Raw genomic sequence first — 115,343 nt, 5'->3', positions numbered from 1 at the left:
GCTAGTAGCTACAGCTCAAATTCAAGATGGTTGGCATTTGTATTCGCAATCAGTTCCTGAAAACGGACCTATTCCAACGAGTTTTACTTTTGAAGGTAATGGGAACTATTTAAAAAAAGGTAACACCAAAGAAGAAGAGGGTCATACCGTAAATGATCCTGTATTTGAAATGACCATTAAATACTTTGATACTAAAACTCAATTTAAACAACGTGTAAAGTTAAAAAACAAAGGCAGTTTTGAAATTAAAGGCGTTGTAGAGTTTATGGTGTGTAATGATACGCAATGTCTTCCACCTACCGAAGTAGATTTGGTATTTAAAGTAAAGTAGAAATAGCCAAAATGTGACTTAGTTTAATTCGTGTACACGGATTATAAAGTCTTAAAGTTTGTAAATCTCAGATTAAATTTTTTAATCTGAGATTTTTTTATGTCTAATTTTGAATGACTAAGTATTGTATTTAGTTTTTTTTAATGCTGATTTTTCTTATTTTTTTAGAATTTTAAATATTAATTCATTTTTTAGACTCATAAAGCCCATTATGAAAAATTTTAATATTCATAAACTTGCCCTAGGAATCTCAGTTATACTTTTACTAATCTTCTTCGGATTTATTTTATCGGGTAATATTCAGCAATCAGGTATCTTTTTAGTAGCTTTCTTTAGTTTTTTAGCTATCGGATTTAAGGGGTACGATTTGTTAAACGGATTTGTGTTTACAGCAGTAATTTTTGCTGGGGTAACTTTAGCTTTATTTTATCCGGAATACTTTTTAAGCATAGGAGATGTAGAATTAACGATACTTATTATCCCACTCATTCAACTTATTATGTTTGGCATGGGAACTTCTATGAGTATCCGCGATTTTGGAGCGGTTATTAAATCACCCAAAGGCGTTTTTGTTGGTGTATCAGCTCAGCTGGGTATCATGCCTATAATGGGGTTTCTGTTGGCTAAGTTTAGTGGTTTTCCTCCCGAAATTGCAGCAGGAATTGTATTAATTGGGTCTTCGCCAAGTGGAGTCGCTTCCAATGTCATGGCTTATTTAGCGAAAGCAAATTTAGCACTATCCATCACGATTACCTCCATTGCGACTTTAATCGCACCTTTTGTTACCCCACTTTTAATGAAAGTTTTTGCTGGTGAGTTTGTTGAAATTGATGTGTACGCCATGATGTGGAGTATTGTTAAAATGATTATTCTACCCATCGGTGCTGGTTTGCTAGTCAATCAACTTCTTAAAGAGAAAATGGATGGCTTTAGACGTATTTTACCCCTAATTTCTATGTTTGGTATTGGAGCTATCATTGTGATTATCACTGCAGCTGGCCGTGAAAATTTATTGGAAATGGGTGTTCTTTTAATGGTGTTAGTACTCATTCACAATTTATTTGGCTACTTTTTGGGGTATTGGTATGCGAGATTGTTACGACTTAGTATTCAGGATTGTAGAACCATTGCCTTGGAAGTCGGTATGCAAAACGGAGGTTTAGCTTCTGGTATTGCCAATTCATTAGGGAAGATAGCCACCATGGGGCTTGCACCCGCTGTTTTTGGTCCGCTTATGAATATTACAGGATCAATATTGGCCTCGTATTGGCACAAAAAACCAGTCGATTCTCAAGAGGAATAAATACCTTAGTTAAAGCACCATCTTTCCATAGGGTATAATAGTGTGATATCCTTTGGCTTTAAAATATGAAGTCGGATTTTCATCTGAAGCCACCATAATAAAATCACCGCCCCAGGCTCCTAAACTTTTTATGGCGCCATCAAAATCTTCAAAATATAAATCTTTTACAGGCGTTTGTTTTGTGATTTTCGATATGTAGTTTTCATGAAGTATAATCAATGCTTTAAAATCTTCTAACGAATCGCATGAAATCATTTCAGAAGTGATAGCGTTCATCTCTTCAACCGAAAAATTCGACTGAACTTTAGTCTCATTGTATTGTTTAATACCCTCGCGACTGTTTTGTTTTTTATTCAGATGAACAAAATAGAGGTTGTTTTTAAACGACGGATTAAATTCAACAGGAAGAACAAGCGGCACGTTGTTTTCTAATTGATAGGTTATAGCGCTATTATTTTGAGCGCAGCCAATATCGTAACCGCTGCCACCAAAAGTTTTTTCTAGAAGCTGAAAAGCATTTACGTCTGCCCAATTTGCAATATTATTTATTAAGGTTGACGATGTGCCTAGTCCCCAATTTCTTGGAAAATCTAACCTGGTAGTCACATGAAACCCTTCATTTGAATCTAAAAAAAGCGGATTTAATTGTTTCGCAGCCTTCAAAATTTGAGTTATACGCTGTGAGATGTCACAGACTTCTTCCGAAGAAAATAGATTTAAGTCAAAGGCACCTTCAAACCAAGTGTCGCCTTTTTCATCTAAACTGGTCCAAATAATCTTTTTTTCATCTGTTGGTATAATGTCTAAAGATTGTCCGTACTTGGTAGGTACTGCCAATGAAACGGCGCCATCTAGAACGACATATTCACCAGATAACAATAATTTACCGTTACTATAAAAGGTTTTATTAGTCACCATTTAGTTTCTTAAGGACTTTAAAGCTTCAATAACGGCATTATGCGTTACGGTTTTGGTTTTAAAATAGTCTGTGAGTTTTAGCTTTTCTTCGTCGTTAGCTTCAAACTGATTGAGAATGTTCATTAAATGCATTTTCATATGACCTTGCTGAATACCTGTTGTGGTTAAAGAACGTAAGGCAGCAAAATTTTGTGCAAGCCCAGCAACGGCAACAATTTGCATCAATTCTGGAGCTGATGGTTTATGAAGCATTTCTAAGGCTAACTTCACTAAAGGATGTAAACCTGTAAGTCCGCCAACAGTACCTAGAGCCAATGGAATTTCCATCCAAAATTTAAAAATACCATCTTCAATTTTAGCGTGTGATAAACTGCTATAGCGTCCGTTTCTTGCAGCATAAGCGTGTACGCCAGCTTCAACCGCTCTAAAATCGTTACCCGTAGCAAGTACTACAGCATCAATACCGTTCATTACGCCTTTGTTATGGGTTACGGCGCGGTATGGTTCTATTTCAGCAATATTTACGGCTTGAATGAATTTGCGAGCAAAAGCTTCACCAGAAATCGCAGGATTATCGCTTAGTTTTTCAACAGGACAGCTCACTTCGGCACGTACTAAGCAATCGGGAACATAATTGGAAAGAATACTCATGACTATTTCAATTTGTTGCTCGGTTTCCGAAAACAAATCAAAATTTAAAGCTTCATTTTTAAAAGTTTTAGCAAATTGTTCTAAACAGGAATTGATAAAATTAGCACCCATGGCATTTAAGGTCTCAAACGACACATGCAACTGAAAGTAATTATCAATTTCAGATGTTTTATCTCTTAACTCAATATCTAAAATACCTCCACCACGCTTAGTCATGTTCTTGGTTATCTCCTCTGAGTCTTTAAATAGCTTAGGCTTTACATCTTGAAAAAAGCGTTTCAGTTTTTCGGTATCCCCGCTGTACATAAAATGTACCTGACCAATTTTTGTAGTAGAAATAACTGTAGTTTTAAATCCGCCACGATCCAACCAAAATTTAGCCGCTTTACTAGCTGCGGCAACAACAGAGCTTTCTTCAATGGCCATGGGAATGGTATAAAGCTTGTTGTTTATTAAAAAATTAGGCGCAACACCAAGAGGCAAGTAGTAATTGGTTATGGTGTTTTCTATAAATTCATCATGAAGCTGTTGCAGCTTATCATTCGTGTTCCAATATTGTTTTAATATGGTTTTGGCGTCTTCAGCATTTGAAAAATAGGTGTCAACTATCCAATCTATTTTTTTTGATTTGGAGAGTTTTGAAAAGCCAGAAATTGTTTTACTCATAACCTGTAATTTGCCTGGCAAAGATAGTGTTCTTGCTAGAAATTTCGGCATCTCACTTTTGAATATAAGACCTTATTCGTATTTCATAGGATTTTTTACTTATAGAAATATTTGTTGAATGATATGATTATTGGTTTACAAACAGGTGTTTAAATCAATTTTATATCAAGAAGTCTAGTAACATATTATAACTAAAATACAGGAAACTTGTTTCAATCATGTTATTTAACTGTTAATAATGCTTGTTTTTTGCATAATTTTTAGTAACCTTGACATCATTTTTGAAGAAAAAATATTTTTTATAGAAACACCTACAACCGACAAAATGTTATGCTATTAATGATGGTTTTGTTCGTTTTATGAGTTTCTTAATCAACCAAAATAATACATGAATCATCTTAAATTATCTTTTTGTGTTTGCTTATTTGTCACTTCATTAATATCTGCGCAAACCAAAAACATTACCCTCGAAGACATTTGGAAACACGGCAGTTTTAGAACAGAATATATGGATGCTTTACATTCCATGGCTAATGGTAAACAGTATTCTGTGCTAAATTTCGATCGCGCTTCACGAAGTACTTCAGTAGATATTTACGATTATGAAACACTTGAAAAAGTAAAAACTTTAGTGACTTCAACCGATTTAAAGGATTTGGCATATTTTACTAATTATACCTTTAGTGCCGATGAACAAAAAGTCATTTTGGCTACTAATGAACAGGCTATTTATCGTCGTTCTTCCATTGGTCACTACTATGTTTACGATGTTAATTCCCAAGATTTAACCCTCATTTCTGAAGAAGGTATTCAAGAACCTACTTTTTCTCCCGATGGTACAAAAGTGGCATTTGCCAAAGGAAACAACCTGTTTGTAAAGGATTTAACATCAAATACCGTTAAGCAAATCACTTTTGATGGCGAAAAGAATAAAATCATTAACGGTATTACCGACTGGGTTTACGAAGAAGAATTTGCCTTTGTTAGGGCTTTCGATTGGAATGCCGATAGTAATAAGATAGCCTTTATTAAATTCGATGAAACTGAAGTTCCAGAATTTTCAATGGATGTTTATGGAAAACAGCTTTACCCAACGCAACAAGTTTTTAAATATCCTAAGGCCGGAGAAGCCAACTCTAAAGTGTCTCTTCATTTATATGATTTGAAATCGGAAGCTCTTACCGATATTGCTGTGAATAAAAAGTATGAAGATTTTTATATCGCCAGATTAGCCTGGACCAAGGATGCCGATGTGTTAAGTGCACAGTTTTTAAACAGACATCAAAATGCCTTGGATTTATGGATGGTTGATACCAAGAAAATGACATCCCATTTGGTTTTAGCTGAAACAGATGAAGCCTATGTTGATGTTACCGATAATTTAACTTTTTTAGAAGATAATAGTTTTATTTGGACCAGCGAGCAAGATGGATTTAATCATATTTACCACTACGATAAAAAAGGAAAACTGATAAATCAAGTTACCAAGGGCAACTGGGAAGTGACCGATTACTACGGATATAATGAAGATAAAGATGTGATTTACTATCAATCTGTTGAAAATGGGTCGATTAATAGAGATGTATATGCTATTAAATTAAATGGCCGCAATAAAAAACGATTGTCTGAAAAAGAAGGAACGAATGAAGCCGCGTTTAGTGCCGATTTTTCATTCTTTATTAATACGTTTTCTAATGTATCTATAGCACCAGAATACACTTTGAACAATTCTAAAACAGGTGCCGTTATTAAAGACATTAAAAATAATAAGGCTTTAACTGATAAATTAAAGGATTATCAAACCTCAGTAAAAGAATTCAGTACCATTTCAATAAATGGAAACGATTTAAATATGTGGATGATAAAACCTGCTAATTTTGATAAAAGCAGGCAGTATCCCTTATTCATGACGCAGTATTCTGGACCAGGATCTCAAGAGGTTGCAAACCATTGGAATTCTTCAAACGATTACTGGTATCAGTATTTAGCACAAAAGGGAATCATTGTGGTTTGCATTGATGGCCGAGGAACAGGGTTTAAAGGCGCCAAGTTTAAAAAGGTAACCCAGAAAGAATTAGGAAAATACGAAGTAGAAGATCAAATAGCTGCAGCCAAGGAGTTAGGTAATCTCCCATATATAAATAAAGATAAAATTGGTATTTGGGGCTGGAGTTTTGGTGGTTTTATGAGTAGTAACTGTTTGTTTAAAGGTAATGATGTGTTTTCAATGGCTGTTGCTGTGGCACCTGTTACCAGCTGGCGATTTTACGACTCTATTTATACCGAACGCTACATGACAACCCCTCAAGAAAACCCGAGTGGTTATGACGATAATTCTCCAATAAATCATGTCAACAAGTTAAAGGGCGATTTTCTTTTAATTCATGGTTCTGCTGATGATAATGTGCATGTACAAAATACCATGCGTTTAGCAGAGGCTTTAATTCAAGCCGATAAACAATTTGATTGGGCGATCTATCCAGATAAAAATCACGGGATTTACGGCGGCAATACCAGACTGCACTTGTTTAAAAAAATGTCTACATTTATAGAAGATACATTGCTGACAAACAACGAATAACAAATAACTATTAATCAGAAACCACAACCAATAAAGAAACCTATGTCTAATACGGTAATAAAACCACATCAAAAGGAACTATTCGGACAACCAATAGGGTTGTATATTTTATTTTTAACTGAAATGTGGGAGCGTTTCTCCTATTATGGGATGCGTGCCATTTTAGTATTATATATGGTAGCCTCATCAGAACTAGGAGCCGACGCTAGGGGAGTTGGTCTAGGTTGGACCAGCAAAGAAGCGCTAGCTTTATATGGTTGGTACACCATGTTGGTTTACATAATAGCCATTCCTGGAGGTATGATTGCCGATAAACTCATCGGACAGAAAAAGGCCGTTTTATATGGCGCTATAATTCTATGTTTAGGGCATGGCGTTTTAGTTCTTACCGATATTTGGGCCTTTTATACAGGGCTAGGATTAGTTATTTTAGGTGTTGGGTTATTAAAACCGAATATTTCGACCATGGTTGGTGGCTTATACCAACAGGGCGATATTCGTCGCGATAAAGGTTTTAGTATTTTTTATATAGGTATCAACTTAGGGTCACTTTTAGCAACCTTAATTGTTGGTGTTGTTGTGGCCAATTATGGATGGCATGCTGGTTTTGGATTAGCTGGAGTCGTGATGGTTCTGGGTTTAATTAACTATATAGCAGGACAGAAATACTTAGTACAAGTTGGTAATCATACCGAAGTTGAAAACCCTGAAGATGAAGTGTCTTACGGGAAGTTATATGGCCAGTTATTCAATTCTCCAAAACATCTTATAATTACAGCCATCTTAGTAGTAGCATCTTTTATAGGCTGGTATTTCATGGATTGGGGCTATGGTTTGTTGTTCTTGTTTTTAACAGCTATTGCGGCACTTTTAATGATGATCTATAGGGAGCTAGAATCACAGGTTTTTAAAGACCGATTTATTGTGTTATTACTCTCCTTTATTATGGTAATTATATTCTGGGGTGCTTTCGAGCAAGCCGGAGGATTAATGAATATTTATACCGATACAAAAACCAATAGAATGATTGGGGGTTGGCAAGTGCCTACGATTATGTTTCAAAGCTTAAATGCAGGATTCATTATTTTATTTGCAACGGCTGTTGCTGGTTTTTGGGCTAAGCGAAAACTTAAGGGTAAAGAAGCTTCCTCTTTGTTTAAAATGGCTATGGGAATCATCATTATGGGCTTTGGTTTTTTGTTTATGGTATTTGCCGTAATGGAATTCGAAAAATCTGGTGCTTCTAGTATGATCTGGTTAGTTTTAGCATATTTATTCCATACGCTTGGTGAATTATGTTTATCGCCAGTAGCACTTTCGTTTATCACAAAATTAGCTCCAGCAAAATACGCATCCTTGATGATGGGAGTCTATTTTGCGTCTTCTGGTTTAGGAAATAAAGTAGCGGGAATTCTAGGAGAGTCGGCATCAGATTTTGGTGAATACGCGATATTCGCAGGCATCTTTGTATTTACAGTGGTTATTGGTGGTTTATTCATCTTAATATTAAAACCTTTAAAACGTTTAACACACGGGGCAGAAGATAACGAGCACGTTATTGAAGCTGAGGAAATAGAAATTGCAGAAAACTAACAGATACATAATTAATGGAAATGACTAAAGTGAGATTCGAAGGTTCCGATATGAACCGTAAACTTTTAATGGGCCACCCATCTGGTTTATTTGTTTTATTCTTTACTGAAATGTGGGAGCGTTTTTCGTACTACGGGATGCGTGCTATTTTAGTGTTATTTTTAACATCATCTTTAATTGATGGCGGTTGGGCATGGTCTAGGGAAGAAGCTCTAGGACTTTACGGAACTTATACCATGTTAGTATATTTCTCACCAATCTTGGGAGGTTTAATAGCTGATAAATTTCTAGGGTATAGAAAAGCCGTTGCTATAGGTGCTTTTGTGATGACTTCAGGCCATGCAGCCATGGCTTTAGATACACCATGGAGTTTATATTTAGGTATTGGTTTACTGGTAGCAGGTAACGGATTATTTAAACCAAATATTACTTCTATTATTAACGGCGTTTATAAAAATGCACAAGACAAAAAGGATGGCGCTTTTACCATTTTTTATATGGGTGTGAATGCAGGTGCCTTTTTAGGTATTTTACTTTGTGGTTATATCGGTGAAATGGTAGGTTGGCATTATGGATTTGGACTAGCAGGAATTTTTATGTTTTTCGGAATGCTACAATTTTGGTTTTCTCAAAAGATTTTTGGGCGTATCGGATTGTCACCTTCAGATTCCATAGAATATGATGATGCTATAGAAACTCAGAGTGAAGATCCTGTTGTTGAAGAAGCAGTTGTACCTGCCAACGTACAACGTGATCGTTACATTGTGGTTGGAATTTTAGCCTTCTTTACTATTTTCTTTTGGGCAGCCTTTGAACAAGCTGGTGGTTCTATGACTATTTTCGCGGCAGATTATACAGACCGTGTTTTAGAGGGGAATGCAGCCAATATTTTTAGAGTAGCCAATACACTGCTTACCGTCGTGCCTCTTTTAATTATTACTTATGTTTTGTGGCAGTTATTTAGAATTACATTCAGTAAATATGCCTTATCCAATATTTTCTTAGGAACTAGTTTTGTGATTATTTGGGGTATTGTAATTTGGATGCTTAAGAATCAATTTTCAGAAGTTGAAACTGAAGTTCCTGCTTCTTGGTTCTCCATTTTGAATTCCTTCTATATTATCGCCTTTGCACCGCTGATTTCGAAAATTTGGGAAAGTAAATACAATCCACCAGCTACCGTTAAATTTGGTATAGGTCTAGTATTACTAGGTCTCGGATTTGGCGTATTAGCTTATGGGTCTTCGGGAATACCTCAAGGGGCTCAAACGGCTTCAGTGAGTATTGTGTGGTTAATTTTAGCGTATTTATTACATACACTAGGAGAACTTTCTTTATCTCCTGTTGGGCTATCTTATGTGAGTAAATTAGTTCCGGCAGCTAAAATTGGTATGATGTTCGGACTTTGGTACATTGCCGTGGGACTAGGAAATAAAGCAGCAGGTACTATGGGAGGTATGATTGATAAGATTACAGCTCAATATGACTTAGCTACCTTTTTCTTAATCTTTACTATAGTGCCTATTGTAGCCGGGTTAATTGTAATGGGATTAACTCCAGTTATGAAAAAACTTATGCACGGTGTGAAATAAGTACTTAAACATATAAATTTATTTAAAATGCTCCTTTTTAGGAGCATTTTTTGTAAGTTCGAAACTCGTTTTACAACAAACATCATATGAAAAATACGATATTATTTATTCTGTTTTTAGGTTTTATAAGCTTTAAAAGTACAGGACAAGAGATTAATTGGATATCGCTTAATGAAGCTTTAGAACTACAGAAAAAAACACCTAAAAAAATCATGATGGACGTTTACACCAATTGGTGTGGTCCTTGTAAAATGTTGGATAAGAATACCTTTCAGAATGCTGATGTGGCTAATTATATCAATAAAAACTATTACGCCGTAAAATTTAATGCAGAAGGTGACTCACAAGTATCATACAAAGGGAAGGTTTTTGAAAACCCTAAATATGACCCTAAGTTGGCGAATAGGAGAAATGCTGTTCATGATTTAACACGCTACTTACAAGTAAGTGCTTACCCAACCGTTGTGTTTTTTGATGAAAACTCCGAAGTTATAGCCCCAATTCGTGGTTATCAACAACCTAATCAATTGGAGTTGTATCTAAAAATGTTTTACAAAGACGAACATAAAAACATCACAACTCAAGAACAATTTAATGAATATTACGAAGCCTTTAAACCAGAGTTTAAAGGATAGTTATGTGTTTTGGAGCAGTGTTTTTTTGTTCTTTAAAAAAATCAATACTCTAAAATAAAAGCGCCCTTTTTACCGGTGTCATGAAAGGGAAGTTTGTGCTTTTTACATATCATTTCCCATTGATTAACATAGCTCTTATAATTACTGCCATCGGCTATAATGTATTTGGGCGATAAGGTTTCTATAAGTCTATTTAAATTAATTTTCGGCGACTGGCGGAGCAAAATGTATTCTGGATGACTCTGTTTTATATCGTAAACTCCTAAGCTATCTATAACGAATAGTAGTTTGTCATTGAATTGATAAACGGGTTTCAACGGCTCGTTGCGGACCTTGTTAGTGTGATTGCCTAATACATAGTTTGTAATGGTTTGGTCTTTTTTAGCTGCTAAGCTGTCAAGATCATGAGCTATAAAAATGTGGCGCTTTTGGGTATGACTTATCAGACTATGTCTGTTTTTGTGGAAAATGACAAACTCATTTGAAACGGCATCTAATTTCGTATAAATCCATGTGATTTGAATTAATATGATGGCGACTAGTAGAGCCAAAACCGATTTGTAATGTTTCTTCAGTAAAAATATAAAACCAGTACAAATGATGAGATAGGATGCTATTACATGTGACCATCCGAAAGGGATATCATGAAAAACAAAAACATCTTGATGCGATATCCAAGCAATGAAGGCATTCATTAAACTTATCGTTTTTCCAAATAGAACCGCGATAAAATGGGGCAGTATTTTAAAGGAAGCTAAAAGAATAACAACAACGCCAAGGCCGAGAATACCTCCCAAAATCGGAATAATCACTAAGTTAGTTATAAAAAATAAACCAGGAAACTGATGAAAATAATACAAACTCAGGGGAAGAATACCTATTTGTGCGGCCACTGTAACAGTTAATGTATGCCAGTAGATAGCAATGAGTTTGTTTTTAGGTTGCCATAATTTGTACAAATATGGATCGATGCTTACAATGGCTAATACAGTTATATAACTTAGCTGAAAGCCAACATCGAAGAGATATAGCGGCTTAAAAAGTAACAAAACAAACATGCTAATCGCCAGTGTGTTGTAAATATTGGTTAGACGTTTTAAATTCATAGCAATGCTAATAATACTAAACATGGTTACCGCCCGAGTCACAGATGCGGATAGTCCTGCTATAACTGCAAAACACCATAGTAAGCTTACTAGTAAAAAGGTTTTAATGAGTTTGCCATTTCTAAAACGTTCTATGGGGCTTAATATGAAGTTAAATAGCATTAAAATAATGCCCACATGCAAACCTGAAACGGCTAAAATATGTACGGCTCCGGCATTAGTGTATTGATTGTAAACTTCCTTGCTTATGCTTTGCCGTTGCCCCAAAAATAAGGCGTTAATGATGCCAAGTTCTTCATGTTTGAAATTATAACACTTTAAACTAGTGTTGATGTGTTTTCTAATATTTTCAGAAATACCATATATCGTAGGTTTAGATGGTATTCCTTTTAATAATTCAGATGGGTTTAATGTGATTTGATGATAAATATATTGTCTTGATAAATATCTGCTATAATTAAATTGATGGGGATTTAAAGGCTTAGGAATGGTTTCAAATGAAGTGCGACCAACTAAAATGTCGTCGATATTAACCTCCGAAGCGATACTGTCTTTTTTAATGTTTAATAACGTTTTGCCTACGACTTTCTTTTGGTCAAGTTTTAAAATATCTACGATAAACTTGTCATAATAAACCGAGGGTTTCAGTATTTCCTTAACTCTAAAGGTTATGGTAGGTATGGAATCGCTATTAGAAGTAATATTATGCGAATAATGGTTCGAGAAGTTTTTTTCTTCATGAAAGTGGGTAGTTAGAATCCCAATGTTAATCATGGATAGAAATGAAAAAACACCAAACCAAATGGTTTTTATAAACTGTCGCTTCGCTCTGTAATAAGTTGTGAAAGTACCAATGAAAACAACTGTACTGATGATTATCAAGTATAAGAACTTGATGTCGAAATAATAACCGATAAGTATGCCTGTTACAAGGCAAATTAATAATTTTATTATAGTGAAATTAAGCAGCTTCATGGCTGCGAAATATACAAATATTCTTACAAAATACGTCTAGCTTCTTCGAAGGCATTTTGCCAGTAGGATTCGTTTAAGTGTGAAATGATAACACCTTTACTACTTGTGGCGTGAATAAATTCAATATCGTTATTACGAATGGCTACAATCAAACCAACATGGTTGATGGAATTTCTTCTCCCACCTGTTTTAAAAAATAATAAATCACCTTGAGTGACTTTTTTTAAAGGGATTTTGGTACCTTTTTTTGCCATATCTCTTGATATTCTAGGCAACAAAATATCGTGAGTTCTAAAAGATTCAAAAACTAAACCCGAGCAGTCCATTCCAGATTTTGTAGTACCTCCCCATTTGTATCGCGTGCCTTCAAATTCTAAAGCATAGTCAATAATTTGTTCGGCTTTAGATTCTGTAGGAGGCGTTTTTTTCGATCGTTTTTCAACAGTCTCTTTGGGTTCGATATAGTAGTCTGTAGCGACTTCAGTATCTGTTTTTATTTCAACACGATCTGGGGTGCTTTTTTTGCGTTTAGCAGATTTAGATGATTTGCAGCTGCTAAAACTGATAACTATAAGTAAGATAAGAAGGCTTTTTTTCATAAATATTTAGGCTTTAATACCGTCGTATATTAATTGAGCTGTTTTTAAACTAGCACCTTTTCCGCCTAAAGCACGCTCTAATTCATAGTAATCTAAAAAGAGTTTTTCTCGAACGTTGTGGTCTAAGATTTTGTCGAGCTCTACGCGGAGCTTTTCTTTATTAAAATCATTTTGAATCAGTTCAGTAACAACTTCACGATCCATGATTAAATTCACAAGTGAAATAAATTTTAAGGTGATAATGCGTTTAGCAATATGGTATGAGATAGCGCTACCTTTATAGCAAACCACTTGAGGTACTTTAAATAGTGCGGTTTCTAAAGTTGCTGTTCCAGAAGTAACTAGAGCTGCATAGGAAATACTTAGCAAGTCGTAGGTTTTATTAGCTATGAATTTAACATTGTCAGATTTGATAAAGCCTTTGTAAAACTCGTACTCCTGACTAGGAGCTCCTGCGATCACAAATTGATAGTCGGGATAGTTTTCTACTAAGCTCAACATTACAGAAAGCATTTTGGTAATTTCTTGTTTGCGGCTTCCTGGAAGAAGTGCAATAATGGGTTTGTCGCTCAGGTTATTAGCTATTCTAAAATCGAATTCATTAACAGGGTTTCTGTTAGCAATCGCGTCAATTAAAGGATGTCCAACAAAGTTGACTTTGTAATCATATTTTTTGTAAAAATCTTTCACAAAAGGAAGAATGACAAACATGTCGTCAATATCACGTTTTATAGTTTGAACTCTACTGGCTCTAGATGCCCAAACTTGAGGAGAAATGTAGTAATTGGTTCTAAACCCCTTTTCTTTAGCCCATTTGGCAATTCGTAAATTAAACCCCGAATTATCAATAAAAACAACCACATCTGGATTAAAATTTTCAATATCGGTTTTACAAAAAGATATCAACTTGAAAATTTTATTGAGGTTCAAAATGACTTCAGAAAACCCCATAAAAGCACGTTCCTTATAGTGTTTTACTAAGTTGCCACCAGCTTCTTGCATTAAATCGCCGCCCCAACATCTAATATCGGCTTGCTTGTCAATGCTAAGCAAAGCTTTAATTAAATTGGACCCATGTAAGTCGCCCGATGCTTCTCCAGCTATAATGTAATATTTCATAAGGTCATAGTATTGAATGAGTCGTTATTATAAGGAACGCTTACCAATTAAAACAACTTAAAAACAAAGGTGAACACAGCAATAAAAACTGTGATTAATAAAACGCCTCTGGCTCTATAATCTTGTTTTTTTCTTATAAAAATAAAAAATGCAATGAGGTTCAAAATAGCGCCTAAACTGATTAGTTTCCCAAGAAACCCTTCATTTGCTGCTGCTTTAATTACGGTTAAAAAATCGTCTCCCTGTCCAAGCAAAGTCGCTGTAAAGTAGAGCCCGATAGCATTGGCAATTAAACCAACAAGCATTCCTATAAAAACATCTTTTTTAATCATTTAAATTCCAAGTGTTTAAGTCTTTTATAAAATGATGGGCGGTAAGGTCAAATTGCGTTGGTACTACCGACACATATCCGTTTTCTAAAGCCCATTCATCAGTATCTTCTCCGCCATCTAAATTAACAAATTTACCAGTTAACCAGTAATAGTCTTTTCCTTGAGGCGTTTTTCGTTTGTCAAATTCTTCCACCCAGTTAGCCTTGGCTTGTCGGCACACTTTTATGCCTTTAATCTCTTCTCTGGGTAAATTAGGTAAGTTAACGTTAAGGACGACACCTTCGGGGATGCCGTTTTCTAAAACGTTTTCCGTTATGGTTTTTACGAAATTATCACAACCCTCGAAATTCGCATTCCAACTATAATCTAAAAGCGAAAAACCTATGGCAGGAATGCCTTCTATGCCTGCTTCAATAGCCGCACTCATCGTTCCAGAATAAATGACGTTTATTGAAGCGTTAGATCCATGATTTATACCAGAAACGCAAAGATCTGGTTTACGATCTAAAATTTCCCTATGGGCAATTTTCACGCAATCGGCAGGTGTTCCAGAACAACTAAATTCCTTTTGTGGGCCATCGTCTATGAAAACTTCTTCGGCGTAAAGTGTTGAGTTAAGGGTGATAGCATGTCCCATACCACTCTGAGCACTGTCTGGAGCTACCACAACAACATCTCCAATCTTATTCATGATGGCGATTAACTGCCTTATACCGGGTGCGCTAATGCCATCATCGTTGGTCACTAAAATAAGCGGTCTTTTTGTCATTTTTATCTTTTAAATAGCTGGGCTAAAATACGTAATTTCGTCTGTTTAGCCTTAATTTCTTTGGTTTAACAAAAAATTAGTTACAAATGTAAAGGACGGCATAGTTTTTTCTTTATTTTAGTGACAAAATAAGCTTTGCCTGAAAATGGCAACCAAATATTTTAATGATGAAGAAAATTATGAAAAGGAATTATAAAGTGTTTTCGCTATTGCTTTTATTGGCATTTGCGTCCTGTAGTTTTACCACTAAAAAATTTAGCAATCCTGATAAAGATAAATTACTTATTCAAATAATAACCTTTGTTTTAGAACAAGGACATGTTGACCCGATTGCATTAGACGATACTTTTTCTGAAAAGTTATTCAATCATTATATTCAAGCTGTAGACCCGGTTAAGCGTTATTTTTATGCTTCCGATATTGAGTATTTCGAGAAATATAAGTTCTTATTAGATGAACAAATTAAAAATAAAGAAATCACTTTTTTTGATGTTGTTCACGAGCGATTATTAGAACGTATTGCTGAAGGAGAAGCGATGTATAAGGATGTTCTTTCTAAGCCTTTTGATTATTCAATCGATGAATCTTATGAAACTGATTATGAGAAAACATCATTTGTAAGATACAAGCAACAAATGCGTGAACGTTGGAGACAATTGTTAAAGTTTTCTACCATTTCTAATTATGATGATCTTTTAAAACAAGAAAAATTGGCTAAGGAAAAAGATCCTAATTATGTCATGAAAACCAATGAAGAAATTGAAAAGGAAGCCAGAGAATCAACTTTAAGGTCTATTGATATTCATTATCACGATAATATCGATGATTTAAACCGCGAAGATTATTTTGCAGTTTACGTAAATTCTATTGTTGAAGAGTATGATCCACATACCTATTATCTTGCCCCAAAAAGCAAGGAAGATTTTGATCAGCGCATGTCTGGGAAATTAGAAGGTATAGGTGCTAGACTGCAAAAGCGTATGGATTACATTAAAATTGTTGAACTTATTTCAGGTGGACCTGCTTGGCGTAGTAAAAAGCTAGATGTTGAAGATGTGATTTTAAAAGTGCGTCAAGAATATGAAGAGCACCCTGTAAGTATTGTAGGCATGCGTATTGGCGATGCTATCAAATATATAAAAGGACCTAAGGGAACTAAAGTGATTTTGACAATTAAAAAAGTTGACGGTACGATTAAAGATGTGGAAATTGTTAGGGATGTTGTCGAATTGGTTGAAACTTATGCAAAATCTTCTTTGGTAGAAAAAGATGGTAAGAAGTTTGGAATTATAAATTTACCAGCATTTTATGTTGATTTTAAAGACTACAAAAATGTAAACGCCGCTAAAGATGTTAAGGAAGAAATAGAACACCTGAAAGCAGATGGTATGGAAGGGCTGGTTTTAGATCTTCGTAATAATGGAGGCGGATCTTTGCCAACTGTTGTTGAGATGGCAGGTTTGTTTATAAAAGATGGGCCCGTTGTGCAAGTGCGTTCTTCTGGAGAATCTAAAGAAATATTAAAAGATAAAGATAAGTCTATCTCATGGGAGGGACCTTTAGTTATTTTAGTAAATGAAATCTCTGCCTCTGCATCAGAAATTATGTCGGCTGCCATGCAAGATTATAAACGTGCTATTATTATAGGAGGAAAACAAACCTACGGAAAAGGAACCGTTCAAAATGTTATTAATTTGAATAACATGCTTAGAAATAATACCAGTGGTGACTTAGGTGCTTTAGCAGTAACCACACAAAAATATTATAGAATTACTGGAGGCTCTGTTCAGTTAGAAGGGGTTAAAAGTGATGTGGAAGTACCTGGACGATTTAGTTATATAGATGTGGGTGAAAAGGATAAAGAAAATCCTTTGCCATGGGATGAAATTGACGCAGCTCCTTTTACTCCATGGAAAAGTTATTATGATTATGATGAAACTATAAAAAGAAGTAAAAAGCGTATGAGTCATAATCAGCAACTAAAACTTATCGCTGAGAACGCTAAATGGGTAAAAACAAAAATAGATGAAAGTGTTTATTCATTAAATTACGATACGTACAATGCCGATAATGAGCGTAATGAGGCCGAAGCTGCTAGGTTTGACGCGATATCAGATTATCAAACTAACTTAACATTTAATTCGACTTCATATGAGAAATCGTTGTTTACTCAAGATACAACCGATTTAAAGGAGAAAAGAGAACGTTGGCATGAGAATTTAAGTCAGGATGTTTATGTTGAAGAAGCACTTCATGTCTTAGAGGATTTACAATTAACCTATCCAACAAAAAAAGTAGCAGCTACTAATAGAGCATCAGAAAAAAAGTAGTTTTGCTAAATGAATCATAAATCAAAATCACTTAAACAATTAGCGCTCCAAAAGTTCAAAAAGGATTTTTGGGGCGTCTTTAGTTTATGTTTTATTGGTCTGGTGGGGTTAATTTCTGTTTTTGCATATGTTATAGCACCTGATAATACACAGCATGCTAATCAAATGCACCTGGCCATTCACTCCAAAAAACCAGGTTTTAAAGTCACGATGCTTACCATACCTTCTCAATTACATGTGGAGCAAAGTGGTCTTGATAAGATTTTCTTTGGAAGAAAAAATACAGATACCGAAATACCAATTTCTAAATATAGAGTCGAAGACGATCGTTTGGTGTATGCCGAATATGCTCCCGACGGACTTGAAGGTGCAGAAAAATCAATAGAGCTCAGTCATTTTACAGATAAGTCTATAGGAGCATTTATTAATGAGAAAACTTTCTTTTTTGGTACCGATAAATATGGACGCGACTTATTAAGTAGGATTTTAGTTGGTGCGCGCATATCTTTTTTTATTGGTTTTGTAGCTGTTTTTATTGCTTTGGTGATTGGACTTTTTATGGGGAGTCTGGCAGGATATTTTGGAGGTAAAGTAGATGCTATTATTATGTGGGTGATTAATGTAACTTGGTCTATTCCTACATTATTATTAGTGATAGCTATTACCCTAGCGTTAGGAAAAGGTTTTTGGCAAGTTTTTATTGCTGTCGGACTAACTATGTGGGTTGAGGTGGCAAGAGTGGTTAGGGGGCAAATTATTAGTGTGAAAGAAATGCAATACGTTACGGCTGCTAGGGCGTTAGGTTACAACGATTTTAGAATTATCACTAAACACATATTGCCAAATATTATGGCTCCAGTTATTGTGATATCAGCAGCTAATTTCGCATCAGCAATTTTAATTGAAAGTGGTTTAAGCTTTTTAGGTATTGGTGCGCAATCACCTATGGCGAGTTGGGGTGCTATGATCAAGGATCATTATAATTATATTATTTTAGGAAAACCTTATTTGGCGATAATTCCTGGTCTTTGCATTATGAGTTTGGTGATGGCTTTTATGCTAATTGGTAACGCTTTGCGCGATGCCTTAGATGTAAAGGGGTAGAAGGTAAGTTAGAAAGGAACTTTAAAAAACGCGTGTTTTTAATTGTCAAGCTCCATATTGTTGTTAAGATCATCTATATAATCTAGTACATCATCTTTACCTGTTTCGTTGCTCGATGAGGTAATAAAATAGTTAGGCATATCTTCCCAGTGCTGCAGTAAGATGTTTTTATAGTCTTCAACATGATTTTCAATGGCTTTGGGTTTTAATTTGTCGGCCTTAGTGAAAATGATGGAAAAAGGGATGCCGTTTTCTCCCATCCATTGCATGAATTCTAAATCGATAGGTTGCGGGTTGTGACGGATGTCAACTAGAATAAACGCAGTAACGAGTTGTTCGCGTAATCCGAAATATTGAGTGATAAATTTTTGAAATACTTTTTTAGAACTTTTAGAAACTCGAGCATAACCATAGCCCGGTAAGTCAACCAGATGCCAATTCTTATTAATTAAAAAATGATTAATAAGTTGTGTTTTTCCTGGTCGCCCCGAAGTTTTTGCGAGACTTTTTCGACTCGTCAACATATTGATGAGTGATGATTTACCAACATTACTTCGACCTATAAAAGCATATTCTGGAAGTCTACTTTTTGGACATTTTGCAACATCAGAATTACTCATTACAAATTCGGCAGACTTAATTTTCAAAACGGAATATTAATTTTAGTTAACTAATTAGAAAGTAGGTTGTTTTAAAACCCTCTTTTTTCTAACCAAGCACTCATTATTTGGTTAAATTCTTCTGGATGCTCCATCATAGCAGCATGTCCGCATTTATCAATCCAAAATAAATCAGAGTCTGGCAATAGGTCGTTAAATTCTTCTCCTACTTCTGGCGGAGTTACCTGATCATTTTTTCCCCAGATAATACAAGTAGGGGTTTTCATGTTGGGTAAATCTTTAGACATATTGTGTCTAATAGCGCTTTTAGCGATGGCGAGTGTTTTTACTAGCTTGTTACGGTCATTAACTGTTTCGTATACTTCATCAACAATTTCTTTAGTTGCTACCGCGGGATCATAAAACACATCTTGGGCTTTCTTTTTAATGACTTCGTAATCACTTCTTTTTGTATAGCCACTACCCATAGCACTTTCGTATAGTCCAGAACTACCTGTTATAATAAGGGCTTTAACGCTTTCGGGATACATTTTTGTATGGTATAAACCAATGTGACCACCTAGCGAGTTTCCTAAAAGAATGGCGCTATCATATCCTTTAAATAGGATAAACTCATGCAAATAATTTGCAAAGGTTTTAACGTTTGTTTTTAGTAAGGATAATGAATATAGCGGAAGTTCTGGTATAAGAACTTTGTAGCCTTTATTGCTGAAAAATTCAATCACTGCTTCAAAGTTACTTAGCCCACCCATAAGTCCATGTAATAGGATTATAGGAGTGCCTTCTCCGGCTTCGATATAACTGAATTTGCCTTCTTTTTTTAAATGATTCGTCATTAATCTAGTAGTGTATCATTAAAAACAAATATAGGTATTTCATTCATATTTCCACCAAAATAATTGGTGTCAAGAAAATCTAATGCCTAAGAAATTGAATTAAAATGGGTTAAGGCGGTATTGAGATGTTAACAATCTGTAAAAATGAGCATTTCAGGTAAGGTTGCAACAGAATAATAGTGCTGGTGGGGTGTTGGTTTCGTTTTTCGTGGGTTTTAATGCTTAGTTAGTCGAGAATTTATTAACAATGTGGTATAATGTGGTAAATTGTGGTATATTTTTCAATATATTTGACACTTAAACGTTTAGATTTTTATTGAACTGCTTTGGACTTAATAACAGGTACATACGATTGTAAGGTTGATGCAAAAGGGCGATTAATGATGCCTGCTTCCATCAAAAAACAGCTGTCTGGTGTTTTGGAAGAAGGATTTGTATTACGCCGATCTGTGTTTCAGCAGTGTTTAGAGCTTTATCCAATGGCTGAATGGCAGGCGCTTATGCGAAAAATGAATAAGCTAAATAAGTTCAAGAAAAAGAACAACGATTTTATTAGAAGGTTTACCGCAGGAGCGAAAATGGTGGAGGTTGATGTGAATGGTCGTTTGTTGGTGCCTAAAGATTTAATTGTGTTTGCGAATATTTCAAAAAATATTGTAGTAGCATCTGCGATCAATATCATTGAAATTTGGGATAAGGATTTATATGAAAAGGCTATTGATGATGCAGCGATTGATTTTGCAGATTTAGCTGAAGAAGTAATGGGACAAGACGAAGAAGACTATGGAATATCATAATCCAGTACTATTAAAAGAATCGGTTGATGGTTTAAATATTAAGCCTGATGGAGTGTATGTTGATGTGACTTTTGGTGGTGGTGGTCACAGTAAAGAGATTTTGTCAAGGTTAAATGACCAGGGAAAACTTTTTGCTTTCGATCAGGATGCTGACGCGCTTGAAAATGCGCTTGATGATTCGCGATTTACTTTGATTCATGAAAACTTCAGGTATATAAAACGCTTTTTAAGATTTCATGGCGTGAAAAAAGTAGATGGTATTCTTGCTGATTTTGGAGTGTCTTCGCATCAGTTTGATGTCGCTGAACGCGGATTTTCAACACGATTTGAAGCTGATTTGGATATGCGAATGAATCAAAGTAGTGTGCTGTCGGCGTTTAATGTGGTTAATGAATATGATGAAGAGCGGCTCAAAAATGTGTTTTATCAATATGGAGAGTTGCGTGCTGCGCCGGCAATGGCTCGGTTAATTGTAGAGTATCGAGAAACTGTTGAGTCGATTGTAACCAGTGAGCAATTAAAAACGGTGCTTAAAAAGTTTTTACCGCCACGTCATGCTAATAAAGTGTTGGCTCAAATATATCAGGCCATACGTATAGAGGTGAATCAAGAAATTGAGGTGTTAAAGGAGTTTTTAATGCAAACACCAGAATTGTTGAATGAACAAGGTAGGTTGAGTTTTATCTCTTATCACTCACTTGAGGATCGTCTCGTGAAAAGGTTTATTAGAAACGGGATGTTTGAAGGGGAGCCTGAGCGCGACATTTTTGGAAATTTTGAGGTGCCTCTAAAAAAAGTGAATGGATTGATAGTGCCGTCAAAAGCAGAGATTAAAGAAAATAATAGAGCAAGAAGTGCCAAGTTAAGGCTGGCAGAGAAAAGATAATGAAGCAAAGCATTTATCACATATTGCGAGGTACTTTTTTAGTTAGCGATGATTCGTTTAAGAATTGGCGTGTCATTCTTTTTATCTCGGGCTTGGCAATAGTTATGATTGCGAGTTCTCATAATGCTGATAAAAAAGTATATGAGATTGCGAACTTAAAAAATGAAGTGAAAGAAATAAGATCACAATTTGTGGATGGCCGATCAAGATTGATGAGGCTTAAAATGGAGTCGCATGTTGTAGGTGTCATGAATAAAAAGGGCTTATCGAGTTCTGAGACGCCTCCTAAAAAAATAAAGGTAACAGGAAGACAAAACGATTGATTTAAACAAATGGCAGCTAACGATAAAAACATATTAAACCGTTTGTATTTTATAGCAGGATGTATGTTCATCTTTGCTGTTGCTGTCGTGTTTAAATTATTGACGATTCAGTTTGTTCAAGGTGAAAAATATAAGGCCCTTGCGACAAAACGTGTTGTTAAAAATGTTGTAATTCCTGCCAATCGAGGCAATGTGTATTCTGTAAACGGGAATTTGTTGGCAACCTCAATCCCAAAGTATGATATACGCTTTGACGCCATAACACCTTCGGCTCGAGTTTTTGAGAGAGATATTAAAGCACTATCTGATTCGCTTGCTAAATACAAAGGAAATCGTTCTTCTGCTCAGATAGAAGCACGCTTGAGACGAGCAAGAGCTAATAAAAACAGATATTATCTGTTGGCTAGAAATATTGGTTACTCCGATTATATACGTTTAAGAAAATTTCCACTTTTAGAGCTTGGTGCTTTTAAAGGAGGGTTGATTGTAGAGCAAACTACCAAGCGCGAACATCCAATGGGAGGGATTGCCGAGCGTACTATAGGGTATGAGCGTATCGATGAAAAAGGTAATGTGACGCGACCAGGGATTGATGGAGCTTTTGGTATTCGTTATTTGAGAGGTGTCGATGGTCAACGTAAAAAACAACGCATTGGTAAAGGGCAATGGAAGCCTTTAACAGATGCCAATGAAATTGAGCCAAAAGATGGTTATGATGTGTATACTACCATCGATGTGAATATTCAAGATATAGCGCACCATGCTTTGTTGGAGCAATTAGAAAAGTATAAAGCCGATCACGGTTGTGTGGTGGTTATGGAGACCAAAACAGGTGAGATTCGTGCTATTTCTAACTTAGGTAGAAATAAAAATGGTAAGTATTACGAACGTTTAAATTATGCGGTGGGTGAGAGTCATGAGTCGGGATCGACCTTTAAATTAATGGCTTTAGCAGCGGCGTTTGAAGATAAAGTTGCCGATACGAGTGATGTGGTAGATACCGAAAATGGTATTCTTACTTTTTACGGAAAGAAGGTGCGTGATTCTAAGCACGGTGGTTACGGAAAAATAACGGTGTCAAAAGCATTCGAAGTATCTTCTAATACAGGTATTGTAAAAGTTGTAGATAAAGGGTATAGTAAAAATCCAGAGAAATTTGTGGATAGACTTTATGAAATGAGTCTGAATAAAAACTTGGATTTACCAATTATAGGGGAGCCAGAACCTGTTATCCCAGATCCACGCGTGAAAAATAACAGATGGAGTGGTATCGCATTGCAATGGATGGCTTATGGCTACGGTGTGTCTTTTACGCCTTTGCAAACGCTTACCTTCTATAATGCTGTGGCGAATAATGGTGTTATGGTTAAGCCTCGATTTTTAAAAGAAGTTAAATCTTTTGATAAGGTTATTGAAACTTTTGATAGTGAGGTGATAAACGAAAAAATCTGTTCGGATGAAACTATTGGAAAGTTGCAAGCATTGTTGAAACATGTTGTTGAAAAAGATCATGGGACTGGACATCGATTGTATTCTGAAAACTTTTCTATGGCGGGGAAAACGGGGACTTGTCAGAAAAATTATTCCGATAAATCCAAGCTTGCTTATATCTCATCTTTTGCTGGTTATTTCCCAGCTGAAAACCCGAAGTACTCTTGTATTGTAGTGGTTCATGAGCCTGATAAGAGTGTGGGTTATTATGGTGCCGATGTTTCTGGACCGGTCTTTAAAAAAGTAGCACAAAAAATCTTTACGGCGACTCCAATTACAGACGAAGTAGAGTCTTTGGGTGTAGAGTCTGTAGCTGTAGAAAAAGACTATGAGCATTTTTATGAAACGGCTCAAACCTATAAAACCATTATGCCAAATGTAGTAGGTATGCCTGCTATGGATGCTGTTGCATTGCTTGAAAATATGCAGGTTGATGTTCGCGTAGAACTGGATGGTGATGGTGTGATTGACGGACAGTCTATTTCAAAAGATACCAAACTGAAAAATAACCAAACCATTGTTTTAAAAGCATCATGATCGCATTAAAAGACATATTATATAAGGTTGCAATAAATTCTGTTACAGGTGGAACCAACACAGAAGTTAATGCTGTAGCGTTTGATTCACGTAACATTGGGGCTAACGATTTATTTGTAGCTATAAATGGTGTTGTAGTAGATGGACATAAGTTTATTGATGTAGCTATTAAAAATGGCGCTAAAAGCATCGTTTGCGAAGTGCTTCCAGAACATTTAGAGGAAGGGGTTGCCTATGTTGAAGTTGATAATTCACATAAGGCATTAGCTGTTATAGCAGCAAATTATTACGGTAATCCATCAGAGAATTTAAGACTGGTTGGAGTAACGGGAACTAATGGTAAAACGACCATCGCGAGTTTGTTGTATCAGTTGTTTAAAAAGGCTGGCTATAAAGTAGGGTTGTTGTCTACGGTAAAAATTATGGTAGACGCTAAAGAGTATAAAGCGACGCACACAACGCCCGATTCATTAACAATCAATGCTTATTTGAAAGAAATGAATGAAACTGGTGTTGAATTTTGCTTTATGGAAGTGAGTTCTCATGGTATTCACCAGTGTCGTACAGAAGGGTTGAATTTTGAAGGCGGAATTTTTACAAACATCACCCACGATCATTTAGACTACCATAAAACGTTTGCTGAATATAGAGATGTGAAAAAACGTTTTTTTGACGGACTATCAAAAGACGCTTTTGCTGTTGTTAATGTGGATGATAAAAATGGTTTGTTCATGCTGCAAAATACTAAAGCAAGAAAATTTACTTACGCTTTAAAACAGTATGCAGATTATAAATGTCAGATTCTAGAAAATCAATTTAGCGGATTGCTTTTAAAGGTGAATGATAGTGAGCTGTGGACTCGCCTAATTGGTAAGTTTAATGCCTACAATGTGTTAGCTATTTATGCTACAGCAGAATTATTAGGTCTTGAAAAAGTCGAGATACTGCGTTTGATAAGCGATTTAGAGAGTGTAAGTGGGCGTTTTCAATATATAGTGTCTGATCAAAAAATAACGGCTATTGTTGATTATGCACATACGCCCGATGCCTTGAAAAATGTGTTAGAAACCATAAACGGCATTCGTACAAAAAATGAAGAGCTTTTTACTGTAGTGGGTTGTGGAGGTGATAGAGATCGGACAAAACGCCCTGAAATGGGAAACATCGCTTCGGTTTTAAGTGATAAAGTCATTTTTACAAGTGATAACCCTAGAACTGAAAACCCAGAAGATATTTTAAGAGAAATAGAAAATGGCGTTGAACCACAAAATTTTAAAAAAACATTAACCATTCAGGATAGAAGGCAGGCTATAAAAACCGCTTGTCAAATGGCGAACCCTAATGATATCATTTTAATAGCGGGTAAAGGTCATGAGACTTATCAAGAAATAAATGGAGTGCGTTCTCATTTTGACGATTTGGAAACCGTTCGGGAATTATTAAATCAGTTGGAAAAGTAAAAGAGGTAAGTAAACTAAAGTAACCAAAAAATAGAAAAAAGATGTTGTACTACTTGTTTGAGTATCTAGAAAAGCAGTTTCAGTTACCTGGGGCTTCGCTTTTTGGTTTTATAACTTTTAGAGCTGCCTTGGCTGTGATTTTGTCTCTTTTAATTTCAACGATTTATGGTAAGCGTATCATTAATATGTTAATGAGGCAACAAGTAGGTGAGACAATTCGTGATTTAGGTTTAGAAGGGCAGCAGGAAAAGGCAGGAACGCCAACCATGGGTGGAATTATTATCATTCTGGCTACGCTAATTCCGGTGCTTTTACTTTGTAAACTAAGTAATATTTACATCATTCTTTTAATTGTTACAACCGTTTGGATGGGGGTTATTGGGTTTCTAGATGATTATATTAAGAAGTTTAAAAATGATAAAGAAGGTCTTAAAGGAAAGTTTAAGGTATTAGGGCAAGTTGGTTTAGGACTTATTGTAGGGGCAACCTTGTATTTTCATAAAGATGTAACCATGAAGGAGCAAGTTCCACCAGAGGTGCGTCAGGAGCTATTAATTCAAAATCCAAATATTGCAGCTTCAAAATTATTTAAACCAGAAACGAAATCGGCGTATACCACCATCCCATTTATAAAAAATAATGAATTTGACTATGCTAAAGTCATCACCTGGATCGATCCTTCTTTAGAAAAATATGCATGGATCGTTTTTGTGTTGGTAACAATTTTCATCATCACAGCCGTTTCTAATGGAGCAAATTTAACCGATGGGATTGATGGTTTAGCAGCAGGAACGTCGTCAATTATTGTATTGACGCTGGGGATTTTTGCCTGGGTCTCGGGTAATATTGTTTTTGCCGATTACTTAAACATCATGTACATCCCTCGTGTTGAAGAAATAACGATTTACATCGCGGCCTTTGTGGGAGCGTTAATCGGATTCTTATGGTACAACACCTATCCGGCTCAAGTTTTTATGGGGGATACAGGGAGTTTAACTATTGGAGGTATTATAGCAGTTATAGCTATTGCGGTAAGAAAAGAGTGGTTGATTCCTGTGCTTTGTGGTGTGTTTTTAGCAGAAAATTTATCGGTTGTTATGCAGGTGGGGTGGTTTAAATACACTAAGAAAAAGTATGGAGAAGGCAGGCGATTGTTGAAAATGTCACCTTTGCATCATCATTATCAGAAGGAAGGTTATCACGAAAGTAAAATTGTAACACGATTTTGGATTGTAGGAATCATATTAGCTATTCTTTCAATAGTAACATTAAAAATTAGATAACCAATTTACCATTTCCACGAAAGTGTAAGCTTTATAAAATGAAAAAGGATCAAATAAAACAAGATAGTGAGCAGAGTTCCTTAACAGGAGGAGTTGGAAAAGGCTTTTTAGTCGTTTTAGGAGGTGGCGAGAGTGGTGTAGGTACGGCGCTTTTGGGAAAGGCAAAGGGTTATGATGTTTTTGTTTCCGATAAGGGGAAAATAAAAGACAAGTATAAAGAAGTTCTTATACAAAATGAGATTGATTGGGAGGATGAGAATCATACCGAATCTAAAATATTGAAGGCCGATGTGGTTATGAAAAGCCCTGGCATTCCTGATAAGGTGGCGTTGATTAAGCAGATTAGAAAGGCTGGAATTAAAGTAGTTTCAGAAATTGAATTTGCTTCAAATTTCACTGAGGCAACCCTTGTAGGTATCACAGGTAGTAACGGAAAAACGACTACTGCTACTTTAACGCATCACTTGTTAAAGCAAGAGCTAAATGTGGGGCTGGCAGGTAATATTGGCGATAGTTTTGCTAAGCAAATTCTGGAAGATGATTATCCGAATTACGTGTTAGAGATCAGTAGTTTTCAGTTGGATGATATCATCGATTTCAGGCCGTATATCGCCGTGATTACAAACATAACACCAGATCATTTAGATCGCTATGATTACAAGTTTGAAAATTATATCGAATCAAAATTTAGAATTACAGAGAATCAAACAGAAGAAGATTATTTGATTTATGATGCCGATGATGAAGTCATTGTAAATCATCTTAAAAAGTACCCGGTTAAAGCCATTTTATTGCCGTTTTCATTAGAAAAAAATATAGAAAATGGTGCATGTTTAGAAAAAGAGAATATTAAAATAACAATAAATAATAATCAGATCATTATGCCAACATCAAATCTTACATTAGAAGGAAAGCACAACGTTAAAAATGCTATGGCAGCTTCTACTGTGGCGCACCTATTAAAGATCAGAAAACAAACCATTCGTGAGAGTTTAGAGAACTTTCAAGGTGTAGAACACCGTTTGGAACAAGTTCTTAAAATAAATAAAGTACAATATATTAACGATTCTAAAGCAACTAATGTTAATGCAACATACTATGCTTTAGAGAGCATGGGAGCTCCTACCGTTTGGATAGTGGGAGGTGTTGATAAAGGAAATAATTATCAAGAGTTGTTTTCTTTCGTCAATGAAAAAGTCAAAGCTATCATTTGCTTAGGTGTTGATAATGAGAAATTATTAAACACTTTTGGTAATATGGTCGATGTTATTGTTGAAACTCAGTATATGAGTGAAGCAGTAAAAATAGCTTACAAATTAGCTGAAACAGGGGATAATGTACTATTGTCACCTGCTTGTGCAAGCTTCGATTTATTTGAAAATTATGAAGATCGAGGACGTCAATTTAAAGAAGCGGTAAGAAATCTGTAAAAAATAAAAATTTGCAATCCATATTTAAAAACATAAAAGGTGATCGGTTAATTTGGGCTATTGTGGCGCTTTTGGCAATAGTGTCATTTTTGCCTGTGTATAGTGCGGCCAGTAATTTGGCTTATAAAGGAGTGGGTACAAATACCTTCTCATTTTTTATAAAGCACTTTTTTCACTTGGCTTTGGGTTTTGCCATCATTTATGGGGTGCATAAAATTCCTTATAACTATTTTAAGGGGTTGTCGCTTGTTATGGTGCCAATTGTTTTGCTTTTGTTGGTGTTAACCATGTTACAAGGAACTACGATTGGAGGTGCTAATGCTAGCCGATGGATTCAAATACCTTTTGTGGGGATGTCGTTTCAGACTTCCACTCTTGCAGGAGTGGTATTAATGGTTTATATCGCACGTTATTTATCTAAAGTTTACGATAAAAAAATAAGTTTTAAAGAGACTATTTTGCCTTTGTGGATGCCTGTGTTTTTAGTGTTGATTCTCATCTTACCAGCAAATTTTTCTACCACAGCCATCATGTTTACCATGGTTGTTGTGTTGGTTTTTTTAGGCGGATATCCATTGCGGTATTTGGCGGTTATTATTGGTACTGGGGTATTGGTTTTGTCGTTGTTTATTTTAATAGCGAAAGCATTTCCGGAAGCTATGCCTAATAGAATTGATACTTGGATGGGACGTATTGAAAGTTTTTCTAATCCGGAAGATACCGAAGCCGATTATCAAATAGAAAAAGCTAAAATAGCCATAGCATCTGGTGAAATTTGGGGTGTTGGTCCTGGTAAAAGTTCACAGAAGAACTTCTTGCCACAATCGTCATCAGATTTTATTTTTGCAATCATTATTGAGGAATATGGTTTGCTGGGCGGGTTTTTTGTTATGTTTTTGTATTTGTGGTTCTTATTTAGAATTGTCATAGTAGCTCAAAAATCAGAATCTGTTTTCGGAAAATTAGTAGTGCTCGGTGTTGGGTTGCCAATCGTTTTTCAGGCAATAATAAACATGGCTGTCGCTGTTGAATTATTTCCCGTAACTGGGCAAACATTGCCGTTGTTGAGTAGCGGGGGAACTTCAATTTGGATGACCTGCTTGGCTGTTGGCATTATTCTAAGTGTAAGTGCCAAAAGAGAAGAAATAAAAGAAAAAGAATTAGGAGAAGAAAATCCTTTAGATGTTTTATCAGAAGCAATTTAAAAGCGTATGTATAGAGTTATAATGTCAGGCGGAGGTACAGGGGGGCATATTTATCCTGCCATTGCGATTGCCAATGAGATCAAGTCGCGATATCCTGATTCCGAAATTTTGTTCGTTGGAGCCAAGGATAGAATGGAAATGGAAAAAGTGCCTCAAGCGGGGTATCCTATAAAAGGACTTTGGATAACGGGGGTTCAACGTAGTTTTACCTTAAAGAATTTGAGTTTTCCTTTTAAAGTGATTAGTAGTTTATGGGGAGCTAGAAAAATCATCAAATCATTTAAACCGGATGTGGTGATTGGTACAGGAGGTTTTGCTAGTGGACCTTTATTGAAGATGGCCGAATTAGCCAACATTCCTGTTCTTATTCAGGAGCAGAATTCCTACCCTGGTATTACTAATAAGTTGTTAGCAAAAAAGGCTAACAAAATTTGTGTGGCTTACGATGGTTTGGATCGTTTTTTTCCAAAAGAAAAAATTGTAAAAACCGGAAACCCTGTTCGTAAAGGTTTATTGCATATTGATAATAAAGTAGAGGAGGCTAAAAAGTTTTTCGACCTTAAAGAAGGCAAATGCACGCTTTTAGTTATTGGTGGTAGTTTGGGAGCAAGACGTATCAATGAATTGATTGAAAAGGAACTTGATTTTTTTGATACTCAGAATGTGCAAATCATATGGCAGTGCGGGAAATTGTACTACGATAAATATAAATTGTATGACAATACCAAAAACGTGCAAGTTCATGAGTTTTTAAACAATATGGATTTTGCTTATGCTGCTGCAGATGTGGTCATATCTAGAGCAGGGGCAGGTTCGGTTTCAGAGCTTTGTATTGTTGGTAAACCTGTAGTTTTTATCCCTTCGCCTAATGTGGCTGAAGATCATCAAACGAAAAATGCTATGGCTGTTGTTAATCAGGATGCCGCCTTGATAATTAAGGAAGAAGATTTAAAAGCTGATTTTGAAAATAAGTTTTCGCAACTTATCGCTCAGCCTGAAAGAAAGAAAGAATTAGGTCAAAATATAAGAAAATTAGCATTGGTTGATGCGACAAAAGATATTGTTAATGAAGTTGAAAAACTACTCAAGAAATAAATGAATTTAAACACCATACATAGGGTCTATTTTATTGGTATTGGCGGTATCGGCATGAGCGCTATTGCACGTTATTTTCTTGCTAATAAGAAACAAGTAGCGGGTTACGATAAAACGCAAACCGACATCACAAACACCCTGGTAGATTTGGGTATGGACGTGCATTTTGAAGACAATATCGAACTTGTTGATAAGGCGTTTCTAAGCCCAGAACATACACTTGTAGTCTATACACCAGCAGTGCCTAAAGACCATAAAGAATTAAATTTCTTTAAAGACAGTGGATTTGATGTAGTGAAGCGTTCTCAGATTTTGGGGTTAATTACCGAGCATACGTTCTGTTTGGCTGTTGCAGGGACGCACGGAAAAACGACAACAACGAGTATTTTAGGGCATTTGCTCAATACTTGTGAGGTACCTTTAACCGCATTTTTAGGGGGAATAAGTGAAAATTACAATTCAAACCTCATATTAAACGGTACGGAAGTATCGGTGGTTGAGGCCGATGAATTTGATCGTTCGTTTTTAACCTTGTCACCAGATTTTGCCTGTATCACTTCTATGGATGCCGATCATTTAGATATTTATGGCGATGCAGCAGAATTAAAAAAATCGTTTGTAGCTTTTTCAGAAAGATTGAAACCAAACGGTAAACTATTTATAAAAAATGGACTGCCTTTGGATGGGATAACCTATGGTATTGAAGATGATTCAGATTATACAGTTCAAAATATTAGAATACAAAACGGTGCTTACATTTTTGATGTAAAAACACCAAAGGACACGATTAAGGATTTAGAATTTAACCTACCAGGTCGACATAATTTGTCGAACGCCTTAATAGCCTTGGCGATGGCTGTAGAATATGGTTGCTCCTACCAACAGCTCGCCAAGGGATTGGCAACTTACAAAGGGGTGAAGCGTAGGTTTTCTTATCAGATAAAAACCGAAGATTTTGTTTTTATTGATGATTATGCCCATCATCCGCAGGAAATAAGTGCAGTGCATCAGGCGGTTAGAGAAATGTATCCAAATAAAAAAGTGTTAGCCATTTTTCAACCTCATTTATTTAGCAGAACACGCGATTTTATTGATGATTTTGCCGAAAGTTTGTCGAAATTTGACGAGTTATTATTACTCGATATTTACCCGGCAAGAGAGTTGCCTATCGAAGGTGTAAACTCAAACTGGTTGTTAGGAAAAATTAATAATGATAAAAAACAACTTGTATCAAAAGCGCAGTTGTTAAACGCGATTCATGAGAGTGACGCTCAGGTGGTTTTAACCATTGGAGCAGGAGATATTGGCGCCGAAGTAAAACGTATTAAAAACGAGTTTAGCCTTGAAAATTAATTGGAATTACATAAAAATGATTGGCATTTTTGGCTTAGTGATTTTTCTTTTCGCTTTTGCGTCAGGAAGAAATGCAGTGCGGCCTGTATCCGAACCACAGGTGAAGTTCGTGGGCGAAAACAATCTTTTTATAACCAGTAAGGCTGTTAGTAAATTGTTAATACAAAATTATGGTAACGCTTCAAACGTGGCGAAAGAAACTTTAGCTTTGAATGAATTAGAGAAAGCGCTCAAATCTAATCCCATGATTAAGACTGCAGAAGTGTATGTTGCTATAAACGGGACACTTAATGCCGAAATAGAACAAAAAACACCTATTGCAAGAGTTAACACGAATGCGTCTTATTATGTTGATGCCGACGGACAATACATGCCGTTGTCCAACAATTATTCTGCAAGAGTACCTTTGGTTACGGGTTATGTTGAAAAAAATAGTTTGAAAAGTGTCTATCAAATTGCCTTAAAAATAAACAATGACGACTTTTTAAAAAAGCATGTTTATGAGATTCGACAAGACGAAAGTAAACAACTTTTTCTAAAACTTAGAAAGTGTGATTTTACCGTACAGATAGGCTCGGTAAACGCTTTAGATAAAAAAATTAATAACCTAAAAGCTTTTTACAAAAAAGCGCTTAAGGATAATATATTGAAAGACTATAGTAAAGTTAATTTACAGTTTGATAACCAAGTAATATGTACCAAAATTTAGACTATGGAGCATAATTTAGCAGTAGGATTAGACATAGGAACCACAAAAATTGTGGCCATGATTGGCCGTAAAAATGACTACGGAAAATTAGAGATTTTAGGTATAGGAAAGTCTAAAAGCTTAGGGGTACATCGTGGTGTTGTAAATAATATTACACAAACCATTCAGTCCATTCAACAGGCTGTTCAGGAAGCTGAAGCTTCTTCAGATATAAAAATCGAAGATGTAACTGTGGGTATTGCAGGTCAGCATATCAGAAGTTTGCAGCATAGCGATTATATCACGAGATCAAATTCCGAAACGGTTATTGATGATAACGATATAGAAATGCTTATCAATCAGGTGCATAAATTGGTGATGCTTCCAGGGGAAGAAATTATTCATGTTTTGCCTCAAGAATATAAAGTTGATGGTCAAGCTGAAATAAAAGAGCCCATAGGAATGTATGGCGGACGCTTAGAAGCTAATTTTCATGTGGTTGTAGGTCAAGTGTCATCAATTAGAAATGTGGGGCGCTGTATTAAAAGTGCCGGTCTTAATTTAGAAGGCATCACTTTAGAGCCATTAGCATCTTCTAATGCTGTGTTAACTCAGGAAGAAAAAGAAGCCGGTGTGGCTTTAATTGATATAGGTGGCGGAACCACAGATTTAGCCATTTTTAGAGATGGTATTATTCGTCACACTGCAGTAATTCCTTTTGGAGGAAACGTAATTACTGAAGATATTAAAGAAGGTTGCTCGATTATTGAAAAGCAAGCTGAACTATTAAAAATAAAATTCGGGTCAGCCTGGCCAGGTGAAAATAAAGATAACGAAATCGTTTCCATTCCTGGTTTAAGAGGTCGTGAACCGAAGGAGATTACTCTTAAAAACTTGTCTAAAATCATCCATGCTCGTGTTGTGGAAATTATAGAGCAAGTATATGCCGAAATTAAAAACTACGGTCATGAGGAACAAAAGAAAAAACTCATAGGCGGTATTGTTTTAACAGGTGGTGGAAGTCAATTGAAACACCTAAAACAATTGGTGGAATACATTACTGGTATGGATACGCGTATAGGGTATCCTAACGAACATCTAGCTGGCGATAGTGATGATGATATTACAAGTCCCTTGTATGCCACAGCAGTTGGTTTAGTTTTAGACGGACTAAAACGCCAAGAAAGAAAAAAAGTAGAACAACAAGAAGAAGAGATTATTGAGGAAGTAGAGGTTGTTAATGAGCAACCAGAAATAGAGGAGGAGCCTGTGGTAAAAGCTCCAAAAGAGCGCCGTTCGTTTCTCGATAAATTAACCGATCGTCTTAAAGATTTTTTAGACGACGCCGAATAAGAAAGTAAAAATTGTCTAGTTAACAATTTTAAGATTTTGCCGTGAGGCATTTATATTGATCCATAGAATAAAATATTAAGTACAAACCCTAGTAAAACAGAATTTATGAGCAGCAATGAAAAATTCGAAACAAACATCGCATTTGATCTCCCTAAAAACAGGTCGAATGTTATTAAAGTAATAGGCGTTGGTGGCGGCGGAAGCAATGCTATCAATCACATGTTCCAGCAAGGTATTAAAGGCGTAGATTTTTATATCTGTAATACTGATGCTCAAGCTCTTGAAAATAGTGGTGTTCCAAACAAAATTCAATTAGGATTACATCTCACCGAAGGTTTGGGAGCCGGGGCTAATCCTGAAATTGGAGAGAAATCAGCTGAAGAGAGTGTAGAAGAAATTGCTGAAATGTTAGACTCTAATACCAAAATGGTGTTCATCACAGCAGGAATGGGTGGTGGAACAGGTACTGGAGCGGCTCCAATTATCGCTAAAATGGCTAAGGATAGAAACATTTTAACGGTAGGTATTGTGACGATGCCATTTCAGTTTGAGGGTAAAATGCGTCTTGAACAATCTCAAAAAGGTATCGAAAACCTTAGAGCTGTTGTCGATTCGTTAATTGTAATTAACAACAATAAACTACGTGAAGTTTATGGTAATTTAGGTTTTAAAGCTGGATTCTCGAAAGCAGATGAAGTTTTAGCTACAGCTGCTCGTGGTATAGCCGAAGTTATTACACACCACTACACGCAAAATATTGATTTACGTGATGCTAAAACAGTGTTAAGTAATAGCGGAACGGCTATTATGGGATCTTCATTAGCTTCAGGGCAAAATCGTGCGCAAGAAGCTATTAGAAAAGCGCTTGATTCACCTTTATTAAACGATAATAAAATTACTGGTGCCAAAAAAGTATTGCTGCTTATTGTTTCTGGTACTCAGGAAATTACTATTGATGAAATTGGTGAAATTAACGACCACATCCAAAATGAAGCCGGACACAGTGCTGAAATTATTATGGGAGTTGGTGAAGATGAAGGTTTAGAAGAATCTATCGCTGTAACCATTATCGCTACGGGTTTTAATATCGAACAGCAAGATGAAATTTCTAATACCGAAACCAAAAAAGTAAAACATATTCTTGGTGAAGATAAAGAAACAGAGGCTCAAGACAAGGACCCGATAGTTATTCCGCCTCAGGTAGAAATGAAGGTGAAAAAAGAGCCTGTTGTGGTGCGTCATACTTTAGAGGACGATGTACAGGAAACTAAACCACAAGTACCGAGACAAGCAGCTCCAAAAAAAAATATTGATTTAATTCCTACGTCAGAAATCATTAGAAATATTGGGGTGACTTATGAAGAAGTAACCGATAAGCTACGTGAAGAACTTATTGATGATGAGGATGATTTTGTGATTAATACCGTGTCTCGTGATGTGTCTACACCTTCAGAAGAAAAAGAAATCGAGGTGGTTTCCGATTTTATTGAAGAAGAGCAACAAATCACGTTGACTTTTGATATGCCTATTTCGTCTAAAACAGAGGAGATAGAAGAAGAAGTTGAAGACATCATCTCTCACGAATTAATTGAAGACGATGTTAAGGATATTCCCGTAAAAAGTTTTGTAGAGGTAGTTCCTGTAAATGAAACAAACCAAAATGGTGATGTGCGTTATGCCTTAGATGATTACGATGATGAAGAGCCTTCAAAGAGCACATCTAAATCTAAGATATCACATGTTTTAGATATCGAAGAAGAGGATGTTGTTTTTGAAAGAATTACGGTGCCTGCTAAAACGCCTAAAGTAGAAGAGGTTGAAGAAGTAGATCCCATGAACACGCCAATTTCAGAATTGCTTAAAGAACGTGCTGAAGAGCGCCGACGCAAAATGAAAGACTTCAATTACAAGTTTAACAGTTCTAAAATTGATGATATTGAAAAAGTTCCGGCTTATAAACGTCAAGGTGTCGATTTAAAAGCTGCAAAACATTCTTCTGAGACCAATATGTCTAGAACAAGTATTGGTTTTGACGATAACGATGATATCAAATTAAGAAGCAATAACTCTTTTTTACATGACAATGTAGATTAGAACGAGGTGACTAACTTTGTTGAAAACCGAAAAGTAATAAAAATAACTTTTCGGTTTTTTTATGGGTAAAATTTGATAATCGTAGGTATAAGAGCTTCATTTTTTCTTAGTATCTTCGCATACTCCAATACACGATTGAAATGAGTTTACAAGCAGAAATAATGAAGGCTTTAAAGGAAGCCATGAAATCTAAAAATCAAACCGCTTTAACAGCCTTACGCGCAGTAAAATCTGCCATTTTATTAGCCCAAACTGAAAGTAGTGCTAAAGAGGATTTAACTGAAGAACAAGAGTTAAAAATACTTCAAAAACAAGTAAAACAACGTCGCGATAGTGCGGCTATTTATATTGAGCAAGGCCGACAAGACTTAGCTGATCCAGAGTTAGCAGAAGCAGAGGTTATCGCACAATTTTTACCTGAAGCCATGCCAGAAGAAGAAATCGTGAAAATTGTTGATGCCACGATTTCGAAATTAGGTGCTGTAGGTATGAAAGATATGGGTAAAGTTATGGGTGTGGTAACTCAAGAGTTAGCAGGAAAAGCTGATGGCAAAACCATTTCTAGCGTTGTAAAAGCACGATTATCTTAAGTTTTTAAAGTTTAAAGGGCTTCTTAAACAACTATATTTAGAATAGAGGTTTTAAGTTGGTTATAAGCCATTAACCATTAACGAATAACCATTAACTAATAATGGCTGCGTAGTTCAACTGGATAGAATATCAGATTTCGGCTCTGAGGGTTGGGGGTTCGAATCCCTTCGCGGTCACGGATAAATAAAAACGCTTCACGTCAAATCAAGTTTACTTGAATTTGTAAGTGAAGCTTTTTTATTTTCAACACGGCGTGTTGAGTATTTTGTGTTTAGTAAAGGCCTTGACCCGAGATCTGCCTTCGAGAAGAGCAATTATAAAAAAAGAGGTTCTGTACCATAAGCACAAAACCTCTTTTTTAGATTCAAAATAGAATTTCTATTAGTTTGACCAAGTAACACCTAGAGCAATTCCGAAGTGCGATAGGCCATCAACATCACCTGATTTAGCAGCATAGTTGTATCTCCCAGCAGCACGAAGAGAAACACCGTAGTTTATAGTGTACTCTAAGCCAATTTCTGGACGCATACTAAATTGCCAAGCATCATCTTCTAGTGTATATACACCTATTTCTTCATCGATTTGGTTGTACATAAGTCCAATGCCTAAAGACACAAAGGGTGTTACATTGTTAGAGTTGTTAAAAAAGTAACTTGCAGTCGCATACACAGGAAGACTATTAATGTAGTGATAACGTGTTGCTGTAGTTGTTTCGGTGCCGTCTGTAATGGTTTGTTTTCCTAAATCGTCGTAGAAGGTCTGTAATCCAACACTAGCACCAATCCCTAATTCTTTCGAAAGCATATAAGTAAAGTCAAAACCTACACCTCTAAAACTTGTAGATGGTGTAAAATCGGCGGTTGGACCACTAGGAATTCCAATAATATAACTAAGACTGTATTTTTCTTGAGCGAATGTCGATAATGTTAATACCAATGTACCGACAAGCATGATAAATTTAAGTTTCATAAAATGTAAATTTAGTTGTTGAACGGAGGTTGATTAAAAGCTTGATCTATGTTGGAGTCAATTCTATTGACAATACTGGCTTGACCTCCTTGAAGCAATCCGTTTAGCGCGCCTAACCACACAACAGGAATCTCATTATCACTATTAGTGTCGGCTGGGTAAGTCATTTGTATAAGAACAGAACCTGTGCTGTAACCGCTAATATATCCTGGGTAATATCCTGGATAGTACCAACCCCAATCTGGGCCATACCATGGGTAATACCAATCCCACCACCATGGTTGGAAGTAAATAAAATTTTCATCAAAGGCACCTGTAACAATAACGATATCGGCATCTTGAGCAGATACCTCGGTCCAACCTAAACTGTTGAGGTTAGTTTTAACGGTTCCTAAAATAGCATCGCTGTATTCCTCGTCAATGTAAGTTGGGTCGTCTTCATCACTATCAAGATCGATAACTTTATCTGGCAACGAATAGGTGTAATTCGTGTCAAAATTAAAGTCAGCACTATAATCGGTGTAGACAAGATCAAAATCGTCTACATTCTGTCCGCCTTCGGGGTAACATCCTAAGGCAAGAAGGAGTACGGACGATAAAAAAAATAACCTCATAATTGAAGTTAATTTTGCAGCAGCAAAATGTTTCATGGTAAAAGGGTTTAAGTGGATTAATAATTAAAGGTGTAAAAATATAAAAAATATAAAATAGGTAGGGGTTTCTGCGTATAATTTCCTACTTGGTTTTTTGAATTTTTTTCAATAAATAAACACTTTAATTTTTATAAAGTTATCATGTGTTTTTAATAGAAATTAAATGTTTTAAAGCTGTTTTGGCTTTAATTTATGGTGTATTGAAACTTCTGCTTAAATTCATTAATAGGACCGTTAATTGTTTTTCAAGTGAATAAATAGGTTACATAAGTTCGTTAAATTGTAAAAATTAGCTTAATATTGAGTTTTACTAAGTTTTATGTATTACCCCATAATCATCCAAAACGAAGCCTTAGGTGGCCAAATTATATTAGGTATTTTATTTGCCATATTGTTTTACATGATTTTGCATTTTTTGGTTAAAACCTTAGAAATGGGGTATGTGTTAAGAAATATGCGTCCTTGGTATACCCATTTTTATTTCTTTCAGAAAAAATTAAATAGGGATCAGAAAAATATTCTAAAAAAGAGCTTTCCTTTTTATAACCGATTAAGTAAAAAACATCAAAGTTATTTCGAGCATCGCGTGGCTTGTTTTATAAAAGATAAAGATTTCATTGGAAGAGATCAGTTTAAAATTACCGATGAAGTTGAGGTTTTAATTTCAGCGACAGCCGTGATGCTTACTTTTGGATTTCGGGATTTCTACATTGGTATCATATCTAAAATTATCGTGTATCCCGATGTCTATTATTCAAAACTGAATAATACCTATCATAAGGGGGAATTTAACCCGAGATTAAACACGCTGGTGCTGTGTTGGAAAGATTTTAAATTGGGCCTGGATGTAGATAATGATAATCTAAATTTAGGCATTCATGAGTTTACACATGCGATTCATATAAATAGTATGAAAGAACGCGACATCAGCTCCACTATTTTTAGTGATACCTTTAAAGAACTTACCGAGCTCTTACTTAATGAGCCAAATCTAAGAGAGGCTCTGGTTAATTCACACTATTTTAGAAAATATGCCTTTACGAATCAGTTTGAATTCTTAGCTGTCATTATGGAAACTTTTATTGAAACGCCTACCGAGTTTAAAGCTAAGTTTCCCGAAGTTTACGGAAAAACCAAACAAATGCTTAACTTTCATTTTGCGGGATATTAAGGTTAACTTGCTGTTTTTCTGATTGATATTTAGTTTATATTTGATAAGGTAATTTTTAAATTTCTGATTTAAGTTTTTCATTTATAAACCATTCTGTAATGAAAGTTTTTCAATGTAGTTCTTGCGATTTTCCTGTGTTTTTTGAAAATACCTCCTGCGAAAATTGCGATGCTATTTTGGGGTATTTGAGTGCTGAAAATGAAATTTTTGCTAAGCAACCCGAAAATGTATCTTGGGAAATAAAAGGTAAGTCATATAAGTATTGTGAGAACCACGAATTAGAGGTATGTAATTGGTTGGTTGCAACAGAAGAGGATTCTACTTTCTGTAAATCTTGTCATTTAAACAGAACCATTCCAGATCTGTCTGTTCCAGAATATTCAAGTCGTTTTAAAAATATGGAAGTCGCTAAACACAGACTTGTATATGCTTTAGAGCGTTTAGGTCTTCCTGTTGTTAGCCAGTTTACAAATCCTGATACTGGTTTGTTCTTCGATTTTTTACCCAACAACACTTATGTGAATGGGGACAAGGTAATGACGGGGCATGCCAATGGCGTAGTAACCATTCTTCTAGCGGAAGCCGATGCTGTAAGTCGAGAAAAAATGAGGGTCTCTCTAAATGAAAAATATCGCACGCTAATTGGGCATTTTAGGCATGAGGTGGGACATTATTATTGGGATCTTATTTTTAAAAATAACGAAGATTTTACTGTCGATTTTAGAAAGCTGTTTGGTGATGAGCGTCTTGATTACAGTCAAGCCTTGTCCAATCACTACGAAAACGGCGCGCCAACAAATTGGAAATCTAATTTTATAAGTGAATACGCTTCCTCACACCCTTGGGAGGATTGGGCCGAAACATGGTCGCACTATTTACATATAATGGATACGATGGAAACCGCTTTTTATTTTGGTTTAGAAGTAGATCCTAATTTTAAAAATGCTTCGCATATGAAGCTCTCAGTAGTTAATCCTTATGAAGGGGATTTGTCCTTTAAAACCATTTTAGAAAAAACAACACCACTGTTTTATGCTGTAAATAGCATTAATCGATCTATGGGAATTAAAGATGTGTATCCTTTTGTGATTTCCGATAAGGTGAAAGAAAAATTAGAATTTATTCATAATATTTTACAACGCTTTAAAATTCAAAATAAAACGTTGGTATAATTCATGGCTTCCTAAGCTTTAATCTTACTTTTCCTGTTCTTGATTCATGTGAATGATATGCGCTAAATTTTTCACCAATCTATCGTGTTTTTTTACAAACGGATTAGTCTCATCCCAAACATAGCCAGCTAAAACAGCACAAATTTGTTTTTTTATTTCAGGGTTCTCTGGTCGGTGAAAAAATAAAGTTTGCAGATTTCCGGTGTACCATTCTTTAACGTATGTGGCAAAAACATTTACGCCTTTCATGATATAATCGCTGTATTCCGTTTGCCAATCTACAGGACGTTCAGTTAATTCGGTAACAATTAATTTTGCCGATTTTAAAGCCGATTCGGTAGCGAAAGTAACACCCGAAGAAAAAACAGGATCTAAAAATTCAGCACTATTTCCGGTTAAAACATAGCCTTTTCCAAACAGTTGTGTTACCGATTTAGCATAGTTTTTTATGCTGATAGGAGCAAACTTAAAATCCACATTCTCAAAACGCTTATGGTAGTATTTTGATAGCTTCAGCATGTTTTTCATATCGCCTTCGTAGGATTCAATAAGTTCAGTTTTTCCAACAAAACCAATACTAGTATCACCGTTAGAGAAAGGAATCACCCAAAACCAGGTATCGCGATCTAAAACATCAAATGTAATTAAAGTGCCTTCTTCTCCTTCAGGTCTATTGATGTCCTTAACATGGGTAAACATCGAAGAGTGTTCCGGAATAGACGAAGGTTTGTCAAGACCTAATAATCGCGGTAATACACGCCCATAACCACTTGAGTCAATAATGTATTTTGCTTTAACTTCATACGGCTGACCGTTTTCGTCTTTTATGGTGGTTATCGAAATGCCTTCATCATTAAACTTTGTATCTACAACTTCATGCTCAAAACTCAAATCAACACCTTGTTCTTGAATTTCATCTGCCAATAATTGATCAAAATCAGCACGAGGTACTTGCCAAGTCCAATCCCAACCAGGCGTGTGTTTTTTACTGAAATCAAAGTTACATACAATGTCATGGCTTAAAAATCGCGCTCCTCTTTTAATCTCAAATCCGTGGTCTGTTAGAACTTTTAGTAATCCAGCCTCTTCAAAATGTTCCATGCATTTGGGAAGTAAACTTTCTCCAATTACAAAGCGAGGGAATTTGCTTTTTTCTACAACTTTAACTTTGATGCCTTTCTTGTTAAGGTAAGCTGAGGCTACACAGCCTGAAGGTCCTGCGCCTATAACTAAAACATCAACGGCGATTTGATTTAATTTCATATTATAAAATTATGTGAGCATTGTATGAGAACTCAAAATTAAGCGAAATTTAGCAATAGAATTCGAGCAATCAGCTATAATTGAAAATTAATTGGTTTTGTTGGTTGTTTTTGTGTTAAATATAGATGTGAAAATATCTAGGATTGAGTTTTTTAAAGAATTAGTCGTTATATTTACTACTTGTAAATCTCTCTCTATGAATAATTATAGTGTTAAATTTGAATCAATTAACATTAAAATAATTCAATTATGAAAACTAAAGTACTTTTGGGCGTTTTTCTAATCTGCACGCTTTTTGGTTACGCTCAAGAATTGGCTCTAGCCAGTTTAGGTAAGAAATCAGGATACATATCCAAAACAGGAAATTGGGCTATTGAAGCTAAATTTAAGGAAGCTAAAAGTTTTTCTGGCGATTTAGCTGAGGCTATGAACGATAATAAAGAATGGGGGTTTATTAATAGAAAAGGCGAATGGGTCATTCAACCACAATTCGAAAAAACCAAACCTTTTAATTCTGGATATGCTATAGTGTATAAGGATAAAACGTGGTTTTTTATTAATGATAAAGGTGAAAAAGCGCTTACAAACGTAGAAACCGATAAATTGTATGACTTTAGTGAGGGGATGGCTATTGTTAGAAATGGTGATAAAGTCGGATTTATAAATACCAATGGTGAAACCGTTGTCCCTACAAAGTTCGACAAAGTATTTGAATATGTTAACGGTTATGCTAAAGTGCAGATAGATGATAAGTGGGGCTTAATTGATAAAACAGGAGCTTACTTGGTGAAACCAGAATATGATGGGGTAAGCAATTACTATAACGGACATGTAGTTGCTAATAAAGGCGATGTTCATGGGTTAATTATTAAGGGCGATTTTAAAACGCTTGATGGCGTGGAAAAAATTTGGGATTTTTCACTTAATGAAGATTTAACCTTTGCTAAAAAAGACGATAAGGTTGGTTTTATTAACGGAGAAGGTGAGTGGGTTATAAAACCAGAATATGATAAAGTTCGGGCCTTTGTAAATGATTTGGCGCCGGTTTATGATGGTAAAAATTGGGGATGTATTAATAAAAGCGGAGAGGTAGTGGTACCTTTTGAATTTGATGATATGGAAATTTTTAGTACCGATGGCTTAGCGCCTGCTAAACCTAAAAAAGAATGGGGCTTTATAGATAAATCTGGTAAATTGGTAATCAAAGATCAATATGATATCTCAGCTTTTGGAATGAGTATGTTTCAAAAAAATAGTGTGAAAGGCTTTGTTGATGGCTTGGCGCGTGTAAAATTGAAGAAAAAGTGGGGCTTTATCGATAAAGAGGGTAATGTCTTAAATAATACTTGGTACGATAATTTAGAGCTTTTCAATTAATAAAGTTAATTAAATAGCTGTCTGAAAGTCCATAAAAAAGGTGTTTGTGGATTTTTAGATAGCTATTTCTTTTATTGGTAAAGGTGTTTTATGACTTTGTTCATTACAAAAAACACACATTCTTTCCGCTGTTTTTAACACGAAATCCTAGAGGGTACAATTAAATTCAATACACAAATCCTAAGATAAAAAAATGATGTACTTTTGTCAATCTCATTTTTAAGTTGACGCAGATAAGGCGTTAATTGTAGTAAATAATATGTTATAGAATGGATAGAGCCGTTATTGTTGAAAAAATAAACGACTTTCTTGTTGATGAATTTGAAGTGGATGAAAACGATTTGAGTCCCCGTGCTAACCTTAAAGATACTTTAGAGCTTGATAGTTTAGATTTTGTTGATCTGGTAGTAGCTATAGAAGCTAATTTCGGAGTAAAACTGAAAGGTGACGATTTTGAAGGGGTGTCCACTTTACAAGACTTCTATAACCTCATTGAAAATAAACTAAGCTAATTATTCTATGTTAAAAGAATGGCGAGGGCAGTCGAGAGGCACCGTTCTTGGGTATAAAATTTTTGTATTTTGTATTAAGAAATTAGGCTTAGGCGTTGCTTATTTTGTCTTGTATTTTGTGTCATCTTATTTTTTCTTTTTTGCTTGGGGAAACACCAAAGCGAATTACAATTACTTCAGGAAGCGACAACAGTTTTCTAGTTTAAAAAGTATCATAAGCATCTTTAGGAGTTATTATGTTTTTGGACAAACCATTATAGATAAAATTGCCATTCCTTCGGGGTTACGAGATAAATTTAGTTATCATTTTGACGGCGTAGAGCTTATTAATGAAACCTTAAGAAATAAAAAGGGAGGGATTCTAATTAGTGCTCATGTTGGAAATTTTGAAATAGCCGAATACTTTTTTGGCGAGCTAGAAGAGAAAGCAGCTATTAATATTCTAACTACCGATTCTGAGCATTCCGATATTAAAACGTATCTAGAATCTGTTACAGATAAACCTAATGTAAACCTCATTTATATTCAAGAAGATTTATCTCATATTTTCGAAATTAATGCTGCCCTAGCAAGAAATGAATTGGTCTGTATAACGGGCGATCGTTACGTTAAGGGAGCTAAATATTTATCAGAAATCTTTTTAAATGAAGAAGCAGCCTTTCCGGCAGGGCCTTTTTTAATATCTTCGCGCCTGCGCGTTCCTGTGTTGTTTGTTTATGTGATGAAAGAAACACGAACACATTATCATCTATATACAAGAAAAGCCGAATTTAAACAACGTGATGCCCAGGCTTTATTAAAAGAATATATAGAAAGCTTAAGTTGGATTTTAAACCAGTATCCTTTACAATGGTTTAACTATTTTTACTTTTGGAACACACACAAAAAATAGTTACAATTGAGAAATATTTTAGTTATACATTATTCCCAATCTGGGCAACTTACCGAAATCCTACAAAATATTGTAGCTCCCTTACAAAAGGATGATGCCATAACTGTCGATTTTCACAATATTAGAATGGAGCAGGATTTTCCATTTCCGTGGACTAAAGAAAAATTTATGGGGGTTTTTCCTGAATCTTTCCTTCAAGAACCCGCAAAAATACATCCCGTATCTCAAGATATTTTAAATAAAACCTACGATTTAATTATTCTAGGGTATCAAGTGTGGTACCTAACACCATCAATTCCAGTCAATTCTTTTCTTAAAAGTGCCGATGCCGAAAAACTACTAAAAAACACTCCGGTTATTACGGTTAGTGGTAGTCGAAATATGTGGATTATGGCTCAAGAAAAAGTAAAACGCGAACTTAAAGATTTGCAAGCCAAATTGGTAGGGAATATTGCGTTGGTAGATCGACATATTAATCATATAAGCGTCATAACCATTGTGCAGTGGATGTTCTCAGGGAAAAAAGAACGCTTCATGAAAATTTTTCCAAAGCCTGGGGTTTCCCAAACCGATATTGATGAAGCTTCTAAGTTTGGAGCGGTTATTTTGAATCACGTAAAGACCGATGATTATAGCATGTTACAAGAAAATCTTTTGAAAAAAGATGCTGTAAAAATCAAACCGTTCTTAGTCGTTACAGACCAAAGAGGTAACGCTATTTTTAGTAAATGGGCTAAGTTTTTAAAATCGAAAGGTGAAATAGATAACCCAAATCGTAAGTTTTGGATCAAAATATTCACGAAATATTTGTTAATTGCTATCTGGGTTATTGCTCCTATCGTTTTTATCTTATTTTTGCTTACTTATCTACCAAGTTTAGGGAGAATCAAGCGAGAGAAAGTCTATTACGAATCGGTAGAATTAAAATAGAAGACTTTAAAGTATGAAAGACGTTTACATTACTAGAATATCTAAGTTTTTACCAAATCATCCTGTAAGTAATGAGGAGATGGAGTCTAAATTGGGTATACTTAATGGTAAAGCTTCAAAAGGAAGACGTATAGTATTAAGAAATAATAAAATTACAACCAGATATTACGCTATAAATGAAAAAGGTGAGATGACGCATAATAATGCCGAGCTTACCAAAGAAGCCGTAGTCAATTTATGTGACTCCGATTTTAAATTAGAAAATATAGAGTTATTATCTTGTGGTACGACTAGTCCAGATCAGCTTATTCCATCGCATGCTTCTATGGTGCATGGGGCTTTAAAAAATGGAAATTTAGAAGTTAATTCGCCTTCTGGTGCTTGCTGTTCGGGTATGAATGCCTTAAAGTATGGCTTTATGTCTGTGAAATCTGAACAAACGAATAATGCTGTTTGTACAGGATCAGAACGATCTTCATCTTGGCTGATGTCTAGCACTTACGAAGAGGAAATTAATCATCTTAAATCTCTAGAAAGTGATCCGATTTTAGCTTTTGAAAAAGATTTTTTACGTTGGATGCTTTCCGATGGGGCTGGTGCTTTCTTATTAGAAAACGAGCCTAAAGGGAAACAGCCACTTAAAATTGAATGGATGGAAGGCTATTCATACGCCTTTGAAATGGAAACTTGTATGTATGCCGGTGGTGACAAACAAGAAGATGGTCGTCTAAAATCTTGGACCGATTACCCTTCAGCTGAATGGAGTAAAAAATCATTGTTTGCCGTTAAGCAAGACGTTAAACTATTAAGTGAAAACATTCTCGTGAAAGGTGTTGATAGTTTTAAAAAGCTACTGAAAAAACATGATTTAAAACCTAGTGAGATCGACTATTACTTACCACATATTTCATCTTATTACTTTAAAGAACGTTTATATCAAGAAATGGTAGGTCAAGGCGTGGAAATTCCTTGGGAAAACTGGTTCATGAATTTAAGCAAGGTTGGTAATGTTGGTGCCGGTTCTATTTATTTGATGTTAGAAGAATTAGTGGCTTCAGGAAAACTTAAAAAAGGCGATAAAATATTACTTTCGGTTCCAGAAAGTGCAAGATTTTCATTCGCTTACGCCTATTTAACTGTTTGTTAATATATGGAAAAGCTGCAATTACCACTTCAAAATATAGGACATTTGATTCCTCAAAAATGGCCGTTTGTTATGGTGGATACTTTACTTCAGTTTTCTGCTGAAGCTGTGGTGTCGAGCTTTAAAGTTTTAGAAGATAATATCTTTTTGGAAGAAGGCCAGTTGTTAGAAGCTGGGCTGATAGAAAATATGGCGCAAACCGTAGCCCTTCATACTGGGTATGATTATTTTCTAAAAGGCTCGGAAGCTCCAACAGGTTACATTGGAGCTGTAAAAAAAGCAGAAGTATATGCCTTACCCTGTCTAAATGATATAATAACAACAAAAGTGAATATCCTTCATGAGTTTAACGGAGTTACCATGGTGGCTGTCGAAGTGGTTAATGCCCTTGGAGAAAAGCTTGCTAACGCAGAAATGAAAACCGTAATTGCTACCGATGCGTAACATCCAATCCCTTGATATACAAAATTTTTTACCACATAGGGCACCATTTTTAATGGTGGATAAAGTGATTTCAATAGATGAAGAACATGTGTCTACTTCTTTTGAAATCAGAACAGATGATATTTTTGTTGTAAATGGCGAGTTTAGTGAAGTCGGTTTAATTGAAAACGCGGCGCAAACCTGCTCCTCTATTGTAGGTAAAAGTTATTTTGATGAAGATGATGTGGAAGGTAAAGGAGCAAAACTTATTGGTTTTATTAGCGCTATAAAAAGTATCAAAGTTACGGCCTGCCCAAAAGTAGGTGAAACGATTACGTCTAACGCACATTTACAGTCTAGATTTGATGCGGATAATTACAGTATTTGCACCCTGTCTTGCACGGTTTTATCCTCAAACAAAGAATTACTATCTTGTGTGTTAAATTTGTTTATTCAAAAACTAGAATAATAGTTTCAAGATGAAAAAACACGACGTCCCTCAAGATAAAAGTAATTTAGAGTCTACAAAGTCCAAAGAGTTGTGCTACGCTGTAAATGAAAAAGGCGAATACACGACCGCACATAGTTCGGGGTGGGAGCCTAAAACAATAGCCTTAGATAATGCGATAGCAGAGGTTAATGCCCGTATTGAAAATGCCAGACAAAACGTTATAAATAATAAAACGAGTCCGTTAGAGTACTATATGGAAGTTCATAAAATGGATATCCCTATTCTAGCAAGCTATGTAGGCATGTGGCAGTGGCGTGTAAAACGTCATTTTAAACCTAGAGTTTTTGCTAAGCTTTCCAATAAAATACTTCAAAAATATGCCGATGTTTTTGAAATTACTATCACAGAATTAAAAGAGATTAAGCATGGAGATTAATTTTACACACCACCAATCTGCACATTGCGAAAATGGTGTGGTATCCAACCTGATGAAGCATAATGGTTTTGATATTAGCGAGCCTATGGTGTTTGGTATTGGTTCTGGTTTGTTGTATTGCTATCTTCCTTTTTTAAAAGTAAATCATGCCCCAGCGATAACCTATAGAGCGATGCCTGGAGCGATTTTTAAGCGTTTTGCAAAACGTGTTGGTGTGAAAATTCAGCATGAGAAATTTAAAAATCCTGCCAAAGCCAAAGCACGCTTAGATGAGAATTTAGAAAATAATAATCCTGTTGGCTTGCAAGTAGGGGTGTATAACTTAGTTTATTTTCCTGATGAATATCGTTTTCATTTTAATGCTCATAATTTGGTGGTTTATGGTAAGGAAGGAGATAATTACCTGATTAGTGACCCTGTGATGGAAACGGTAACTACCTTAACCGATAAAGAACTGGAAAAAGTACGTTTTGCTAAAGGCGCATTGGCCCCTAAGGGACACATTTACTATCCGAAAGCATTTCCTGAGAAATTAGATTTAGAAAAAGCCATTGTTAAAGGGATAAAACATACTTGTAAAGACATGCTAGCACCAGTGCCAATTGTTGGTGTAAAGGGAATAAAAATGGTGGCGCGACTAATTAGAAAATGGCCTAAAAAGCATGGCGTAAGAAAGGCAAACCACTATCTTGGTCAAATCGTTAGAATGCAAGAAGAAATTGGTACAGGAGGCGGCGGTTTTCGTTATATTTTTGCAGCCTTTTTGCAAGAATCTAGTAAGATATTGAAAAATGAAAAGCTAGCAGAATTGTCGGAAGAAATGACCGTTATTGGTGATTTATGGCGTGATTTTGCTCTTGATGCTTCAAGAATATATAGAAACAGAAAGGCTAAATTAGATGCTTATAATGATGTGGCTTCGCAATTGGAAACAATTGCCGAGAAAGAACGTACATTTTTTAAGGCTTTAAGAAAAGCAGTATAGTATGATTAATATCGAACAAATTTCTAAAAAATATAAAATGGCCGAATCATATTCGGTTAAGGATTTAGATTTGTTTATTGCTGAAAATGAGATATTCGGACTCCTAGGCCCAAACGGAGCTGGGAAAACGACCTTAATTTCTATGCTGTGTTCGTTAATAAAACCTACCTCAGGATCGTTTACGATTAACGGCCTTACCTATAAAAAAAATAAAAATCAACTCAAACAACTTATTGGTATCGTACCACAAGAGTATGCTTTATACCCGACACTTACAGCTTTTGAAAACTTAAAATATTTTGGAAGTATGTATGGCTTAAAGGGAAAAGAGCTTGATCATCAGATTTATGAAAAATTAGATCAATTGGGACTTTTAGCTTTTGCTAATAAAAAAATTGAAACGTTTTCTGGAGGTATGAAAAGACGTGTTAACCTTATCGCTAGTATTTTACACGATCCAAAGGTTTTGTTTTTAGATGAGCCTACCGTAGGTGTTGATGTGCAATCTAAAAATGTTATTATCGATTTTCTTCAAAGTTTAAATGCTAAGGGAACGACTATTATTTACACATCACATCACCTAAATGAAGCTGAATTGTTCTGTACCCAAGTGGCCATTATAGATCAAGGAACACTTATCGTAAAAGGCAAGCCAAAAGCACTTATTGATAAGTTTGATAGCGCTAAAAATTTAGAGGATGTATTTTTAAGTTTAACCGGTAAAGGATTAAGGGATAGTGCATAAACTCTGGGCGTCTACATACAAGGAACTTTTGCTTTTAAGTCGTGATATTGGTGGTGTAGCCATACTATTCGTCATGCCAATGGTACTAATAATTACCGTAACACTAATTCAGGATAGTACATTTAAGACCATTGCCGATACGAACATTCCCATTCTATTGGTGAATAATGATAATGGTGAAGTCTCAAAAACTATTGAAAAAGGTCTGGAAACTGCCAATGCTTTTAAAATGGTTTTAGATAAAACGGAAGAAGAAGCGAAGGAGTTGGTTTATAAAGGTACCTATCAGTTGGCGATTGTTATTCCTGAAAATTTATCAGCCGATTTAGAGCGTAAAGTCAATCAAAATGTAAACAGCATTATTGCTAAAATAGGTTTAGAAGAAGCGACCACCGACACGGTAGCCATTCCGAATAAAGAGGTACGCTTATATTTCGATCCTGCAACACAGCAGTCTTTTAAAGCTTCAGTGAAAAACGGTATCGATAAAATGGTTTCAAAAATCGAAACAGAATCTATTTATAAGGCTTTTCAAAAGCAAATCACCGACGATCCTTCAGAGGTTATTTTCGAAACTGAAAACTTCATAACTTTCAAAGAAATTGTGGCAAAAAATGGCGATCAGGAAATATTGCCAAATTCTGTTCAGCACAACGTACCAGCGTGGACGCTTTTTGCTATTTTCTTCATTATAGTACCGCTTTCTATCAATATAGTTAAAGAAAAAAGTCAAGGAACTTTTGTGCGTTTGCGTACAAATCCGGTTTCTTATGCTACCGTTTTAGCAGGAAAAACATTGGTTTATCTTGTCGTATGCATTATTCAATTTGTTTTGATGTTGTTAGTAGGCTTATTCGTATTTCCCGAAATTGGATTACCAACTTTAGATGTGTCTGGCAGATTGCCTTTACTCTTACTTGTAACCGTTTTTACAGGTTTAGCCGCTATTGGTTTAGGTTTACTTTTAGGAACCATCGCTACAACTCAAGAACAATCAGCTCCTTTTGGAGCAACGTTAGTGGTTATCCTTGCGGCACTTGGCGGTGTATGGGTACCTGTTTTTATTATGCCTGAAATTATGCAGGTTTTATCAAATATTTCTCCTATGAATTGGGGATTAAATGCCTATCTTGATATCTTTTTAAGAAATACCAGTGTAGTTGAGATTTTGCCAGAGATAAGTCTGTTATTTTTGTTTTTTATCACAACCACATTAATTGCCATAGTTTATAATGAAAAGAAAAATGCCGTCTAAAAATAAAGAAATCGTACATACTAATCAGGTGAGGGTTCGTTTTGTTGAAACCGATCCGCTTGGCATTGTATGGCATGGAAATTACATTCAGTATTTTGAAGATGGCAGAGAATCATTCGGTAGAAAACATGGTATTTCATATTTAGATCAGAAACAACATGGTTTTGCCACGCCTATTGTAAAATCGAGTACCGAGCATAAAAGACCCTTAAAATATGGCGATATAGCCACTATTAAAACCATTTATGTGGATAGTCCCGCAGCAAAAATGATTTTTAGATATGAAATTTACAACCAAGAAGAACTCTTAGTTTGTACTGGCGAAACCACTCAGGTATTTGTTGATGATATTGGAAATGGCGAATTATCGCTTAATGTTCCAGAGTTTTTTATGAATTGGAAAAAACAAGTAGGACTAATATAACCCGATAATTATTTTACGATTGAGTAGTGTTTACCTTTCATATAATCATATACTAGCTCCCTTAGGGTTTTCAACCGATGAGGTGGTTAAAAATATAACTTCTGGTAAAACAGGATTAAAAGTTATTGATGACGAACAAGTTTTTCAAGAAACATTCTGTGGTGCTTTAATTGACAAGGTGCAACTAACATCGAGGTTTAATAAATTAAATTCGAGTAAAGCCTACACCCGTTTGGAACAGATGATGATTTCCTCTTTAACAGAGGTGATTGAAGCTGCAGGTATACCATTGGATGACCGCGTAGGACTCATAATTTCAACCACAAAAGGGAATGTAGATGTTCTAGAAGTAGATCAAGCTTTTGATAAAAGCCGAGCCTATTTAAGTGCTTTAGGCCGTGAAATTCGAACGTACTTCAATTTTGAAAACGAAGCCATTGTGGTTTCAAATGCCTGCGTTTCTGGAATTCTATCGGTAGCTATTGCTAAGCGTTATATCAATCACGGCATTTACGATCACGTTTTTATTGTAAGTGGCGATATTGTAAGTGCATTTACTTTGTCTGGTTTTCATTCCTTTCAAGCATTAAGTAAAACGCCTTGTAAGCCATATGACGCTAACAGGGTAGGTATAAATATAGGTGAAGTAGCTGCCTCAGCCTTGGTAACACGAAGTTCAAACCATCTTTCTGAAGATGCTGTTGAGGTTTTAAGTGAAGGATCGTGTAATGATGCCAATCATATTTCAGGACCATCTCGAACAGGAGAAGGTTTGTATAGAAGTATGCAATCGGCCTTCAAAGAAGCACAATTAAATGCCAACGCTATCGATTATATTTCTGCACATGGAACCGCAACGCCTTTTAACGACGAAATGGAAGCTATAGCCTTTAATCGTATGGGTTTAGGTGAAGTGCCACTTAATAGTTTAAAAGGTTATTTCGGTCATACACTAGGAGCTTCAGGGCTTGTAGAAACGATCGTTGGAATGCAGTCTTTAAAAAATGAAACCTTATATAAGTCTTTAGGCTTTGAATCCTTAGGGGTCTCAAAACCTTTAAACTTAATAGATAAAACAATTGAAAAGCCGTTACAGATATTTTTAAAAACAGCCTCTGGTTTTGGAGGGTGTAATACGGCTGTAATTTTTAAAAAAGTAAAATAAAATATGTCAAATCAAAGTATTAAAGCCATAGATGCTATTCAGGAAGCTCAAAAAATAGCTTTTGCACCTTTTGTATTTCAGGCCGTAGTGGCATTAAGAAAACTAGGTGTGTTTCAAGTTATCTTCGATCATAGAAGGAAAGGAGGAATCACTTTGGAAGCGCTTTCAGAAAAGCTGGGAATTAGTACTTACGGCATAGGCGTTTTACTTGAAATTGCAGAGTCATCTAGTATTGTAAACCGTAATGAAACCGATCATTACGAGATTACAACTACGGGATATTTTTTAGCATTTAACGAGACGGTTAATGTAAATATTAACTTTACAAATGAAGTGTGCTACAAAGGCTTGTTTCATCTAGACGAAGCCATTAAAACGGGTAAACCAGAAGGGCTAAAGGAGCTTGGTGACTGGAAAACGATTTACGAAGGCTTGTCGCAATTATCACCTTTACAACAGAAATCTTGGTTTGATTTTGATCATCATTATTCCGATGATATTTTTAGCGAAGCAATACATGTTTTATTTCAAAAAGAAAGAAAACACATTTTTGATATTGGTGCCAATACAGGTAAGTTCACTATGAAATGTTGCCAAAATAATGCTTCTGTAAACATCACCATGATTGATCTTCCTGGCCAGTTAAACAAAGCTTTAAAGAATGTTAAAGATGCGGGGTTTGAAAACCGAGTTAAGGGGCATGAAATAGATTGGTTATCTGATAACCCACAAATTCCAACAGGTGCCGATACCATATGGATGAGTCAGTTTTTAGATTGTTTTTCTAAAGAAGAAATTTATAAAGTTCTAAAAACTTGTGTGGACTCTATGGATGAGGATGCAGAACTTATTATCGTTGAAACATTTACCGATAGGCAAAAATTCGATAATGCAAAGTTTGTTTTGGAAGCAACGTCCATCTATTTTACAGCTTTAGCCAATGGTAATTCAAAAATGTATAAGGCTACTGAGTTTATGGATATTGCTAGTGCAGCAGGGTTAGATCTTCAAGAGGATTTGGCCATAGGAGAATATCATACTATGTTTACTTTTAATAAAAAATAAGCATGTCGCAGTCGTATAAAATAAAATCATATTGTCATATTAAAGCTCATGAAGTGTCTTTAAATGGGAAGGTGATTTATGCGAACGATTCAAATACATTTTCAGAATTTATAAAAGCCGCTTATAAATCTGAAAAAACAAAATATCCGAAGTTTTTTAAAATGGACAACCTCAGTAAATTGGCTTTTTTGGCTGCGGATGTTTTATTGAAAAATGAAAATTTCGATCCTGAAGTAGAACAAAATATAGCCTTAGTGTTCTCTAACAAATCGTCTAGTTTAGACACCGATAGAAAACACCAAGAAACCATTCAAGATCCATCAAATTATTACCCCAGTCCAGCGGTTTTTGTTTACACTTTACCCAATATTTGTATTGGAGAAGTAAGCATAAAATATAAGTTGAATTCCGAAAATAGTTTCTTTATCTTTGACAGCTTGAATGCCCGTCATTTAAAGATTTATTCAGATATTTTATTGTCTAATAAGAAAGCTGATGAGGTGCTTTGTGGATGGGTAGATTTTGAAGATGATTCCCATTATGAAGCCTTTTTATATTTGGTTTCTCTAGAAGGGAATACGGATCATAACGAACACGAAATTAATAAATTATACAATATTTAATATGGATGCTTTAAAGCAAGAATTGAAAGAGTTTATCATAGAACAATTAAATTTAGAGGATGTTAATGTTGAAGATATCGCGAATGACGATCCTCTTTTTGGAGATGGTTTAGGCTTAGATTCTATCGATGCTCTAGAACTTATTGTGATGTTAGATAAAAATTACGGTATTAAATTAACCGACCCAAAACAGGGAAGAGCTATTTTCGAATCTATCGATACCATGGCGGCTTACATCACCGAGCACAGAGCAAACTAATAACTCATATTTTTTTATCGAAGAGGTTTATGAGTAAAGGCGTTGCTATAACGGGAATGGGTATAATATCTGCCATTGGAAACAATGTGGCAGAAAATTTTCAGTCCTTAATAGAGGGTAAAAAAGGAATTTCTAGAATTTCTAAAATCCAAACCAATCATGTAAACGATATTATGGTTGGTGAAATCGCCTATACGAATGAAGACCTTGTTGAAATGTTAGGGTTAAATTCCGATAACAGTTTTACAAGAACCGCTTTATTAGGAGCTGTAGCTGCAAAAGAAGCGGTTGCTAACGCGGGAATAGATGATATAAACGCCTATAATACGGGTTTAATCTCTTCAACCAGTGTTGGTGGTATGGATATGACCGAGAAGTATTATTACGAATCCTTCGATAATAAAAGTGTTCAGAAATATATTGAAAGTCATCATGCAGGTGATTCTTCACAAAAAATAGCAGAACAATTAGGCATAGATAAAAGTCTAGTAACGACTATTAGTACGGCTTGTTCTTCTGCAGCAAATGCTATCATGTTAGGGGCGCGATTAATCAAATCGGGCGAACTAGATCGTGTTGTTGTTGGTGGCGCAGATTGCTTGTCGAAGTTTACCATTAATGGTTTTAAAACGCTAATGATTTTATCAGATACCTATAACACACCTTTCGATGACAATAGAAAAGGGCTAAACCTAGGTGAAGCTGCGGCTTATTTGGTTTTAGAATCTGATGAACTTGTAAAAAAAGACAATAAAAAGGTTCTTGCTTACGTAAAGGGTTATGGTAATGCTAATGATGCTTTTCATCAAACGGCTTCCTCCGATCATGGTGATGGCGCGACTTTAGCTATGGAAAAAGCCTTAAAGGTTGCCGATTTTAACCCTGATAATATTGACTACATCAATGCGCATGGTACGGCTACTGGAAATAATGATTTGTCTGAAGGAAGAGCTATTATTAGAGTTTTTGAAGATAAGGTACCTTGCTTTAGTTCAACGAAAGCCTATACCGGGCATACGCTTGCAGCTGCAGGTGCTATAGAGGCAGTTTTCTCTATTTTAGCTTTACAAAACAATGTGATTTATCCTAATTTGAATTTTAAGACTCAAATGAAGGAATTTGAAATTACCCCGCAATTAGAGCTGAAGCATAAGCCTTTAAATGCCGTGATGTCTAATTCTTTTGGTTTTGGTGGAAATTGTTCTACGGTCATTTTCTCTAAAACGCCATAAAAAAATACAATTTGAAACAGGTTTATATAAATAGCGTGGCATCCATTTCGGCTCAAAAAACTTTTGATAATGCCGAGTTTTTAAATGATTTTATCGATCATGAAGCTGTTGTATTTCCTGTTGTAAATCCCGATTATAAGGCATTTATTCCGCCTGCTGCCGCCAGACGTATGGCTAAAGGGATAAAAATGAGTATTGTGGCATCAAAAATAGCACTTCAAGAATCTGGCTTAGATCAAGTTGATGCGATCATTACCGGAACAGGGATGGGATGTCTTCGTGATTCTGAAAAATTTCTAAGTGCTCTTATTGATAACGACGAGCAATACCTTACTCCAACAGCCTTCATTCAATCAACACATAACACCGTTGGTGGTCAGGTGGCTTTAGAATTACAGTGCAAAGGTTATAATTTTACCTATGTACACGCTAGTAATTCTTTTGAATCTGCTTTATTAGATACCAAATTACTATTGTCCAATGAAGAAGAAAATAATATTCTTGTTGGTGGTGTAGATGAAATAGGGGAGCATACATTCAAGCTTCAAGAATTAGTTGGTCATGTTAAAAAAGAACCTGTAAAAGCTTCAGAGTTGTTTGAAAGTAATACCTCTGGTGCTGTATATGGTGAAGGGGCCAATTTTTTTGTGCTTTCAAATGAAAAACAAAACAACTCCTATGCTGAATTAGTAAGAGTGAAAATGTTTAATACTTTACCTAAAGATCAACTTACAGAAACTATTGAAACCTTTTTAGCTTCACATAATCTAAAAATTAGTGATATCGATTTAGTTATTTTAGGAGCTAACGGTGATGCTGATTACGACGACTACTATGATATTTTAAGTCAGGGAGTTTTTAAAGAAACACAGCAGGCTTATTACAAGCATATTTCAGGAGAGTTTAATACGGCTTCTTCATTCGGGTTTTGGTTGGCTGCTAAAACAATTCAATCTCAAATATTACCAGCCGTGGTAAAACGTAATGATTTAAAATCAACAGGATTTAAAACCGTTTTACTGTATAATCAATACCGTAATGAAAATCATAGTTTTACATTGCTTAAACAATGCTAAATTTTAAATCAGTAAATATAATAGCAGGCCTTACTAGCATGGGTTTGTTCATTCTATTTTTTATTGATGTCATTTCCCCACTTTATTTTGGTTTTAGTTTATTTTTTTGGTTTTTAATCACGGGTTTTGGTTCGGCTTTTATTGGGTGGAATTATTTTTTTAAATCCCTAAATGCGAATTATAACACTAAAAAAAAACAAATAGCCATCACCTTTGATGATGGTCCTAACGCCACGTTTACGCCTAAAGTATTACATCTTTTGAAGCAATATGATGCCAAAGCAACTTTTTTCTGCATTGGAAAACATGTAGAAGCCCATCCAGAAGTGTTTAAAACCCTTTTGTGTGAAGGCCATGTTGTTGGTAATCACACCTATTCTCATAGTAATTATTTTGGCTTTTTTGGAACACAAAGAGTTATTAATGAGCTTGAGAGTACTAATAGAATTATCGAAAAAATTTCAGGATTAAAAGTAAAGTTATATCGTCCAGCTTTTGGCGTAACTAATCCAAATATTAAAAAAGCTACTCACCAAATGGGCTTACATTCGGTGGGGTGGAGTAAACGTTCTTTGGATACTACAGGCCGTGATGAAAAAGCGGTTTTAAAACGCATTATAAATGATTTAAAACCAGGAGATGTTATTTTGCTACACGATACCAGTGAAAAAACAATACGGGTTTTGGAACAGTTATTGTTATTTTTGCGGCAACAGAAACTTTCAGCGGTAACCATCGATACCTTATTTGACATTAAAGCTTATGCGTAAAATTATATTTCTTATGTTTTTTGTGGTGTTATCGGCACAAGCACAGACTAAAATGACGGCAGCTGAGGCTTCTGACTTAAAAATGAAAGTAAAAACGCTTGCCAATAATGTTCAAACAATTTCTAGTGATTTTGTACAATTTAAGCACCTAGATTTTTTAGATAACGACATTAAATCGTCAGGCCATTTGACTTTTAAAGCGCCCGATTGGGTAAAGTGGGCTTATACCGCACCTTTTGAGTATGCTATTATATTTAAAGAAAGCAAGATTTTTATTAATGATGAAGGCCGTAAAAGTGATATTGATGTTGGTCGTAATAAATTGTTTAAACAATTAAATAATCTGATTATTAGTAGTGTAAAAGGGGATATGTTTGACGAGGATAAATTTCACATGGAATACTTTAAAACGGAAGATGGCAGCTTAGTGTATTTTAGTCCGAAAGATGAAAAACTAGCACAATTCATAAAGTCTTTTCACATCACGTTTAATGAACATGCCGATGTTATTGAAGTTAAAATGATAGAGCACTCTAATGATTACACGAAAATTATATTTTCTAATAAATCTTTAAACCAGCCCATTGATGAAGCGGTTTTTAACCATTAGTCTGATATGTATTTTTTCGGCCTGTGCTTCGTACTCAAAAAAGCAAGGCTTTACGGTTATTGATTCTGAAGACTCGATTATTAATCCTTATTTTTCCAACCTAGATAAAGATTATGTTTATAAAGCCCAGATAGAGGTTTATGATAAAGTTTTTGGCGGACTTTTTATTGTAAAAAAAATGGGTTCTGGAAGTCATAGAATCGTATTTACTACCGAAATGGGAAATAAGATCTTTGATTTTTCTTTTGAAAAAGAGGTGTTTAAAGTAAATTATATTTTAAAAGATCTCGACAAAAAAATACTTATTAATCTCTTAAAAAAGGATTTTAAAGTTTTAGTTACCGAAGATATTAGGAGTATGAAAGCTTATAATTCAGCTGAAGATACAGTACATCAAACCATTATTGACAACCAGGACTATTATTATTTTATAGGTGAAAAACTTCATAAAATTGTAAACGTAAAACACGGTAAGGAAAAAATAGTATTTGAATTTTATAAAATTGAAGATCATGTTTCAAAACACATCCTTATTGAACATTTAAATATTGAGTTTAAAATGACCCTCAAATCCATCAATTAACACCTTTTTATTTGTTATGAAAAAATGCATTCTTTTATTATGCTTTATTACCACAGTTAGTATATGTGAAGCACAACGACAAAAAACCTTCGGTTTTAGAGGCGGCACCCAATTTACCCAGGTTTCGAATGCTAATTTAGATACAAAAACTGGCTTCTATTTGGGACTTTTTGGAAATTTTAAATTATCAGAGTTTTATGCTTTACAACCCGAATTAGGTTATGCTCTTCATGGAGGAGAATCAGACCTTATGTCGGAAGCGAACATCGATTTACATTATATTTCTTTATCAGTAGCTAATAAGTTTTTTGTTAAAAATTCAGGTTTTCATTTTATAGTAGCACCAGGCTTGTATTTTGATACGGATGATACTTTAGTTGGATTAGCCAATAGAACGGAAGGAAATAACGTGTCGTTTATAGATGTTACGCTTGGATTAGGTGTGGGTTATGTTTTAAACAATGGACTCGGATTTGAAGCACGATATATACAGGGGGCGGTTGATGTTTTTTCAGGAACTTTTAATAGTTTTGAATCGGAGCAATTAGATTATGAAACGCAATTGAATTCCGGTATTCAATTGGGACTTTTTTATCAATTCAATTTTTAATAGATGCAATTAAAAGATTTTTATACGGTAAAAGACTTGTCGGTAGACGGACATTTAGCAACCGCGCAAATTACTATAAATAGTAAACACGATATTTTTAAAGGACATTTTCCAGGGAACCCTGTAACTCCTGGTGTTTGCATGATGCAAATTATAAAGGAATTGACAGAAAAAGTCGTAGAAAAGGATTTGTTTATGACAACTTCAAGCAATATAAAATTCATGGCTATTATTAATCCTGAGAAAACACCCGATTTAGTCTTAGAATTGGATATTTCTGAAACAGAAGAAGGGTATAGGGTTAAAAATACGACACGCTTTGATGAAACTATTGCTTTAAAATTATCAAGTAACTATAAAGTCATTTAATATTATGAAATTTCTATTAGCATTATTTTTTGGCGTATTCATTAGTGTGCAGACTGTTGATTTACAAAAAACACGAGAGGCTTATAAGCTAGCTGCTCAGGATGCTAATAAAGTAAATGCTTTTTTTAACGATTTACAGGGTGTTACTAAAAAAAATAGAAATGAATTGGTTGCCTACAAAGGGGCTTCAATAGCGCTTATGGCTAAAAGTGCTAAAACCATAAAAGAGAAAAAAGAAGGTTTTATGGAAGGCGTGAACCTTGTTGAATATGCCGTTGAAAAGGATACGAGTAATATTGAAGTACGCTTTATCCGTTTAAGCATTCAACAGAATGTACCTAAAATTTTAAAATATAATCAGGAAATAGAAAGCGACAAGGCTTTTGTAATTAAGCACTACAATGAGATTAAAAGTTCTCATTTAAAAATGCATATTGGTGACTATATCTCGAATTCTAAAAAATTTAGTGACGCCGATAAAGCTGCACTCGGATTATAAACTAAACACCTTATAAAGTCTAAGGATTTAGAAATTCAGTAATGGTTTTATTTACGATTTCGGACTGATCAATACTTAAAAAATGGCCGGCGTCCTTGATGACTTTCGTTGTACTATTTTCCAAGTTTTCTTTAGCTTTTTCAAGGGCTTCCTCAGAATTAATAACATCCTGATCGCCTATTAAAACAAGTACCGGGTTACTAATTGATTTTAACTCATCTTCCGAAAAAGGTTGCATTTGAAGTAAACTCGTATTTGATTTCGCATATTTATTGGCTAAATAAAACTGATTTTTATAAACTGAATTGATTTTATTAGGGTATTTTGAAAATACGTCTAAAGTCTTTTTAAATTGATTTTTACTTGGGAAAAGCTTTAAAAATAGTGCCTTTGATGTCTTTGCAGGCGCGTCTACATATTCAAAAGTTTGGGCAGGGCTTAATAATGCTATTTTATCGATACTATTATTCTCCTGTGTAGCTAATAAAGTAGCCATCCATCCACCTCGTGAGGCCGCAACAATATCAAAGTTTTTTAATTGGTAGTGGCTGAAAATACTTTGATACCATTCTACAATTTCTTCTTTAGATAAAGCTTCAGTAGTTAAAGTTGATTTCCCTGGCTCTATTAAAAAGTCTATAGCATAAATACGATGTGTTTTGGACAAAGCTTTAATGTTGGGGTACCACATGGTTGAGCTGGCATCCATACCGTGTAATAAAACTAACGCTTTGTTATTTTTTTTTCCAGAAATAATAACATGTGCCTTACCGTATTTTGTTTGAATGTCTTCTTCGGAATAAGGTGTGTCCCAAAGCTTTAAAGCTTGATTGTACGCTTTAATATAATTGTCTTGTTGCTTCTTCGATTGAAACACATAGCTATCAAACCCTGTATTTTTTTGTGTTCCACATCCAATTATAAATAATAAAAAGATTATTTTTTTTAAGTGTTTTGACATATAAGTTCTACTATGAAATGGGGTATAAATTGCCTTGAGACTTTACTTTTAGAAAGATAATACTTTGTTTTGAAATATTATTAAAAAGAAGGCCCCGAAAAAGTTTAAGTAAACCAATTCGGGGCTTTTTTATTATTTGTAATTTTAAGCTATTCTATGAATTAGCAATGGCTTTTAAATCTTTGATGGTTTCAATTTGTGTGCTGCTTTTAAAAACATAGCTTCCTGCAACTAAAACATCCGCGCCAGCATCTGTTAGTGCTTTTGCGTTTTTGTTGGTAACACCGCCATCAATTTCTATTAAGGTGTTAGCGCCTCTCGTAACGATTAATTCTTTCAGCTGTCTTACTTTTTTATAAGTGTTCTCGATAAAACTTTGTCCACCAAAACCAGGATTAACACTCATGATACAAACCAAATCAATATCTTGAATAACATCCTCTAAAACATTAACGTTTGTATGTGGGTTAAGAGCAACGCCAGCTTTCATGCCTTCTGCTTTAATAGCTTGTAGGGTTCTGTGTAAGTGCGTGCAAGCTTCGTAGTGTACGGTTAAAATATTACTACCCAATTCAGCAAAGGTTTTAATGTAGCGATCAGGATCAACAATCATTAAATGTACATCAATTGTTTTTTTTGCATGTTTAGAAATAGCTTGTAGAACAGGCATACCAAACGAGATGTTTGGTACAAAAACACCGTCCATAATGTCAATATGAAACCAATCGGCATCACTTTCATTAACCATTTCTATATCACGTTGAAGATTGGCAAAATCTGCCGCTAAAACCGAAGGAGCTATTAATTTAGAACTCATTAAACTGTTTATTTAAATTTCGACAAATTTAATGGTTTTGAGTTAGGTAAGAGATTAGTTTTCAATAAAATTTTCTACCATTCCTATAACTTCGTTGGCGAGTTTATTGTGTCCTAGTTTTAACCATTCTAGATACTCATAGAGGTTTTTAAGTTCTGTTTTGTCATCAATCACTGTAAAACCGAAATTATAATCTTCAAAAATGCGTCCTTCAATATTAGTGTTAATGACTTTAAAAATATTGCTATGGCGTGAATCTTTCTTTATGCGATCGAAAGTTTGATCGACTAATTCTTGAGAGCCTTCTAGAACCTGTAAAAAATTATGGTTTTTATACACCAATACACCTGTAATATGATTTTTAGAATTATTAGCCTTAGCTGCTGAATATAATTCATTTAGGTTGTTGATAGTAACATCTCTATTTGAATCGCTAATGTAACATATGGTTTTAAGCATGATTGTTTTTGGGGGCATTCAATTTATTGTTTATAAATATAGCGATATTGTTTTACTTCTTTCTTATATATTTTTCAATTGTCCTATGATAATTTTCATCCCATGTGGGTATATTATATTGGTCTTTCAATAGGTGAGAGATTTTGAAGTCAATCTCAATAGCATTATCTGTGGTTAAATCAATATATTTTTTCAAAGAACTAATTCTAACATATTTAGACTTACCCCCGTTATGAGCAATCTCTCCTCTCACTTTTATAAAGTTATCTATTTTTACACTTGAGCCTCCTATCCATAAAGTACTATAGTTTAATATACCCAAATGCCTTTTAAACAAAAGATTTAGCTTGTCAGAATTTGGAGTATGTAAACTTTCTGTATCATTAATAGCAAAACCTAGCCATAAGTTTCGCCATCCTTCATCTGCTAGTTCAATTGGGTATATGTTGTTTTTGTTTAGTTTTACCTTTTCACTGATGTTTTGTTTAATTGTTATGGGGAGATCTTTAGCTTGAATGTTTGAATTTAAAATGATATTAATTGATTCAAGAAGTAAATTTTCATTATACCTTTCCCATGCAGCGCATAACATCACAACTGCACTTCTAGTTAAAAAACCTAATTTCTTTCGACCTACTTTACCTTTTGATAAATGAAAATGAGTATCGGTTAAAGAATCAACATCTTCTAATAGTTCCAAAAAGTCTATATATGATTTTGATGGCATAAATGAAATTTGAGTGCTAATTTAAGAGTTTAAATTCCAGAATTGATGATAGATTTAGTCTGAATAGGATATTTTTAATAATTTTTTAAAAAATAAACCCCCGGTAATCAGCCGAGGGTTCTTTCATCAATCAAAAAACGAACAGTTATGAGTAACTGTTTGTTATGGTAATTTAGTCGTATTAATTATGAAATACTAACCTAAATACGTCTTTAAAATTTTACTTCTAGACGTGTGTTTTAATCGTCTAATGGCTTTTTCTTTAATCTGTCTAACACGTTCACGTGTTAAATCAAAAGTTTCACCAATTTCTTCTAGGGTCATTGGGTGTTGATTTCCTAAGCCGAAGTATAAACGAATAACGTCTGCTTCACGAGGAGTTAAGGTTTCTAAAGCACGCTCAATTTCAGTGCGTAAAGATTCATGTAACAACTCTTTATCAGGATTTGGAGATTCTCCACTATTTAATACATCATATAAGTTTGAATCTTCACCCTCAACTAAAGGCGCATCCATACTTACGTGACGGCCTGAGTTTTTCATGGACTCCTTAACATCATTAATAGTCATATCCAATTCTTTTGCAATTTCTTCAGCAGAAGGTGGACGTTCATGACTTTGCTCTAAAAAGGCAAATGTTTTGTTGATTTTATTAATGGATCCAATTTTATTTAAAGGTAAACGTACAATACGTGATTGTTCAGCTAAAGCTTGAAGAATCGATTGACGAATCCACCATACAGCATAAGAAATAAACTTAAAACCACGAGTTTCATCAAAACGTTGTGCCGCTTTAATTAAACCCAAGTTCCCTTCATTAATTAAATCTGGTAAAGTTAAACCTTGGTTTTGGTATTGTTTCGCTACCGATACAACAAAACGTAAATTAGCCTTTGTCAATTTTTCTAAAGCAATTTGATCTCCAGCTTTAATACGTTGTGCTAATTCTACTTCTTCATCGGCAGTAATTAAATCTACTTTACCAATTTCTTGTAAATATTTATCTAACGAAGCCGTTTCTCTATTAGTAACCTGCTTCGTAATTTTTAGCTGTCTCATTTAATATTCTCCTGTAATTTAATTTGTGAATAATAGGGCATTCAATAGTTATACGTAGGTATAAAAGATAATGTTACAAAAAAGTTTATCTTTTTTTCTGAAATTAATATTTGAGTGCTCTAAGACTTCATTTAAATTACTGAAAATATTTTATTTTTTCACTGCCAGCTCACGTGTTAACCACCCACTCTTACTTGCTGTTGCAATGGCGTAAGGCGTAATCCAAAACAATGCAAAAGTATATAAAACACTGTAACTGTAGGCCCAAAATGATTCTGAAACCTTATAACGATTGGCGTAAAATAACATCGAGAAGGTTGAAATAATTAGGGTGCTTACTAAAGTTGAACTAATGAAAAGTAAAGGATGTGCAATTACAAAAAATAGCATAAAGATTAAGAACGGATACGTCATAATAATCTCTGATGACTGACTAAGAAATAATAATCGCGTTCCAACTTTAGAATCTTTTTTGAAATTTGTGAATACGTATTTAGACATCTCTATGTTTTCACGAACATTGCTTCGTCCCCATCTAATAAACATCTTATAAAGGCCTTTGTATTTTTCTGGTACGTTCGTATAGGCATATGCGTTTCTTTGAAACAATACGTGTTTACCTTGTTTTAAAATCATGTTGGTCATAGCACGATCCTCACCGATATCAGACGGCTTGCCCATAAAAGTTTGATTAATCCATTCTGGTAAGCAAGCAAATACAGCTGAACTTCTATAAGCAGCTAGTGCTCCAGGTGTACAAAGTACCGAGTTTAGCGTACTTTCTGCCGATCTTACAAATTCGAAACTTAAAACAAAACTAACATCAAGCATTTTTGGTAATAAGGCCTTTTTGTTATTTAGAACTCGAATATTTCCAGCAACAGCGCCACATTTTTCATTATGAACAAAAGGACTAACTAAAAGTCTAATGGTGTCCTTGTTTACTATAGAGTCGCTATCTACAGTAACAAATACTTCGCCTGTTCCATGGTTGAACCCACGGTATAAGGCATGACGCTTTCCTTGGTTTTTAGGCTGTTGAAAAATTTCTAAACGATCACCTAACGTGTTTTTGGCTTTAAGCATCCATTCCCAAGTGTCATCTTTACTACCATCATCAATGGCTAATAACTGTAGTTTGTTTTCAGGGAAATCGCTCTCAGCTAAACTGATTAAAGTGTCCCATACTTGTTTACCTTCATTGTAGGCTGGTACAATGACTGTACAAGTTGGAAGTTCTTCATCTGAAACTGATTCAATGGGTTTATAGCAGAAATATTTATATAAGGTGTATATGAAAAAACTAACTTTAAATACAAGTAGTCCTGTACCTATAGCTAAGAAAATCATCCCAAACGTAGAAGATGATTGTTTTATGTTGAATTCATAAAAATCACTTTGCAATAAATAAAAGAGGTAAACAGCATTTGCCATCAATAAAAAAGTGCTTACTAATACAAGAAAGCCCCAAGTTCTCCCCGTTTTATTTGTGATTAAATTTTTTAATCCAGTCGTTAAATTTTTTAATTGGTTCGGTTTTTCGTCAACGTTAGTTTGTTTTGTTCCCATATCTAATTCCTGTTTTGTTTTTACCTTTTGTTTCTTATACGCGAGGAATAGTAATCTAGATCCTTTTAATTTTAATTTTAACTATTTATTAGGAATTAAAGCATAGAATAATGATTTATGGATGAATTTTATATGATTTATTTTTTTCGTTTACGATTTTTAGGGGGTGGACTTAAGCTGATTAATACCAGAGTCGCAATTATGTACTTTTTATATTTTATACAAACATGTTTGGTAGAAAGAATTGATTTTTTGGAAGTAAAGCTTTTATAAGCATTAATAAATTTTAAATTTGAAATAAATTTCTCCCTTTTAAAAACCAACTTAATGTTAGTAAATGAGTAATGCCAATATAACACCACCAGTATGGAAACACCATTTAAATACAGAGTACATTTTTATTAATTTTTCAGGATTAACAACCGATCGAGAAATTTTAAATCAAATTGAAACAGCCGTTGCGATGGGGTTGGAACGACCAGATAAGTCAGTTAGAGCTTTGGTGCATATTAAGGGGACTAGAACAAATCCTGGAACAACGAGAAAGATGGCTATTCTGGGTAAAATGGTACAACCCAAAATTAAAAAATCGGTATTGGTAGGTTCTAGTGGTTTTTTGTCGCTTCTTGTAAAGATTTATACCTCACAAACTGGTAGTAAAATTAAGTTTTTTACAGATATGGATGTGGCTTTAGAATACTTAACAAGTGATTAAGGTGATAAAGGAGAACAAAAGTGAACAGATTAAATGTAGCGTTGTTATTATTACTAGAAATAGTTTTGATAAGGAAAAAACGTATTTAGATGGCTTTAATTTTAAGTTGATTACTATTGCTTCCGTTGAGGATCTTAAACGTTATACTCCAAATGTAATAATCATTGATTACGATAGTATTTCTGATCTAGATGAAGTAACTTCAGAAATAAATGAGATGCCTGAAGCCCTTAGTATTTCAATTATACTTTTGACATCAAATCGTGTAGATACAGTTTTAAATATCGTTCTGAAATATAAAATTTTTAGTGTTCTTAATTCGTTAACTAATGCTACTGCGGTTGTGTCTTTAAATTCAGCGCATAATCAATTTGTTAAATCTTATGATGATAGGTTAAAAAACAATGAGCTGAATAGGCTTTTAAGTACCAACTATCTCACTTTGGATACTAAAAATCAATTTTTAGAGCAGACTAATAAGCGTTTAGAAAAGTTAATTTCTGATGATATAAAAACCACGACACTCCAGCTCCAAAAGTTAAGTGATTCTATTGAAAAGCATCTTAAAGATGAATATCAATATCAATTGTTTAAAGTGCATTTCGAAGAAGTTCATCCTTTGTTTTATAAACGACTACTAGAAATTGATAACTCATTTTCGGATAGTAACTTAAAATTAGCATCTTTTATTAAGATGGGTTTTAGTAATTCTGAAATTTCTTTCTTTTTAAATGTATCGCTTGCAGCTGTAAAAAAAGGGATTCAAAGAATGAAGCAAAAATTAAAAATTCCTCCTCACGGCTCCTTAAGAGAATTTATATTTAAAATTTAGGCATTTTATGACTTTTAGTCGAAGTTAAATACTAGTGCCTGTTATAGTTTAAACGGAGAAATCGACTTAGCTTCTTAGCAGTTTGAAATTTTATTAATTTGGAAGGGGATTATGTTTTATAAGGGTTCAGAACGCAATAGGTGTAGAAAATTAGTACAAAAATTCAAATGTCTCCCATTTGTCTCCCTAGGTGTTGGCGGTTTACTTTGTTTTTAGAGCTTAATTTGTAGTAAAGAAATTAAAAAGGTTTAAAAATTAAAATGATTGCTATCCAACTGATTTAATCTAGTTTGGTAAATCTTTTAAATTTTAAATACGATTAAAATTTACTTAATTACTCTCAAAACTGATTATATTATGACAACCAAATTATTCAAAAATGTACACCATAAGTCTTGGCTTTTGTTTTTTGGAAGTTTCCTGGCTATCGGTTATTTATTATTAATTTTCTTATTAATATTTAGATATTGTTTCTAAGTATAATAGTATAATTTTCTAGTAGTCTAGTACAACAAAAAAGCTATTTTCAATTAAAAAACACCTCTCAAAAAGAAACCCCATAAAGCTAACTTTATGGGGTTTAATCTATATAGGAATCAAATGTTATCTGTCTCCTTTAGGTTTTCTATCGTCACGACGATTATCACGTCCGCGATTATCATTACCTCTGTTATCACGTCCACCTGAACGTTTATCGTCTCTTGGTGGTCTTGCAACATAACCTTCAGGTTTTGGCAAAATTGCTTTACGAGATACTTTCTCTTTACGAGTTCTTGGATCTACACCAAAGTATTTCACATCAAAAACATCACCCATATTAACCACATCAGTTACGTTTTCGGTACGTTCCCAAGCTAATTCACTTACGTGTAATAAAACCTCATTTCCTGGAGCTTCAGTATATTCTACAACAGCACCAAAATCAAGCATTTTAATAACTTTAACTTGGTAAACCTTTCCAACTTCAGGCTTAAACATTAAAGCATCGATTTTAGCATTAACGGCATCAATACCTTTACTACCTACACCAAGTACTTCAACAACACCTTCTTCTGTAACTGGATCTTCATTAATTACGATAGTTGTGTCAGTTTCTTTTTGTAATTCTTGAATTACTTTTCCACCAGGACCGATTAAGGCACCGATAAATTCATTAGGAATACGACGTGTAATCATCGTTGGAGCGTGATCTTTAACTCCTGAATTAGGTGTTGCAATAGTCTCCGTAATTTTTCCTAAAATATGCAAACGACCATCTCTGGCTTGTTTTAAAGCATTTACAAGAATTTCATAAGAAAGTCCTTTTACTTTAATATCCATTTGACATGCCGTAATACCATCGGCAGTACCAGTAACTTTAAAGTCCATGTCACCTAAATGATCTTCATCACCTAAAATATCAGATAAAACAGCATATTTTCCAGAATCTGCATCAGAAATTAATCCCATAGCGATACCAGAAACAGGTTTCTTTAATTGTACACCTGCATCCATCATAGCCATAGTACCAGCACAAACTGTTGCCATAGAAGAAGAACCATTAGATTCTAAGATTTCAGAAACTACTCTTACTGTGTAAGGACAATCTTCTGGAACCATTCCTTTTAATGCACGTTGAGCTAAGTTACCGTGACCTACCTCACGACGAGATGTTCCACGAATTGGTCTTGCTTCACCTGTAGAAAAAGGAGGGAAGTTATAGTGTAAATAGAAACGCTCTTCACCTTCAAAAGATGGCATATCAATTTGATTAGCTTCTCTAGAAGTTCCTAAAGTAACGGTTGCTAAAGCTTGAGTTTCCCCACGTGTAAAAATAGAAGAACCATGTGTAGATGGTAAATAGTCCACTTCACACCAGATTGGTCTGATGTCTGTTGTTTTACGGCCATCTAAACGTAAACCTTCATTTAACGTTAAGTCTCTTACAGCATTTTTCTCTGCTTTGCTGTAGTATTTAGATACTAATCCTCCAAAATTTTCTAATTCTTCTTCCGAAAATGAAGCGATTATTTCTTCTTTTATTTCTGCAAATGCAGCACTTCTTTCATGTTTTGAAGATCCTGCTTTAGCTACAGCATAAACTTTATCATATGCCATATCGTGAATTTTTTGTGCTAATTCAGCATCTTCACGTTCTGGCTCATATTCGCGTGTTTCTTTTTTACCAAAAGCTTCAGCCAATTTTACTTGGGCTTCACATTGCACTTTGATAGCTTCGTGTGCAAATTTGATAGCTTCTGTCATTTCTTCTTCAGAAATTTCATCCATTTCACCTTCTACCATCATCACAGAGTCAGCTGATGCACCGATAACCATATCGATATCACTTTCTGCAAGTTGCGCATAAGAAGGGTTAATGATGAATTCTCCATTTATTCTACCTACTCTTACTTCAGAGATAGGGCATTCAAAAGGGAAATCTGATAATTGAATTGCAGCTGATGCAGCTAAACCAGCCATAGCATCAGGCATAACTTCTGGGTCATGAGACATCAATTGAATCATTACCTGAGTTTCTGAATGGTAATCTTTTGGGAATAACGGACGTAAAACACGATCCACTAAACGCATCGTTAATACTTCACCATCACTTGGGCGTGCTTCTCTTTTAAAGAAACCACCTGGGTAGCGTCCTGCAGCAGCAAATTTTTCACGATAATCAACTGTTAACGGTAAAAAGTCTACATCAGAAGATTTATAATTGGAAACAACTGTACATAATAACATACATTTTCCCGATTGAACAACAACAGAACCATGTGCCTGTTTTGCTAATTTTCCAGTTTCAATAGAGATTTCTCTACCGTCCCCTAGGTCTATGACCTCTTTAAAAACTTGTGGAATCATAAATATTTTATACTAAATTAAACAATGGTCGTTGTGTTGTTGTGTGTAGTTGTTGTGTGACCAATGAAAAACTGTAATTAGCTTCTTCAATACGTGCTTTAAACTCTTACGTTAGAGCTGTTTTTTGAAAATCTTAGTTCGAAAATAGGAAAGTCAAAAACGAATGGCTAAGATAAAAAAAAGGGGCTAAATTAGCCCCTTTTTAATGTTATTTTCTTAATCCTAGTTCTTTTACTATGGCACGATATCTTAAGATATCTTTCTTAGTTAAGTAATCTAGTAAAGCTCTACGCTTACCTACTAATTTTACTAACGAACGCTCGGTGTTGAAATCTTTACGATTCTTTTTTAAGTGCTCAGTTAAGTGATTAATTCTGTGCGTAAATAACGCGATTTGACCTTCTGCAGAACCAGTATCGTTTTTTCCTTTACCGTGTTTTGCGAAAAGTTCTTCCTTTGCTTCTTTTGCTAAATACATGCTAATATTATTGTAAATGATTTTTATGTACACGAAAGATTTTCTTTCGAGCGGCAAATATACTAACTTTTTTGGGTTTGATGGTTTTTTTGCGTAACTTTTACTAATTAAATGGGTTACGATTTGAAATGTTATTTACCTCGTTAGAATTTTAAGTCCCTAATGGTTTAAATGAACTCCTTAAGAATAAAGATTATATAACATGCTAAATTTTTATGGATTAAAAAATGTTTAGGATAAACTATGAAAGCTCTATTTTCTCACAACAACTTTCCAGATACTTACGATTCTTTAGAGAGAATATTTAATAATACTTATAATGGTATTGCTATTCTTACTTTGGATGGCGATTGGATAAAAGTAAATGATAGTGTTTGTGAACTTTTTGGGTATACCCGGCTAGAGTTGTTCAATATGAACATTGAAACTATTATTTTTAGGGAGGATTTAGGGGTTCATCAGATCAAATATGAGCGTTTACTTCAGGGAAAAATTAGTAGGTACCGGGTCAGGCAACGCTATTTTCATAAAGATGGCTCCATTATATGGGTGCTTATTTCGGTGTCGTTAATTGCGAATGTCGATGGTTCTCCTGGACAAATGATTTGGCAGTTTTCGGATATTACCAACCGTAAAAGAAATCAAGACAAGTTGAAATTAATGTTACGTGTTGTTCGTGAGCAAAATGAACGACTCACTGCATTTGCTGATATTATCACCCATAATTTAAGGTCGCATTCAGGAAATTTATCAACCATTAAAGGGTTTTTAGAAGAAGAATTTAGTTGGTTAGCAGGTAATGAAAATTTTGAGCTCTTATCTCACGCTATCGAAAACCTTGAAGAAACCGTGTCGCACTTAACGGAAGTTGCTAAAATAAAGCAGGTAGAATCTAGTGAGATTAAACATTTAAACTTATACGATTATGTTGATAAGGCTATTTATACTGTAGCCGCTTTTGCCAAAAACACCAATACTACTATTTTAAATAATGTAGACGATGATTTAATTATTAAAGGATTACCTGCTTATTTAGATAGTATTATTTTGAACTTTCTAACCAACGCGATTAAATATAGAGATGAAAACAGGAAGCCTCAAATTAATTTAAGCACAACAAAAGAGGAGGGGTTTGTTATTTTAAATATTAAAGATAACGGTAAGGGCATAGACCTAGAAAAATATGGGGATAAGCTTTTTCAGATGTACAAAACCTTTCACTGTAATAAAGATGCTATTGGAATAGGTTTGTTTATAACTAAAAATCATATAGAATCTTTGGGAGGTCAGGTTAAAGTATCCAGTGTCGTAGGTGAAGGTACTGTGTTTTCAATAGCTTTTAAAAGTGCATAAAAAAGCCTGTTTTATTTGATAAAACAGGCTTTTTAAATTTTGTTCGATATAAAATTAAGCTCTTAAAGGCTGATTTAAAACTAAATCTAAATATTGATTCACTTTATTCTTTAATTCTTTACGTTGGGTAATAAAATCTAAAAATCCGTGTTCTAATAAAAACTCAGAAGTTTGGAACCCATCTGGTAAATCTTTTCCAGTAGTATCTTTTACAATTCTAGGTCCTGCAAAACCGATTAAAGCACCTGGCTCTGCAATATTAATATCACCTAACATAGCAAAAGAAGCTGTAATTCCACCTGTAGTAGGGTCTGTACAAAGTGATATATATGGTATTCCAGCATCTGCTAATTGAGCTAGTTTTACTGAAGTTTTTGCAAGTTGCATTAAGGATAGGGCAGCTTCCATCATACGAGCTCCTCCAGATTTAGAAATAACCATTAAAGGAATGTTATTCTTTAGAGAATAATCTGCTGCTCTAGCAATTTTTTCACCTACAACACTCCCCATCGATCCTCCAATAAAAGCGAAATCCATACAGGCTACAACTAAATCTTTTCCTTTTGATTTGCCTACAGCAGTTCTTACGGCATCTTTTAAGTTGGTTTTGTTTTGAGCCGATTTTAAACGCTCTGGGTATTTTTTGGTATCCTCGAATTTTAAAGGGTCTTTAGATTCTAGGTTCGTATCAAGCTCTTTAAATTTGTTATCATCAAAAAGGATTTCGAAGTATTCTTTACTTCCTATTCTAACATGGTAACCATCTTCTGGGCTTACATAGAAGTTTTTCTCTAGTTCTTCAGTATCAACAATTTTACCAGTTGGAGATTTGTACCAAAGTCCTTTTGGAGTGTCTTTTTTCTCTTCGGTAGTGGTTGTGATACCTTTTGTTGTTCTTTTAAACCAAGTCATATTACTTAATATATTTTAGTTTTTTCAGCTGGGCTAAAAAAGGTTTTCAATTTTAAATGTTTAGGGCTGCTTTTTCTCACTTATAAGTATTAAACTGAAATGATTTCACTTTAAACTATTTAGAAAAAGTCTGGATACAAAATTAAGCCTTTTTTTAAATTTCTAGTAACCACATGCATGTTTTCTTAAGGTATAGGTGTAATTTACTGAAAAAGAACTCTATAATGCAAAAAAAAAGGTTCTGCGTTAAGCAAAACCTTTAATTGATATTTGTAGTGTAATCATCTAGACACTATAAAGTATTTACGTTATTTAAATCTTCGAAAGCCTTTTTTAAACGTGCTACGAATGTTTTTTCTCCTTCACGTAACCAAACTCTTGGGTCGTAATGTTTTTTATTAGGAGAATCTTCTCCATCAGGGTTTCCGATTTGAGATTTTAGGTATTCTGATTTTTCTCCCATATAATCTCTAATACCAGTCATGAATGCGTATTGCAAGTCGGTATCAATATTCATTTTTATTACGCCATAGCTAATACCTTCACGAATTTCTTCTACTGTTGAACCAGAACCACCATGAAATACAAAGTCGATATGGTTATGCTCTACATTATATTTCTTAGAAATGTATTCCTGTGAATTCTTTAAGATTTTTGGCGTTAATTTTACGTTTCCAGGTTTGTATACGCCGTGAACGTTACCAAAAGCAGCAGCGATTGTAAATTGAGGACTAACTTTACTTAGTTCTTCATACGCATAAGCAACTTCTTCAGGTTGCGTGTATAATTTAGAATCATCAACATCAGAATTATCTACACCATCTTCTTCACCACCAGTAATACCTAACTCGATTTCTAAAGTCATACCCATTTTACTCATACGCTCTAAATACGTTTTGCAAATGGCTATATTTTCAACAAGAGGTTCTTCAGATAAATCAATCATATGAGAACTGAATAAAGGTTTTCCAGTTTCAGCAAAATGTTTTTCACTAGCATCTAATAAACCATCAATCCATGGTAATAATTTTTTAGCACAGTGGTCAGTATGTAGAATTACTGGTACACCATAGGCTTCAGCTAGTGTATGAACGTGTTTTGCACCTGCAACACCACCAGCAATAGCAGCTTTTTGTCCGTCGTTATTTAAACCTTTACCTGCATTAAATTGAGCACCACCATTAGAAAACTGAATGATTACAGGAGCGTTCAAGTCTCTTGCTGTTTCTAAAACACCATTAATGGTATCTGATCCTATAACGTTAACAGCTGGAAGTGCGTAGTTATTATCTTTTGCATGTTTGAATATAGCTTGAACTTCCTGTCCCGTAGCTACTCCTGGTTTAATATTGTGTCCCATTTTTAATAAATATAATTCAAAGTTAGTAAAGTATAAAAGTAATCATTTTTTAAGTATTTTATTGGTCTTTTGTTTTGATAAAAAGCAAAAATGATACTAAAACGTTGTAGTGATACAGGCTTAAAAAGCCGTTTAAAAAGGGTAATTAATACCTATATTATATACCGCATTAGAGAAATTAAAATCGTTAAACCATCTGTTCTTTTTGTTGTAAGAAGGGTCGTGTGTTTTAAAACCTACATCAAATCGAAATACAAAAAAGCTAAAGTCGTATCGAAGTCCGAATCCAGAGCCAACGGCTAAATCCTCTAGCGACTTAAACCCGGTAAATGTTGCACCTTCATCGGTTACGTTATCTAAAACGTTCCAGATGTTACCAACGTCAACAAATACGGCGCCATAAAAGTTTTCTAAGATATGAAAACGCTGTTCTGCATTAAAAGCAAGTTTTAAATTGGCTTCATTAAACTCGTCCGTGGTTTGTGAACTTCCAGGGCCGAGGCTATAAGCAGTCCATGCTCTGTTATCGTTAGGGCCTCCAGCAAAAAAACTTCGAGAAAATGGAATACTGTTTGAATTGCCATAAGGAATAGCGATCCCAAGAAAACTACGGAAGGCAAGTACATTTTTTTTACCTAAGTCCCAGTGCTTGGTATATTCAATTTCCGTTTTTATAAATTGAGAATAAGCGACATCAAAGAGTTTATATCTGCCTTCATCATCTTTGTCTAGGTTTAATAAACCAGCACCGAGAGAAAGTAAGTTACCTGCAGGTTCGAGTTTAAAACGTAAAATGTAATAGTCTTCATCAAAAAGGCTCGTTCGCTCATTTACAATAACGCTCCAGCTAGAAGAAAAGATTAAGTTATTTTCGGTTAATCGGTCTTTTCGCTCACTAATACTATTTACGGTAGTCAACTGGCTATTGGAAAACTCAGACGGTGGCGGTACACTTGTCGCATAATCTATAAAATCATTGGCTCCGTCTGGAATTTCTAAATTTTGATCGGGTGGGATGTAATCAACTTCATGAGCGATTTCATTTAATGATTCATATGAGTTTTGATACACATCGAAATAAGCATCAACATTTAAGTTTTGCACATACTGCATGTTAAAGACATCAACTCTATTGGTTACCGTTTTGTTAGGCACCCAATTGTAATTAAATACACCTCCAAAAGTTTGTTTATCGAGGCCAATATTGGTTTGGCTGGTCATGGCTAAACTAATATTAGTTGTTGGCGACATGTATTTGGGAATAAGGTGTTTGGTGTAAAAAGGAGAGAAGAACCTTGGAATGGTAAGCCTTAAATCGACACCATATTCAACAATGTCGAAAAAAGCATCATTCGGGTTATTTTTATCTTTTGAAGACCCAATAGAACCTTTACCCGCAATTTCTAGTGTTTCTGCCCCTCTAAAAATATTTCGCATGAGCAAACTTGGATTTAAGGAAAAACCTAGCGTTTGAATATTACTCGTAGAAACGTCGGTACTAAACCCTAAACTAAATCGCTTTAAAGGTGTTAATAAAATGGTATCTGTAATGGTATTATCAAGTCTTTCTGTGACTTCAATATTAGGGTATCTAAATGTTCGTAGTTCTTTTAAGTGCCGGTATGTGTTTATCATATCGCGGTCTCTAAAAACATCTCCTGGTTTTATAAAAATGGCATCAGCTATGGCTTTTGGGCTGTGTCGCATTTTGTTATAACTGTAAAATTTATAACCATTAAAAGACGTCGAATCTTGAAATGGTTTACCTCGGTTTTCATAGCTATAATCTGTAATAACGTTAACATCTCTAATGGTATAAACATCAAAAGGCTGGCGAATAATCGAGTCATGATCTCTTATAGATCGATCCTGAATAGTTAGTCCAACATTCACCTTTTTGTTCGTGCCAATGGTGTCAATTTCGAAGGTGATGTAATCTTGATTAAAATGATATACCCCAGAATTCCTCAGACTTGTTGAAATTCTTTTGCGTTCCTCATCAAAATTGGCGGTTTGATATTGTTCGTTTGATTTTATAAAGGACTCCGATTTGTGGCGCTCATAAAGCGACTGTACTTTAGGGGATTTAATAGTTTCGGATATCGAATCAATTATAAAAGGGGTTCCTGTATTAACACTGTACTTAATTTCAGCGCGTTTGTCATCTTTTTTAATGACGTCGTATTCCGCTTTAGCGTTAAACCATCCGTGATTAATATAATAGGCCTCCAAACGGTTGGTTGATTTTTTAGATTTTGCTTCACTGACTATTACTGGTGCTTCACCGGTTTCTTTAAGCCAATTGTTAAAGCTAAGTGCAGATTTTTTTAAGTTATCCACCTGCTTTTGTGAATACATTCTTTTTAAACGCTCACGCCGTTTCGGGTTTTTATCTAACCAAGCTTCAAATAAAGAATCGCGGTTAGGGCGAGCTGTGTTGTATAAATGTAATCGTAAAGGAACGCCTAAAGCCTTTCGGTTGGGATGTTGATAGAGTAGATTTTCAGCTGTTTCTGAGTTGTCTTTTTTATCATTTACAAATACCTCGTTTTCTGTTAACAACAATTCACCTTCATTAACTCTTTTTACAGTATCGCACGAGAAAAACTGTCCTATAAATAATGCTAAAATGAATATTTTAAAGTGCTGTTTTTTCAAATGAAGTGTAGTTAATTCAGGTTTTATGAATGATTTTGGTTTTTGCAGCTAATAATGGTTCAAAAATAAGGTATTTCAGCTAGAAATTGAATTTAATTAATTCGAGACTAAGTAAATCTTTTAATTATTTTCTTTTCTTTATACAAATTTTTAAAAGGAACATGCTATCTAAGAGTCAGATTAAATTAATAACGAGTTTAAAGCAAAAAAAATATAGGCTTCAACATGGTTTTTTTGTGGTTGAAGGACTTAAAACGATTGCTGAATTATTGGATTCTGAATTGGAACTCTATCAACTTTTTACCACGGAATCCTTCGGTGATAAATCTGAAAAAGAAGTTATAATTACTGCTGCCGAATTAAAAAAAATTAGTTTCTTAACCACACCAAATAAAGCGCTAGCCCTTTTTAGGATTCCTGAGCCTAAAATCATACAAGCCGAGGGATTGGTAGTAGCCCTCGATGATGTGAGAGATCCTGGGAATTTAGGAACGATTATACGGTTGTGTGATTGGTTTGGTGTTAAAGATTTGGTTTGTAGTAAAAATACGGTCGACTGTTTTAATCCGAAGGTCATACAGGCCACCATGGGCTCGATAACTCGTGTTAATGTGAGTTATTTGGAATTAGAAAACTTTCTACAGAAACAAACCATTCCCGTTTTTGGAGCTTTTATGGAAGGTGAAAACGTTTATAGAAGTGCGCTACCAAAACAAGGTGTTTTGGTAATGGGTAACGAGGCTAATGGTATTTCTGAAATTATAGAAAACGTAATTACCCAAAAAGTATCAATACCTCGATTTGGAGATTTGCAGGCTACAGAAAGTTTAAATGTTGCTACAGCAACTGCTATTTTGTTAAGTGAATTTAAACGTTCTTGATGAAGAACTATTTTTTTAGCCAATAACTAATACCCTTTAATCAATAACAATTCTTCTTACTGAAAGGTGAAGTTTAAAAATACCCCACGTGTTTTCATACTAGCAATGTTGCTTGTCCACGGACTGTTAGGATCTTCATCTCTAACCAGTTCATCACTAATGGCAAAAACACCACGTACCGAAGGTGTGAACTTAAAATTATATAAGTAAAAATCAATTCCGAAGCCTAATTCATAAAAGATAGGGGTTGTTTTAGTTCTAAATTGCCCGCTAGAATTGTCTTCAGGGTTATCTTGGTTACTCGATAAGTTAATAGCGGTAGAAAAACCACCCACAACAAAAGGTTTAAAGTTATTAATACGCTTTGTTGATACTTTTATCAGTAAAGGAACGTGTATGTATGTTGATTTTACTTCCCTAACTAAGTCTGCATCGGTATAACTCATGCCATCAAAATAATCTTCGCTATAACGCAATTCTCGAGTTGTAATATTAAGACCAGGTTCCAAACGTAAATCAATAAAACTATTGATGCGTAAGTTTCCAATTAGTCCGACACTAAAGCCTGGTTCTCTTTTTACGTATATATCGGTGAGGTCTTCGTAGTAATCGAAATTAAAGTCGTAGCTGTTCATTCCTAAATAATAGCCCCAACGTAATAAATCGTTATCGGTAGAGCCGCGTCCTTGATTGGCATCATAGGTTACTTTTTCTCGTGTAAAAAGCTGAGCGTATGAGGTTTGGAATATGAGTAGGAAAGCGATTAGTGCAAAAAAATGCTTCATATGTTTACTTAGATGATTTGTAAATAGTTGCCACACCCAAAGTTTGTGGAAAATCTTCAACATTAATAAACCCAATTTTTCTTAAAATATTGTTCAAGGCTTCACCATAAGGAAAAACAGAAGCCGATTCCGATAAGTATCTGTAGGCACTTCGGTCCTTAGAAAATATTTTTCCTATTAGTGGTAAAATGTTTTTCGTGTATAAACTATATCCTTGTTTAAAAGGTGTTTTCGTAGGAACAGAGGTTTCTAAAATCACAAAAGTTCCATTAGGTTTTAAAACGCGGTATATTTCTTTGAGGCCGTTTTCTAAAGTTTCAAAATTTCTAACTCCAAAAGCTACGGTAATGGCATCGAACGTGTCATTTTTAAACGGTAGATTTTCGCTATCACCTAAAACCATTTCAATTTTAGAGTCTAAGCCTTTCTTTTTAATTTTTTCCTTGCCGATTTCTAGCATCCCACTGCTAATGTCTAATCCCACAATTTTGGTAGCATCAGTTTCAGCAAGGTTAATCGCTAAATCACCTGTTCCCGTAGCAATGTCTAAGATGCTTTCAGGATTACTGTTTTTTACGATATTAACTACTTTCTTACGCCATTTAATGTCAATTCCGAAGGAAATAACTCGGTTTAAGCCATCATAATCACTAGAAATATTATCAAACATTTTAGTGACTTGTTCTTTTTTACCTAAAGCGCTGTTTTTGTATGGTTTTACTTTTGACAAGTTGAAAAAATTTTTGACAAATATAAACTTTTAACAAAGGTTTACACAATAGCTAACCAAATAATTATATTGTTTCAATTTTATGTAGTGCCCTTTATTTTATACTATATTTGTGCTACTTTTTTATGATGACAGAAAAATGAAAATAATAATTGCGGGAGCAGGTGAGGTTGGATTTCATTTGGCAAAATTATTGTCTTACGAATCTCAAGAAATAACATTAATAGACCCAAATAAAAAAAGTTTAGCACACGCCGATAATCAATTAGACATACGCGTTGTTAAAGGTGATGCAACATCTATCGCTATTTTACGAGAAGCACGAGTGGATACTTGTGATCTATTTATAGCGGTAACTTCTAGCGAAACGACGAATATTACCATTTGTGTTTTAGCTAAGCAACTTGGTGCTATGCGAACCATTGCGAGAATTTCTAATACCGAATTTATTCGTTTTAAAGATGAAGTTGGTTTTACCAAATTTGGTATCGATGAATTAATTTCTCCAGAAGCGTTAGCAGCCTCAGAGATTGAGTTGTCATTAAAACAGTCGTCATTTAACGAAAACTACGAGTTTGAAGAAGGTGCGCTTACCATGGCAGGTCTTACCTTATCTAGAACAGCTACTTTTGTTGGAAAAACAGTTAAGGAAGCAGCCGAGGTTTTTCCTGAAATTCACTTTGTGCCTATCGCTATTCAACGATTTGGTACCCAATACACTATAATTCCACGAGGAGATACCGTTTTTAAAAGAGGAGACAATGTAGTTTTTATTACTTCGGAAGGTGGTGCCGACGAGCTTTGTAAACTTACTGGTAAAATCAATCGCGAGATTAAAAACGTTATGATTTTAGGTGGTGGACAAATTGGATTTAAAACAGCCCGTGATTTAAGTGAGAAAGGGTTTAATGTGAAGTTGATAGAAGGGAATAGAGATCGTGCTTTTGATATTGCAGATGTATTAACCAAAGTTCTGGTGATTAATAGTGATGGACGAAATGCTGATTTGTTAGAAGAAGAAAATATTGGTGATATGGATGCCTTTATTGCGGTTGGTCCAAATTCAGAAACGAACATCATGTCCTGTTTAGTAGCTAAATCGAAAGGGGTTAAAAAAACCATCGCTTTGGTTGAAAACATGGATTATTTCGATCTGTCGCATTCGATCGGTATCGATACTTTAATCAATAAAAAATTATTAGCAGCCAATAATATCTTTAGATACATTAGACGTGGCGAAGTGGTTGCCATGACCAAACTGAGTAACTTAAACGCCGAACTTTTGGAATTTGAAGTTAAAAGTTCTTCGGCCGTTTGTAACAAATCTATTAAATCTATCGATTTTCCTAGATCGGCTATTATAGGCGGGGTTATAAGAAACGGTGTTGGTATGATTGCTTTAGGTAATTTTAAAATTCAGGCCGGGGATCGCGTGGTGGTTTGTTGTTTATTGAAATCTATAAAACGCGTTGAAAAATTATTTATATAAATTTGCCCATTAATCGGTACTTATTTTGAAACTCAATTTTAAAATTATTTTTCACTTTTTAGGATTGCTATTATTGTTTAATGGCGGTTTTATGCTAGTTTCTTCACTGGTTAGCTTACTTTACAAAGACGGCGTTACTTCGCAAATATTTTTAGCAGGCTTATTAACTATGGTTGTTGGTGCTATCACAATGGTATTTACAAGAAACCATGAGAAAGTTATGAATAAGCGAGAAGGGTATATTGTTGTGGCCTTTGGTTGGATAATCATGTCGCTTTCGGGCACCTTACCTTATGTGATAACGGAAAGTATTCCGAGTTTTACCGATGCTTTTTTTGAAACCATGTCGGGTTATACTACTACAGGGGCTTCTATTTTAAACGATATTGAAGTCATTCCGAAAGGGATTTTATTTTGGAGGAGTTTAACGCACTGGATAGGAGGTATGGGGATTATCGTTTTAGCTATTGCCATTCTTCCTTTGTTGGGTATTGGAGGGATGCAACTTTTTGCTGCTGAAGCCCCAGGACCGAGTGGTGATAAGCTTCATCCACGTATAACCGATACTGCAAAGCGTTTATGGCTTATTTATTTTAGTTATACTGCTGCTGAAACCATCCTGTTAAACATTGCGGGTATGTCGTTTTTTGATGCGATTAATCATGCCATGTGTACCTTGTCTACTGGAGGGTTTTCAACTAAAAACGCTAGTGTAGCATATTGGAACCATCAGCCTATAATACAATACATTATTTGCTTATTTATGTTTCTGGCAGGTTCCAATTTTGTATTAAGTTATTTTGCATTCAAAGGGAAATTTCAAAAAATATTACATGATGAAGAGTTTAAATTGTACTTTAAATTCATCACTATTTTTACCTTAATAGCTGGAGTTATCATTTATTTACATGCCGATTTGAGTATCTCCTCGATACATCACCCAATCGTTTGGGGACAGGCAGAAAGTTCATTTAGGCATGCGCTTTTTCAGGTATTATCAATAGTTACAACAACAGGTTTTGTTTCTGCCGATTATACTTTATGGACGCCATTTTTGGTTGTTTTCTTTTTTGGACTCATGTTTTTAGGTGGTTCGGCAGGAAGTACTTCTGGTGGTGTGAAAGTGGTGCGCCATCTCATCTTAATAAAAAATGGGTTTTTAGAATTTAAACGTACCCTACATCCAAATGCAATTGTACCAGTAAGATATAACGGAAAGGCGATTAACCGATTTATTGTATTTAATGTATTGGCCTTTTTTATTCTTTACATGTTGTCCTTTATTATTGGAGCCTTAGTGTTCTCCATGTTTGGCTTGGAGTTTAAATCGGCTATAGGTTTAGCAGCATCTACTTTAGGAAACGTAGGACCTGCATTTGGCGATTTCGGACCGGTTAATAACTACGCTTTATTGCCAGGGTTAGGAAAGTGGTGGGCGTCCTTTTTAATGCTTATAGGAAGGCTTGAGCTGTTTACAGTACTTATCTTATTTACACCGTTCTTTTGGCGGAACAGGTAGACCCTACTAGACTGCTTAAATAACGTTGAAGATTAAGTTTTTCCGTTTTTTATCATAGCGATACCTATCCAGAGAAACCAAAAAATCTGAGTGAGGCCAAATACAACTCCTAAGTCTGTTAGTGCTGGGATTATTGTTAAAATTCCTGCGCTTCCTACGATTAATCCTAAGTAATTTAGACCTTTGTTAAATATAGATTGCGTCAAACCCATTATGCTTATAAGTAAAACCCATATTCCACCAATAATTTCTACTCCTCCACCAAGGCCGTTTTGAATCGTTTCAATGGTTTTCCAGGAAGTTATTGCAGAATTGGGGTCTGTGTTATAAGTTTCCCCAACAGCGTTTATTCCAACAACTGCAATCATACCACTTGCAATTACGAGTCCTGACCAGATAAAACCAAATACAGGCATTGCTTTAGAAAAAAGAGTTGAATTATTTTCAAAAATTTCGTGTATAGCAATTGTAAGAGGGATTAAAACAATTCCAAATATGACATAAATAAGCAACATCCATAATTGATATTTGGCTTTATTTTCTATAATGAATTGTAACTTTTCAGCGGCTGTTTGGGCTTGATCAATAGCGGGGTGTAAGCTGGAAAATAATAAAATAATACCAAATATGTAAAGGCTGGCTTCTATGATTCCTGAAATTCCTCCCACCGTTTGATTTTTTTTATTCACATGAATCTGTATATGGTTAACTGTTTGATTTTAGGTGTTTTGTGTTTTTAAATATAAGCTATAATTTAGGTTTTTTCATTATCTTTTAATTAAAATTTAAACAAAAAAAAAGCCGTTAAATTGAATTAACGGCTTTATAGTATGAATTGCTGTGTAAATGATTATTCAGTTACAGCTGCTTTAATTCTTTTTATAGCTTCAATAATTTGCTCTTGAGAGGCAGCATAAGAAATTCGGATACAATCTGGATTTCCAAAAGCTTCACCTGTAACAGTAGCAACAAGCGCTTCTTCTAATAAGTATAAAGAGAAATCTGTAGCGTTGTTAATTTTCTTTCCTCTTAAAGTCTTTCCGAAGTAATGTGTTACGTTAGGGAAAACATAAAAAGCACCTTCAGGAGTGTTTGTTTTAAAACCTTCAACATCATTTAAAAGGTCTAAGATTAAATCACGACGTACTTTAAATTCGTCAATCATGTATTGTACGCGAGTTGGTGGCTCGTTTAAAGCTGTAATTACGGCACGTTGTGCGATACAGTTAGTTCCACTTGTTATTTGTCCTTGTAATTTGTTACAAGCACGAGCGATTTTCTCTGGAGCACCAATGTACCCAACACGCCATCCTGTCATTGCAAAGGCTTTTGAAACCCCGTTAACTGTAATGGTATTGTTGTACATGTCTTCAAACTCGGCGATACTAGCATGACCTTCACCGTAGTTGATGTGTTCGTAAATCTCATCTGAAACTACGTAAATATTTGGGTGTTTTACTAGTACATCAGCTAAAGCTCTTAACTCAGATTTGCTATAAACCGATCCACTTGGGTTACATGGTGAACTGAACCAAATCATTTTTGTTTGAGGTGTAATCGCTGCTTCAAGCTGCTCTGGAGTCATTTTGAAGTCTGTGTCAATAGTTGTTTTTACTTCTACTGGCACACCATCATTTAATTTTACAATATCAGCGTAACTTACCCAGTAAGGACATGGTAAAATAACTTCATCACCTTGGTTTAACATCACACCAGCAATATTAGCTAGTGCTTGTTTTGCGCCTGTAGAAACTACAATTTGAGCAGGTGTATAGGTTAAATTGTTATCACGTTTGAATTTAGTGATGATGGCTTCCTTTAAATCGGCATAACCATCAACAGGCGAGTAAGAGTTGTAGTTTTCATTAATCGCTTGAATCGCAGCGTCTTTAATGAAATCTGGAGTGTTAAAATCTGGCTCTCCAAGACTTAATCCTATGATATCTTTTCCTTCTCCTCTAAGCTCTCTTGCTTTAGCAGCCATTGCCAATGTTGCAGAGGTTGCCATGTTTAAAATTCTATCAGATAGTAATTGCATGTAAATTATTTGTTATAGTGTGGTTTGAAAATTTATGCGAAATTAGGTTTTTTACCTAAAACTTTTAGTTGGTTGTAGTGTTCGGAAACGGCTTGCCAAAAGGTAGAATATTCGTTGTAAGGTAAACGGTATTCATTCGCTGTTTCTTTTACGATTTTAGCGATTTTACTGTAATGAATATGGCTAATATGAGCAAATAAATGGTGCTCTACTTGTCTGTTTAACCCACCTGTATAAAACTCGGCAAACCAACTTTTTGGTGAAAAGTTAGAGGTGGTAAATAATTGATGAATAGCCCACGTATTTTTCATGTTGCCATCTTCATCAGGTACAGGCATTTCTGTATTCGGCATCACATGCGCTAATTGAAAAATAACACTTAAAATGATACCTGCAGTATAATGCATTACGAAGAAACCAATTAAAACTTGCCACCAAGCAAACCCTAAAGATAAGGGGAGGACAATCCAAATGGTATAGTAAACGATTTTACCAATAATAAGCTTGGTCCATTGCGTAGCTGGGTGAGGAAGTTTTCCGTAAGCTAATTTTCTTTTTAGGTATTTATACGTTTGGATGAAATCGGTCGTAATAGCCCAGTTTGCAGTTAATAATCCGTATAAAAAGAAGGCATAAAAACGTTGGTATTTATGAATTCTTAACCATTTGGTGTGTTTCGAAAAACGGATGATTCTTCCTGCGTCAATATCTTCATCATGACCTTGGATATTGGTATATGTGTGATGAAGAACATTGTGTTGTACTTTCCAGTTATAATCGTTTCCAGCTAAAATATATATGCTGCTTCCCATTAATTTATTAACCCATTTTTTGCTTGAAAAAGATCCGTGATTAGCGTCGTGCATCACGTTCATACCAACTCCAGCCATTCCGATTCCCGTAGTAATCATGCATAAAATTTGTGCCCACCAAGGTAAATCAAGGCTTAAAACTAAAACAACTGGTACAATAAGTAAGGCAAACATAACCACTGCTTTTAGGTACAGTTTCCAGTTTCCAGTACGTTTAATATTATTTTCTTTGAAATAATCATTAACGCGTTTATTTAATGTTCGGAAAAATTTTGCCGAATCTGTTCTTGAAAATGATAATGCTTGTTTTGTCATGCTATAATTAAATTAATATGACGTAAAAATCAATTCGTTACGCCATATTCTGCGCAAAGATAGGAATAAACAAAGTTAAGTATTACCAAAATTTTGTAAAAAAATGGGTTTAAAAGCTATATTTTTGTTGAAAATTTAACAATACATGGAACTCATCTTAAAGTACTTTCCTAATCTTACAGAAGACCAGATCAATAAGTTTACGCAATTAGAATCGCTGTATCAAGACTGGAATTTAAAAATTAATGTGGTGTCAAGAAAAGATATTGATGAATTGTATTTACGCCACGTTTTGCATGCTTTGGGAATAGCAAAAGTGATTTCGTTTAAGGACGGTAGTAACATTTTAGATGTTGGTACAGGTGGTGGATTTCCAGGTATCCCATTAGCTATTATGTTTCCTGAATGTTCTTTTCATTTGGTTGATAGTATCGCTAAAAAACTTAAAGTGGTAAATGAAGTTGTGGAAGGCTTAGGGTTAACGAATGTGAGAACGACTCATAGTCGCGTTGAAGCTATTGATGAGCAATTTGATTTTATAGTAAGTCGTGCCGTTGCTATTATGCCAACTTTTGTGCATTGGGTAAAAGGGAAAATCGCCAAAGAAGAAAAGCATGAATTAAAAAATGGTATTCTATATTTAAAAGGTGGTGATTTAACCGAAGAACTAAAAGATTATCGTACCACGACCATTTATAATTTAAGTGATTTTTATGAGGAAGACTTTTTTGAAACAAAAAAAGTAGTGCATTTGCCTTTAAAGTACCGCGGCTAAATTTATAGTTTTACCAGTGCTGTAATTCCTTTATTGAAAAAGTAATATTGGTGTTGAAACCAGTACGTATCACTATAGGCTTCGATACTCGTTATGTTGGCTCCTAAATTTAAAATACTGTTGGCTTTATTAAAATGCTGCTTGGCTTTTATCTTATCGTTTAAGTTTATATAGGCTATAGCAAGTCCAAGGTGGGCATCAAAATCATTGGAATCAAATTTTAAAACTTTTTCAAAATCGGAAATTGAATTCATGTCATTCCCTAGAAACAAGCTAGAAGCTCCTCTGTAGAAGTAGGCAAAGGGATTATTGTCGTTTAAACTGATGCTTTTGGTTAAATCGTTGTTAGCATCTTGGTAGCGTGTTATGTCCATAAAAAATACGCCTCTTTCATAAAAATTTTCTGAACTGGGGTAAATTAAAATCGCTGTGGAATAATCTTCAAAGGCCTTTTGGTGATTCTCTAAGGCTTTGTAGGCTGTAGCTCTTAAAACATAGGTTTTTGGATTCCCAGGAATTTTTTTAATCACCTTATTGAAATCGCTAATAGCTTTGTCGTATTCTTCTAAATCTAAGCGCACACAGGCTAAACTGTAAAGGGCGTCAATAAAACTATCATCTAAAAGGTAGGCTTTAGCATAATCTTCTTTAGCTTCAGCGTAATCTTTAACATTATACCTAGAATTTCCACGGTTATAATAGGAATCGGCATCTGGTTGGTCGGCAATAATTTTAGAGTAATCTACTATGGCTCCGTAGAAGTCTTCCGAATTGTTTTTAGCCAAGGCACGTTGAAAATAAGCATCTAAGTTTTTAGGTTCTAATTTGATAACTTCATTTAATAACGAAATTCTTTCAGATAAATCGGAAGATCTTAAGGCTTGTCTGTATAGTTTGCTAGCTTGTCCGAAAGTTAATAGTGGCAAAGCTATGCATAGGGTGAATAGTAATTTTTTCATTGAAAATTGAATAAGCAAAAAAATGCTGTTTTAAAGAATAAAATTAAGCATAATTTTAAAGATAGGGAGTAAGATTTCAATAATCTTGTAGGGTGTTATGTTTGGTGAATACTTATAAGACTTGGGATTATAGGTTTATGTGTCATGCTGAATCAGTTGTCTGTTAAATATTTTTTGTAAGTTGGCTCAACTTTTTTCTGACCAATCATTTTATGTGTACCGTAAGTTTATTTCCAGTCCATGCTACCGATTTTATATTGACATCAAATCGTGATGAATCTCCCGATCGGCCAGCGGTTAATCCTAGCTTTTCTTCTGTTGAAAACACAAAACTTTTATACCCAAAAGACCCTTTGTCTGGTGGAACTTGGATTGGTGTTAGCGAAAAAAAACGATTGGTATGTGTGCTTAATGGTGGTTTTGCGTTACATGAACGAAAAGCGACGTATCGTAAAAGTCGCGGACTTGTAGCCAAAGACTTGATGCTTATGCAGGATGTTGTCGAGGATGTTGAAAACTACAATTTTAAGGATATTGAACCATTTACTATTGTTATGGTAGACTGGAGCACACATCTTCAATTTTTTGAATTGGTTTGGGATGGCGAAGAAAGGCATTTTGAAAAGTTGCCTTTAAAACCAAGAATTTGGTCCTCTTCAACCTTATATACCGAAGCCATGAAAAAGGAACGCCAGTGTTGGTTTCATGATTTTTTAACTGAAGGTGATAGGCGTGCAGAGCAAATCTTGAAATTTCATAAAACTGCAGGAGGAACAAATCGCGATTATGGCGTGATCATGGATCGTGGTTTTGTGAAAACGACGAGCATCACTCAGGTTGAAAAATGTCATTATATGGTGAAAATGAGATATGAATCCCTTGAAAACGAATTGATTTCTGAAGAGGTGTTTGATTTCCAAAAATCTGCTATGCATGGTTAATACGGGAATTGTTATAACTCTAGCTTACCCCGATACGGTGGTTAGGTTGCCAAAAGAATGGTATGCACCCTATTTACGATTTTTTGGTATAGGTACTAAAAATTATGTGAGAGCCGGACATGCTGCTTTAGTTTTAGTTGAAAAAGAAACCGGTGCTTTAGATTATTACGATTTTGGCCGCTATATCGTACCAGCCCCATTTGGTCGCGTTCGTAGCCATGAAACCGATAACGAATTGCAAATGCCTTTCATGGCAGATATGGAAAAAGGTGTTATCAAAAATTTAGATGACATTTTAAAATATTTAGCAACGCATCCCAAAATCACCCATGGAGAGGGGACGATGTTAGCTTCCGTTTGCAGTTCTGTTGATTACAATATGGCGCGGTCATTCATATTAAATTTACAAGGTCATAAGGCAGTTCGCTATGCTGCTTTTAAACGGGAAGCTTCTAACTGTGCGCGTTTCGTTGCCGATACCTTGTTGGCTTCAGTAACCGATGCTCGAATACGTAAACAACTCAAAAAAATGCAAAGGTTTACCTCAAGCACCGTTGGAAATGTTCTGTTAAGTGATACGGAGAATACCATTTTTAAAGTTTTAGAAAACGGCGATATCTCCAAGTTTAAAGGTTCTCAAAAAAGTGAGAACCTAAGGTGTTTTTTAGATAGGTTGAAAGGTTTTCAGCCGAACTTGGAAGGTAACCTGTTGTCAAAAGAGGTGGTGGGATTAAGTGATAATGCCCAATATTTGTCTGGAATAGGCGGAGGAGCTTGGTTTGAACTTCACAAAACCGATGACGATATTAATTATAGATTCAGACGCATTTCTCCTTACGGAAGGGTGGATTGTGACGCCTATTTTCAAGTTGATAAAAAGACGTTTTGTTACGATTCAGACTATGAGTTTATGCCTTTTTCTAACTGTAAAAGCTTTCAGGTAAAACAAAATACATCTGTTTATAATTTTCAACGGGTACCTTCTTCTTAATTATAATTAAACAGAGAGGCTTAAAAAGGCCATAGTTGTTAACGTTAATATGATGAGTAAGGGGGTTACAAACTTTAGCCATTTGTTAAATCCGATATTAACAATAGCTAAAGCGGCCAAAATTAATCCTGTAGGACTAATCAAATAAAGAAGTCCCATCCCATACTGATAGGTGTTTACTATAACTTCTCTACCTAAGTTAACAGTGTCGGCAAGTGGAGCCATCACAGGCATAGTTAATACAGCCATTCCTGAAGATGATGGCATAAAAAACGAAAGTCCCGCATAAATAAACAGCATGAAATTTGTAAAAAGGGCTTTGGGCATGCCTTCAGTAATAGTGCTGGCGTGAAATAAAAGGGTGTCGCTAATAAGGCCATCTTGCATAAGAATGGTGACACCCCTGGCAATACCAACAATAAAAGCGACGCTTAATAAGTCTGCTGCGCCTTTAACAAAAGTTTCAATGAATGTTCTTTCTTTGATTTTCGCTAGAAATCCTATAATAATGGCGCTTATTAAAAATGTTGTGGTCATTTCAATAAACCACCAATCTAAAAACGATACACCAATAATCATAACCACAAAGGATGCTGAAAACACAAAGGTAATCGCTTTTAAGCGTCCCGAAAACTTAGTATAACTATTGGTTTTTATTTTAAAACGAGCTTCAATATCTTCTTTTTGATTGTATATGATAGATTTTGAAGGATTGTTTTTTACGCGTTTGGCATAACGAAGAATGTAAACTATAGTAATACTTAAACAAAGCACAAGCATAATTAACCGACTTTGTAAACCAGTGGTCCAGTTGATTCCTGCAGCATCTGAAGCGATTATTGTTGAAAACGGATTAACCGTAGAGCACATGGTACCGATTGCTGAACCCAGAAATATACAGCTCACTCCAACAAGGGCATCATATTTTGCAGCTAAAAAAACGGGAATTAAAATAGGGTAGAAAGCCATGGTTTCTTCAGCAAGTCCAAATGTAGTTCCTCCTAATGCTATGATGGTGGTTACTAAAATAATTAAAAGGTATTCGTTCCCCTTAAGTATTTTGGCTGTCCAAGCAATGCCGGCATCAAAGGCGCCTGTTAAGTTCATAATGCCAATTAATCCGCCAATAATTAATATAAGAAAAATGATATCTGCTGCTTCAATAATACCTTTTATTGGGGCTTTCACTAAATCGAAAAATCCTTGAGAGTTCGCTGGAAGTGCTTTGTATGAATGAGGAATCCCGATAGGTTTATAGATGGCACCGCTAGTAAATTTTTCCAAAGGAATTTTTATGCCGAGATTGTTTAATGTTTCTGTGGTGGCAGGAAATTCGTAGGTGGCTTCAAGACTGGTTTTAGTAAAAGTTTGACTTGAAGCGTTGTAAGAAAGGCTGTCATATTTTCCGGCCGGAACAACCCGTGTTAACAAAGCTACTAAGCCAGCGATAATGAATAATAAGGTTTGTGCTGAAGGAAATTTTAACTTTTTCATAGGCTTTGTGTAAACTGTGCTTTTTCTCTTTTAAAGAATTCGGTTAAAGTTATAGGTTCCTTTCCTGTGAACTGCTGGTAGTTGTTAGAAATTTTAGGAGCTTTTTCTATTCTGGGTAAAAAGTGCAATAATGTCATGACCATGGCGAAGTCCTTATTGAGACCGTCTTTTCTTTTTTTGAAATAGAATCTTATCGGATTTATACTGTTGAAACTTATGTGTAAGCCCGTCACTTGATTCAATAAAGCGGTAGCTTCATAAAAACTTTTGTTCTCAGATCCTGTAAGTTCGATGATACTATTTTTGTGAGTGTCAAATGTAGTAAGTACTATAGACGCTATTTCGGCTATGTTTTTTATATCAATCCAGTTAAATTTAGCATGGCTTGAAGGCAGTGTAATACTTTGCGATTTTAAAATTTCGGGAAGTAAGGTGGTGATTAAGTTCTGCATAAAATAGCTTGGGCGCAGAAAAATATATTCGAAATTATAATCTTTAATTAAAGATTCGATTTTGTTATGCGGAATGACTTTACTCTTCTCGGCACCTTGAACAGAGAGAAAAACAATTTTTTTAATCCCTTTTTTCTGAGCAGACTTTAACAAGGGGTTGAAATACTCTTCGATATGTGAAATATGAGGAGGTCTGAGGAGAAAAAGAATGTCGATATTTTCAAACGCAGTGTTAAAGGTGGACTGGTCCTCAAAATCGAATGTTGTAAATTTTAGCTTTTGTTGTTCTGCAAAAAGTTGTTTTGCATTAGTGAGGCTTCTTACAGCTGCAGTCACTATAATCTGTTGGTCCGATTGACATAAATAAGTAATTAATTCTCGACCAATGTTTCCTGTTGCTCCAGTAATCAGTACGTTAATCATAGTGATAGCGAATATAGATTAAATACTTGCTAAAAATAATCAATTATTACTAGAGGGGGTATTTTGGGTTGAATGTAATTATTTGGTCGTTACTCAATAATAAGGAAATAAAGACATCAATTTAATTCATGGCAAAAGGAGCACTTAATTTAAATGTAGGAATGGTAACTTGAAACTTTTTGGTTGTTGTGAAGTTTACCATACTGTAATGCCCATGCATGGCACCTAATGGCGATGTAAGTAAACATCCTGATGAATAGGTGTGAGATTCACCTGGTTTTAAAACTGGTTTTTTGCCAACAACACCTTCTCCAGAAACGGTTTCAATATTGTTTAAGGCATCTAAAATTTCCCAATGTCTAGCAAATAGTTGGACAGAATCTTTACTTTGGTTTTCAATGGTTATAGTATACCCAAAAGCATATTGTATCTTATAGTTTTTATAAAATGAACCTTCGTAAGTCGTTTTTACGGAAATTTTAATGCCCTTTGTAACCTGTTGAACCATGTTAAATACTGATATACCACGTGTTAATGGTAGCTAATGTAGTAAATTATAAATGCCAATCATAAATTTTAACGTCTGAGATGAAAAAATTAGATAATTTACAATTTTAGTCGCTAATATTTACGGAAGTCCCTTCGTTAGCACCTACAATTCTATCATATCGTGCTCCAAGGTCTCTGTAGTACACTAAAACTTTGTAGCTATTTTCTGTTTGCCAAAAATTACCGCTTATTAAATTCTCATTAATAGTACCATTAGAATCTACAGCAACATATTTATAATTGTAAAACCCTTGCTTGAGCAAAAGACTCCCTTTAAAGATGTTTTTTGCGGCATCGTATGTTAGGCGTGTTGATTCTTCAATTGTAAAATTGTTGAAGGTGCCATAAACATAGATGTCTTTGTTTTTTATGTTTTCGTCTGCAGCTAGAGAAAAGTGAACCCAAACGTAATCGGCTTCAATGCTGGGATCGGAAGCATCCATGTTGTTAATAACATAGTTGCCATTAATGTCTGGATTATAAGTGTAAATTTGGTTGGCGCGAATGGAGTTTGTAAATAAATAATTGTGATACAGATCTTGTAAATCAACAAACTGAATGTTGTTGTTCGCACCTCGAATATCTTTGTTTTCAAAAAAGAAATACTCGTTCCCTCCCCAAAAGCTGGTTTCAGAATCATATTTATAAACCAATTGATTCCCTAATACATATTGTGGTTTTACATCTGTTATTGCAGTATTTAAATTGTTATTCTGAATAATTACGGCATTAACGGTTTGGGTTGGATTATTAAATTGAATGCGGTTGGAAACCACAAGAATTTCAACACGTTGTTTTTCTTGAATATTAGAAAGATCCCTTGCACGTTTGAGTACAATACCCACATCAGCTAAATTTTCATAAATCATAAATTTTTGAGAAAACATAAGTTCATTGTCACTATTATAAATGAACAACATATAGTTTCCTGAAACCTTTAATCCTTTAGTTTGATCGTTAGGAATGGTTAGTTTGTAATGAGAAAAAATCTGGTACGTATTAAAGGAGTTTTCATATTCTCTAATACGTTGGTTGTCTAAACCATCCATATATTCCGTTTGAATAAGTACAGAGGGGGTCCAGTCTCTATTGTAATATTTTATTTTATAGTAAAAGTCTTCTTCGTTGCCATTTAAGGCGTCAAATTCAATAGTTATTGGGTCTCCTAAGCGAATGATGGGGAGTTGGTTGTCGGTTGAAGCCCCTTTAAATTGTATCGTTTTTATATATTCCGGAGGTGGTGTTTCTTGTGTTTGAGCAAGACTTAATGAAATATTAAGGCAAAAAATAATAAGCAAAAGAAGGCTATTTTTCATGGGGTGTTTTTTATTAATGGGTAAAGATAACAAATTTCATACCGAGGTTTTACGTTGTTATTTAGAATAAATACAAATAACGAAACAATACGAATACAATGGATATTAATACTAAAGAAATTCTGTAAATTTGCAGCAATTTTTAGACAACTAATTTCAATAAATATAAATATGTCAAACGACATTCGTATTAAAAAAGGTCTGGATATTAAACTTAAGGGTGCAGCTGATAAAACGGTCGAGCAAGCGATTATCAGCAACTACTGTACCATAAGACCAGAAGACTTCCATGGAATTATCCCTAAACTTATTGCGAAAGAAGGTACTACAGTCCAAGCTGGAGACACCCTTTTTCATGATAAGTCCAACGAAAAACTAATTTTTGTTTCTCCTGTTTCAGGTAAAGTCGTTGAGGTTATTCGTGGACCTAAGAGGCGCATTGACGCTATTAAAATTGAAGCCGATAAAACACAGTCTTACAAAGATTTTGGAAAGATTGCTGTTGAAACTGCACAACCAGAAGAAGTTAAAGCACATTTGCTTGCTTCAGGATGTTGGCCGTTTGTAAAACAACGTCCTTACGACGTGGTTGCAAACCCTGAGCGATCGCCAAAAGCGATTTTTATTTCAGGATATGCCAGTGCTCCTTTAGCTGCCGATTTAGACTTTACCCTTCAAGGTAAAGAAGCCGAGCTGCAAGCTGCGGTTACTGCTTTAGGTAAACTTACCGAAGGTAAAGTACATGTTTCAGTTGGTCAAACTGCTAATTCGCCACTTTCAGGATTGAAGGGCATTACCTTACATAAGGTTTCTGGTCCGCATCCTTCTGGAAATGTTGGAACGCAAATCAACAAAATTGATCCTGTAAATAAAGGAGAGGTTGTTTGGACGATAGGCGCTCAAGATTTAGTAATTATCGGTGAGCTATTGCTAACAGGGAAATTCAATGCCGAGCGTATTGTTGCCTTGGTAGGATCTTCAGTTCAAAAACCAAGATATTTCAAAACCCTTATTGGTAGTGAAGTTTCCACTATGATCTACGATAAAGGTATCGATAAAGCTGGTCATGATCGTATTATTTCTGGTAATGTATTATCAGGAAAAGAAATTAAAGCCGATGGTAGTTTAGGTTACTATTGCAATGTGATTTCTGTTATCCCTGAAGGTGATGATTATGAGTTCTTCGGATGGAACAAACCTATTTTTAATAAAGTTTCTACCTCAAGAGCGTTTACTTTTTCATGGTTAAATCCTAAAAAAGTTTACGATTTAAATACCAATACAAATGGTGAGCATAGAGCTTTTGTAACGACAGGTACTTATGAAGAAGTTTTTCCTCTTGATATTTATCCATTACAAATCTTAAAAGCATGTTTGTATAAAGATTTAGATGAAATGGAAGCTTTAGGGATGTACGAAGTTGCTCCCGAAGATTTTGCCTTAACAGAATTTGTTTGTGTGTCTAAACAACCACATCAAAAAATAATTAGAGAAGGTTTAGACTTAATGCTAAAAGAGATAGGATAATGGGTTTAAAAGAAAATTTACATAATTTTAAAGTTAAAAATAAAGGGAAGAAGTGGCTACCTGCTTTTTCTGCCATTCATACATTTTTATTTTTACCTAATGAGGTTACTCATAACGGAACGCATATTAAAGCAGCCGATGATTTAAAACGTACCATGAATACCGTAATTATGGCTATGGTACCATGTTTAATTTTTGGTATGTTCAACGCAGGATATCAACATCATTTAGCTTTTGATGGTATTCAAGCGGTTTCAGGTGGTTTTTTTAGCGCCGAGTTCTGGACGCTAGATAACTTTTTAGTTGGTTTTTGGAAAATATTACCACTAGTCATCGTGTCTTACGGTGTTGGTTTAGGTATTGAATTTATTTTCGCCATCATAAAAGGACATGAAGTAGAAGAAGGATACTTAGTAACAGGTATGTTAGTACCGTTAATTGTTCCTATCGATATTCCATTATGGATGCTTGCAGTAGCTGTAGTTTTTGGTGTTGTAATAGGTAAAGAAGTTTTTGGAGGAACAGGGATGAATATTTTAAATCCTGCATTAACTATTAGAGCTTTCCTATTCTTCGCTTACCCAACTTGGATGTCGGGAGATAAAGTATGGGTTGAAGGTGCTGTAGCTAGAGATCGCGCGATTGCAGCGGGAGAGAATCTAGATGCCGTTTCTGGTGAAACCATTTTAGGAAGCTTAGCCCAAGGTAAAGAAGTAGCCCATTCGGTTGCCGATATGTTCTTCGGATTTATTCCAGGTTCCATCGGAGAGACTTCTACCTTATTAATAATTTTAGGAGGATTGTTCTTAATCTTTGCTAAAATAGGAAGCTGGAGAATCATGTTATCATCAGTTCTTGGAGCCCTTGCTGTAGGACTTATTTTTAACCAAGTTGTTGATGCTGGTGTTATTACCGAAACTAGTAAGTTTTACGGTTTAATGAGTACACCATTTTGGCATCATTTACTAATTGGTGGTTTTGCCTTTGGTACCGTGTTTATGGCTACCGATCCTGTAACAGCAGCACAAACCAATAAAGGTAAATGGTATTACGGTTTCTTTGTAGGATTCATTTCTATCTTAATCCGTGTATTCAATCCAGCCTACCCAGAAGGTGTGATGTTAGCCATTCTTTTAATGAATGTTTTTGCACCAACAATCGATCATTACGTAGTACAAGGTAATGTGAAGAAAAGAAAGAAACGTTTAAAAGTAAAAACGGCTTAACAATGGAAAATAGAACGGATAAAAATTCATATACTATAATATTTGCCATAGCCATGGTTATCGTGGTTGGCGCATTATTAGCATTTACGGCGTCTTCTTTAAGTCCGAAAATTTCAGAAAACCAACGTATAGAAAAGCAACAAAATATTTTGTATGCGATGGGTGTAAATGATAATGATGAATCTAGTGCCATTTTTGTTTCAACAAAAGATGCACCAGAATTATTTACAAAATACATCTCTAAACAATTAGTGATTAAAAATGGTGAGGTTTCAGAAGATGACCAAGCTTATTTAATAGACCTTAAAAAGGATAAAGCCGCTTCTGGAGGAGATGCTACTAAGCGTAACTTACCTTTATTTGTTGGTGAAAAAGATGGGGTGACCCATTATATCATTCCAATTTATGGAAAAGGATTATGGGATGCGATCTGGGGCTATGTTTCTTTAGATGAAAACATGGTTATTCAAGGAGCTTATTTCGATCACAAAGGTGAAACACCTGGATTAGGAGCGAACATTAAGCAACGTTACTTTATGGATGACTTTATTGGAGAGCATATTTTAGATGATAACGGAAACTTTAAAGGTGTTACCGTGGCTAAAGGAAATGCCGATCCAACAAACGAAAATAAAACAGATAACGAGGTTGATGCCATTGCAGGAGCTACTATCACAGGTGATGGAGTAACAGCAATGATTAAAAGTGATTTAAAGCTTTACAAACCTTATTTCGATAATTTAAAAAATAATTAATCTATGGGACTTTTATCAAAAAAAGACACAAAGTTAATCACAGACCCATTAGCAGATAATAACCCAATTACTATTCAAGTATTAGGGATTTGTTCAGCACTGGCTATTACAGCAGAGTTAAAAGCTTCAATAGTAATGTCCATTTCTGTAATGTTTGTATTAGGGTTAGGTAATGTTGTTATTTCTTTAATGCGTAACATCATTCCTTCTAAAATTAGAATTATTGTACAGTTAACTGTTGTAGCTGCTTTAGTAATTATAGTAGATCAGGTACTTAAAGCTTTTGCTTACGAGTTGAGTAAGACACTTTCGGTTTTCGTAGGATTAATTATTACCAACTGTATTATCATGGGACGTTTTGAGGCTTTCGCTTTAGCAAATGGCCCTTGGAAATCTTTCCTAGATGGTATTGGTAACTCTTTAGGATATGGTGTTATTCTTATCATCGTTGGTTTCTTTAGAGAATTATTAGGTTCTGGAACTTTATTAGGTTTCCCTGTATTGGGTGATCCAATTGCGAAAACAGGATTATACGCTATAGGTTACGAGAATAACGGGTTTATGTTATTATCACCAATGGCCTTAATTGTTGTAGGTATCATTATTTGGGTGCAACGTACAAGAAATAAAGCTTTAGTAGAAGATCATTAAATAGTTGATAGTTGATAGTTATTGGTTGATAGTCATTTACCACTAATTAAAAACAAAAAACTAAAAACTAAAAAATATGGAACATTTAGAATTATTTTTAAAATCAATATTTATAGATAACATGGTATTTGCCACGTTCTTAGGGATGTGTTCTTACCTTGCTGTATCTAAAAAAGTAAGTACAGCAGTTGGACTTGGTGCAGCGGTAATTTTCGTACTTGCTATCACCGTACCATTAAACTGGTTATTGGATCAATATTTACTACAACCAGGTGCTTTAAAATGGTTAGGCGAAGAATATGCGAGCTACGATTTAAGCTTTTTATCTTTTATCATGTTTATCGCTACTATTGCAACCATGGTACAATTGGTAGAAATTGTTGTTGAAAAGTTTTCACCTTCATTATATAACTCATTAGGTATCTTTTTACCGCTTATCGCTGTAAACTGTGCGATTTTAGGTGGGTCGTTATTCATGCAATCTCGTGAAATTCAAACTATAGGATTGGCTGCCACTTATGGTATCGGTTCTGGAATTGGATGGTTTTTAGCGATTCTTGCTATTGCCGCTATCCGTGAGAAAATTAGATATTCAAACGTACCACCAGCATTACGTGGTTTAGGTATTACCTTTATCATTACTGGCTTAATGGCTATCGGATTTATGAGTTTCGGAGGTATGTTAACTGGAGGTGACGATGAAGCACCTAAGGAAGAAAAAACAGCTCAAGTTGAACCTGCTAAGGAACAATCAGAGAACAACGAAGTGATCGCTAACAACATAAAAGTAAATGAGTAGTATGATTTTAGCAGCAAGTACAACAGGAACTATTGTAGTAACGGTAATCGCCTTTTTAATTATTACGCTTTTATTGGTTACTTTATTATTAGTTGTAAAACAAAAATTATCACCTTCTGGTCCTGTAAAGATCACGATTAATGGTGAAAAGGAAATAGAAGTAGCTTCAGGTGGAAGTTTACTTTCAACTTTAGGAAATTCAAAAATATTCTTACCATCAGCTTGTGGTGGTGGTGGAACTTGTATCCAGTGTGAATGTCATGTTTTAGAAGGTGGTGGAGAAGCACTTCCTACTGAAGTACCTCATTTCACAAGAAAAGAATTACAACATGGCGCACGTTTAGCTTGTCAAGTTAAAGTGAAGCAAGACATGAATATCACGATTCCTGAAGAAGTATTCGGAATTAAAAAATGGGAAGCTACTGTAGTGCGTAACTACAATGTGGCATCTTTCATTAAAGAATTTGTTGTAGAGATTCCTGAAGATATGGGCTACAAAGCTGGTGGATACATTCAAATTGAAATCCCACCATGCCAAGTGAAATATTCTGACATAGATATTACTGCACACCCAGAAGAGCATGAAACACCAGATAAATTCCAAGCAGAATGGGATAAATTCGGACTTTGGGACTTAACGATGAAAAATGATGATACTGTTGAGCGTGCATACTCTATGGCTTCTTACCCTGCCGAAGGACGTGAAATTATGCTAAACGTACGTATTGCAACGCCGCCTTGGGATCGTGCTAAAAACGGTTGGATGGATGTAAACCCAGGGGTAGCTTCATCTTATATCTTTAATCAAAAACAAGGAGATAAAGTAACTATATCAGGACCTTACGGTGAATTCTTTATCAATGAGTCTGAAAGCGAAATGCTTTACGTTGGTGGTGGAGCCGGTATGGCACCAATGCGTTCGCACCTTTATCACCTATTCAAAACCTTGAAAACAGGTAGAAAAGTAACGTATTGGTACGGTGGACGTTCTAAACGTGAGTTATTCTATTTAGAGCACTTCCGTGATTTAGAAAAAGAGTTCCCTAACTTTAGATTTTTCTTAGCTTTATCTGAACCTTTACCAGAAGATAATTGGCAAGTAAAAGCAGATATTGACTCTCCAGGAGATGGTTTCGTTGGTTTCATTCACAATTGTGTGATTGATAATTACCTAAGTAAACACGAAGCTCCAGAGGATATTGAATTATATTTCTGTGGACCACCATTAATGAATAATGCGGTTCAGAAAATGGGAGAAGATTTTGGAATTCCTGATGAGCACATCCGTTTTGATGACTTTGGAGGATAGTAAAAAACTTCTTATACCAATTATAAGAATATATTATACAGAAAACCGATACGAAAGTGTCGGTTTTTTTATGCCTTTATTTTTTTCGTGATTGCCATTTCTGATGATTTAAATACACGTTTGTAATCCATCACGTTTGGTATGTTGTCGAAATTACACAGAAGCGTTATTACCGCTGATAGCCCTTGAAACAAAACATCTTTATCGGTTGGGTTCGAAGGTTTTTTATGACGGTGATGAAGTGGTGTTTCAAATCCACAAGCTTCTAAAAAAGCCTGCTCTATTTGAAGTAATTCTAAAGGCGTATAGCCATTAAATTTCCGTCCCATAGATTGATGCGCCTGGCCAACATAATTTAAGTTTAAGCTACCGTGAGAATCAGAAAGGTGTTTCCAGCCATCCGTTTTATCTAAAATATTACCCACAGCACATTGTTTGCAACATGCTGGATTTAACTGGTTACTGTGAAAAGCGGTATATAATTTATGTATGGCCGCATCGAATCGTTTGGTCGTTTTCATGTTTTTTACTTCTAAGTTAATAAAAAATTGGTAATTATTATTTTAACAGTTTAGTCTTTAGTTGTTTAAGGAAGTTCTTTGGAAATCATTATTAAGATGTATATCTGTATTTGTTTAAAATATTATTAAGTTTGTCTAAAGAAAAATAATTGCATATGAGTAAACCGCTTACAGAACAAGAATTACATAATTTAGCCATGAATCATGTTGGTAAAGATTTAGAAGAACGTGGTTTTGAATTTATAGCGATTAACAGTAAGCTAAAAAAGCATCCTCAATTTGTATGTATTGATAAAAACAATCAATATTTTTTTGTGATTGTAAGAGCCGTAATTCTACCTGAAAACCCGAATAATTATGATGTTGTTTGGATGGAGTCCTTTAAAAATCATGCTAGAGAACAAAATGCTAAAGTTTTATATGCAGGGGTAGGTATTGGAAGTTTAGAGGGGGAACAAGCACCAATTTATCTCAACACCGATTACTTATTAGAGTATAATGGCATTCAATTTTTAGAAACCAATTTAAATTAAACCTGTGCGATCGTATGAAAAATATAGCCATTGTTATTGCTCTTCTATTTTTTGTTTCATGTAAAAAGGAGATAAGAAACACCAAATTAGCTGGAAGCGTATTTGGAACGACTTATTCTGTGATTTATAATTCAGAAAAGAATTATTCTAAAGAATTTGATAGTTTGTTTGCTGTATTGAATCATTCAATGTCCACCTATCAGGAGAATTCCATCATTTCTAAATTAAATGAAAATGAGTTGGTTGAAGTCGATGATCACTTTATAAAGGTCTATGAGGCTGCAAAAAACATATATGAAGAAACCGATGGCGCTTTCGACCCTACTATTGGAGCTGTTGTTAATGCTTGGGACTTTGGACCAAAAGGAGAAATAGAACAGTTAGACACCCTTAAAATAGACTGGCTAATGCGTTCGGTGGGATTAAAGCAGGTGACATTATTAGACAATAAAATAATTAAACCTAAGGGTACCTTTTTAGACTTCAATGCCATTGCAAAAGGTTATGGGGTTGATGTGATAGGTGAGTTTTTAGAATCACAAAATATAAATGATTATTTGGTTGAAATTGGTGGAGAAATAAGAGTGCGAGGCATGAATGCTGAAAAAAACCACTTATGGAAAGTTGGAATTGAGAGTCCGAATTTTGAAGGCGAACATATGATTTCTGATGTCGTGGAGCTTAAAGATGAAGCTATGGCAACTTCTGGAACCTATAGAAAATTTAAGGTTGACAAAGAAGGCAAACGCTACGCTCATATTATTGATCCTAAAACTGGTTTTCCTAGTAAAACGAGCTTACTTAGTATTTCTGTTATTGATAAAACTTGCATGACGGCCGATGCCTATGCAACAGCTTTTAAGGCGATGGGGGTAGAGAAGGTAAAAGCCTTTTTAAAAGACCATCCTGAACTTAAAGTTTTTTTGATTTTTGAAAATGACAATCAAGAAATAGAAACTTTGGCACTTAATGGTTTTCCGGAAAATTAATAGCTTTTATTTTTAGCTTATGGATTCAAGCCTTTCAAACCTTCATATATAACAATGCTTACTGCATTGGCTAGATTTAAACTTCTTACATGTTCGCTATAAAGCGGAATTTTAAATAACCTTTCCGTGTTAGCATCAATAATTTCTGGAGCTAACCCCACGGATTCTTTTCCGAAGATTAAAAACATGTCGTCTTCAAAAGGAATATCCCAATGGTTTTTAGCGCCTTTACTAGATAGAAAAGCCATGCTCTTACCTTGATGCTTATTAAAAAAGGCTTCGGTATTATCGTAGTAAGTCACCGAAAGATGTGGCCAATAATCTAAACCAGCGCGTTTTAAACGGGCGTCTGTAATTTCAAACCCAAGAGGTTTTACGATATGTAAATTGGAGCCTGATCCTAAGGCTAAACGTCCAATGTTTCCAGTATTGTTAGGTATTTCAGGTTCTATAAGTACGATGTTTAGAGGCATGTTATTGACTATTTGAATGTAAAAAGCCTATTCCTGTTTATAGAATAGGCTTTAAAAATGATTTTATTAGGGATTAAGCTTCAATTTGAGTTTTTCCTATTTCGTTAATTTCGTCTGTATGTTCTAATTTAGGGTCTGGGCCATATTGGTTATTCCCTTTATCACCTTCGGTTACTAATAAAACGAAAATCCAAATAGGACCAATAAAAGGGATGGCACCAACTAAATAAAACCAGCCACTTTTACCAACATCGTGCAATCTTCTAACTATTACAGCTAAGGTAGGAATGAAAATTCCTAAAATGTAGATACCATATATCCCCAATAAAGCAGGGGTGTCTGTTGCAGCAGCAATGCCACCAAAAACAGTCATGATAGCTATTATAAAAATGATATTAAACAATGTGAACATCCAATACTCTTCGCGTCTAGCTCTACCGTTAAAATTTGCATAGTTATCACGAACTACTTTTAAATAATATTTCATAAATTTTTGGTTTGGGGTTAGTTAATAATTAGTAGGTCAATATATTTAATTTAATATAGAATCTATAAATTTATTTAAACTTTTAGTGCCCTCTAGAGTCACATGTTTTACAAAAGCACTGCCTATAATGGCGCCTTTAGCGTATTGTGTGGCTTGCGTAAAGGTCTCGTTGTTACTAATACCGAAACCAATAATTTGCGGATTATTAAGCTTCATTTTATCGATACGCTCGAAATACTGTGTTTGCTCGTCGCCAAAACCTGATTGTGCTCCCGTTGTGCTGGCACTACTTACCATGTATATAAATCCGTTTGAAATAGAATCGATATAACGAATACGCTCGTCACTCGTTTGTGGTGTGATAAGGAAGACATTAATTAAGCCGTATTTTTCAAAAATAGCTTGGTATTCTTCGTGATACACATCTACTGGTAAATCCGGAATGATAAGTCCGTCGATTCCAATTTCCTGACATTTTTTACAGAAAGCTTCCACACCATATTGAAACATAGGGTTAAAATACCCCATGATGATTAATGGAATATTCACCGTTTTTCGAATGTCTTTTAATTGGTCGAAAAGAATTTCGGTGGTCATACCATTTTTTAAAGCCTTGGTTGAACTTTCCTGAATGGTTGGTCCATCGGCTAAAGGATCGCTAAAAGGCAAGCCAATTTCAATCATATCGACACCGCTTTTTTCTAAATCTTCAATGATTGATACGGTATCGTTAAGGCTTGGGTAACCTGCTGTAAAATAGATAGACAGTAATTTTTTGTCTTCGCTTAGTTTTTTATTTATTCTGTTCATTGTTAATGAATAGTTTTTTTAATTCCCTCGAAGGAGGGAATCTTTTTAATTTCTAATTTAAATGTATTCTGAAAGGTCTTTCCAATCTGGATTCAATCCGTTAATTAAATTTATTTTCCATTCTCGATTCCATTTTTTTATTTGTCGCTCTCTTTTTATCGAGTTGTTTACATATTTGGTAGTTTCGAAATAAACTAGTTTCGTTACGTTATATCTTCCTGTGAAGGATTTTAAGCTGTTATTTTTATGTTGATTCAATCTAACTTTTAATTGTTTTGATCGCCCAACATATAGAACAGTATGATTTTTATTTGTTAATATGTAAACATAATGAACATCCATATTAATTAATGAGATTTCCGCCTTCGCGGAAATGAAAAAAATTAAATCTTGAAATACTCAATATAATTCTGTAAATCCTTATCACCACGACCAGATAAACTCACGACAACCACATCGCTAGGTTTAAATTTGCGTTGCTCAAAAATGGCTAAAGCGTGCGAACTTTCGATGGCTGGAATAATGCCTTCTAACTTACATAAATCCAGTCCTGCATTCATTGCTTGATCGTCGGTAATGGCCATAAATTCGGCACGTCCTGTTTTACAAAGATGTGCGTGCATCGGGCCAACACCAGGGTAATCCAATCCTGCTGAAATTGAATATGGCTCGGTTATTTGTCCGTCTTTGGTTTGCATTAACATGGTTTTACAGCCGTGAATAATCCCTTCTTTTCCTAAAACAGAAGTGGCTGCACTTTCACCAGAATCGACGCCCAAACCGGCAGCTTCAACGGCAATAATACCTACTTCTTCCTCGTGTAAATAGTGGTAATAGGTTCCAGCGGCATTCGATCCACCACCAATACAAGCCACCACATAATCGGGGTTTTCACGGCCTTCTTGTTCTTTTAATTGCCATTTAATTTCTTCGGAAATCACAGCTTGAAAACGCGTTACCATGTCTGGGTAGGGGTGCGGACCAATAGCTGAACCAATGATGTAATGGGTGTCTACAGGGTTATTAATCCAATCGCGAATAGCTTCGTTAGTTGCATCTTTAAGGGTACGGCTTCCAGATTTTGCAGGAACAACCGTCGCGCCAAGCATTTTCATTCTAGCCACGTTTGGTGCCTGTCTAGCAATGTCAATTTCGCCCATATACACGATACACTCCAGTCCCATTAAAGCACAAACCGTTGCTGTTGCCACACCGTGCTGTCCGGCACCAGTTTCGGCAATAATGCGGGTTTTACCAAGGCGTTTCGCCATTAAAATCTGACCAATAGTATTGTTGATTTTATGCGCTCCTGTATGGTTTAAATCTTCGCGTTTTAAATATATTTTGGTATTGTATTTTTCTGAAAGACGCTTCGCGAAATAAAGCGGCGAGGGCCGACCTACGTAATCCTTTAAAAGTTTATCGAATTCTGCTTTAAAATCGGGTTCGGCCATCACTTTTAGATAGTTTTGGCGTAATTCTTCTACATTAGGATATAGCATTTCTGGAATAAAAGCGCCTCCAAATTCGCCATAATAACCTTTTTCGTTTACGTTGTAATTATTCATAATCTTTAATATTCCTTCGAAGTATGGATCCCGTTTTATTTACGAAATGACAAACTTTTTATAAATTCTTTTAATAATTCTATATTTTTTAATCCGGGCTGGATTTCAAATTTACTGTTTACATCTAAAGCGTAGCAGTACTTTGAAGCTGGACTTTCAATAAATTTCTTAACATCTTCAGCTTGATCTGGACCAATACCACCACTTAAAAAGAATGGTTTTGTAGACGGGTAGTCGTTTAAAACATTCCAATCGAAGGTATAACCGTTTCCACCTGGTAATTTTCCTTTGGTATCAAATAGAAAGTAATCGCAAACCGTTTCATAAGGCTTTAATTCTTCAAAATTGAAGCTGTCTTTTATTGAAAAAACTTTGATGATTTCTGGTTTTTTAAGCAGCACATCATCAAGTATATATTGCGTGTGTCGCAAGGTATCGCAGTATTCTGGAGATTCATGACCGTGTAATTGAACGGCTTGTAGGCCAAGAGTGGTAACTTTTTCAATTACAAAATTGATGTCGGCATTAACAAAAACGCCTGTTTTTTTTATCGTACTAGGTATTTCTGGAATGCTGCTTTCGTCAAAGTTTCTAGCTGAATCTTCATAAAAAATAAATCCTAGATAATCGGGTTGCAATGCGGCAACTTCTTCGATATTATCTGAGTACTTCATGCCGCAAATCTTGAGATGAAGTCCCTCACTACCCTTTGGGGAGAGTATTGATTGCGGTGTATGTTGTTTGTCTTTTTTATTCATAACAGTGATTATTCACATGAGTAAGCGTCCTTCTTCATTGGAGGAGCTAGAGGAGACTCTTTATAAATTCTGTTGCACTTGCTCCTGGGTTATCGGTTTTCATGAAATTTTCACCAATTAAAAACCCTTGGTATCCGTAAGGTTGTAATTCTTTAATGGCTTCAATATTACTGATACCGCTTTCGGAAACTTTGACGAAATCGTTTGGAATTAGTTTGCTTAAAGATTTGCTCGTGTTTAAGCTAACATCAAAGGTTTTTAAATTTCTGTTGTTTACACCAAGCATGTCTAGGCTCGGCATGATGGACTTGTGTAATTCTTCTTCGTTATGCACTTCCAAAAGCACGTCTAGATTTAGGCTTTTTGCAAATTCTGAATATTTTTTAATCTCGTCGCGACTTAAAATCGCTGCGATTAATAGGATAACGTCGGCACCATAAGCTTTGGCTTCTAGAAGCTGATATTCATCTATAATAAATTCTTTCCTTAAAAGCGGTAGGTTACAGCTTGCTCTAGCGGTAAGTAAATCGTCTAAAGAACCTCCAAAATATTTGCCGTCTGTTAAAACCGACATCCCGCAAACACCGGCATCTTCATAACCTTTTGCCACATCTTGAACGCTTAAAGTGTGGTTAATAACCGATTTTGATGGCGATCGGCGTTTGTGTTCGGCGATGATTCCTGTTTTACTGTTACGTAGTTTGTCAGATAAGGAAACGGTTGGTCTTTCGAATAAAACAGACTGTTCTAATTGTGACGTGGGAATTAAACTTTTTCTAAGTTCAACTTCTTTGCGTTTATCTAATGTGATTTTATCTAATATATTCATTTTTATAAGTCTGTAATTTTTAGTCTGTTGTCTGCATACCGAAAACTGTGACTGAAAACTTTTTAATTTTTATTTTAAACTTATTTACTTTTTTTGTTAACCAACAACTACCAAGCAACAACTATCTACTAAGAGCAATTAACTTTTCTAAACTAGCTCTCGCTTTTCCCGAGAATAACGATTCTTTAGCCATTTCAAACCCTTCTTGATGTGAAATTTGATTTGTTGTTGCAATAGCTAAACCAGCATTGGCACAAACCACATTATGTTGTGCGTCGGTACCTTCGCCGTTTATTACTTTTTTAAATATTTTGGCCGATTCTTCCACAGAACTTCCTCCAAAAATTGATTCTTGAGTAATGGCTTTTAAACCTAAAGTTTCTGGGGTAAAAAGCGTTTCGGCGTTATTGGAAATGATTTTAGCTTTTCCCGTTAAGGAAATTTCATCGTAACCATCTAAAGCGTGGATGATGCTATAATTTTTATCGGTTTTCTGATATAAATAACCGTACAAACGTTGTAATTCTAAATTGAAAACACCAACCATTTGATTTTTAGGAAATGCCGGATTAACCATCGGGCCTAACATATTAAAAAAGGTTTTTACTCCAAGTTCTTTACGTATTGGGCCTACTTCCTTCATGGCCGGGTGGAATAGGGGGGCGTGTAAAACACATATTCCGGCTTGATCGATAGAACGTTTTAGGAAATCGATATCGTTAGAAAATTTAATACCCAAATGCTCCATAACATTGGATGATCCGCAAGAAGAGGAAACACCATAATTTCCATGTTTGGTAACATGAACACCAGCGCCTGCAGTAATAAAAGAGGCTAAAGTTGAAATGTTAAAAGTATCTTTACCATCACCACCAGTACCACATAAATCAATGGGGTTATATTCGTTTAAATCTACCGCAATACATAAATCTAAAAGCGCATCTCTAAATCCGTTTAATTCGTTTAAGGTGATACTACGCATCATGTAAACGGATAGAAAACAAACAATCTGACTTCGGTTGTACATCCCTTTAGAGATGTTTACCAATACTTGTTTGGCTTCTTCACTAGACAGGGTTTCGTGATTTATTAATCTATTTAATACGTCTTTCATTAATTTCAATTTTCATTCTCGCGAAAGCGGGAATATATTTTCTCTACTAATATTATCAGGTTTAATAAACCAAGCCAAAAATCAATTTAATTTGATAGAATTTCTTCGGAATATTACATCCAAAGTTATTGTTATCCAGATTAGATTGATTTTTTTTAACTATTAACTATTAACTATTAACTATTAACTATTAACTATTAACTATTAACTATTAACTATTAACTATTAACTATTAACTATTAACCCAATTTTCTAAAATCTTCTTACCATCTGGTGTTAATACCGATTCTGGATGATATTGCACACCTCTAACATCATAAGTTTTATGTCTGAGGGACATGACTTGTCCGTTAGAATCAATAGAAGTCGCTTCCAAACAATCGGGTAAATTGGCATCCACAACCCATGAGTGGTAGCGGCCAACATCAAAGTTTTTGTTTAAGTTTTTAAAAAGGATTTCATCGTCTACACAAAGCTCAACAGGTGTTGCCACACCGTGATAAACTTCGTCTAAATTGCTTAACGAACCACCAAATACTTCGCCTATGGCTTGTTGTCCTAAACAAACTCCGAAAATACTTTTTGTTGGGGCATATTTTTCAATAATGGCTTTTAGTAAACCAGCTTCATCAGGAATTCCAGGACCTGGCGATAATACAATTTTATCAAAAGGTTCTACATACTCTAAGGTTAATTTATCGTTTCTAACTACAGTAACATCACAATCTAAATCTTCTAAATAATGAACCAAATTGTATGTGAAACTGTCGTAATTATCTATAACTAATACTTTCTTACTCATCTCTTATATTCCTGCGTAGGCAGGAATCTGTTTTTAGTTAATCTATATATTTATTTCTGTTCATTTTGTCTTGATACAAAACGAACCAAAAAATCAAATCAATCTAAGGAAATTCCTGCGGAACATTCGTTCTCGGAATTTCGTGCTTGAAGCTCCGCTTCGCATCTTCATTCCTTCACTCATTATTTCTTCAGAATGATGTTTCCGACTGCGTCGAAATTAGGGACTTGATTCTTTATTTTATTATTTTCTTTCAATTGATTTTTTTGTTTTTTAACCAATAACCAATATCAAATCTCTTCAGCCAAGGTTATCGCTTTTGTGAGTGCGCCAAGTTTGTTAAAAACCTCTTGCAATTCACTTTCGGCATCCGATTTAGAAACCATGCCTGCTCCGGCTTGCCAATTTAATTTATAGTCTTTGCTTAAAAATGTTCGTATCATAATGGCGTGATTAAAGTTTCCGTCGAAATCCATGAAACCAATAGCACCACCGTAGTAGCCACGACTTGTTTTTTCATATTTTTCAATAAGTTGCATCGCCATATGTTTAGGCGCACCACTTAAAGTACCTGCTGGAAAAGTATCGGCAACCACCTGCATGGTTGGTGTTGTATCATGCTTGTTACCTGTAACTTTACTTACTAAGTGAATCACGTGAGAAAAGAATTGGACTTCACGATAGGTAACCACTTTGACGCCGCTACCATGACGACTTAAATCGTTTCTTGCTAGGTCGACAAGCATCACATGCTCGGCATTTTCTTTATCGTCGGCTTTTAATTCTTCTGCTAATTTTTCGTCTTGTTCATCGTTTCCAGTACGTTTAAATGTACCAGCAATAGGGTGGATTTCGGCAAGACCTTCAGTAACCACAAGTTGTGCTTCTGGCGAACTTCCAAAGATTCTAAAATCACCATAATCAAAATAGAATAAATATGGTGAAGGATTAATACTTCTTAAGGCGCGATAAACATTAAAATCATCACCGGTAAATTCTTGAGAAAAACGACGTGATAATACCAGTTGAAAAACGTCGCCACGGCCAGCGTGTTTTTTCGCTACTTCAACTTGTTTTCTGAATTCATCATCTGTTAAATTAGAGTGAATATCTCCTTTTGAGCTGAAGTCATATTCAGCAAAGTTTTGAGTATTAATAAGCTTATCAATAGCATCAATGTTGTTTTCTTGATCTTCATAACAATGCGCGAAAATGTAAGCTTCATTTTTATAATGATTAATAGCGATAATATTCTTGTAAACCGCATAATACATGTCTGGAACCGTTACCGAATCATCTTTTTTGCTAATTTGAATATCTTCAAAATAACGTACAGCATCATAGGCTGTATAACCGAAAATACCATTGTTTATAAACTTGAAATCTTCATCAGTGTTTACATCAAAACGCTTTGTGAAGTTATGGATTTCATCTACCACATTGACATTTTCGTCTATATTAATATGGGTAGTACTACCATCGGGGTAGGTTTCAGAAATCACTTCATTTTCAACTTTAATGCTTGCAATAGGGTTGAAGCAGATGTACGAGAAGTTTTTATGACTTCTATGGTAATCACCACTTTCCAGCAGGATACTATTAGGGTATTTATCACGAATTTTATAGTACACGGTTACAGGTGTAATGGTATCGGTTAAAATTCTTTTGTGATGGGTATAAAGGCTAAATTTTTTCATATATGACATAAAAAAGGCTTGTCGTGAATGACAAGCCTTTTGATATTTTGAGTTTTAAATATACTAGGATTTTACTTCACGAAGATTAGTTTCGAAAGCACCACCACCAAGTATTGTTTAAAAAAGTATTCATTTTCTTATTTTTATCTGACCAAATATAAAAATGATAACCCATTACGCAAAACTTTAAAACAATTTTTTAATTAAAAGTTTGTTAAACTAAAAGAAATTCAATGAAGTATTAATTAGTTTTATGCTTATGAAGTTAAAAGTCCTATTCTTTGCTATTTTGATAATGGCGAGTTGTTCGAAAGTTAAAAAGAAAGAAGGCCTATCTCAATTGGCCATTAATGAATCTGTTCAAAAGAAAACTCAAATTAAAAATAACGATCTTAAGATTTATGATTTTGATGGTTTCGAAAAGTTTTTAAATCAAAAGGATGGTAAAATTCATGTGATAAATTTTTGGGCAACTTGGTGCGGGCCTTGTGTCAAGGAGCTCCCGTACTTTGAAAAAATACACGAAACCTATAAAGATAAAAATGTAGAAGTGTTATTAGTAAGTTTAGATTTTCCTCATCAATACGACTCTAAACTGAAACCTTTTATAAAGGATAAAAAATTAAAATCGAAAGTCATTGCTTTAGATGATCCCGATATGAACACATGGATTCCAAAAGTAGACCCTACATGGTCTGGAGCGCTTCCCGCCACTATAATCTATAAAAATGATCAAAGCGCCTTTTTTGAGCAATCTTTCACTTTCGAATCTTTAGAAAAAGAAATCAAACCATTTTTAAAATAAACCAAACATTATGAAAAAAGTAGTCAAATTTATTTCAGGAGGCTTATTAATACTTTTAGTAAGTGCTTTTACCGTAAACAAAACCATTAGCGACGGTTATAAAATTGGTGATGTCGCCGAAGATTTTTCGCTTAAAAATATAGATGGAAAGATGGTATCCATGGCCGATTATAAAAAAGCCAAAGGATACATTATAACGTTTACCTGTAATACCTGTCCGTATGCAGTGATGTATGAGGATCGCATTGTAGAGTTAAATAAAAAATACGCCCCAAAAGGCTATCCTGTTATTGCTATTATGCCTAATAATATAGCCGTTAAGCCTGGTGATGCCTTACCAGAAATGAAAAAACGTGCCGAAGAAAAAGGATTCAACTTTCCTTATTTAATAGATGAAAAACAGTCGGTATACCCAAAATTTGGTGCGACTAAAACACCACATATATTTGTTTTAGAGAAAACTAACAAGGGGAATGTTGTTAAGTATATTGGCGCTATCGATGACAATTATAAAGATCCATCGGCTGTGACCACGAAGTATGTAGAAGCCGCTGTCGATGCTTTATTGAAAGGTAATCCGGTGCCAGAAACAGAAACCAAAGCCATAGGGTGTTCTATAAAAGTCTAAAGGAATATGCGTTTTCAAAAAAAATCCGAGGAGCTAATTCTTCGGATTTTTTTTCGTCTATAATTTTATAAGCCTTAATTTTGTATAATCACTAACATTAAAACTTAAAGCATATCCTTATATATTGAGGAGATTTAATTTTAATGTAGATGCGCTAAACATTTTATATTTATAACTATGGAAGATTTAACACAAGAAGAATGGGTAGAACAATTAGCAAACGATGATAATGCTGTTGTTTTAGATGTAAGAACCGATGCAGAAGTAGCTGAAGGTATTATAGAAAATGCCATTCATATCGATATTTATAAGGGGCAAGAGTTTGTTGATGAGATTGAAGCTTTAGATAAGTCGAAAAATTATTATGTGTATTGCCGTTCTGGTAATCGCTCTGGGAAAGCTTGTCAGATCATGGAACAGTTAGGTTTCGAAAACGCTTATAACCTTGAAGGCGGTATGCTGGAGTGGACAGGAGATGTGGTTGAAAAATAAACACTCCTATGAAGTATTATCCATTATATCTATTATGTTTTTTAAGTGTTGTTTTAAGCGGCTGTAATCAATGTGTGTCAGATGATTATGTTCTTATGCCAGCAAAACAATTTCAAATGGATGTGAGTCATGACTTTGTTCAACTTATAGATGTTCGTACGCCTAAAGAATTTGATGAAGGCCATTTATACCACGCCATTAATGTCGATTTTAAATCCGATGACTTTTTGAACAATATAGAAAAACTAAACTCCGATAAACCTGTTTATATCTATTGTCGTACAGGAAAGCGAAGCAAAAAAAGTGTTCCTTATTTTAAAAAAGCAGGATTTACTACCATTTATAATCTAAAAGATGGTTTTTTAGGTTGGAAGTCCAACGGTTTGCCTTATAAAGTTAACGAGTAGCGACTTTATTTTTATGATTTTTCTAGAGATAATTTTACTTCGAACAGAATAATTAATTTTTACTGCACCGTAGCCTAAATGTTGTTTGTTAAACGTTTAACTGTTTTTTAAGTCTTTCGTCTTTTTTATTTTAAAATAAGTGGGGTCTTTTTATACCTTTATTATAAAGTTTGCCAAAATATTGGTGATTTAATAATTTTAGGTTTATAATAGAACTTAATTAATAGCATTTTAAAATGGAATACGGTTTTGTAGTATTAGGAATTGTGGCTTTATTGTTTTTAAGCATGTATGGCTATTCATATATATCTGTAGCTCAAGAAAAGGCGAAGATGATGAAGGAACGCCAGATGCGTAAAGAAAAAGAAGAACTTCGACGTGAGCGTCGGCTTAGACATCAAGCGGTCATAGATGAAAAAGTTAATAAGATAGCTAAAAGAAGTGAAGAAATTCAGAGAGAATTGAAGCTATTGAAAGAAATGAAAGAGAGCCAAAAAGTAAGTTAATAATTTATTTTATTAACCTCGTATCAAAGCCCATGTATATCAGTATACATGGGCTTTTTTGTAAGCTATTTAAACTATGGTTGAGAATTTGAGACCTGAACATTAAGCCAAGCTTCACAGACTCTAGGCCAATTTGCATTTGTGCCTGTTGTACCAAGTCCGAAGCCATGACCACCATTTTCATATATGTGCATTTCAACGGGGACGTTATTTTCCTTTAATCCCAGGTAGTAATTGATGCTGTTTTCAACAGGAACCGATTGGTCGTCGGTAGCATGGATTAAAAACGTGGGTGGAGTGGATGGAGTCACTTGATCTTCATTAGAATATTGGTTTATTAAATTTTGCGATGGCGTTTCACCCAGTAGGTTAGTTTTCGAGCCTTGGTGTGTTATATCATCTTTCATCGAAATAACTGGGTAGATTAATATAGAAAAATCTGGTCGTGCCGAAGTATTGTCGTGGTTGTAAATAGAATCCTTATAATGGGTTGATAGTGTTGCTGCTAGATGTCCGCCTGCCGAAAAGCCCATAACACCAATTTTGTTAGGGTCGATGTGCCATTCTTTCGATCGGCGTCTTACTGTTCTAATGGCTTCTTGAGCGTCTTGCAAAGGCCCAATGGTTTTATTAACCATGATAGCATCACTGGGTAATCTGTATTTAAGTACAAATGCTGAAATGCCTATAGAATTAAGCCATTCTGCAACTTTTTCGCCTTCCTTTACATGAGACAAATGTTTGTAGCCGCCTCCAGGACAAATAATAATGGCTGGAGTAGTCTCTGCATCATGGTGTTTCGCTAAATAAACTTTTATAGTGGGCTCGGTTACTTTTCTAATACCTGTAGCAACACCTTTATTATTTAATCGAAATTCTTCTTGATAATCTTTATTTTCAATCGCATTTGGAACTGTTGCCCAAAGTTCAATGTCGTGTTCTTGACCATTTGTAATCACTGAACTACCAAAAATGCTCCCCATGAAAATGATTTTTAATATGATTTTTTTTAAGCCCATAGTTTAAGCGTTTTATTTGTTGAAGTTATTTGAAATTGTATCGAAAAACAAAAAGGAAAGCCTTTTATGAAAAATGGGCCTTCCTTTTTTTATAGATGATAACCAGCAATTAATTTAGTTTACAGTAATTAATTTACTTGTACTTAAGTTATTTGGTCCACTTATGGTAAGTAGGTAATTCCCAGAAGCTAAACTGTGACGCTTTAGGGTTAAGGTGTTTTTACCAGAATTATATTTGTTTTCTTTAAATTCCATCAGTTTTGCTCCTGTTAAACTGTAAATGGCTACATTTAAGTTTGCTTCTTGTTTTAAGTTGAAAACAATTTGAGTTTCTTCTGAAAATGGATTCGGATAATTAGCTACACCGTTTTCAAAAACAAAATCGTTAATACTTAGGGCGGCCGTTTCAAAAGGCCCTATGTCGGGAGCAGAGCCGTTAAATGATATTCCAACATCTACGCCAGCATCTATTAAATCACTACCAGCAACAAGCTTAAAAAATTGAACATCAGGAAGACTACCATCGGTTTTTCTATTTGCTAGCAATGAATTGATGTCCAGACTTTCAAAATCATTAGCATTTGTAGTCAATCCGTTTTGCCAACTGTTGTTTTCTATGATAAGGGTTGTTGCTCTAAAGCTATCATTACTATTTCCATCATAACTAATGGTGTTTTTAATTTCCAGTTTTTCAGCAATATTAGAGCTGCTAAAGTTTATGTTTCTACCATTTTGGTATGCACCACAATTATACATGGTGATGGTGCCTCTATTACTATTATGATCAAAGCCATCAACAATGTTTCCAGCAGCAATACAATTTTTAAAAACGGCATGGTGTTTTAAGTCTTTGTCGTCACTACCACCAGTCTTAAAACCGTTACCATCGCCGCCTCCTGCAGTACCATCTTTTAAATAGCCATTATTAATAGCCCAACAGTTTTCGTAGGTGGTGGTAATGTTGTCGATGCCTCTAAGGTAACCATCCCAGCCATCATCTAAATTGTTCCAAGCACGACAACCTATAAATTTATTGCCAGTACCAGCAGTCAATTTACAGGCAAAACCATCGGCATTTTCAATAGAAGAATCGGCATTGTTATAGGAGTCACA

116 protein-coding genes and 1 tRNA gene (2 of these 117 cut by a window edge) are annotated in these 115,343 nt (G+C 34.9%); 71 read left to right on the top strand and 46 right to left on the bottom strand.

Annotated features, from left to right (window positions below; genetic code table 11):
- Together A6I66_RS13145 and A6I66_RS13140 are read left to right on the top strand one after the other, a co-directional pair.
- Positions 1-331: the 3' portion of a protein-disulfide reductase DsbD domain-containing protein gene (locus A6I66_RS13145; RefSeq protein ID WP_067150136.1), read on the top strand. It extends 116 nt beyond the left edge of the window; 331 of the gene's 447 nt are visible here — the last part of the coding sequence; the start codon falls outside the window, past its left edge; its stop codon occupies positions 329-331.
- Positions 332-542: 211 nt separating this feature from the next.
- On the top strand, positions 543-1,634 hold the full coding sequence (locus tag A6I66_RS13140) for a bile acid:sodium symporter family protein (protein ID WP_067150165.1): 1,092 nt from the start codon (positions 543-545) through the stop codon (positions 1,632-1,634).
- 9 nt (positions 1,635-1,643) lie between these two features.
- Here A6I66_RS13140 and A6I66_RS13135 read toward each other — a convergent pair whose 3' ends face one another.
- Together A6I66_RS13135 and A6I66_RS13130 are read right to left on the bottom strand one after the other, a co-directional pair.
- Entirely contained in the window at positions 1,644-2,552 is a 909-nt protein-coding gene (locus A6I66_RS13135) for a GYDIA family GHMP kinase (RefSeq protein ID WP_067150133.1), read from the bottom strand.
- Positions 2,553-3,869: a hydroxymethylglutaryl-CoA reductase, degradative gene (locus A6I66_RS13130; RefSeq protein ID WP_067150130.1), complete on the bottom strand. Its 1,317-nt coding sequence runs from the start codon at positions 3,867-3,869 to the stop codon at positions 2,553-2,555.
- 388 nt (positions 3,870-4,257) lie between these two features.
- Between A6I66_RS13130 and A6I66_RS13125 the strand changes: the two genes are divergently transcribed.
- From A6I66_RS13125 to A6I66_RS13110, 4 genes are all read left to right on the top strand, one after another.
- Positions 4,258-6,450: a S9 family peptidase gene (locus tag A6I66_RS13125; protein ID WP_067150127.1), complete on the top strand. Its 2,193-nt coding sequence runs from the start codon at positions 4,258-4,260 to the stop codon at positions 6,448-6,450.
- A 42-nt stretch (positions 6,451-6,492) separates the two neighbouring features.
- Complete coding sequence (locus A6I66_RS13120; RefSeq protein ID WP_067150124.1) at positions 6,493-8,043, top strand: peptide MFS transporter; 1,551 nt, start codon at positions 6,493-6,495, stop codon at positions 8,041-8,043.
- A 14-nt stretch (positions 8,044-8,057) separates the two neighbouring features.
- Positions 8,058-9,635 (top strand): peptide MFS transporter, encoded by a 1,578-nt coding sequence (locus A6I66_RS13115; RefSeq protein ID WP_084399679.1) that lies wholly within the window; start codon positions 8,058-8,060, stop codon positions 9,633-9,635.
- Positions 9,636-9,721: 86 nt separating this feature from the next.
- On the top strand, positions 9,722-10,270 hold the full coding sequence (locus A6I66_RS13110) for a thioredoxin family protein (protein WP_067150120.1): 549 nt from the start codon (positions 9,722-9,724) through the stop codon (positions 10,268-10,270).
- A gap of 41 nt (positions 10,271-10,311) precedes the next feature.
- On the opposite strand, the gene A6I66_RS13105 is transcribed toward A6I66_RS13110, so the two are convergent.
- Genes A6I66_RS13105 through surE form a run of 5 tightly spaced genes read right to left on the bottom strand, consistent with a single transcriptional unit; the run spans position 10,312 to position 15,170 of the window.
- Positions 10,312-12,351, bottom strand: a complete 2,040-nt coding sequence (locus A6I66_RS13105; protein ID WP_067150117.1) for a ComEC/Rec2 family competence protein — start codon at positions 12,349-12,351, stop codon at positions 10,312-10,314.
- A gap of 23 nt (positions 12,352-12,374) precedes the next feature.
- A complete protein-coding gene (locus A6I66_RS13100) occupies positions 12,375-12,950 on the bottom strand; it encodes a C40 family peptidase (RefSeq protein WP_067150114.1) in 576 nt (191 codons plus the stop codon).
- Between the two features lie 6 nt (positions 12,951-12,956).
- On the bottom strand, positions 12,957-14,069 hold the full coding sequence (gene lpxB, locus A6I66_RS13095) for a lipid-A-disaccharide synthase (RefSeq protein WP_067150111.1): 1,113 nt from the start codon (positions 14,067-14,069) through the stop codon (positions 12,957-12,959).
- Between the two features lie 47 nt (positions 14,070-14,116).
- Complete coding sequence (locus A6I66_RS13090; RefSeq protein ID WP_067150108.1) at positions 14,117-14,401, bottom strand: hypothetical protein; 285 nt, start codon at positions 14,399-14,401, stop codon at positions 14,117-14,119.
- On the bottom strand, positions 14,394-15,170 hold the full coding sequence (surE, locus tag A6I66_RS13085; RefSeq protein WP_067150105.1) for a 5'/3'-nucleotidase SurE: 777 nt from the start codon (positions 15,168-15,170) through the stop codon (positions 14,394-14,396). Before surE ends, A6I66_RS13090 begins: the two co-directional genes overlap by 8 nt.
- A gap of 179 nt (positions 15,171-15,349) precedes the next feature.
- Between surE and A6I66_RS13080 the strand changes: the two genes are divergently transcribed.
- Complete coding sequence (locus A6I66_RS13080; protein WP_067150159.1) at positions 15,350-17,500, top strand: carboxy terminal-processing peptidase; 2,151 nt, start codon at positions 15,350-15,352, stop codon at positions 17,498-17,500.
- A 9-nt stretch (positions 17,501-17,509) separates the two neighbouring features.
- Complete coding sequence (locus A6I66_RS13075) at positions 17,510-18,604, top strand: ABC transporter permease (protein WP_067150103.1); 1,095 nt, start codon at positions 17,510-17,512, stop codon at positions 18,602-18,604.
- A gap of 38 nt (positions 18,605-18,642) precedes the next feature.
- Here the strand turns inward: A6I66_RS13075 and yihA are convergent, their stop codons facing one another.
- A complete protein-coding gene (gene yihA / locus A6I66_RS13070; RefSeq protein WP_067150100.1) occupies positions 18,643-19,251 on the bottom strand; it encodes a ribosome biogenesis GTP-binding protein YihA/YsxC in 609 nt (202 codons plus the stop codon).
- Between the two features lie 44 nt (positions 19,252-19,295).
- Positions 19,296-20,060 carry an alpha/beta fold hydrolase gene (locus A6I66_RS13065; protein ID WP_067150097.1) on the bottom strand — a complete coding sequence of 255 codons (765 nt, stop codon included), beginning with the start codon at positions 20,058-20,060 and terminating at the stop codon, positions 19,296-19,298.
- 326 nt (positions 20,061-20,386) lie between these two features.
- On the opposite strand from A6I66_RS13065, the gene mraZ reads away from it, so the two are divergent.
- The 15 genes from mraZ (at position 20,387) to A6I66_RS12990 (ending at position 36,822) form a co-directional block, all read left to right on the top strand.
- The gene (gene mraZ / locus A6I66_RS13060) at positions 20,387-20,857 is read left to right on the top strand and encodes a division/cell wall cluster transcriptional repressor MraZ (RefSeq protein ID WP_067150094.1); all 471 of its coding nucleotides are present in this window, start codon (positions 20,387-20,389) and stop codon (positions 20,855-20,857) included.
- Positions 20,844-21,743 carry a 16S rRNA (cytosine(1402)-N(4))-methyltransferase RsmH gene (gene rsmH, locus A6I66_RS13055; RefSeq protein WP_067150091.1) on the top strand — a complete coding sequence of 300 codons (900 nt, stop codon included), beginning with the start codon at positions 20,844-20,846 and terminating at the stop codon, positions 21,741-21,743. Before mraZ ends, rsmH begins: the two co-directional genes overlap by 14 nt.
- Entirely contained in the window at positions 21,743-22,066 is a 324-nt protein-coding gene (locus A6I66_RS13050) for an FtsL-like putative cell division protein (protein ID WP_067150087.1), read from the top strand. The genes rsmH and A6I66_RS13050 overlap by 1 nt, the downstream gene beginning before the upstream one ends.
- Before the next feature lie 9 nt (positions 22,067-22,075).
- Positions 22,076-24,094, top strand: coding sequence for a penicillin-binding protein (locus A6I66_RS13045; RefSeq protein WP_067150084.1), 2,019 nt, complete (start codon positions 22,076-22,078; stop codon positions 24,092-24,094).
- Positions 24,091-25,554 (top strand): UDP-N-acetylmuramoyl-L-alanyl-D-glutamate--2,6-diaminopimelate ligase, encoded by a 1,464-nt coding sequence (locus tag A6I66_RS13040; RefSeq protein ID WP_067150081.1) that lies wholly within the window; start codon positions 24,091-24,093, stop codon positions 25,552-25,554. The genes A6I66_RS13045 and A6I66_RS13040 overlap by 4 nt, the downstream gene beginning before the upstream one ends.
- Positions 25,555-25,595: 41 nt before the next feature.
- Positions 25,596-26,837, top strand: coding sequence for a phospho-N-acetylmuramoyl-pentapeptide-transferase (gene mraY, locus A6I66_RS13035; protein WP_067150078.1), 1,242 nt, complete (start codon positions 25,596-25,598; stop codon positions 26,835-26,837).
- Positions 26,838-26,875: 38 nt separating this feature from the next.
- Complete coding sequence (murD, locus tag A6I66_RS13030) at positions 26,876-28,267, top strand: UDP-N-acetylmuramoyl-L-alanine--D-glutamate ligase (RefSeq protein WP_067150075.1); 1,392 nt, start codon at positions 26,876-26,878, stop codon at positions 28,265-28,267.
- A gap of 11 nt (positions 28,268-28,278) precedes the next feature.
- A complete protein-coding gene (locus A6I66_RS13025) occupies positions 28,279-29,472 on the top strand; it encodes an FtsW/RodA/SpoVE family cell cycle protein (protein ID WP_067150073.1) in 1,194 nt (397 codons plus the stop codon).
- A 6-nt stretch (positions 29,473-29,478) separates the two neighbouring features.
- Positions 29,479-30,567: an undecaprenyldiphospho-muramoylpentapeptide beta-N-acetylglucosaminyltransferase gene (gene murG, locus A6I66_RS13020; RefSeq protein WP_245683458.1), complete on the top strand. Its 1,089-nt coding sequence runs from the start codon at positions 29,479-29,481 to the stop codon at positions 30,565-30,567.
- Entirely contained in the window at positions 30,568-31,920 is a 1,353-nt protein-coding gene (gene murC, locus A6I66_RS13015) for a UDP-N-acetylmuramate--L-alanine ligase (protein ID WP_067150067.1), read from the top strand. It begins immediately after the preceding gene.
- Between the two features lie 16 nt (positions 31,921-31,936).
- Complete coding sequence (locus A6I66_RS13010; RefSeq protein WP_317047690.1) at positions 31,937-32,629, top strand: cell division protein FtsQ/DivIB; 693 nt, start codon at positions 31,937-31,939, stop codon at positions 32,627-32,629.
- Positions 32,630-32,632: 3 nt separating this feature from the next.
- Entirely contained in the window at positions 32,633-33,961 is a 1,329-nt protein-coding gene (ftsA, locus tag A6I66_RS13005) for a cell division protein FtsA (RefSeq protein ID WP_067150061.1), read from the top strand.
- Between the two features lie 105 nt (positions 33,962-34,066).
- Positions 34,067-36,055, top strand: a complete 1,989-nt coding sequence (gene ftsZ / locus A6I66_RS13000) for a cell division protein FtsZ (protein ID WP_067150058.1) — start codon at positions 34,067-34,069, stop codon at positions 36,053-36,055.
- 140 nt (positions 36,056-36,195) lie between these two features.
- Entirely contained in the window at positions 36,196-36,645 is a 450-nt protein-coding gene (locus tag A6I66_RS12995; protein WP_067150055.1) for a GatB/YqeY domain-containing protein, read from the top strand.
- Between the two features lie 103 nt (positions 36,646-36,748).
- Positions 36,749-36,822: transfer RNA gene (locus A6I66_RS12990), tRNA-Arg, on the top strand.
- Positions 36,823-37,027: 205 nt separating this feature from the next.
- Here the strand turns inward: A6I66_RS12990 and A6I66_RS12985 are convergent.
- Together A6I66_RS12985 and A6I66_RS12980 are read right to left on the bottom strand one after the other, a co-directional pair.
- On the bottom strand, positions 37,028-37,615 hold the full coding sequence (locus tag A6I66_RS12985; RefSeq protein ID WP_067150054.1) for an outer membrane beta-barrel protein: 588 nt from the start codon (positions 37,613-37,615) through the stop codon (positions 37,028-37,030).
- An 11-nt stretch (positions 37,616-37,626) separates the two neighbouring features.
- A complete protein-coding gene (locus A6I66_RS12980; protein WP_067150045.1) occupies positions 37,627-38,265 on the bottom strand; it encodes a DUF4136 domain-containing protein in 639 nt (212 codons plus the stop codon).
- A gap of 322 nt (positions 38,266-38,587) precedes the next feature.
- Between A6I66_RS12980 and A6I66_RS12975 the strand changes: the two genes are divergently transcribed.
- Entirely contained in the window at positions 38,588-39,439 is an 852-nt protein-coding gene (locus A6I66_RS12975; RefSeq protein ID WP_067150043.1) for a zinc-dependent peptidase, read from the top strand.
- A 98-nt stretch (positions 39,440-39,537) separates the two neighbouring features.
- Positions 39,538-40,611: a zinc-binding metallopeptidase family protein gene (locus A6I66_RS12970; RefSeq protein WP_067150040.1), complete on the top strand. Its 1,074-nt coding sequence runs from the start codon at positions 39,538-39,540 to the stop codon at positions 40,609-40,611.
- Between the two features lie 24 nt (positions 40,612-40,635).
- On the opposite strand, the gene A6I66_RS12965 is transcribed toward A6I66_RS12970, so the two are convergent.
- Positions 40,636-41,874, bottom strand: coding sequence for an NAD(P)/FAD-dependent oxidoreductase (locus tag A6I66_RS12965; protein WP_067150037.1), 1,239 nt, complete (start codon positions 41,872-41,874; stop codon positions 40,636-40,638).
- 249 nt (positions 41,875-42,123) lie between these two features.
- On the opposite strand from A6I66_RS12965, the gene A6I66_RS12960 reads away from it, so the two are divergent.
- The 24 genes from A6I66_RS12960 to A6I66_RS12845 all read left to right on the top strand — a co-directional run bounded on the left by A6I66_RS12960 (position 42,124) and on the right by A6I66_RS12845 (position 60,309).
- Positions 42,124-43,251, top strand: a complete 1,128-nt coding sequence (locus A6I66_RS12960) for a WG repeat-containing protein (protein WP_067150035.1) — start codon at positions 42,124-42,126, stop codon at positions 43,249-43,251.
- A 269-nt stretch (positions 43,252-43,520) separates the two neighbouring features.
- Entirely contained in the window at positions 43,521-43,763 is a 243-nt protein-coding gene (locus tag A6I66_RS12955) for an acyl carrier protein (RefSeq protein WP_067150032.1), read from the top strand.
- Between the two features lie 7 nt (positions 43,764-43,770).
- Entirely contained in the window at positions 43,771-44,655 is an 885-nt protein-coding gene (locus tag A6I66_RS12950) for an LpxL/LpxP family acyltransferase (protein WP_067150029.1), read from the top strand.
- A 6-nt stretch (positions 44,656-44,661) separates the two neighbouring features.
- On the top strand, positions 44,662-45,585 hold the full coding sequence (locus A6I66_RS12945) for a hypothetical protein (RefSeq protein ID WP_067150026.1): 924 nt from the start codon (positions 44,662-44,664) through the stop codon (positions 45,583-45,585).
- A gap of 13 nt (positions 45,586-45,598) precedes the next feature.
- On the top strand, positions 45,599-46,732 hold the full coding sequence (locus A6I66_RS12940) for a beta-ketoacyl-ACP synthase III (RefSeq protein WP_067150023.1): 1,134 nt from the start codon (positions 45,599-45,601) through the stop codon (positions 46,730-46,732).
- Positions 46,733-46,735: 3 nt separating this feature from the next.
- Positions 46,736-47,173 (top strand): hypothetical protein, encoded by a 438-nt coding sequence (locus A6I66_RS12935; RefSeq protein ID WP_067150021.1) that lies wholly within the window; start codon positions 46,736-46,738, stop codon positions 47,171-47,173.
- Positions 47,166-47,621, top strand: coding sequence for an ABC transporter permease (locus tag A6I66_RS12930; RefSeq protein WP_067150019.1), 456 nt, complete (start codon positions 47,166-47,168; stop codon positions 47,619-47,621). Before A6I66_RS12935 ends, A6I66_RS12930 begins: the two co-directional genes overlap by 8 nt.
- A gap of 10 nt (positions 47,622-47,631) precedes the next feature.
- Positions 47,632-48,039, top strand: a complete 408-nt coding sequence (locus tag A6I66_RS12925) for a hypothetical protein (protein WP_067150017.1) — start codon at positions 47,632-47,634, stop codon at positions 48,037-48,039.
- On the top strand, positions 48,029-49,024 hold the full coding sequence (locus A6I66_RS12920) for a BtrH N-terminal domain-containing protein (protein WP_067150013.1): 996 nt from the start codon (positions 48,029-48,031) through the stop codon (positions 49,022-49,024). Before A6I66_RS12925 ends, A6I66_RS12920 begins: the two co-directional genes overlap by 11 nt.
- 1 nt (position 49,025) lies before the next feature.
- A complete protein-coding gene (locus tag A6I66_RS12915; RefSeq protein WP_067150010.1) occupies positions 49,026-49,769 on the top strand; it encodes an ABC transporter ATP-binding protein in 744 nt (247 codons plus the stop codon).
- A complete protein-coding gene (locus A6I66_RS12910) occupies positions 49,762-51,024 on the top strand; it encodes an ABC transporter permease (RefSeq protein WP_067150007.1) in 1,263 nt (420 codons plus the stop codon). The genes A6I66_RS12915 and A6I66_RS12910 overlap by 8 nt, the downstream gene beginning before the upstream one ends.
- Entirely contained in the window at positions 51,002-51,448 is a 447-nt protein-coding gene (locus A6I66_RS12905; protein ID WP_082935954.1) for an acyl-CoA thioesterase, read from the top strand. The genes A6I66_RS12910 and A6I66_RS12905 overlap by 23 nt, the downstream gene beginning before the upstream one ends.
- Positions 51,449-51,467: 19 nt before the next feature.
- The gene (locus tag A6I66_RS12900; protein WP_067150002.1) at positions 51,468-52,613 is read left to right on the top strand and encodes a beta-ketoacyl-[acyl-carrier-protein] synthase family protein; all 1,146 of its coding nucleotides are present in this window, start codon (positions 51,468-51,470) and stop codon (positions 52,611-52,613) included.
- Positions 52,614-52,616: 3 nt separating this feature from the next.
- Positions 52,617-53,678: a methyltransferase gene (locus A6I66_RS12895; RefSeq protein WP_067149998.1), complete on the top strand. Its 1,062-nt coding sequence runs from the start codon at positions 52,617-52,619 to the stop codon at positions 53,676-53,678.
- Between the two features lie 2 nt (positions 53,679-53,680).
- Positions 53,681-54,301, top strand: coding sequence for a 3-oxoacyl-ACP synthase (locus A6I66_RS12890; protein WP_157614208.1), 621 nt, complete (start codon positions 53,681-53,683; stop codon positions 54,299-54,301).
- A 1-nt stretch (position 54,302) separates the two neighbouring features.
- On the top strand, positions 54,303-54,560 hold the full coding sequence (locus tag A6I66_RS12885) for a phosphopantetheine-binding protein (RefSeq protein WP_067149992.1): 258 nt from the start codon (positions 54,303-54,305) through the stop codon (positions 54,558-54,560).
- Between the two features lie 29 nt (positions 54,561-54,589).
- Positions 54,590-55,792, top strand: coding sequence for a beta-ketoacyl-[acyl-carrier-protein] synthase family protein (locus A6I66_RS12880; RefSeq protein WP_067149989.1), 1,203 nt, complete (start codon positions 54,590-54,592; stop codon positions 55,790-55,792).
- A gap of 11 nt (positions 55,793-55,803) precedes the next feature.
- Positions 55,804-56,868, top strand: coding sequence for a beta-ketoacyl synthase N-terminal-like domain-containing protein (locus tag A6I66_RS12875; protein ID WP_067149986.1), 1,065 nt, complete (start codon positions 55,804-55,806; stop codon positions 56,866-56,868).
- On the top strand, positions 56,862-57,638 hold the full coding sequence (locus A6I66_RS12870; protein ID WP_067149983.1) for a polysaccharide deacetylase family protein: 777 nt from the start codon (positions 56,862-56,864) through the stop codon (positions 57,636-57,638). Before A6I66_RS12875 ends, A6I66_RS12870 begins: the two co-directional genes overlap by 7 nt.
- Positions 57,631-58,248, top strand: a complete 618-nt coding sequence (locus A6I66_RS12865; RefSeq protein ID WP_067149980.1) for a LolA family protein — start codon at positions 57,631-57,633, stop codon at positions 58,246-58,248. The genes A6I66_RS12870 and A6I66_RS12865 overlap by 8 nt, the downstream gene beginning before the upstream one ends.
- Entirely contained in the window at positions 58,226-58,831 is a 606-nt protein-coding gene (locus A6I66_RS12860) for a hypothetical protein (RefSeq protein WP_067149977.1), read from the top strand. Before A6I66_RS12865 ends, A6I66_RS12860 begins: the two co-directional genes overlap by 23 nt.
- A 16-nt stretch (positions 58,832-58,847) precedes the next feature.
- Positions 58,848-59,441 carry an outer membrane beta-barrel protein gene (locus A6I66_RS12855; protein WP_067149974.1) on the top strand — a complete coding sequence of 198 codons (594 nt, stop codon included), beginning with the start codon at positions 58,848-58,850 and terminating at the stop codon, positions 59,439-59,441.
- Positions 59,442-59,444: 3 nt separating this feature from the next.
- Positions 59,445-59,810 (top strand): 3-hydroxyacyl-ACP dehydratase, encoded by a 366-nt coding sequence (locus A6I66_RS12850; protein ID WP_067149972.1) that lies wholly within the window; start codon positions 59,445-59,447, stop codon positions 59,808-59,810.
- A 4-nt stretch (positions 59,811-59,814) separates the two neighbouring features.
- Positions 59,815-60,309, top strand: a complete 495-nt coding sequence (locus A6I66_RS12845) for a hypothetical protein (RefSeq protein WP_067149969.1) — start codon at positions 59,815-59,817, stop codon at positions 60,307-60,309.
- Positions 60,310-60,328: 19 nt separating this feature from the next.
- Here A6I66_RS12845 and A6I66_RS12840 read toward each other — a convergent pair whose 3' ends face one another.
- From A6I66_RS12840 to A6I66_RS12815, 6 genes are all read right to left on the bottom strand, one after another.
- On the bottom strand, positions 60,329-61,270 hold the full coding sequence (locus A6I66_RS12840) for an alpha/beta fold hydrolase (RefSeq protein WP_067149966.1): 942 nt from the start codon (positions 61,268-61,270) through the stop codon (positions 60,329-60,331).
- Between the two features lie 154 nt (positions 61,271-61,424).
- The gene (gene rpe, locus A6I66_RS12835; protein ID WP_067149963.1) at positions 61,425-62,087 is read right to left on the bottom strand and encodes a ribulose-phosphate 3-epimerase; all 663 of its coding nucleotides are present in this window, start codon (positions 62,085-62,087) and stop codon (positions 61,425-61,427) included.
- A gap of 54 nt (positions 62,088-62,141) precedes the next feature.
- Entirely contained in the window at positions 62,142-62,564 is a 423-nt protein-coding gene (locus A6I66_RS12830) for a BLUF domain-containing protein (protein ID WP_067149960.1), read from the bottom strand.
- Positions 62,565-62,598: 34 nt separating this feature from the next.
- The gene (locus A6I66_RS12825) at positions 62,599-63,273 is read right to left on the bottom strand and encodes an MAE_28990/MAE_18760 family HEPN-like nuclease (protein ID WP_067149957.1); all 675 of its coding nucleotides are present in this window, start codon (positions 63,271-63,273) and stop codon (positions 62,599-62,601) included.
- Between the two features lie 195 nt (positions 63,274-63,468).
- On the bottom strand, positions 63,469-64,332 hold the full coding sequence (locus A6I66_RS12820; RefSeq protein WP_019387909.1) for a sigma-70 family RNA polymerase sigma factor: 864 nt from the start codon (positions 64,330-64,332) through the stop codon (positions 63,469-63,471).
- A 150-nt stretch (positions 64,333-64,482) separates the two neighbouring features.
- A complete protein-coding gene (locus tag A6I66_RS12815) occupies positions 64,483-65,901 on the bottom strand; it encodes a glycosyltransferase (protein WP_067149954.1) in 1,419 nt (472 codons plus the stop codon).
- A gap of 337 nt (positions 65,902-66,238) precedes the next feature.
- Here A6I66_RS12815 and A6I66_RS12810 point away from each other — a divergent pair, with 337 nt between their 5' ends.
- Both A6I66_RS12810 and A6I66_RS12805 read left to right on the top strand, forming a co-directional pair.
- Positions 66,239-66,616: an STAS/SEC14 domain-containing protein gene (locus A6I66_RS12810; protein ID WP_067149951.1), complete on the top strand. Its 378-nt coding sequence runs from the start codon at positions 66,239-66,241 to the stop codon at positions 66,614-66,616.
- 1 nt (position 66,617) lies between these two features.
- On the top strand, positions 66,618-67,448 hold the full coding sequence (locus A6I66_RS12805) for a hypothetical protein (protein ID WP_157614206.1): 831 nt from the start codon (positions 66,618-66,620) through the stop codon (positions 67,446-67,448).
- A 603-nt stretch (positions 67,449-68,051) separates the two neighbouring features.
- Here A6I66_RS12805 and A6I66_RS12800 read toward each other — a convergent pair.
- Both A6I66_RS12800 and rpsO read right to left on the bottom strand, forming a co-directional pair.
- Positions 68,052-70,295 (bottom strand): polyribonucleotide nucleotidyltransferase, encoded by a 2,244-nt coding sequence (locus A6I66_RS12800; protein ID WP_067149945.1) that lies wholly within the window; start codon positions 70,293-70,295, stop codon positions 68,052-68,054.
- 208 nt (positions 70,296-70,503) lie between these two features.
- Positions 70,504-70,773 carry a 30S ribosomal protein S15 gene (rpsO, locus tag A6I66_RS12795; protein WP_067149941.1) on the bottom strand — a complete coding sequence of 90 codons (270 nt, stop codon included), beginning with the start codon at positions 70,771-70,773 and terminating at the stop codon, positions 70,504-70,506.
- 243 nt (positions 70,774-71,016) lie between these two features.
- On the opposite strand from rpsO, the gene A6I66_RS12790 reads away from it, so the two are divergent.
- Positions 71,017-72,126: a sensor histidine kinase gene (locus A6I66_RS12790; protein ID WP_067149938.1), complete on the top strand. Its 1,110-nt coding sequence runs from the start codon at positions 71,017-71,019 to the stop codon at positions 72,124-72,126.
- 54 nt (positions 72,127-72,180) lie between these two features.
- On the opposite strand, the gene accD is transcribed toward A6I66_RS12790, so the two are convergent.
- The 3 genes from accD to tamL form a co-directional block, all read right to left on the bottom strand.
- Positions 72,181-73,038 carry an acetyl-CoA carboxylase, carboxyltransferase subunit beta gene (gene accD / locus A6I66_RS12785; protein ID WP_067149935.1) on the bottom strand — a complete coding sequence of 286 codons (858 nt, stop codon included), beginning with the start codon at positions 73,036-73,038 and terminating at the stop codon, positions 72,181-72,183.
- 292 nt (positions 73,039-73,330) lie between these two features.
- Positions 73,331-74,398, bottom strand: coding sequence for a class II fructose-bisphosphate aldolase (gene fbaA, locus A6I66_RS12780; RefSeq protein WP_067149932.1), 1,068 nt, complete (start codon positions 74,396-74,398; stop codon positions 73,331-73,333).
- A 132-nt stretch (positions 74,399-74,530) separates the two neighbouring features.
- Positions 74,531-77,056, bottom strand: coding sequence for a translocation and assembly module lipoprotein TamL (gene tamL, locus A6I66_RS12775; protein ID WP_067149929.1), 2,526 nt, complete (start codon positions 77,054-77,056; stop codon positions 74,531-74,533).
- Positions 77,057-77,217: 161 nt separating this feature from the next.
- On the opposite strand from tamL, the gene A6I66_RS12770 reads away from it, so the two are divergent.
- Positions 77,218-77,937: a TrmH family RNA methyltransferase gene (locus A6I66_RS12770; RefSeq protein WP_067149926.1), complete on the top strand. Its 720-nt coding sequence runs from the start codon at positions 77,218-77,220 to the stop codon at positions 77,935-77,937.
- A gap of 56 nt (positions 77,938-77,993) precedes the next feature.
- On the opposite strand, the gene porT is transcribed toward A6I66_RS12770, so the two are convergent.
- Together porT and ubiE are read right to left on the bottom strand one after the other, a co-directional pair.
- The gene (gene porT, locus A6I66_RS12765) at positions 77,994-78,722 is read right to left on the bottom strand and encodes a type IX secretion/gliding motility protein PorT/SprT (RefSeq protein ID WP_067149923.1); all 729 of its coding nucleotides are present in this window, start codon (positions 78,720-78,722) and stop codon (positions 77,994-77,996) included.
- A 4-nt stretch (positions 78,723-78,726) separates the two neighbouring features.
- Complete coding sequence (gene ubiE / locus A6I66_RS12760; protein ID WP_067149919.1) at positions 78,727-79,452, bottom strand: bifunctional demethylmenaquinone methyltransferase/2-methoxy-6-polyprenyl-1,4-benzoquinol methylase UbiE; 726 nt, start codon at positions 79,450-79,452, stop codon at positions 78,727-78,729.
- A gap of 112 nt (positions 79,453-79,564) precedes the next feature.
- On the opposite strand from ubiE, the gene trkA reads away from it, so the two are divergent.
- Positions 79,565-80,941 (top strand): Trk system potassium transporter TrkA, encoded by a 1,377-nt coding sequence (trkA, locus tag A6I66_RS12755; RefSeq protein ID WP_262509419.1) that lies wholly within the window; start codon positions 79,565-79,567, stop codon positions 80,939-80,941.
- A 22-nt stretch (positions 80,942-80,963) separates the two neighbouring features.
- The gene (locus tag A6I66_RS12750) at positions 80,964-82,460 is read left to right on the top strand and encodes a TrkH family potassium uptake protein (protein ID WP_067149912.1); all 1,497 of its coding nucleotides are present in this window, start codon (positions 80,964-80,966) and stop codon (positions 82,458-82,460) included.
- A 32-nt stretch (positions 82,461-82,492) separates the two neighbouring features.
- Here A6I66_RS12750 and A6I66_RS12745 read toward each other — a convergent pair whose 3' ends face one another.
- The 3 genes from A6I66_RS12745 to A6I66_RS12735 form a co-directional block, all read right to left on the bottom strand.
- Complete coding sequence (locus tag A6I66_RS12745; protein WP_067149909.1) at positions 82,493-83,149, bottom strand: DUF4386 family protein; 657 nt, start codon at positions 83,147-83,149, stop codon at positions 82,493-82,495.
- Positions 83,150-83,310: 161 nt separating this feature from the next.
- On the bottom strand, positions 83,311-84,498 hold the full coding sequence (locus tag A6I66_RS12740) for a pyridoxal phosphate-dependent aminotransferase (RefSeq protein ID WP_067149906.1): 1,188 nt from the start codon (positions 84,496-84,498) through the stop codon (positions 83,311-83,313).
- A 32-nt stretch (positions 84,499-84,530) separates the two neighbouring features.
- Complete coding sequence (locus A6I66_RS12735) at positions 84,531-85,625, bottom strand: fatty acid desaturase family protein (protein ID WP_067149903.1); 1,095 nt, start codon at positions 85,623-85,625, stop codon at positions 84,531-84,533.
- A gap of 145 nt (positions 85,626-85,770) precedes the next feature.
- On the opposite strand from A6I66_RS12735, the gene rsmG reads away from it, so the two are divergent.
- On the top strand, positions 85,771-86,400 hold the full coding sequence (gene rsmG / locus A6I66_RS12730; protein WP_067149900.1) for a 16S rRNA (guanine(527)-N(7))-methyltransferase RsmG: 630 nt from the start codon (positions 85,771-85,773) through the stop codon (positions 86,398-86,400).
- Positions 86,401-86,402: 2 nt separating this feature from the next.
- Here the strand turns inward: rsmG and A6I66_RS12725 are convergent, their stop codons facing one another.
- The gene (locus A6I66_RS12725) at positions 86,403-87,359 is read right to left on the bottom strand and encodes a tetratricopeptide repeat protein (RefSeq protein WP_067149897.1); all 957 of its coding nucleotides are present in this window, start codon (positions 87,357-87,359) and stop codon (positions 86,403-86,405) included.
- A gap of 212 nt (positions 87,360-87,571) precedes the next feature.
- Here A6I66_RS12725 and A6I66_RS12720 point away from each other — a divergent pair, with 212 nt between their 5' ends.
- Complete coding sequence (locus tag A6I66_RS12720) at positions 87,572-88,300, top strand: NRDE family protein (RefSeq protein ID WP_067149894.1); 729 nt, start codon at positions 87,572-87,574, stop codon at positions 88,298-88,300.
- A complete protein-coding gene (locus A6I66_RS12715) occupies positions 88,293-89,291 on the top strand; it encodes a DUF6695 family protein (RefSeq protein ID WP_067149891.1) in 999 nt (332 codons plus the stop codon). Before A6I66_RS12720 ends, A6I66_RS12715 begins: the two co-directional genes overlap by 8 nt.
- Before the next feature lie 6 nt (positions 89,292-89,297).
- Here the strand turns inward: A6I66_RS12715 and A6I66_RS12710 are convergent, their stop codons facing one another.
- The 4 genes from A6I66_RS12710 to A6I66_RS12695 all read right to left on the bottom strand — a co-directional run bounded on the left by A6I66_RS12710 (position 89,298) and on the right by A6I66_RS12695 (position 93,525).
- Positions 89,298-90,785: a YfcC family protein gene (locus A6I66_RS12710; protein ID WP_067149889.1), complete on the bottom strand. Its 1,488-nt coding sequence runs from the start codon at positions 90,783-90,785 to the stop codon at positions 89,298-89,300.
- The gene (locus A6I66_RS12705; protein ID WP_067149886.1) at positions 90,782-91,660 is read right to left on the bottom strand and encodes an NmrA family NAD(P)-binding protein; all 879 of its coding nucleotides are present in this window, start codon (positions 91,658-91,660) and stop codon (positions 90,782-90,784) included. Before A6I66_RS12705 ends, A6I66_RS12710 begins: the two co-directional genes overlap by 4 nt.
- A 121-nt stretch (positions 91,661-91,781) precedes the next feature.
- Entirely contained in the window at positions 91,782-92,168 is a 387-nt protein-coding gene (gene apaG / locus A6I66_RS12700; protein WP_067149883.1) for a Co2+/Mg2+ efflux protein ApaG, read from the bottom strand.
- 106 nt (positions 92,169-92,274) lie between these two features.
- The gene (locus tag A6I66_RS12695) at positions 92,275-93,525 is read right to left on the bottom strand and encodes a type IX secretion system plug protein (RefSeq protein WP_067149880.1); all 1,251 of its coding nucleotides are present in this window, start codon (positions 93,523-93,525) and stop codon (positions 92,275-92,277) included.
- Between the two features lie 171 nt (positions 93,526-93,696).
- Between A6I66_RS12695 and A6I66_RS12690 the strand changes: the two genes are divergently transcribed.
- The 6 genes from A6I66_RS12690 to nqrF all read left to right on the top strand — a co-directional run bounded on the left by A6I66_RS12690 (position 93,697) and on the right by nqrF (position 99,792).
- Positions 93,697-95,052, top strand: coding sequence for a Na(+)-translocating NADH-quinone reductase subunit A (locus tag A6I66_RS12690; protein ID WP_067149877.1), 1,356 nt, complete (start codon positions 93,697-93,699; stop codon positions 95,050-95,052).
- Positions 95,052-96,278: an NADH:ubiquinone reductase (Na(+)-transporting) subunit B gene (locus A6I66_RS12685; RefSeq protein ID WP_067149874.1), complete on the top strand. Its 1,227-nt coding sequence runs from the start codon at positions 95,052-95,054 to the stop codon at positions 96,276-96,278. The genes A6I66_RS12690 and A6I66_RS12685 overlap by 1 nt, the downstream gene beginning before the upstream one ends.
- Before the next feature lie 2 nt (positions 96,279-96,280).
- Entirely contained in the window at positions 96,281-97,033 is a 753-nt protein-coding gene (locus A6I66_RS12680; RefSeq protein WP_067149871.1) for a Na(+)-translocating NADH-quinone reductase subunit C, read from the top strand.
- 3 nt (positions 97,034-97,036) lie between these two features.
- Positions 97,037-97,684: an NADH:ubiquinone reductase (Na(+)-transporting) subunit D gene (locus A6I66_RS12675; RefSeq protein ID WP_067149868.1), complete on the top strand. Its 648-nt coding sequence runs from the start codon at positions 97,037-97,039 to the stop codon at positions 97,682-97,684.
- 76 nt (positions 97,685-97,760) lie between these two features.
- On the top strand, positions 97,761-98,483 hold the full coding sequence (gene nqrE / locus A6I66_RS12670; protein ID WP_067149865.1) for an NADH:ubiquinone reductase (Na(+)-transporting) subunit E: 723 nt from the start codon (positions 97,761-97,763) through the stop codon (positions 98,481-98,483).
- Position 98,484: 1 nt separating this feature from the next.
- A complete protein-coding gene (gene nqrF / locus A6I66_RS12665; RefSeq protein ID WP_067149862.1) occupies positions 98,485-99,792 on the top strand; it encodes an NADH:ubiquinone reductase (Na(+)-transporting) subunit F in 1,308 nt (435 codons plus the stop codon).
- 68 nt (positions 99,793-99,860) lie between these two features.
- Here the strand turns inward: nqrF and A6I66_RS12660 are convergent, their stop codons facing one another.
- On the bottom strand, positions 99,861-100,313 hold the full coding sequence (locus A6I66_RS12660; RefSeq protein WP_067149859.1) for a Na(+)-translocating NADH-quinone reductase subunit F: 453 nt from the start codon (positions 100,311-100,313) through the stop codon (positions 99,861-99,863).
- A gap of 155 nt (positions 100,314-100,468) precedes the next feature.
- Between A6I66_RS12660 and A6I66_RS12655 the strand changes: the two genes are divergently transcribed.
- Both A6I66_RS12655 and A6I66_RS12650 read left to right on the top strand, forming a co-directional pair.
- Positions 100,469-100,846, top strand: coding sequence for a Na(+)-translocating NADH-quinone reductase subunit F (locus tag A6I66_RS12655; protein ID WP_067149857.1), 378 nt, complete (start codon positions 100,469-100,471; stop codon positions 100,844-100,846).
- A gap of 14 nt (positions 100,847-100,860) precedes the next feature.
- Positions 100,861-101,835, top strand: coding sequence for an FAD:protein FMN transferase (locus tag A6I66_RS12650; RefSeq protein ID WP_067149854.1), 975 nt, complete (start codon positions 100,861-100,863; stop codon positions 101,833-101,835).
- Positions 101,836-101,852: 17 nt separating this feature from the next.
- Here A6I66_RS12650 and A6I66_RS12645 read toward each other — a convergent pair whose 3' ends face one another.
- From A6I66_RS12645 to A6I66_RS12600, 10 genes are all read right to left on the bottom strand, one after another.
- A complete protein-coding gene (locus A6I66_RS12645; protein WP_067149851.1) occupies positions 101,853-102,308 on the bottom strand; it encodes a tRNA (cytidine(34)-2'-O)-methyltransferase in 456 nt (151 codons plus the stop codon).
- Positions 102,309-102,381: 73 nt separating this feature from the next.
- Positions 102,382-102,795 (bottom strand): DUF805 domain-containing protein, encoded by a 414-nt coding sequence (locus A6I66_RS12640; protein ID WP_067149848.1) that lies wholly within the window; start codon positions 102,793-102,795, stop codon positions 102,382-102,384.
- Positions 102,796-102,840: 45 nt separating this feature from the next.
- A complete protein-coding gene (gene trpA, locus A6I66_RS12635; RefSeq protein ID WP_067149845.1) occupies positions 102,841-103,605 on the bottom strand; it encodes a tryptophan synthase subunit alpha in 765 nt (254 codons plus the stop codon).
- Between the two features lie 57 nt (positions 103,606-103,662).
- The gene (locus A6I66_RS12630) at positions 103,663-103,962 is read right to left on the bottom strand and encodes a GIY-YIG nuclease family protein (RefSeq protein ID WP_394331377.1); all 300 of its coding nucleotides are present in this window, start codon (positions 103,960-103,962) and stop codon (positions 103,663-103,665) included.
- A 26-nt stretch (positions 103,963-103,988) separates the two neighbouring features.
- Complete coding sequence (gene trpB, locus A6I66_RS12625; protein ID WP_067149839.1) at positions 103,989-105,173, bottom strand: tryptophan synthase subunit beta; 1,185 nt, start codon at positions 105,171-105,173, stop codon at positions 103,989-103,991.
- A 35-nt stretch (positions 105,174-105,208) separates the two neighbouring features.
- A complete protein-coding gene (locus A6I66_RS12620; protein WP_067149836.1) occupies positions 105,209-105,847 on the bottom strand; it encodes a phosphoribosylanthranilate isomerase in 639 nt (212 codons plus the stop codon).
- Positions 105,848-105,977: 130 nt separating this feature from the next.
- Positions 105,978-106,760, bottom strand: a complete 783-nt coding sequence (gene trpC / locus A6I66_RS12615) for an indole-3-glycerol phosphate synthase TrpC (RefSeq protein WP_067149833.1) — start codon at positions 106,758-106,760, stop codon at positions 105,978-105,980.
- A gap of 121 nt (positions 106,761-106,881) precedes the next feature.
- Complete coding sequence (gene trpD / locus A6I66_RS12610; protein WP_067149830.1) at positions 106,882-107,874, bottom strand: anthranilate phosphoribosyltransferase; 993 nt, start codon at positions 107,872-107,874, stop codon at positions 106,882-106,884.
- 232 nt (positions 107,875-108,106) lie between these two features.
- Positions 108,107-108,676: an anthranilate synthase component II gene (locus tag A6I66_RS12605; protein ID WP_067149827.1), complete on the bottom strand. Its 570-nt coding sequence runs from the start codon at positions 108,674-108,676 to the stop codon at positions 108,107-108,109.
- A 290-nt stretch (positions 108,677-108,966) separates the two neighbouring features.
- Positions 108,967-110,373: an anthranilate synthase component I family protein gene (locus A6I66_RS12600; RefSeq protein WP_067149825.1), complete on the bottom strand. Its 1,407-nt coding sequence runs from the start codon at positions 110,371-110,373 to the stop codon at positions 108,967-108,969.
- A gap of 259 nt (positions 110,374-110,632) precedes the next feature.
- Between A6I66_RS12600 and A6I66_RS12595 the strand changes: the two genes are divergently transcribed.
- From A6I66_RS12595 to A6I66_RS12575, 5 genes are all read left to right on the top strand, one after another.
- Entirely contained in the window at positions 110,633-111,178 is a 546-nt protein-coding gene (locus tag A6I66_RS12595; protein ID WP_067149822.1) for a TlpA disulfide reductase family protein, read from the top strand.
- 10 nt (positions 111,179-111,188) lie between these two features.
- The gene (locus tag A6I66_RS12590; protein ID WP_067149820.1) at positions 111,189-111,806 is read left to right on the top strand and encodes a thioredoxin family protein; all 618 of its coding nucleotides are present in this window, start codon (positions 111,189-111,191) and stop codon (positions 111,804-111,806) included.
- Positions 111,807-111,983: 177 nt separating this feature from the next.
- Positions 111,984-112,298 carry a rhodanese-like domain-containing protein gene (locus A6I66_RS12585; RefSeq protein ID WP_067149818.1) on the top strand — a complete coding sequence of 105 codons (315 nt, stop codon included), beginning with the start codon at positions 111,984-111,986 and terminating at the stop codon, positions 112,296-112,298.
- Between the two features lie 8 nt (positions 112,299-112,306).
- Positions 112,307-112,705 carry a rhodanese-like domain-containing protein gene (locus A6I66_RS12580; protein ID WP_067149816.1) on the top strand — a complete coding sequence of 133 codons (399 nt, stop codon included), beginning with the start codon at positions 112,307-112,309 and terminating at the stop codon, positions 112,703-112,705.
- A 236-nt stretch (positions 112,706-112,941) separates the two neighbouring features.
- Entirely contained in the window at positions 112,942-113,211 is a 270-nt protein-coding gene (locus A6I66_RS12575) for a hypothetical protein (RefSeq protein ID WP_067149814.1), read from the top strand.
- Between the two features lie 74 nt (positions 113,212-113,285).
- On the opposite strand, the gene A6I66_RS12570 is transcribed toward A6I66_RS12575, so the two are convergent.
- Entirely contained in the window at positions 113,286-114,230 is a 945-nt protein-coding gene (locus A6I66_RS12570) for an alpha/beta hydrolase (protein WP_067149811.1), read from the bottom strand.
- A gap of 114 nt (positions 114,231-114,344) precedes the next feature.
- On the bottom strand, positions 114,345-115,343 hold the 3' portion of the coding sequence (locus tag A6I66_RS12565) for a right-handed parallel beta-helix repeat-containing protein (protein ID WP_067149808.1). It continues 477 nt past the right edge of the window; only the last 999 of its 1,476 coding nucleotides appear in the window; its start codon lies off the right edge, out of view; the stop codon is at positions 114,345-114,347.

The sequence above is a fragment of the Pseudotamlana agarivorans genome (assembly GCF_001642835.1).
In the GTDB taxonomy this organism is placed as follows: Bacteria; Bacteroidota; Bacteroidia; order Flavobacteriales; family Flavobacteriaceae; genus Pseudotamlana; species Pseudotamlana agarivorans.
Note: the sequence above shows the minus strand (reverse complement) of the source record. Positions and strands in the feature narration are given on the sequence as shown.

What these genes read in the sequence shown, in the direction of transcription:
- A6I66_RS13140 (WP_067150165.1), top strand. Translation starts at nt 543, where the DNA reads ATGAAAAATTTTAATATTCATAAACTTGCCCTAGGAATCTCAGTTATA.
- A6I66_RS13135 (WP_067150133.1), bottom strand. Translation starts at nt 2,552, where the DNA reads ATGGTGACTAATAAAACCTTTTATAGTAACGGTAAATTATTGTTATCT.
- A6I66_RS13130 (WP_067150130.1), bottom strand. Translation starts at nt 3,869, where the DNA reads ATGAGTAAAACAATTTCTGGCTTTTCAAAACTCTCCAAATCAAAAAAA.
- A6I66_RS13125 (WP_067150127.1), top strand. Translation starts at nt 4,258, where the DNA reads ATGAATCATCTTAAATTATCTTTTTGTGTTTGCTTATTTGTCACTTCA.
- A6I66_RS13120 (WP_067150124.1), top strand. Translation starts at nt 6,493, where the DNA reads ATGTCTAATACGGTAATAAAACCACATCAAAAGGAACTATTCGGACAA.
- A6I66_RS13115 (WP_084399679.1), top strand. Translation starts at nt 8,058, where the DNA reads ATGGAAATGACTAAAGTGAGATTCGAAGGTTCCGATATGAACCGTAAA.
- A6I66_RS13110 (WP_067150120.1), top strand. Translation starts at nt 9,722, where the DNA reads ATGAAAAATACGATATTATTTATTCTGTTTTTAGGTTTTATAAGCTTT.
- A6I66_RS13105 (WP_067150117.1), bottom strand. Translation starts at nt 12,351, where the DNA reads ATGAAGCTGCTTAATTTCACTATAATAAAATTATTAATTTGCCTTGTA.
- A6I66_RS13100 (WP_067150114.1), bottom strand. Translation starts at nt 12,950, where the DNA reads ATGAAAAAAAGCCTTCTTATCTTACTTATAGTTATCAGTTTTAGCAGC.
- lpxB (WP_067150111.1), bottom strand. Translation starts at nt 14,069, where the DNA reads ATGAAATATTACATTATAGCTGGAGAAGCATCGGGCGACTTACATGGG.
- A6I66_RS13090 (WP_067150108.1), bottom strand. Translation starts at nt 14,401, where the DNA reads ATGATTAAAAAAGATGTTTTTATAGGAATGCTTGTTGGTTTAATTGCC.
- surE (WP_067150105.1), bottom strand. Translation starts at nt 15,170, where the DNA reads ATGACAAAAAGACCGCTTATTTTAGTGACCAACGATGATGGCATTAGC.
- A6I66_RS13080 (WP_067150159.1), top strand. Translation starts at nt 15,350, where the DNA reads ATGAAAAGGAATTATAAAGTGTTTTCGCTATTGCTTTTATTGGCATTT.
- A6I66_RS13075 (WP_067150103.1), top strand. Translation starts at nt 17,510, where the DNA reads ATGAATCATAAATCAAAATCACTTAAACAATTAGCGCTCCAAAAGTTC.
- A6I66_RS13065 (WP_067150097.1), bottom strand. Translation starts at nt 20,060, where the DNA reads ATGACGAATCATTTAAAAAAAGAAGGCAAATTCAGTTATATCGAAGCC.
- rsmH (WP_067150091.1), top strand. Translation starts at nt 20,844, where the DNA reads ATGGAATATCATAATCCAGTACTATTAAAAGAATCGGTTGATGGTTTA.
- A6I66_RS13050 (WP_067150087.1), top strand. Translation starts at nt 21,743, where the DNA reads ATGAAGCAAAGCATTTATCACATATTGCGAGGTACTTTTTTAGTTAGC.
- A6I66_RS13045 (WP_067150084.1), top strand. Translation starts at nt 22,076, where the DNA reads ATGGCAGCTAACGATAAAAACATATTAAACCGTTTGTATTTTATAGCA.
- A6I66_RS13040 (WP_067150081.1), top strand. Translation starts at nt 24,091, where the DNA reads ATGATCGCATTAAAAGACATATTATATAAGGTTGCAATAAATTCTGTT.
- mraY (WP_067150078.1), top strand. Translation starts at nt 25,596, where the DNA reads ATGTTGTACTACTTGTTTGAGTATCTAGAAAAGCAGTTTCAGTTACCT.
- murD (WP_067150075.1), top strand. Translation starts at nt 26,876, where the DNA reads ATGAAAAAGGATCAAATAAAACAAGATAGTGAGCAGAGTTCCTTAACA.
- murG (WP_245683458.1), top strand. Translation starts at nt 29,479, where the DNA reads ATGTATAGAGTTATAATGTCAGGCGGAGGTACAGGGGGGCATATTTAT.
- murC (WP_067150067.1), top strand. Translation starts at nt 30,568, where the DNA reads ATGAATTTAAACACCATACATAGGGTCTATTTTATTGGTATTGGCGGT.
- A6I66_RS13010 (WP_317047690.1), top strand. Translation starts at nt 31,937, where the DNA reads ATGATTGGCATTTTTGGCTTAGTGATTTTTCTTTTCGCTTTTGCGTCA.
- ftsA (WP_067150061.1), top strand. Translation starts at nt 32,633, where the DNA reads ATGGAGCATAATTTAGCAGTAGGATTAGACATAGGAACCACAAAAATT.
- ftsZ (WP_067150058.1), top strand. Translation starts at nt 34,067, where the DNA reads ATGAGCAGCAATGAAAAATTCGAAACAAACATCGCATTTGATCTCCCT.
- A6I66_RS12995 (WP_067150055.1), top strand. Translation starts at nt 36,196, where the DNA reads ATGAGTTTACAAGCAGAAATAATGAAGGCTTTAAAGGAAGCCATGAAA.
- A6I66_RS12985 (WP_067150054.1), bottom strand. Translation starts at nt 37,615, where the DNA reads ATGAAACTTAAATTTATCATGCTTGTCGGTACATTGGTATTAACATTA.
- A6I66_RS12980 (WP_067150045.1), bottom strand. Translation starts at nt 38,265, where the DNA reads ATGAAACATTTTGCTGCTGCAAAATTAACTTCAATTATGAGGTTATTT.
- A6I66_RS12975 (WP_067150043.1), top strand. Translation starts at nt 38,588, where the DNA reads ATGTATTACCCCATAATCATCCAAAACGAAGCCTTAGGTGGCCAAATT.
- A6I66_RS12970 (WP_067150040.1), top strand. Translation starts at nt 39,538, where the DNA reads ATGAAAGTTTTTCAATGTAGTTCTTGCGATTTTCCTGTGTTTTTTGAA.
- A6I66_RS12965 (WP_067150037.1), bottom strand. Translation starts at nt 41,874, where the DNA reads ATGAAATTAAATCAAATCGCCGTTGATGTTTTAGTTATAGGCGCAGGA.
- A6I66_RS12960 (WP_067150035.1), top strand. Translation starts at nt 42,124, where the DNA reads ATGAAAACTAAAGTACTTTTGGGCGTTTTTCTAATCTGCACGCTTTTT.
- A6I66_RS12955 (WP_067150032.1), top strand. Translation starts at nt 43,521, where the DNA reads ATGGATAGAGCCGTTATTGTTGAAAAAATAAACGACTTTCTTGTTGAT.
- A6I66_RS12950 (WP_067150029.1), top strand. Translation starts at nt 43,771, where the DNA reads ATGTTAAAAGAATGGCGAGGGCAGTCGAGAGGCACCGTTCTTGGGTAT.
- A6I66_RS12940 (WP_067150023.1), top strand. Translation starts at nt 45,599, where the DNA reads ATGAAAGACGTTTACATTACTAGAATATCTAAGTTTTTACCAAATCAT.
- A6I66_RS12935 (WP_067150021.1), top strand. Translation starts at nt 46,736, where the DNA reads ATGGAAAAGCTGCAATTACCACTTCAAAATATAGGACATTTGATTCCT.
- A6I66_RS12930 (WP_067150019.1), top strand. Translation starts at nt 47,166, where the DNA reads ATGCGTAACATCCAATCCCTTGATATACAAAATTTTTTACCACATAGG.
- A6I66_RS12925 (WP_067150017.1), top strand. Translation starts at nt 47,632, where the DNA reads ATGAAAAAACACGACGTCCCTCAAGATAAAAGTAATTTAGAGTCTACA.
- A6I66_RS12920 (WP_067150013.1), top strand. Translation starts at nt 48,029, where the DNA reads ATGGAGATTAATTTTACACACCACCAATCTGCACATTGCGAAAATGGT.
- A6I66_RS12915 (WP_067150010.1), top strand. Translation starts at nt 49,026, where the DNA reads ATGATTAATATCGAACAAATTTCTAAAAAATATAAAATGGCCGAATCA.
- A6I66_RS12905 (WP_082935954.1), top strand. Translation starts at nt 51,002, where the DNA reads ATGAAAAGAAAAATGCCGTCTAAAAATAAAGAAATCGTACATACTAAT.
- A6I66_RS12895 (WP_067149998.1), top strand. Translation starts at nt 52,617, where the DNA reads ATGTCAAATCAAAGTATTAAAGCCATAGATGCTATTCAGGAAGCTCAA.
- A6I66_RS12890 (WP_157614208.1), top strand. Translation starts at nt 53,681, where the DNA reads ATGTCGCAGTCGTATAAAATAAAATCATATTGTCATATTAAAGCTCAT.
- A6I66_RS12885 (WP_067149992.1), top strand. Translation starts at nt 54,303, where the DNA reads ATGGATGCTTTAAAGCAAGAATTGAAAGAGTTTATCATAGAACAATTA.
- A6I66_RS12880 (WP_067149989.1), top strand. Translation starts at nt 54,590, where the DNA reads ATGAGTAAAGGCGTTGCTATAACGGGAATGGGTATAATATCTGCCATT.
- A6I66_RS12870 (WP_067149983.1), top strand. Translation starts at nt 56,862, where the DNA reads ATGCTAAATTTTAAATCAGTAAATATAATAGCAGGCCTTACTAGCATG.
- A6I66_RS12865 (WP_067149980.1), top strand. Translation starts at nt 57,631, where the DNA reads ATGCGTAAAATTATATTTCTTATGTTTTTTGTGGTGTTATCGGCACAA.
- A6I66_RS12860 (WP_067149977.1), top strand. Translation starts at nt 58,226, where the DNA reads ATGAAGCGGTTTTTAACCATTAGTCTGATATGTATTTTTTCGGCCTGT.
- A6I66_RS12855 (WP_067149974.1), top strand. Translation starts at nt 58,848, where the DNA reads ATGAAAAAATGCATTCTTTTATTATGCTTTATTACCACAGTTAGTATA.
- A6I66_RS12850 (WP_067149972.1), top strand. Translation starts at nt 59,445, where the DNA reads ATGCAATTAAAAGATTTTTATACGGTAAAAGACTTGTCGGTAGACGGA.
- A6I66_RS12845 (WP_067149969.1), top strand. Translation starts at nt 59,815, where the DNA reads ATGAAATTTCTATTAGCATTATTTTTTGGCGTATTCATTAGTGTGCAG.
- A6I66_RS12840 (WP_067149966.1), bottom strand. Translation starts at nt 61,270, where the DNA reads ATGTCAAAACACTTAAAAAAAATAATCTTTTTATTATTTATAATTGGA.
- rpe (WP_067149963.1), bottom strand. Translation starts at nt 62,087, where the DNA reads ATGAGTTCTAAATTAATAGCTCCTTCGGTTTTAGCGGCAGATTTTGCC.
- A6I66_RS12830 (WP_067149960.1), bottom strand. Translation starts at nt 62,564, where the DNA reads ATGCCCCCAAAAACAATCATGCTTAAAACCATATGTTACATTAGCGAT.
- A6I66_RS12825 (WP_067149957.1), bottom strand. Translation starts at nt 63,273, where the DNA reads ATGCCATCAAAATCATATATAGACTTTTTGGAACTATTAGAAGATGTT.
- A6I66_RS12820 (WP_019387909.1), bottom strand. Translation starts at nt 64,332, where the DNA reads ATGAGACAGCTAAAAATTACGAAGCAGGTTACTAATAGAGAAACGGCT.
- A6I66_RS12815 (WP_067149954.1), bottom strand. Translation starts at nt 65,901, where the DNA reads ATGGGAACAAAACAAACTAACGTTGACGAAAAACCGAACCAATTAAAA.
- A6I66_RS12810 (WP_067149951.1), top strand. Translation starts at nt 66,239, where the DNA reads ATGAGTAATGCCAATATAACACCACCAGTATGGAAACACCATTTAAAT.
- A6I66_RS12800 (WP_067149945.1), bottom strand. Translation starts at nt 70,295, where the DNA reads ATGATTCCACAAGTTTTTAAAGAGGTCATAGACCTAGGGGACGGTAGA.
- rpsO (WP_067149941.1), bottom strand. Translation starts at nt 70,773, where the DNA reads ATGTATTTAGCAAAAGAAGCAAAGGAAGAACTTTTCGCAAAACACGGT.
- A6I66_RS12790 (WP_067149938.1), top strand. Translation starts at nt 71,017, where the DNA reads ATGAAAGCTCTATTTTCTCACAACAACTTTCCAGATACTTACGATTCT.
- accD (WP_067149935.1), bottom strand. Translation starts at nt 73,038, where the DNA reads ATGACTTGGTTTAAAAGAACAACAAAAGGTATCACAACCACTACCGAA.
- fbaA (WP_067149932.1), bottom strand. Translation starts at nt 74,398, where the DNA reads ATGGGACACAATATTAAACCAGGAGTAGCTACGGGACAGGAAGTTCAA.
- A6I66_RS12770 (WP_067149926.1), top strand. Translation starts at nt 77,218, where the DNA reads ATGCTATCTAAGAGTCAGATTAAATTAATAACGAGTTTAAAGCAAAAA.
- porT (WP_067149923.1), bottom strand. Translation starts at nt 78,722, where the DNA reads ATGAAGCATTTTTTTGCACTAATCGCTTTCCTACTCATATTCCAAACC.
- A6I66_RS12740 (WP_067149906.1), bottom strand. Translation starts at nt 84,498, where the DNA reads ATGCAATTACTATCTGATAGAATTTTAAACATGGCAACCTCTGCAACA.
- A6I66_RS12735 (WP_067149903.1), bottom strand. Translation starts at nt 85,625, where the DNA reads ATGACAAAACAAGCATTATCATTTTCAAGAACAGATTCGGCAAAATTT.
- rsmG (WP_067149900.1), top strand. Translation starts at nt 85,771, where the DNA reads ATGGAACTCATCTTAAAGTACTTTCCTAATCTTACAGAAGACCAGATC.
- A6I66_RS12725 (WP_067149897.1), bottom strand. Translation starts at nt 87,359, where the DNA reads ATGAAAAAATTACTATTCACCCTATGCATAGCTTTGCCACTATTAACT.
- A6I66_RS12720 (WP_067149894.1), top strand. Translation starts at nt 87,572, where the DNA reads ATGTGTACCGTAAGTTTATTTCCAGTCCATGCTACCGATTTTATATTG.
- A6I66_RS12715 (WP_067149891.1), top strand. Translation starts at nt 88,293, where the DNA reads ATGGTTAATACGGGAATTGTTATAACTCTAGCTTACCCCGATACGGTG.
- A6I66_RS12710 (WP_067149889.1), bottom strand. Translation starts at nt 90,785, where the DNA reads ATGAAAAAGTTAAAATTTCCTTCAGCACAAACCTTATTATTCATTATC.
- A6I66_RS12705 (WP_067149886.1), bottom strand. Translation starts at nt 91,660, where the DNA reads ATGATTAACGTACTGATTACTGGAGCAACAGGAAACATTGGTCGAGAA.
- apaG (WP_067149883.1), bottom strand. Translation starts at nt 92,168, where the DNA reads ATGGTTCAACAGGTTACAAAGGGCATTAAAATTTCCGTAAAAACGACT.
- A6I66_RS12695 (WP_067149880.1), bottom strand. Translation starts at nt 93,525, where the DNA reads ATGAAAAATAGCCTTCTTTTGCTTATTATTTTTTGCCTTAATATTTCA.
- A6I66_RS12690 (WP_067149877.1), top strand. Translation starts at nt 93,697, where the DNA reads ATGTCAAACGACATTCGTATTAAAAAAGGTCTGGATATTAAACTTAAG.
- A6I66_RS12685 (WP_067149874.1), top strand. Translation starts at nt 95,052, where the DNA reads ATGGGTTTAAAAGAAAATTTACATAATTTTAAAGTTAAAAATAAAGGG.
- A6I66_RS12680 (WP_067149871.1), top strand. Translation starts at nt 96,281, where the DNA reads ATGGAAAATAGAACGGATAAAAATTCATATACTATAATATTTGCCATA.
- A6I66_RS12675 (WP_067149868.1), top strand. Translation starts at nt 97,037, where the DNA reads ATGGGACTTTTATCAAAAAAAGACACAAAGTTAATCACAGACCCATTA.
- nqrE (WP_067149865.1), top strand. Translation starts at nt 97,761, where the DNA reads ATGGAACATTTAGAATTATTTTTAAAATCAATATTTATAGATAACATG.
- nqrF (WP_067149862.1), top strand. Translation starts at nt 98,485, where the DNA reads ATGATTTTAGCAGCAAGTACAACAGGAACTATTGTAGTAACGGTAATC.
- A6I66_RS12660 (WP_067149859.1), bottom strand. Translation starts at nt 100,313, where the DNA reads ATGAAAACGACCAAACGATTCGATGCGGCCATACATAAATTATATACC.
- A6I66_RS12655 (WP_067149857.1), top strand. Translation starts at nt 100,469, where the DNA reads ATGAGTAAACCGCTTACAGAACAAGAATTACATAATTTAGCCATGAAT.
- A6I66_RS12650 (WP_067149854.1), top strand. Translation starts at nt 100,861, where the DNA reads ATGAAAAATATAGCCATTGTTATTGCTCTTCTATTTTTTGTTTCATGT.
- A6I66_RS12645 (WP_067149851.1), bottom strand. Translation starts at nt 102,308, where the DNA reads ATGCCTCTAAACATCGTACTTATAGAACCTGAAATACCTAACAATACT.
- A6I66_RS12640 (WP_067149848.1), bottom strand. Translation starts at nt 102,795, where the DNA reads ATGAAATATTATTTAAAAGTAGTTCGTGATAACTATGCAAATTTTAAC.
- trpA (WP_067149845.1), bottom strand. Translation starts at nt 103,605, where the DNA reads ATGAACAGAATAAATAAAAAACTAAGCGAAGACAAAAAATTACTGTCT.
- trpB (WP_067149839.1), bottom strand. Translation starts at nt 105,173, where the DNA reads ATGAATAATTACAACGTAAACGAAAAAGGTTATTATGGCGAATTTGGA.
- A6I66_RS12620 (WP_067149836.1), bottom strand. Translation starts at nt 105,847, where the DNA reads ATGAAGTACTCAGATAATATCGAAGAAGTTGCCGCATTGCAACCCGAT.
- trpC (WP_067149833.1), bottom strand. Translation starts at nt 106,760, where the DNA reads ATGAATATATTAGATAAAATCACATTAGATAAACGCAAAGAAGTTGAA.
- trpD (WP_067149830.1), bottom strand. Translation starts at nt 107,874, where the DNA reads ATGAAAGACGTATTAAATAGATTAATAAATCACGAAACCCTGTCTAGT.
- A6I66_RS12605 (WP_067149827.1), bottom strand. Translation starts at nt 108,676, where the DNA reads ATGAGTAAGAAAGTATTAGTTATAGATAATTACGACAGTTTCACATAC.
- A6I66_RS12600 (WP_067149825.1), bottom strand. Translation starts at nt 110,373, where the DNA reads ATGAAAAAATTTAGCCTTTATACCCATCACAAAAGAATTTTAACCGAT.
- A6I66_RS12595 (WP_067149822.1), top strand. Translation starts at nt 110,633, where the DNA reads ATGAAGTTAAAAGTCCTATTCTTTGCTATTTTGATAATGGCGAGTTGT.
- A6I66_RS12590 (WP_067149820.1), top strand. Translation starts at nt 111,189, where the DNA reads ATGAAAAAAGTAGTCAAATTTATTTCAGGAGGCTTATTAATACTTTTA.
- A6I66_RS12585 (WP_067149818.1), top strand. Translation starts at nt 111,984, where the DNA reads ATGGAAGATTTAACACAAGAAGAATGGGTAGAACAATTAGCAAACGAT.
- A6I66_RS12580 (WP_067149816.1), top strand. Translation starts at nt 112,307, where the DNA reads ATGAAGTATTATCCATTATATCTATTATGTTTTTTAAGTGTTGTTTTA.
- A6I66_RS12575 (WP_067149814.1), top strand. Translation starts at nt 112,942, where the DNA reads ATGGAATACGGTTTTGTAGTATTAGGAATTGTGGCTTTATTGTTTTTA.
- A6I66_RS12570 (WP_067149811.1), bottom strand. Translation starts at nt 114,230, where the DNA reads ATGGGCTTAAAAAAAATCATATTAAAAATCATTTTCATGGGGAGCATT.